Source organism: Embleya hyalina (assembly GCF_003967355.1).
Lineage (GTDB): Bacteria > Actinomycetota > Actinomycetes > Streptomycetales > Streptomycetaceae > Embleya > Embleya hyalina.
In genome coordinates, this window is sequence record NZ_BIFH01000015.1 from 1 (window position 1) to 113,314 (window position 113,314).

The window sequence follows — 113,314 nt, forward strand, 5'->3', positions numbered from 1 at the left end:
AATAAAAAGCAACGCCGCCAACACGACTCCGCCCCGGAGCGTCGCTCACGTTGCGCCTCGGGCTCGGAGCTCGACTCGCGTCGCGTCTCCGGCCCACAGCCACACCGCAGACACGACCCGGGCCGGGCTCAGCTCACGTTGCGTCTCCGGCCCGCAGTCACACCGCAGACACGACCCGGGCCGGGCTCGACTCCCGTCGCATCCCCGGCCCACAGCCACCCCGCAGACACAACCCCGCCCCACCCCCAAGCCCCCGCCCCTACTCCACCGTCACCGACTTCGCCAAGTTCCGCGGCTGATCCACCTCATGCCCCTTCGCCGTGGCCAACTCACACGCGAACACCTGCAGCGGCACCGTGGACACCAGCGGCTGCAACAGCACCGGCGTTGCCGGGATGCGCACCAGGTGGTCGGCGTACGGCACGACCGCCTCGTCGCCCTCCTCGGCGATCACGATGGTGCGCGCGCCCCGGGCGCGGATCTCCTGGATGTTGGACACGATCTTGTCGTGCAGCACCGAGCGCCCGCGCGGCGACGGGACCACCACGACCACCGGCAGGCCCTCCTCGATCAGCGCGATCGGGCCGTGCTTGAGCTCGCCCGCGGCGAAGCCCTCGGCGTGCATGTACGCCAGTTCCTTGAGCTTGAGCGCGCCTTCGAGGGCCACGGGGTAGCCCACGTGCCGGCCCAGGAACAACACCGAGCCCGCGTCCTTGAGCGACCGCGCCAGCTCGCGCACCGGCTCCATGGTGTCCAGGACCTTGTCCACCATCTCCGGCATCGCCGCCAACTGCTCGATCACCTCGGTGATCTCGTCGCCCCACTTGGTGCCGCGCACCTGGCCCAGGTAGAGCGCGACCAGGTAGCACGCGACCAGCTGGGTCAAGAACGCCTTCGTCGAGGCCACCGCGACCTCGGGGCCGGCGTGCGTGTACAGCACGGCGTCCGCCTCGCGCGGCATCGTCGAGCCGTTGGTGTTGCAGATCACCAGCACCTTGGCGCCCTGTTCCCGGGCGTGCCGCTGGGCCATCAGGGTGTCCATCGTCTCGCCGGACTGCGAGATGGTCACCACCAGCGTCTGCCGGTCCAGGATCGGGTCGCGGTAGCGGAACTCGCTGGCCAGCTCGACCTCGCAGGGCACCCGGGTCCAGTGCTCGATCGCGTACTTGGCGATCAGGCCCGCGTGGAACGAGGTACCGCAGGCGATGATCACCACCTTGTCGATCTCGCGCAGCACCTCGTCGGCGATCCGCACCTCGTCGAGCACCAGGCGCCCGTCGGTGCCGATCCGGCCGAGCAGGGTGTCGCCGACCGCCTTGGGCTGCTCGGCGATCTCCTTGAGCATGAAGTAGTCGTAGCCGTCCTTCTCCGCGGCCGACACGTCCCAGTCGACGTGGTACTCGCGAAACGCGGCCGGCGCGCCGTGGAAGTCGGTCACCGTGACGCTGTCCCGGCGCAGCTCCACGACCTGGTCCTGGCCCAACTCGATCGCCTCGCGCGTGTGCTCGATGAACGCGGCCACGTCCGAGGCGAGGAAGTTCTCGCCGACGCCGCGACCGACCACCAGCGGGGAGTTGCGGCGCGCGCCGACCACCACGTCGGGGGCGTCGGCATGCGTCGCGACCAGGGTGAACGCGCCCTCCAGGCGGCGGCAGACCCGGCGCATCGCCTCGGCCAGGTCCTGCCCGGCGCCCGGGAACTCCTCGGCCAGCAGGTGCGCGACGACCTCGGTGTCCGTCTCGGAGGCCAGCTTGTGCCCGCGCTCGGCCAATTCGGCCCGCAGCGCCGCGAAGTTCTCGATGATCCCGTTGTGCACGACGGCGACCCGGCCCGCGTTGTCCAGGTGCGGATGCGCGTTCACGTCGTTGGGCGCGCCGTGTGTGGCCCACCGCGTATGACCGATGCCGCACGTCCCCACCGGAAGCGGCGACTCCGTCAGCGCGTCCACGAGGTTGGCCAGCTTCCCGGCCCGCTTCTCGCTCACCAGCGCACCGTCCACGAGCACGGCCACCCCGGCCGAGTCGTAGCCGCGATACTCCAGCCGCCTGAGCCCGCCGATGACCACTTCCAGCGCCGATTGAGCGCCCACATATCCCACAATCCCGCACATGGGGGCCAGCCTACGGGGTCCGCATCCGGCCGGCGGAAACACGTTCGACGGCCCGCCGACGGGCGGCCCGCGGCCACTCGCGACAATGAGGGGGTGCATTCCTTCGCGGCTCAGGGACCGGCTCGCGACCTGTCCCCCTTCGTCGAACTCGACCGCGCCGCCTGGACCCGACTGCGGGCCGGGACGCCGCTGCCGCTGACCGCCGACGAACTCGAGCGTCTGCGCGGGCTCGGCGACGTGGTCGACCTGGACGAGGTCTCCGACGTCTACCTGCCGCTGTCGCGCCTGCTCAACCTCTACGTCGGCGCCACCCGGGGCCTGGGTCGCGCGCTCACCACGTTCCTGGGCAACGGCGAGAACCCGGGGATACCGTTCGTGATCGGCGTCGCCGGCAGCGTCGCCGTCGGCAAGAGCACCACCGCGCGCATCCTGCGCGAACTGCTCGCCCGCTGGCCCGACCACCCGCACGTGGAACTGCTGACCACCGACGGCTTCCTGTACCCCAACGAGGAGCTGGAACGCCGCGGCATCATGCACCGCAAGGGTTTCCCCGAGTCCTACGACCGGCGGGCCCTGGTGCGCTTCGTCGCCGACGTCAAGGCGGGCAAGCCCGAGGTCACCGCGCCGGTCTACTCGCACCTGACCTACGACATCGTGCCCGACGAGCGGTTGACCATCCACCGGCCCGACATCCTGATCGTCGAGGGCCTCAACGTGCTGCAACCGGCGTCGCCGACCGCCGACGGGCGCCCCCGGCTCGCGCTGTCCGACTTCTTCGACTTCAGCGTGTACGTGGACGCGCGCACCCAGGACATCCGCCACTGGTACCTGGAGCGCTTCCTCAAGCTGCGCCAGACCGCGTTCCGCGACCCGGCCTCGTACTTCCGCAAGTACGCGGTGATGACGCCCGACGACGCGCTGCGCTACGCGGAGAACACCTGGGCAACGATCAACGAGGTCAACCTCGTGCAGAACATCCGCCCCACCCGCGGGCGCGCCACGCTGGTGCTGCAAAAGGACGCGGAGCACGCGGTGAGCCGACTGCGGCTGCGCAAACTCTGAGCGCACCGCCCCGCAACGACCGACAGCCCCCGTCCGTTGCGGACGGGGGCCGCGAAGTCCCGCGGGCGCGACGCGAATCGCCGGGCCGGCTACTCCAGCGCGAGCAACGTCCGTACCACCTCGGCCAGATGCGCGGCCTCGTCGTGCGCCTGGTCGTGGGTCTCGGCCTCGACCATCACCCGGACCAACGGCTCGGTGCCCGACGGACGCAGCAGCACCCGGCCGGTGGCCCCCAACCGCTCCTCCACCAGTGCGACGGCGCGGGCGAGTTCGGGGGTGGTGTGCACCCGGGTGCGGTCCACTCCGGCGACGTTGACCAACTGCTGCGGCAGGCGGGTCATCACCGACGCCAACTCGTGCAGCGGCTTGCCGGTCTCCGCGACGCGCGCGAGCAGGCGCAGCGCGGTCAGCGTGCCATCGCCGGTGGTCGCGTGCTCCAACAGCACCACGTGGCCCGACTGTTCGCCGCCCAGCGAGAGCCCCGACGCCTGCATGGCCTCCAGCACGTAGCGGTCGCCGACCGCGGTCTCCACCATCTTGATGCCCGCGGCCTGCATGGCCAGCCTGAGTCCCAGATTGGACATCACGGTGGCCACCAACGTGTTGTCCACGAGATGCCCGCCGTCGCGCATGGCCAGCGCGAGCACCGCCAGGATCGCGTCGCCGTCGACCAACTCGCCGCGCGCGTCCACCGCCAGGCACCGGTCGGCGTCGCCGTCGTGCGCGATGCCCGCGTCCGCGCCGTGCTCGACCACGGCCGCCGCGAGCGCGTCCATGTGCGTGGAGCCGCAGTCGTCGTTGATGTTCAGGCCGTCGGGCTCCGCGTGGATCGCGATCACCTCGGCCCCCGCCCGGCGCAGCGCGTCCGGCGCGACCGCCGAGGAGGCGCCGTTGGCGCAGTCCACGACCACCTTGAGCCCGTCCAGGCGGTGCGGCAGGGACGACAGCAGGTGCTCGACGTAGCGCTCGTGACCCTCGGGGTGGTCCTGTACCCGACCGACCGCGGAGCCGGTCGGCCGCTCCCACTCGGTGCCGAGCAGCGACTCGATCCGGTCCTCCACCTCGTCGGGCAGCTTGTGCCCGCCGCGCGCGAAGAACTTGATCCCGTTGTCCGGCATCGCGTTGTGGCTCGCGGAGAGCATCACGCCCAGGTCCGCGCCGAGCAGCCCGGTCAGGTAGGCGATCGCCGGCGTCGGCAACACGCCGGCCCGGTAGACGTCCACGCCCGCGCCCGCGAGCCCGGCGACCACGGCGGCCTCCAGGAACTCCCCGGACGCCCGCGGGTCACGACCCACCACGGCGAACGGCCTGCGGCCGTGCCCTGATTGCGGAATCCCGTCCCGGCCGCGTGATCCGAGCACCCGCGCGGCGGCGACCGCCAGGTCGAGCGCCAGTTCCGCGGTCAGCCGGCCATTCGCCAGGCCACGCACGCCGTCCGTACCGAAGAGTCGTCCCACAGTTGGATCTCCCGCATACATTCCGGATGTCTCGGACACTACCTCTCGGCGCCGCTCCTCCAGGAGAAGCGCCGGAAAAAAGCATCAGGCCCCGGGGGCACGAACCGTGCCCCCGGGGCCTGATGACGCTGCGAACAGCCGCAGAGGGTGCTGCGGGCTGTTTAGCGCTTGCTGTACTGAGGCGCCTTGCGCGCCTTCTTCAGACCGTACTTCTTGCGCTCCGTGGCACGCGGGTCACGGGTCAGGAAGCCGGCCTTCTTGAGCGCCGGGCGGTTCGCCTCGACGTCGGCCTCGTTCAGCGAACGGGCCACACCCAGACGCAGCGCGCCGGCCTGGCCGGAGACGCCGCCACCGTGGATGCGGGCGTGCACGTCGTAGCGGTCGTCCAGCTCGAGCACCTTGAAGGGCTCGTTGACCAGCTGCTGGTGCACCTTGTTCGGGAAGTATTCCTCGAGCGAACGCCCGTTGATCTTCCACTTGCCGGTGCCGGGCACGATGCGAACGCGCGCGACGGCCTCCTTGCGGCGGCCGGTGGCCGCGCCCGCCTGCGGCTCGCTGAAGCGCGACGCGAGCGACTCGGAGGTGTAGCTCTCGAGCGGAAGACCCTCGGTCTCCTCGATCGGGGTTTCTGCAATGGTCTCGGCCACTGTTCTCCTCAAACTATTCGTTCGTCAGGCGGTGGCCGTGACTACTGCGCGACCTGGGTGATCTCGAACGGAACCGGCTGCTGCGCCGAGTGCGGGTGCTCGGAACCGCGGTACACCTTGAGCTTCGACAACATCTGCCGACCCAGGGTGTTCTTCGGGAGCATGCCCTTGATGGCCTTTTCCACGGCCTTCTCGGGGTTCTTCTCCAGCAGCTCGTCGTAGCGGACGGCGCGGAGGCCACCCGGGTAGCCGGAGTGGCGGTACGCCATCTTCTGGCTGCGCTTGTTGCCCGACAGGTGAACCTTGTCGGCGTTCACAATGATGACGAAATCGCCGGTGTCGACGTGCGGCGCGTACACCGGCTTGTGCTTACCCCGGAGCAGGGCAGCAGCCTGGGTGGACAGACGGCCGAGCACGACATCGGTCGCGTCGATGACGTGCCACTGACGCTGGACGTCGCCGGGCTTGGGGCTGTACGTGCGCACGGTCGATAGCCTTCGCTTCTTCGTGAGTGTGTGCTGACGGATGCCGACTGGCTGTCCGGGAGATGATTCCGAACCATGCGGACTCCGGTGGCCGGCGGCCCGGCGTACCGACTCCACTCAAGCAAGCCAATACGCACAACGAACCGGCACAATACCGGGTCAAGGGGGTGCCGGTCAAAACGAGCAATGGGGCGATGATTTGCTCATGCCCCCCTCCAGCGTAAGCCATCGCCGGGGGTGCTCCGACCGTGCCACGCCGACGCTCACCGCTTCGTGGACGGATACGATGCGCCGAACGGCCGGGGCGTCGGCACACGGAGAGCCGGGGCGGGTCATTTCCTTGCAGGGGGCGGATGTGTCGGGGGTCGGAACACCCGGGGACGACGGGCAACGCCCATGGAGCGTACGCCCGGGCGGGCCCGGTACGCCGGGGCAACCGCAACACGCGTGGGACCCGTTCCCCTCGCACGCGCAGGGGTCCCAGGGGCAACCGCCGCGACAGCAGCCCCAACAGCCCTTCGCGCAACCCCCGTCGCAGGCCCAACAGCCCGCGGGGCAACAGCAGTTCGGCGGCGCGGGCGGGTCGAGCGGCCCGGACTGGAGCCGACTGGCGGAGGAGCGGGACTCGGCCGCCCGGCGGCGCAGGCTGATGTTCGCCGTGGGCGGCACCGTGCTCGGACTCGCCCTGGTCGGCGGTGTGGTCGCCGCCGCGATGACGCTGTCCGGCGGTGACGACGACAAGAAGGCCGGCCCCGGCGCCTCCGGCGGGCCGTCCGCCGCGACGTTCGCCCCGGAGAAGCCGACGTTCCGCCCGGCGCCGACCGTACCCGCGCCGCCGCCCGCCCGCGCGGTGCTCGCCGACCCGGCCCTGGACACCGCGCCCTTCACGGTCGAATCGTTGTTCCCCAACCAGAAGTTCACCGTCAACGGACGGCAGTACTCGGTGGCCGCGGGCAAGCTGGACAACACGTGCTCCGACGGCACCGACGCCAAGCTCGGCCCGGCGGCCCGCGACCAGCAGTGCACGCAGCTCATCCGGCTCGCGGTGATCGGCCCGAACGGTGTGCTCTCCACCGCGGCGGTCGCCTCGTTCCCGGCCGAGGACAAGGCCCTCGCGGTCAAGAACGGCAAGGACGGCGGCGAACTGCTGCCGCTGGCCGGTCCCGGGGTCAAGGTGTTGGACGCCAAGAAGCAAAAGCACGGCAAGCTGCGCAACTCGGTGGGCCGCTACGCCCTGTTCACCCTCGACTGGTACGCCGACGGCAAGGACCCGGTCGGCGACGACAAGACCATGGCGCAGGCCCAGGACGACGTGGACAAGTTCCTGTGGAACTCGTTGACCGCGCGCGGCGAGGCGATCTCCAAGCAGATCGACGACGAGAACCGGCGCAAGGCGCTGGAGCAGATCCAGGGCTGAGCGCCATCGGGGGCGGCGCCGGGCCGCCCCCGCGCTCAGCTGCCGTCGCGGCGGCGCCGGGTGGCGTTCACCCGGTCCGCGAGCAGTTCGTCGGCCGGATACGCCACCTCCTCCAGGGTGAGCCCGTGCGCGGGCGCGACATGCACGCCCGAGTCGCGCACCGCGCGCCCCAGTACCTCCACCGGCCAGGCCGGCGGCTTGCGCCCGGTGCCCACCGCGAACATCGCGCCGACCAGCGACCGCACCATGTTGTGGCAGAACGCGTCGGCCCGCACGGTCGCCACGATCACCGGGCGATACGCGGGCCCCACGTCCGCCCCGGTCGGCGTCTCGCGGGCCCAGGAGAAGTCCTGGAGGCAGCGCACCGTCGTGGCCCCCTCGCGCCTGCGGCAGAACGACGCGAAGTCGTGCTCGCCGATCAGCCGCCCGGCCGCCTCGTTCATCCGGTCCACGTCCAACGGCCGGTCGTGCCACACCACGTCGCCCCGGCGCAGCGGGTCCACCCCGCCCGGCGCGTCGCACACCCGGTACGCGTAGCGCCGCCAGATCGCGCCGAACCGCGCGTCGAACCCGGCCGGCGCCACGGTGATGTCGCGCACCCGCAGATCCCTCGGCAGCCGCCCGGTGACCCGACGCAGCGCCACCTCGCCCAGGTCGGCCCACACCTCGTCGGGCACGTCCAGGTGCGCCACCTGGCCCCGTGCGTGCACCCCCGCGTCGGTCCGCCCGGCCACGGTCAGCTGCGCGGGCTCCGCCAGCCGCAGCACCGTGGTCAGCGCGCCCTCCAACGTCCCCTGCACGGTGCGCAGTTCGCGCTGGCGGGCCCACCCGGCGAACTCGGTGCCGTCGTACGACAGATCGATGCGCAAGCGCACCACGTCATCCACCTCCGGACATGGCGCGAGCCCGCCCTCCGTACGGATACGGAGAACGGGCTCGCACGGTGATTCGGAACGCCTGGAGCGTCCGACCCGGCCTCAGGCCTTGTCGGCGTCCTTGCTCTCCTCGGCCTCGGCGGCCTCGGCGGCGGGCGCCTCCTCGGTCTCGACGACCTTCGCCGTCTCGACCTTGGCGGTCTCCTGCTCCTTGACCGAGCGCTTCGTGGCGGCCTCGGCCTCGCCGACCGCGGTCTGCGCCACGGTCAGCGCCTCGACCAGCTCGATGACCGCCATGGGCGCGTTGTCGCCCTTGCGGGTGCCGATCTTGGTGATGCGGGTGTAGCCGCCGGGACGGTTCGCGTAGCGCGGGCCGATCTCCTCGAACAGCGTGTGCACGACGCCCTTGTCACGAACGACGGTGAGCACCTGGCGACGGTTGTGCAGGTCGCCCTTCTTCGCCTTGGTGATCAGTCGCTCGGCGACGGGACGCAGCCGGCGCGCCTTGGCCTCGGTCGTGGTGATGCGACCGTGCTCGAACAGCGCCGTCGCGAGACCGGCCAGGATCAGCCGCTCGTGGGACGGGCCGCCGCCGAGGCGCGGACCCTTGGTGGGCCTGGGCATGTTCTCTCCTTGATATTCCTGCGCCGGCCGTATCAGGTACCGGCGTCAGTCCACCCGGGCCGGTCGGCCCGGGTGGCGGCGACTCCCGAGGGAATCGCTCAGTACCGCTCGATCTCCGCACTGTGCCTACCGGGGGGGACGACCCCCCGGAACCCCCCGCGGTCGCGGTGGGCGCGGCGATCAGTACTGCTCGGTCTCCGCGAAGCCGTGGTCGTCCTCGTCGCCGAAGCTGTCCGCGGCGGCGGTCGGGTCGAACCCGGGCGGGCTGTCCTTGAGGGCCAGACCCATCCCGTTGAGCTTCGCCTTGACCTCGTCGATGGACTTCGCACCGAAGTTGCGGATGTCCAGCAGGTCGGCCTCGCTGCGCGCGACCAGTTCACCCACGGTGTGGATGCCCTCGCGCTTGAGGCAGTTGTAGGAGCGGACCGTGAGCTCGAGCTCCTCGATCGGCAGCGCCAGGTCGGCCGCGAGCGCGGCGTCGGTCGGCGACGGGCCCATGTCGATGCCCTCGGCGTCGATGTTCAGCTCGCGCGCGAGACCGAACAGCTCGACCAGGGTCTTGCCCGCGGAGGCCATCGCGTCGCGCGGACGCATGGACTGCTTGGTCTCGACGTCGACGATCAGCTTGTCGAAGTCGGTGCGCTGCTCGACACGGGTCGCCTCGACCTTGTAGGTGACCTTGAGCACCGGCGAGTAGATCGAGTCGACCGGCACGCGGCCGATCTCCTGGCCCGCCTGCTTGTTCTGCACCGCGGAGACGTAGCCGCGACCGCGCTCGACGGTCAGCTCCATCTCCAGCTTGCCCTTGGCGTTCAGCGTGGCCAGGACCAGGTCGGGGTTGTGCACCTCGACACCGGCCGGCGGCGCGATGTCGCCGGCGGTGACCACACCCGGGCCCTGCTTGCGCAGGTACATCACGACCGGCTCGTCGTGCTCCGAGGAGACGACCAGCTGCTTGATGTTCAGGATGAGGTCGGTGACGTCCTCCTTGACGCCCGGCACGGTGGTGAACTCGTGCAGGACACCGTCGATCCGGATGCTGGTGACGGCAGCGCCCGGGATCGAGGAGAGGAGGGTACGACGGAGCGAGTTGCCGAGCGTGTAGCCGAAGCCGGGCTCGAGGGGCTCGATGACGAACCGCGAGCGGTATTCGTCGACGACGTCCTCGGTGAGGGTCGGCCGCTGGGCGATAAGCATGGGGGTGCCTCCATGTCATTGGCGTCCGCTATATGACGCCAGTGAGAACAAGGATACGGGCGGGCCGGCACAAGACCGGTCCGCCCGTTCCGTGGAGCGCTACTACTTGGAGTAGAGCTCGACGATCAACTGCTCCTGCACCTGCGTGTCGATGACCTGACGCGCCGGGAGGGAGTGCACGAGGATGCGCATCTTGCCCGGGATGACCTCGAGCCAGGCCGGGACGGTGCGCTCGCCGGCCTCGGCGCGGGCGACCACGAACGGGGTCAGCTCGACCGAGTCCTTGCGGACCTCGATGATGTCGTTGTCGGAGACCCGGAACGACGGGATGTCCGTCTTGACGCCGTTGACCACGATGTGACCGTGGCGCACGAGCTGACGGGCGTGGTCACGCGACTTGGCGAAGCCCGCGCGGTAGACCACGTTGTCCAGGCGCGACTCGAGGATGCGAAGCAGGTTCTCGCCGGTCTTGCCCTGGCGACGGTTCGCTTCCTCGTAGTAGCCCTTGAACTGCTTCTCGAGAACGCCGTAGATGCGCGCGCACTTCTGCTTCTCGCGCATCTGCAGCAGGTACTCGCTGTCCTTGGTACGGCCACGACCGTGCTCGCCCGGCGGGTAGGGGCGGATCTCGATCGGGCACTTCGGGCCCTCGCACTTGCTGCCCTTGAGGAACAGCTTCATCTTCTCGCGACGGCAGCGCTTGCAGTCCGCGCCGGTGTAACGCGCCATTGTTCTTTAACTCCTAGTCAGCTGCTGGTCAGACGCGGCGGCGCTTGGGGGGGCGGCAGCCGTTGTGCGGCACGGGGGTGACGTCCTGAATGGAGCCCACCTCCAGGCCGGTGGCCTGCAGCGAACGAATGGCGGTCTCCCGACCGGAGCCCGGGCCCTTGACGAAAACGTCGACCTTGCGCATGCCGTGCTCCTGCGCACGACGCGCGGCGGACTCGGCGGCCATCTGCGCGGCGAAGGGGGTCGACTTGCGCGAGCCCTTGAAGCCGACGTGGCCCGCGGAGGCCCACGAGATCACGTTGCCGCTGGGGTCCGTGATCGAAACGATGGTGTTGTTGAACGTGCTCTTGATGTGGGCGTGCCCGTGAGCGACGTTCTTCTTTTCCTTGCGGCGCACCTTCTTGGCGCCCGCGCGGCTCTTGGGAGGCATCTGCTGAAAACTCCTGAGGTCGTCGGTCCGCTACGAATTGAGGACCGCGTGATCCGTCGTACGCGGACTACTTCTTGCCCGGCTTCTTCTTGCCGGCGATCGCGCGGCGCGGGCCCTTGCGGGTACGCGCGTTGGTGTGGGTGCGCTGACCGCGGACGGGAAGACCGCGACGGTGACGCAGACCTTCGTAGCAACCGATCTCGACCTTGCGGCGGATGTCGGCGGCGACTTCGCGGCGGAGGTCACCCTCGACGCGGTAGTTGCCCTCGATCCAGTCGCGAAGCTTGATCAGGTCGTCCTCGGCGAGATCGCGGACGCGGGTGTCGGGGTTGACACCGGTGTTCTTCAGCGTGTCCAGCGCACGAGTGCGCCCGACGCCGAAGATGTAGGTCAGAGCGACCTCGACCCGCTTGTCACGGGGGAGGTCGACGCCGACGAGGCGTGCCATATGTGTGGCTCCTGGTTTCAGTCGGAGGTCTGGCCCAGCACCGGTCCGGCGGATCCACGGGGGATGCGCTCGGTCCTCGGCCTCCGGCCGAGGGTGGCGTCCCGCACGGGGCGGGGGTCGGGTGCTGCGGCTCTTACGGGGTGCGTCGCGCGTCGATCGCTCGTTGTGCGAAGGGGGGTGGTGCCGCTCAGCCCTGGCGCTGCTTGTGGCGCAGGTTCTCGCAGATCACCATGACCCGGCCGTGACGGCGGATCACCTTGCACTTGTCGCAGATCTTCTTGACGCTCGGCTTGACCTTCATGATTTCTCCGGTACGTGTGACGAAGGCGTGCGGGCACGCCGCCGTCGCCGAGTCGGTTGTCGGTTTGCTGCCAGGCCCCACACACCACGCACGGCGTGGGCGGGACCGGGGCTCGCCTACTTGTAGCGGTAGACGATCCGGCCGCGGGTCAGGTCGTAAGGGCTCAGCTCCACGACGACCCGGTCGTCCGGAAGAATCCGGATGTAGTGCATCCGCATCTTCCCACTGATGTGCGCGAGGACCTTGTGCCCGTTCTGAAGCTCGACGCGAAACATGGCGTTGGGGAGCGACTCGATGACGGTGCCCTCGATTTCGATGGCCCCTTGCTTCTTGGGCATGTCCTCCGCGCTTCGTGTCTCGGGATCAACTACCGTTACCCGGCGCACATGACGACGCTCAAATTTTTGGCGCCCGTACGACGGGCGCGCCAAACCTGGCTACATGTGAGCCGACGAGTCAGTCTAAGCCACTGGACGGGTGAAAGCGAAACCGGCCCCGGAACCGCGGATTCCGCGCCCGGCGCCCCCGCGGACCGCCGCGCCGGCGCACCCGCCCGCGCGCGAGCCGGCGCGGAATCAGCGCACGAAGTAGACCAGTGCCCACACCAGCACGCCGAGGGTCATCACGACCAACCAGACCTTGTTCAACGTCGCGTTCGACACCCGCGACCGATGCTCCTCGGCCGGGCCGTAGGCACCGGCGCGGAACGGCGCCTCGACGGGACGGTCGTATCCCGGCGGCGGCGTCGCGCCCGCCGTGTCGGCCCGATCCTCGCGACCGGGCAGGTTCGCCACGAGCGCGTCGAGCTGCCCCACCGTGACCGCCCGGCGCACCCCGTCCAGGCCGGCCCGGTAGTCGGACAACGCCAGGCGACCCGACGCCAGGTGCTCGCGCAGCTCGGCGGTCACACGTTCGCGGTCCGCCGCGGTCGCGGGGACGTTCGGATCACGGTCCATGCCCCGAGGGTAGTCCCGGTCGGCCCGCCGGCGCCCGGGTCACGGCGCGGCGCGGCCGTGTCGCCACAGGATCATCTGGATCGAACCGAGCACCGCGGCCGCCGGACCGTAGACCCACACCGGCCAGAAGTACACGACGCCGGTGCCCGCGACCGCGACCAGCAGCCAGATCACCACGTTCAGCGCGGTGACCGCGTTCAACACCGTCCAGGCCGCGCGCAGGCCCCGCGCGGTGGCCGCCCACCCGTCGCGCGAACGCCGCTGCGGGGCCGCGCTCCACCGCACGTCGGCCGGCACCGGCGGCGCCTCCGGGAGCGGCATCGCGGGCGGCATCGACATCGCCGGCTCCGTACCCGACACCGACGGCCGGGCGAGCGCCGCCCGGGTGCGGGCCTCCTCGTAGGCCATCCGCGCGCGGATCACCTCGACGTCCGCCTCCAGGTGCTCCGGAGGCGGCAGATCGGAGATCAACCGGGCCAGATCCCCCAGGGTCACCGCCGCGATGGCCGCGCCCATGCGCTCGTTGAACTCTGCCAGCGTCAGCCGTCCGACCAGATGGTGCTCGCGCAGAAGCGTCACCGCCGCCTCACGGTCCACGTCGGATGCCCGCATCGTCGGATGCCTCACCATGCCTTCGACACTAGGCAGGCACCGCGGCCCCGTACATGGGGCCAGCCCCACCATCGGCGGGGGTCTGTCCTCAGGGCGCGGTGAGCACCACGGGTCCGTTCGCGGTGATCGCGATCGAGTGCTCCCAGTGCGCCGCGTGGCCGCCGGCGGTGGTCTTGACCGTCCACTCGTCGGGCAGCGTGTACGTGTCCGGCTTGCCGAGGGTGACCATCGGCTCGATCGCCAGGCACACCCCGACCTCCAGGCGCGGACCCCGGCCGCCCGGGCCGTAGTTGAGCACGTGCGGGTCCTGGTGCATCTCGGTGCCGATGCCGTGGCCGCCGTAGTCCTCGACGATCCCGTACTTCGCGCCGCCCGGCAGCCGGTGCGACCGGATCGACTTCTCCACCGCGTGGCTGATGTCGGTCAGCCGGCCGCCGGCCACCGCCGCCTCGATGCCCGCCCACATCGACTGCTCGCACACCCGGCTCAGTTCCAGCACCTCGGGCACCACCGTGCCGATCGGCACCGTGATCGCCGAGTCGCCGTGCCAGCCGTCCAGGATCGCGCCGCAGTCGATCGAGACGATGTCCCCGTCCCGCAGCGGCGTCTCGTCCGGGATCCCGTGCACCACCACGTCGTTGACCGACGCGCAGATCGACGCCGGGAAGCCGTGGTAGCCCTTGAACGAGGGAATCGCCCCCGCGCCGCGGATCGACCGCTCGGCGATCGTGTCCAGATCGGCGGTGGTCACCCCGGGCACCGCCGCCTCGCGCAGCAGGGCCAGCGTGTTCGCCACCACCGCACCGGCACGACGCATCTTCTCGATCTGCTCGGGCGTCTTGCGTTCGATCCGCATGTGCCGCTTCCTGAACACCGGCATGGCCGTCCTCACCTGTCATCCACTGAAAGCACGATGGGCGATCCGGGGTTTCCCCGGATCGCCCATGTGTGATGTCCGTCGTGGCCGACGCCGATCAGGCGCCGAACTCCCGAAGCGCGGTCATCGCGCGCTCGGTGACCTCCTTGACCGGACCCGTGGCCTGGATCTGCAGCAGGAGGTTGCGCTCCGAGTAGTAGCCGACCAGGGGTTCGGTCTGCTCCTTGTAGACGTCCAGACGGTGCCGGACGGTCTCCTCGCGGTCGTCGTCGCGCTGGTACAGCTCGCTGCCGCACTCGTCGCAGATCCCGGCCACCTTCGGCGCGTCGGTCAGGATGTGACAGACGTGCCCGTTGGCCCGACACTGCCGACGGCCCGAGATGCGCTGGATGATCTCCGAGTCCTCGACCTTGAGTTCGAGCACCACGTCCAGCTCGGTGTCGTTCTCGGCCAGGATCTCGTCGAGCACCTTGGCCTGCGCCGTGTTGCGCGGGAATCCGTCGAGGAGGAAACCCCCGGCCACGTCCGGCTGCGCCAGGCGCTCCCGGACCATGCCTATGGTCACCTCGTCGGGTACGAGATTGCCCGCGTCCATGTAGGTCTTCGCCTCGCGGCCGAGCGGAGTGCCCTGGCTCACGTTGGCGCGGAAGATGTCACCTGTCGAGACTGCGGGAATCGACAGGTTGGCGGCGATGTACTGGGCCTGGGTTCCCTTACCCGCGCCGGGAGGCCCCACGAGAACGATACGCATTTAGCGGAGGAAGCCTTCGTAGTTGCGCTGCTGGAGCTGACTCTCGATCTGCTTCACGGTTTCCAGACCCACTCCCACGATGATCAGGATGCTCGTGCCGCCGAACGGGAAGTTCTGGTTGGCGTTGAAGAGCACGAGCGCGATGCTGGGTACCAGCGCGATCATGCCCAGGTACAACGATCCGGGCCACGTGATCCTGGTGAGGATGTAGTTCAGGTACTCCGCGGTCGGTCTGCCGGCGCGGATCCCCGGAATGAAGCCACCATACTTCTTCATGTTGTCGGCTACTTCTTCGGGGTTGAACGTGATGGCCACGTAGAAGAACGCGAAGAAGACGATCAGCAGGAAGTACGTGATCATGTACAGCGGGTGGTCGCCCTTGACGAAGTGTCGTTCGATCCACACCGCCCAGTCCGACTTGCCGCCGCTGAACTGCGCGATCAGAGCCGGAATGTAGAGCAGCGACGAGGCGAAGATGACGGGGATGATGCCCGCCTGGTTCACCTTGAGCGGGATGTAGGTCGAGGTCCCGCCGTAGGCGCGACGCCCGATCATGCGCTTGGCGTACTGCACCGGGATCCGGCGCTGCGCCTGTTCCACGAAGACCACCAGGCCGACCATCACGAGGCCGATGGCGATGACGGTGAAGAACGGGATCCAACCGTCGCCGATGGTGCCCTGCTCCTTGATCGTCCACAGCGCGGCCGGGAAGCCGGCGGCGACCGAGACGAACATCAGGATCGACATGCCGTTGCCGATGCCGCGGTCGGTGATCAGCTCACCGAGCCACATGATCGTCGACGTGCCGGCCGTCATCACGACGACCATCACGATCACCCGGAAGAGCGAGTCGTCCGGAACGATGCCCTGCGGGTCGCAGGTGGCGCTGCGGGCGCTGGAGAACAGCGCGCCGCTGCGGGCGGTGGCGATCAGCGCGGTCGCCTGGAGCACGGACAGCGCGATCGTGAGGTAGCGGGTGTACTGCGTGATCTTCGCGGTACCGGCCTGACCCTCCTTCTTGAGGGCCTCCAGTCGCGGGATCACGACGGTGAGCAGCTGGAGGATGATGCTCGCCGTGATGTACGGCATGATCCCCAGCGCGAAGATCGTGAGTTGCAGCAGCGCACCACCGCTGAACATGTTCACGAGCCCGAACAGGCTGTTCTTGTTGGAGTCCTCTACGCAAGAGCGCACCATCTCGAACGAGACGCCGGGTACCGGGATGTGCGACCCGATCCGGAAGAGGACGATGATCGCCAACGTGAACAGCAGCTTCTTGCGCAGGTCGGGCGTGCGGAACGCCCTGGCGAACGCGGTGAGCACACTGCCTCCTGCGCCCCGCCCGTCTCAGGGGCGAGTCGATCGAGTCGTCGGTCCGGGAAGAGGACCACTGGTCAGGTCCCTCACAGGACCTCACGGACAATAACAGCGCCGACGGCCCGGAAGTATCGCCCGGGCCCGACGTTCCTGCGTCATGACACAACACAAGTCAAAAGCGGAGCAAGTCATGTGCGGGGATTGCGCGATGAACCCACCCCCACGGCACAGCAAACCACAGGGGCGCCACCACCTTACCGGCGTGACGCCCCTGCGCTATAGCCTCCAACGACGTCAAGGCCCGTTCGGTACCGATCCGAACGGGCCATGACGGTCATTCCTTGTCCGCGAGGGGTCAGACCGACAGTTCGTCGGCCGAACCGCCCGCGGCGGCGATCTTGGTCTTGGCGGACCCGGAGAAGGCGTGCGCCTTCACCTGGACGGCCACCGAGATCTCGCCGGTGCCCAGGACCTTGACGGGCAGGTTCTTGCGAACCGCGCCCTTCTCGATCAGACCCTCGACGGTGACCTCGCCACCGTTGGGGTACAGGGACTCGATCTTGTCCAGGTTCACGACCTGGAACTCGACCCGGAACGGGTTCTTGAAGCCCTTGAGCTTGGGCAGCCGCATGTGCAGCGGCATCTGCCCACCCTCGAAGCGGGCCGGCACCTGGTAACGAGCCTTGGTGCCCTTGGTACCACGACCGGCGGTCTTGCCCTTGGAGCCCTCACCACGACCCACGCGGGTCTTGGCGGTCTTGGCGCCCGGGGCGGGCCGCAGGTGGTGCACCTTCAGCGGGTTGTCAGCACCCATGTCAGTCGACCTCCTCGACGGTGACGAGGTGCGACACCGTCGCGATCATGCCGCGGATCTCCGGGCGGTCCTCCTTGACGACCACGTCGTGGACGCGCTTGAGACCGAGCGAACGGAGAGTGTCCCGCTGGTTCTGCCTGCCACCGATCTTGGATCGGGTCTGCGTGACCTTGAGACGTGCCATTACGCACCAACCCCCGCGCGGGCCCGCAGGAGTGCGGCCGGGGCCACGTCCTCCAGGGGCAGGCCACGACGAGCCGCGATCTCCTCGGGGCGAACGAGCCCCTGGAGCGCCGCGACGGTCGCGTGCACGATGTTGATCGGGTTCGACGAACCGAGCGACTTGCTCAGCACGTCGTGGATGCCGGCGCACTCGAGCACGGCGCGCACGGGGCCACCGGCGATGACACCGGTACCCGGCGAGGCCGGCTTCAGGAGCACGACGCCGGCAGCCTTCTCACCCTGGATCGGGTGCGGAATGGTGCCCTGGATACGGGGGACCTTGAAGAAGTGCTTCTTGGCCTCTTCAACACCCTTGGCGATCGCGGCCGGCACCTCCTTGGCCTTGCCGTAACCGACACCTACGGTGCCGTCGCCATCGCCCACCACGACCAGCGCGGTGAAGCTGAAGCGACGTCCACCCTTCACGACCTTGGCGACGCGATTGATCGCGACGACGCGCTCGACGTAAGCGGTCTTCTCGGCGGCTGCGCCACCATCACGTCGATCCCGCCGGTCCCGCCGCTCGCCGCCGCCGGCGCCGCCACCGCGGCGCTGGGGTCCAGCCATCAGAATGTCCTCATCTGTCGTTCGAAGCTTGTCCGGAGCAGCGGGCTCAGAAGGTGAGCCCGTTTCCGCGTGCGGCATCCGCGAGAGCGGCGATGCGACCGTGGTACCTGTTGCCACCGCGGTCGAACACGACGGCCTCGACACCCGCGGCCTTCGCGCGCTCGGCGACCAATTCGCCGACCTTGCGAGCCTGGGCGGTCTTGTCACCCTCGGCACCGCGGATGGACGGATCCATCGTGGACGCCGAAGCGAGAGTGTGGCCGGCGATGTCGTCGATGACCTGCGCCACCATGTGACGGGTGGAGCGGCTCACGACGAGACGGGGCCGCAGCGGGGTGCCGGAAACCTTCTTCCGCACCCGGATGTGCCGGCGCTTGCGTGCGACAGACTTCTTCGCAACGCCCTTGCCGGTCTTCACGCCGACAGCCATGCCTACTTACCAGCCTTTCCGACCTTGCGGCGGATGACCTCGCCCGCGTACTTGACGCCCTTGGCCTTGTACGGGTCGGGCTTCCGCAGCTTGCGGATGTTCGCGGCGATTTCACCGACCTTCTGCTTGTCGATGCCCTCGACCGAGAAACGGGTGGGGGCCTCGACCGTGAAGGTGATGCCTTCCGGGGCCTCGACGACCACGGGGTGGCTGAATCCGAGCGCGAACTCCAGCGAGGAGCCCTTCGCCTGGACACGGTAGCCGACACCGCTGATCTCGAGCTTCTTGATGTATCCCTGGGTCACACCAGTGATCATGTTCGCCACCAGCGTCCGGGACAGCCCGTGCAGGGCCTTCGAGCGACGCTCGTCGTCGGGACGGGTCACCGCGAGGGTGCCGTCGTCCGACTTGGCGATCTCGATCGGGGCGGCGATGGTGTGCGACAGGGAACCCTTGGGGCCCTTCACGACGACCTCGCGGCCATTGATGGTGACGTCCACACCGGTGGGAACCGGGATGGGGAGACGTCCGATGCGCGACATTGCTCTCCTTCCCTTCCCTTACCAGACGAAGGCGAGGACTTCCCCGCCCACGCCCTTCTTGGCCGCCTGCTTGTCGGTGAGGAGACCGGTCGACGTCGAGATGATCGCGACGCCGAGGCCACCGAGTACCTTCGGCAGGTTCGTGGACTTTGCGTACACCCGCAGACCGGGCTTCGACACACGGCGGACGCCGGCGATCGAGCGCTCGCGGTTCGGGCCGTACTTGAGGACGACGGTGAGCTTCTTGCCCACCTCCGCGTCCTCGACGCGCCAGCCCTGGATGTAACCCTCCTGCTGGAGGATCTCCGCGATGTGCGACTTGATCTTGCTGAACGGCATCACGACATCGTCGTGGTATGCCGAGTTGGCGTTCCGCAGACGGGTCAGCATGTCTGCGATGGGGTCGGTCATGGTCATGACGGCCTCAAGGCCTTTCTCGCCGTGGTTTCCCGGCGTGCGATCCCTCGTCCGCCGCCGACCCGAAGGACGGCGGCGGACGGCGACTGCGGTGCGGGACCTACGACGTCGTTACTGTTCTCGCTCGGCCCAGCGGGCGAACGATTGTTGCGGTAGCGGTAGCTCTCGGCCGCCGGGGCGGCCGCGGACTACCAGCTGCTCTTGGTGACGCCCGGCAGCTCGCCGGCGTGCGCCATGGTGCGCAGGCACACACGGCACAGACCGAACTTGCGGTACACCGAGTGAGGACGGCCACAGCGCTGGCAGCGCGTGTAGCCGCGAACCTCGAACTTCGGCTTGCGGGCGGCCTTTGCGATCAGGGCCTTCTTCGCCACGTCTCAGTCTCCTTGTTGCGTTCCTCAGCCGCCGAGGCGACTGCTCACGCTTCCTTGAACGGGAAGCCGAGGAGACGCAGCAGAGCGCGGCCCTCGTCGTCGTTCTTGGCCGTGGTCACCACAGTGATGTCCATGCCACGAACGCGGTCGATCTTGTCCTGGTCGATCTCGTGGAACATCGACTGCTCCGTGAGACCGAAGGTGTAGTTGCCGCGGCCGTCGAACTGCTTGGGCGAGAGCCCGCGGAAGTCGCGGATACGCGGCAGGGCGATCGACAGCAGACGGTCCAGGAACTCCCACATGCGGTCGCCGCGCAGTGTAACGTGCGCGCCGATCGGCTGACCCTCGCGCAGCTTGAACTGCGCGATGGACTTGCGGGCCTTGGTGACCTGGGGCTTCTGGCCGGTGATGGCCATCAGGTCCTTGATCGCGCCGTCGATCAGCTTGGAGTCGCGGGCGGCGTCGCCCACACCCATGTTGACCACGATCTTGGTGACACCGGGAACCTGCATGATGTTCTCGAACGAGAACTCCTCACGCAGCTTGCCCAGGATCTCCTCGCGGTAACGCTGCTTCAGACGCGGCAGTTCACGCGCCTCGGTGGTGACCGTCATCAGATGTCCTCACCGGTCCGCTTGGCGTACCGGATCTTGTTGCCCTCGTCGTCGAACCGGAAGCCGGTCCGGGTCGGGACCTTCTTACCGTCCTTCTCCACGACCAGCATCACGTTGCTGATGTGGACGGACGCTTCCTGGGTGATGATGCCGCCGGTCTTGGCACCCTTGGCGGACTGACCCACCTTGGTGTGCTTCTTGATCCGGTTGACACCCTCGACCAGGACGCGCTCCTGCGTCGGGTAGGCCGCGATGACCTTGCCCTGCTTGCCCTTGTCCTTGCCGGTGATGACCTGTACCAGGTCACCCTTCTTGATCTTCATCGCCTTCGCCATTGGTTAGAGCACCTCCGGCGCGAGCGAGATGATCTTCATGAACTTCTTCTCGCGAAGCTCACGGCCGACCGGGCCGAAAATACGGGTGCCACGGGGTTCGCCATCGTTCTTCAGGACGACGGCGGCGTTCTCGTCGAAGCGGATGTAGGAGCCGTCGACACGCCGGCGCTCCTTGACCGTCCGCACGACGACCGCCTTGATGACGTCGCCCTTCTTCACGTTGCCACCGGGGATCGCGTCCTTGACGGTGGCAACGATGACGTCCCCGATGCCCGCGTAGCGCCGGCCGGAGCCACCGAGCACACGGATGCAGAGAATCTCCTTCGCACCCGTGTTGTCGGCGACTCGCAGTCGCGACTCCTGCTGGATCACGTCTAACTCCTGATCGTCACGTCGCGGTCACGACCCACGGATGGTGGGGCGACCGGCGCTCGCTACTTGGCCTTTTCGAGGATCTCGACGATGCGCCAGCGCTTGCTGGCGGACAGCGGCCGAGTCTCCATGAGGACGACACGGTCACCGACGCCACAGGCGTTCTGCTCGTCGTGAGCCTTCAGCTTGTTCGTGCGGCGGATGACCTTGCCGTACATCGGGTGCTTCACGCGGTCCTCGACGGCGACGACGACGGTCTTGTCCATCTTGTCGCTGACGACGAGGCCCTCACGGGTCTTGCGGAATCCCCGGGCTGCTTCAGTCATCTCAGTCTTCTCGCTCACGCCGCGCCTCCGGTCTCCTGCACGTCGATGCCCAGCTCGCGCTCGCGCATCAGCGTGTAGATCCGGGCGATGTCCTTACGGACAGCCTTGAGCCGCCCGTGGTTTTCGAGCTGCCCGGTCGCCGCCTGGAAACGGAGGTTGAACAGCTCCTCCTTGGCTTCGCGGAGCTTGGCGACGATCTCCTCGTCACCGAGTTCGCGGAGCTCGGACGCCTTGGTAACGGCCGCCATCACGCCTCACCAGCCTCGCGCCGGACGATCCGGCACTTCATCGGCAGCTTGTGCACGGCGCGGGTGAGCGCCTCACGAGCCACCTTCTCGTTCGGGTACGACAGTTCGAACATCACCCGACCGGGCTTGACGTTCGCGACCCACCACTCGGGCGAGCCCTTACCGGAACCCATGCGGGTCTCGGCAGGCTTCTTGGTCAGCGGACGGTCGGGGTAGATGTTGATCCACACCTTGCCACCACGACGGATGTGCCGGGTGATGGCGATACGAGCGGACTCGATCTGACGGTTGGTGACGTACGCCTGGCCGAGGGCCTGGATGCCGTACTCGCCGAACGCCAGTTCCGTACCGCCCTTGGCGCGGCCACCACGCTTGGGGTGGTGCTGCTTGCGGTGCTTGACCCTGCGGGGGATCAGCATCGGGGTCAGGCCTCCGATCCGGATTCGGGCGCCGAGTTCACAGCCTCGGCCGCCGGCGCGGAACCGGTGTCCGAAGAACCGGTGGCCTGCGCGTCGTTCTGCTGCGGACGTCCGCCGCGGCCACCACGGCCACCGCGCTCGCCACCACGACCGCCGCCACCCTCGCCGCGGCGGGGACGCTCGGGAGCGCCACCACGGGCGGGACGGTTGCTGGCACGCGCCGCGGCGTTCTCGGCGCGGACCTCGGCGATGTTCTTCACGTCGCCCTTGTAGATCCACACCTTCACACCGATGCGACCGAACGTCGTACGGGCCTCGAAGAAGCCGTAGTCGACGTTGGCGCGCAGCGTGTGCAGCGGCACCCGACCCTCGCGGTAGAACTCCGAGCGGGACATCTCGGCCCCACCCAGACGACCACCGCACTGGATCTTGATGCCCTTGGCCCCGGCCTTCATGGAGCTCTGCATCGCCTTGCGCATCGCGCGGCGGAAGGACACGCGGCTCGAAAGCTGCTCGGCCACACCCTGCGCGACCAGCTGGGCGTCCACCTCGGGGTTCTTGACCTCGAGGATGTTCAGCTGGACCTGCTTGCCGGTGAGCTTCTCCAGCTCACCGCGGATGCGGTCGGCCTCCGCACCACGACGGCCGATGACGATGCCCGGCCGGGCGGTGTGGATGTCGACGCGGACGCGCTCACGGGTGCGCTCGATCTCGACCTTCGAGATCCCGGCGCGCTCCATGCCCTTCGTCATCATCTGACGAATCTTGACGTCCTCGCCGACGTAGTCCTTGTACAGCTTGTCGGCGTACCACCGGGACTTGAAGTCCGTGGTGATGCCGAGACGGAACCCGTGCGGGTTAACCTTCTGGCCCACTAGCGGGTCCTCTCCTTCTCGGCGACAACCACGGTGATGTGGCTGGTGCGCTTGCGGATGCGGTACGCCCGGCCCTGTGCCCGCGGACGGAAACGCTTGAGGGTCGGACCCTCGTCCACGTAGGCGGAGGACACGTACAGGTTGTTCGTGTCCAGGTTGTGGTTGTGACCGGCGTTGGCAATGGCGCTGTCCAGCACCTTGCCGACCGGCTCACTCGCGGCCTGCGGGGCGAATCGCAGGACCGCCTGGGCCTCCGCGGCGTTCATGCCACGGATGAGGTCCACCACACGGCGGGCCTTCATGGGCGTGACGCGGATGTACCGCGCCTGAGCCCTGGCTTCCATCGACGTCCCCTTGCTCATCTCGATATCCATGCGATTCGCCGCGTCAGCGACGACGCGACTTCCGGTCGTCCTTCTCGTGACCGCGGAAGGTCCGAGTCGGCGCGAACTCGCCGAGCTTGTGGCCGACCATCGACTCGGTCACGAACACCGGGACGTGCTTGCGGCCGTCGTGCACCGCGATCGTGTGGCCCAACATCGCCGGGACGATCATCGAGCGGCGGGACCAGGTCTTGATGACGTTCTTGGTTCCCTTGTCGTTCTGTACGTCCACCTTCTTGATGAGGTGGCCGTCGACGAAGGGTCCCTTCTTCAGACTGCGCGGCATCGAGACTGCTCCTAGCGCTTCTTGTTCGTCTTGCGGCGGCGGATGATGAGCTTGTCGCTGGCCTTCTTCGGCCGACGAGTACGACCCTCGGGCTTGCCCCAGGGGCTCACCGGGTGGCGACCACCGGAGGTCTTGCCCTCACCACCACCGTGCGGGTGGTCGATGGGGTTCATCGCCACACCGCGGACGGTCGGGCGCTTGCCCTTCCAGCGCATGCGACCGGCCTTGCCCCAGTTGATGTTCGACTGCTCGGCATTGCCGATCTCGCCGACCGTCGCCCGGCAGCGCACGTCCACCAGGCGAATCTCGCCCGAGGGCATGCGGAGGGTCGCGTGGGCGCCCTCCTTCGCCAGCAGCTGCACGCTGACACCCGCGGAACGGGCGATCTTCGCGCCGCCACCGGGCCGGAGCTCGATGGCGTGGATGACCGTACCGACCGGGATGTTCCGGAGCGGCATGTTGTTGCCCGGCTTGATGTCGGCGCCCGGACCGTTCTCGATCCGGTCGCCCTGCTTCAGCTTGTTCGGGCACAGGATGTAGCGCTTCTCGCCGTCCGCGTAGTGCAGGAGAGCGATGCGCGCGGTGCGGTTCGGGTCGTACTCGATGTGCGCGACCTTGGCCGGAACGCCGTCCTTGTCGTTGCGCCGGAAGTCGATCAGTCGGTACGCGCGCTTGTGTCCGCCACCCTGGTGGCGAGCGGTCACGCGACCGTGGTTGTTACGACCACCCTTGCTGTGCAGAGGGCGGACCAGCGACTTCTCCGGCTCGGACCGCGTGATCTCGACGAAGTCGGCGACGCTGGCGCCACGACGGCCCGGCGTCGTCGGCTTGTACTTGCGGATGCCCATGGCTTCTCTTAGTCCTCGTCCGTATCAGCGGCCGTCAGCCGACGGGTCCACCGAAGATGTCGATCCGCTCGCCCTCTGCAAGGGTGACGATCGCGCGCTTCGTGTCCTTGCGCTTGCCGAAACCGGTCTTGGTGCGCTTGCGCTTACCGACGCGGTTGATCGTGTTGACGCTCTCGACCTTGACCCCGAAGACCGCGATGACGGCCTGCTTGATCTGGGTCTTGTTGGCGTCGGGGTGCACGATGAACGTGTACTTGTTCTCGTCGATGAGCCCGTAGCTCTTCTCCGAGATCACCGGCTTCAGCAGCACGTCGCGCGGGTCGGTGTAGGTCTTGCTGGTGACCTTCGTCGTGCTCTCGACGGTGTCGGTGCTCACGCGATGCTCCCTTCGAGCTCGTCGGAGCCCGCGACCGCCGAGGCGGCCTTCGCCGGTCCGGCGATGAAGCGCTCCAGAGCGGCCTTCGTGAAGACCACGTCGTCGGAGACGAGCACGTCGTAGGTGTTCAGCTGCCCGACCTCGAGCACGTGCACCTGCGGGAGGTTGCGAGCGCTCAGCCAGGCGGCGGTGTCGGACTTCTCGACGACCAGGAGCAGGTTCTTGCGCTCGCTGATCTTGCCGAGGAGGGTCTTCGCGGCCTTGACCGAAGGCGTCTCGCCCTCGACCAGCGCGGAGACGCAGTGGATGCGCTCGTGCCGAGCCCGGTCCGAGAGGGCGCCGCGCAGGGCGGAGGCCTTCATCTTCTTCGGGGTCCGCTGCTCGTAGTCGCGCGGCACGGGACCGTGCACGACGCCACCACCGGCGAACTGCGGCGCGCGGGTCGAGCCCTGACGGGCGCGACCGGTGCCCTTCTGGCGGTACGGCTTGCGCCCACCGCCGCGGACCTCGCCACGAGTCTTGGTCTTGTGCGTGCCCTGACGGGCGGCGGCGAGCTGCGCCACGACGACCTGGTGGATCGTCGGGATGCTCACCTGGACGTCGAAGATCCCCGCGGGGAGCTCGATCGTCCCGGACTTGTCGCCGGCGGGCGAAAGAACGTCAATGCTGGTCATGAGATTCACACACCCTTCGCCGCAGTGCGCACCAGAACCAGGCCGCCGTTCGGACCGGGGACCGCACCCTTGATCAGGAGCAGGCCCTTCTCCGCGTCCACGGCGTGAACGGTCAGGTTCTGGGTGGAGACGCGCTCGTTGCCCATGCGGCCCGCCATGCGCACACCCTTGAACACACGACCCGGGGTGGCGCAGCCACCGATCGAGCCGGGCGAGCGGTGCTTGCGCTGCGTACCGTGCGAGCTGCCGAGACCCTTGAAGCCGTGTCGCTTCATGACACCGGCCGTGCCCTTGCCCTTCGAGGTGCCCATGACGTCGACCTTCTGGCCGGCCTCGAACACCTCGACGGTGATCTCCTGGGCCGGCGCGTAGTCGCCGGCGTCGGAGGTGCGGAGCTCGACCAGGTGGCGACGCGGGGTCACGTTGGCCTTGGCGAAGTGGCCGGCGAGCGGCTTGTTCACCTTGCGCGGGTCGATCGCGCCGAACGCGATCTGGACGGCGGAGTAGCCGTCGACCTCGGCGGTGCGAACCTGGGTCACGACGCAGGGCCCGGCCTCGACCACAGTCACTGGAACGACGCGGTTGTTCTCGTCCCAGACCTGGGTCATGCCGAGCTTCTTGCCCAGGATGCCCTTCATCTGCTTCGTCATCGTCGGTGCGTCCTCAGAGCTTGATCTCGATGTCGACGCCGGCCGGCAGGTCGAGACGCATGAGCGAGTCGACCGTCTTCGGCGTGGGGTCGAGGATGTCGATGAGCCGCTTGTGAGTGCGCATCTCGAAGTGCTCGCGCGAGTCCTTGTACTTGTGCGGCGAGCGGATGACGCAGTACACGTTCTTCTCGGTCGGCAGCGGCACCGGTCCCGCAACCTGCGCACCAGTACGCGTCACCGTCTCGACGATCTTCTTCGCCGAACTGTCGATGACCTCGTGGTCGTAGGCCTTGAGCCTGATGCGGATCTTCTGTCCCGCCATGGCTGCTTCGAATTCCTTCTCTCGTACCGCTGCGGATCACCCCCGCTGACACGGGGAGAAGACTTGGGCTGAAAACCCCTCGGGGTTTCCCTTCCCCGCCGACCCCCGCGGTCGGGCGTGTCGCCTTGTTGCTCACAAGCGCCCCTTGGAAACCCTTACGGGCGGCCTGGGGGCCTGGGCAACGTACGCTCGGCGTCACCTTCGCTGCGGCAAGCGAAAGGACGGCACGAGGTCACTAAGCGACGACGCCGGCTGCATGGGTGGCAGGACAGAAGTCCACCGATTGTTCGGAGCCAACGGGGGCCGCGCCACGTACCGTCTTCGCGACAGGCACGGCGCAGCCCGTTGTCCATCCGAGCAACTTGGCTAGTATGCCCCACCGATGGCGGGCTTGGCCAATCGAGCGGCTTCCCCGAGTTGGAGAGAGCCCCCGAGCAATGGACGTCCGGTCCCACCTAGGGGGTGGAATCGATCCGGACAAAGCCCCGCCCGCCGACCCAGGTGGACCGGCGGGCGGGATTTCATCACTTCTTGATCTTGACGACCTGGCCGGCGCCCACGGTGCGGCCACCCTCGCGGATGGCGAAACGCAGGCCCTCTTCCATGGCGATCGGCTGGATCAGCGCGACGTCCATGCCGGTGTTGTCACCCGGCATGACCATCTCGGTGCCCTCGGGGAGGGTCACCACGCCGGTCACGTCCGTCGTACGGAAGTAGAACTGCGGCCGGTAGTTGTTGAAGAAGGGGGTGTGACGGCCACCCTCGTCCTTCGACAGGATGTAGACCTGGGCCTCGAAGTCGGTGTGCGGCGTGACCGAACCCGGCTTGATGATGACCTGGCCGCGCTCGACGTCCTCGCGCTTGATGCCGCGGAGGAGCAGACCGACGTTCTCGCCCGCCTGGCCCTCGTCGAGCAGCTTGCGGAACATCTCGATGCCGGTGACCGTGGTGGTGGTCTTGGTCTCCTTGATGCCGACGATGTCGACAGTCTCGTTGACCTTGACGATGCCACGCTCGATGCGGCCGGTGACGACCGTGCCACGACCGGTGATCGTGAAGACGTCCTCGACGGGCATGAGGAACGGCTTGTCGGTGTCACGCGGCGGGGTCGGGATCGCCTCGTCGACGGCGGCCATCAGGTCGAGGAGCTTGCTGCCCCACTCCTTGTCGCCCTCGAGCGCCTTGAGCGCCGAGACGCGCACGACCGGCAGGTCGTCGCCCGGGAACTCGTACTCGGAGAGGAGCTCGCGCACCTCGAGCTCGACGAGCTCCAGGATCTCCTCGTCGTCCACCATGTCGGCCTTGTTCAGCGCGACCACGATGTACGGAACGCCGACCTGGCGGGCCAGGAGCACGTGCTCCTTGGTCTGCGGCATCGGGCCGTCGGTGGCGGCGACCACGAGGATCGCGCCGTCCATCTGCGCGGCACCGGTGATCATGTTCTTGATGTAGTCGGCGTGCCCGGGGCAGTCGACGTGCGCGTAGTGACGGTTCTCCGTCTGGTACTCGACGTGCGCGATCGAGATGGTGATACCGCGCTGCCGCTCCTCCGGCGCCTTGTCGATCTGGTCGAACGGCGTGAAGGGGTTCAGGTCCGGGTACGCGTCGTGCAGCACCTTGGTAATCGCCGCGGTCAGCGTCGTCTTACCGTGGTCGATGTGACCAATGGTGCCGATGTTGACGTGCGGCTTAGTCCGCTCGAACTTAGCCTTCGCCACTGGGGTCCTCCTGTGGACTGGTTCTTTACGCCGTACGACGTCGGGTATCGGGGGTGAGCCGGGGCGGAGGTCCCGGAGTCCGTCTACGGACCCCGGGTCCCCCAGGTATCGCTGGTGCCGCGCCTGCGGTGATTACTCGCCGCGCGACTTGGCGATGATCTCCTCGGCGACGTTCCTCGGAACCTCGGCGTAGGAGTCGAACTGCATGGAGTAGCTCGCGCGACCCGAGGTCTTGCTGCGGAGGTCGCCGACATAGCCGAACATCTCCGACAGCGGGACCAGAGCCTTGACGACACGCGCACCGAAGCGCTCGTCCATGGCCTGGATCTGGCCGCGACGCGAGTTGAGGTCGCCGATCACATCGCCCATGTAGTCCTCGGGCGTGGTGACCTCGACGGCCATCATCGGCTCGAGAAGAGCCGGCGACGCCTGCCGAGCCGCTTCCTTGAACGCCTGCGAACCGGCGATCTTGAAGGCGAGTTCGGACGAGTCGACCTCGTGGTAGCCACCGTCGATCAGCGTCAGACGCACGCCGACCATCGGGTAGCCCGCGAGCACGCCGTACTGCATGGCCTCCTGCGCGCCCGCGTCGACCGAGGGGATGTACTCCCTCGGGATGCGGCCACCGGTGACCTTGTTGACGAACTCGTACGCGTCGCCCTCGAGCGGCTCGAGCGCGATCTGCACCTTGGCGAACTGACCGGTACCACCGGTCTGCTTCTTGTGCGTGTAGTCCACGCGCTCGACGACCTTGCGGATCGTCTCGCGGTAGGCCACCTGCGGCTTGCCGACGTTGGCCTCCACGCGGAACTCGCGCTTCATCCGGTCGACGAGCACTTCGAGGTGCAGCTCGCCCATGCCACCGATGATGGTCTGGCCGGTCTCCTCCTCGGTGTGCACCTGGAAGGAGGGGTCCTCGGCGGCGAGGGACTGGATGGCGACACCCAGCTTCTCCTGGTCACCCTTGGACTTCGGCTCGATCGCGACCTCGATGACCGGGGCCGGGAACGTCATCGACTCCAGGATCACCGCGTTCGACGGGTCGCAGAGCGTCTCGCCGGTGGTGGTGTCCTTCAGACCCATCACCGCGATGATGTCGCCCGCGCCGACCGACGGGATCTCCTCACGCTTGTTCGCGTGCATCCGGTAGATCTTGCCGATGCGCTCCTTCTTGCCCTTCACCGAGTTCAGCACGGAGCTGCCGGCTTCCAGGACACCCGAGTAGACCCGGACGAAGGTGAGCTTGCCGAGGTGCGGGTCACGCATGATCTTGAACGCGAGGCCCGCGAAGGGCTCGTCGTCGCTCGGCTGGCGAACGATGACTTCCTCTTCGTTGTTGACCGCGTGGCCCTGGATACCCTCGATGTCGAGCGGCGAAGGCAGGTAGCGCACGACCGCGTCGAGCAGGGGCTGGACGCCCTTGTTCTTGAACGCGGTACCGCAGAACACGGGGGTGAACGTGGGCTTGCCCTTGTTCTCACCCTTGGTCGAGGCGATGGTCGCGCGACGGATCGCGGCGATCAGCTGCTCCGTGTCGGGCTCCTGGCCCTCCAGGTACAGCTCCATCATCTGGTCGTCGTATTCGGCGATCGTCTCGAGCAGCTTGCCGCGGTACTCGGCGGCCGCCTCGACGTGCGTGGCCGGGATGTCGACGACGTCGTACATCTCGCCCTTGGCCGCCTCGGCGGACCAGACCAGCGCCTTCATGGCGACCAGGTCGACAACGCCCTGGAAGTCCATCTCGGTGCCGATCGGCAGCTGCATGACCAGCGGAACCGCGCCCAGGCGCGCGTCGATCATGTCGACGCAGCGGTGGAACTCGGCGCCGGTGCGGTCGAGCTTGTTCACGAAGCAGATGCGCGGCACGCCGTACCGGTCGGCCTGACGCCAAACGGTCTCGGACTGCGGCTCCACGCCGGCCACACCGTCGAAGACGGTGACGGCGCCGTCGAGCACGCGCAGCGAACGCTCCACCTCGACGGTGAAGTCGACGTGGCCCGGGGTGTCGATGATGTTGATCGTGTGATCGACGTCGTCGAGCGTCCAGTGACAGGTCGTCGCGGCGGACGTGATGGTGATGCCGCGCTCCTGCTCCTGTTCCATCCAGTCCATGGTGGCAGCGCCCTCATGAACCTCACCGATCTTGTAGTTGACCCCGGTGTAGAACAGGATCCGCTCGGTGGTGGTGGTCTTGCCCGCGTCGATGTGGGCCATGATGCCGATGTTTCGGACCTTGGCCAGATCAAGAGCAGTGGTAGCCATCGTGGCTTGTCTTCTCTCGGCTTCTCGTCGTTGCGGGTGGAACTACCAGCGGTAGTGCGCGAAGGCCTTGTTGGACTCGGCCATCTTGTGGGTGTCCTCGCGGCGCTTGACCGCGGCACCCAGACCGTTGCTCGCGTCCAGCAGCTCGTTCATCAGACGCTCGGTCATCGTCTTCTCGCGACGGGCGCGGGAGTAGCCGACGAGCCAGCGGAGAGCGAGGGTCGTGGAGCGGCCCGGACGGACCTCGACCGGCACCTGGTAGGTCGCGCCACCGACACGGCGGCTGCGGACCTCGAGGGTCGGCTTCACGTTCTCGAGCGCGCGCTTGAGCGTGATGACCGGGTCGGTACCGGTCTTCTCGCGGCAGCCTTCGAGCGCGCCATAGACGATCTTCTCGGCGACGGAGCGCTTGCCGCTCATCAGGACCTTGTTCACCAGCGAGGTGACCAGCGGCGAGTTGTAAACCGGGTCGATGATGACCGGTCGCTTGGGGGCAGGGCCCTTACGCGGCATTAGCTCTTCTCCTTCTTCGCGCCGTAGCGGCTGCGCGCCTGCTTGCGGTTCTTGACACCCTGGGTGTCGAGCGAACCACGGATGATCTTGTAGCGGACACCGGGGAGGTCCTTCACACGACCACCGCGAACGAGCACGATGGAGTGCTCCTGGAGGTTGTGACCCTCGCCGGGAATGTAGGCCGTCACCTCGATGCCACTCGTGAGGCGCACACGCGCGACCTTGCGAAGCGCAGAGTTCGGCTTCTTCGGCGTCGTCGTGTAAACACGGGTGCACACGCCGCGACGCTGCGGGCTCCCCTTGAGCGCCGGAGTCTTGGCCTTGTCGACCTTGTCCTGGCGGCCCTTTCGGACCAGCTGCTGGATCGTGGGCACCGCGTCTCCGTCTTCTTCGTGCCGAGCGGTCTTTTTGAAGCGACTGCAATGTCTGAATCGGCCTGCATCCCGGTCGACGCCGGAACCACCGGCAAGCCCGACCCCCGCGGTCGGGCGTGTCGCCCGGTCTTGGGAGTGTGCTTGCTCAGGAGGCTGCGGGTCGGTCTCCCGCGCCCTCTCACGCACGCATCCCGAGGGGATTGCGGTGAGCGCAGGCACAAGAGCCCGGGGACACCCCAGGCACAAGGAGAGAGACTACCTACCACAGCAGCAGAGGTCAAAGCGAAAAGAAAGACCCCCGCCACGACACGGAATCCGGTGCTCTCACGCTGGTGGAGCACCGATTCGCTCGGGCCGATATGTCACTCTCCGGGCCCCACCGTACCCGGCATCGCGGCAAGAGGCGAACGAGCGCACGGGGCCGCTCCCCCGGGCGGGCCGGGCGTCGGGTCAGCGCACGCCGCACCCTCCGACGAGCAGGCCGAGGTAGTCCGAATACCCGTGCCCGTGCCCGGAATCCACGACGAGCACCACGACGACCAGCGCGAGCACCGCCATCCCGATCCAGCCGAGCACCACGCCGGCGATCGCCATGCCGCGGCCCTCCTGGCCGGTGCGGGCGGTCTGGGCCAGGGCTATGTGCCCGAAGATCACCGCGAGCAGGCTGCCGAGCCAGTAGATCCAGACGATGCCCAGGATCATCGACGCGATGGCCAGGCCGTTGGTGCCGGGCTGGGGCAGATGGCCGCCGTAGCCGGGGTACTGGTGGTAGCCGTGGGCATAGGGCTGCGGGCCGTACGGAGCCTGCGGATCGTAGGGCTGCCCGTAGGACGGTCCGTACGGCGCCTGGCCGTAGGGCGGCCCGTACGGCGCGTACCCGTAGCCGTACGCCTGCTCGCCCTGGGCGTCGTAGGCGTCCCGCGGGTCGCCGGCGGGGCGGTCGCCGGAGGAGCCGTACGGGCCGGGCCCGCCGGGGGTGCTCATGGGGTTCTCCCGGGATGCGACGGAGCGTTGAGAGCATCGTCGCACCCCGGGAGCCCCCGTGGAGAGTCCTTCGCACACCCGGGTCCGGACATGCGGCAGGGCCGCCACCCCGAAGGATGGCGGCCCTGTCCGGTACCGGGACGGATCAGCCCTGGTAGCCGCCGAAGTCGTACTCCTCCAGCGGGACGGCCTGGCCGGAGCCGGAACCGAACGCGGAGTAGTCGGCCTCGTCGTACCCGGACATCGAGTACATGGCGGCCTTGGCCTCCTCGGTCGGCTCGACCCGGATGTTGCGGTAGCGGGGCATGCCCGTACCGGCCGGGATGAGCTTGCCCAGGATCACGTTCTCCTTCAGGCCGAGGAGCGGGTCCGACTTGGCGTGGATCGCCGCGTCGGTGAGCACCCGGGTGGTCTCCTGGAAGGAGGCCGCCGACAGCCACGACTCGGTGGCCAGCGACGCCTTGGTGATGCCCATGAGCTGCGGACGACCCGAGGCCGGGTGCCCGCTCTCGGACATGACCCGACGGTTCTCGGTCTCGAAGCGACCGCGCTCGACCAGCTCGCCCGGAAGCAGCTCGGCGTCGCCCGACTCGATGATCGTCACGCGGCGGAGCATCTGCCTGATGATGATCTCGATGTGCTTGTCGTGGATCGACACACCCTGCGAGCGGTAGACCTGCTGGACCTCCGCCACGAGGTGGATCTGCACCGCGCGCTGACCGAGGATGCGCAGCACGTCGTGCGGGTTGACCGCGCCGACGAGCATCTTCTGGCCGACGTCGACGTGGTCGCCCTCCTCGACCAGCAGGCGCGAGCGCTTGCTGACCGCGTACGCCAGTTCCTCGGAACCGTCGTCCGGCACCACGACGACCTTGCGGGTCTTCTCGGTGTCCTCGATGCGGACCCGACCGGCCGCCTCGCTGATCGGGGCGACACCCTTGGGGGTGCGCGCCTCGAAGAGCTCGACGACACGGGGCAGACCCTGGGTGATGTCGTCACCCGCCACACCACCGGTGTGGAAGGTACGCATCGTCAGCTGGGTGCCGGGCTCACCGATCGACTGGGCGGCGATGATGCCGACCGCCTCGCCGATGTCCACCAGCTTGCCGGTGGCCAGCGAACGGCCGTAGCACATCGCGCAGGTGCCGACCTTGGACTCGCAGGTCAGCACCGACCGCGTCTTCACCGACTCGACGCCTTCGGCGACGAGGTGGTTGATGATCACGTCGCCGAGGTCGGCGTTGGCCGGGGCCAGCACCTTGCCGTCGACGACGACGTCCTCGGCCAGGTTGCGGGCGTAGACGCTGGTCTCGACGTCGTCGTCCTTACGGAGCACGCCGTCGGCACCACGCGTGGCGATCGAGAGCACCAGACCGCGGTCGGTGCCGCAGTCCTCCTCGCGCACGATGACGTCCTGCGAGACGTCCACCAGACGACGGGTCAGGTAACCCGAGTCTGCGGTACGCAGCGCGGTGTCGGCCAGACCCTTACGGGCACCGTGCGTCGAGATGAAGTACTCGAGCACGGACAGGCCCTCGCGGAAGGACGCCTTGATGGGACGGGGGATCGTCTCGTTCTTGGCGTTCGACACCAGACCGCGCATACCCGCGATCTGCCGCATCTGCATCATGTTTCCGCGAGCACCCGAGTCGACCATCATGAAGATGGGGTTCGTCTTGGGGAAGTTCAGGTTCATCGCCTCGGCGACCTCGTTGGTCGCCTTGGTCCAGATCTGAATCTGCTCCTGCTGACGCTCGTCCTTGGTGATCAGGCCGCGCTCGTACTGCTTCTGGACCTTCTCGGCCTGGGCCTCGAAGCGCTCCAGGATCTCCTTCTTCGCCGGCGGGACGACGACGTCGGAGATCGAGACGGTGACCCCGGAACGGGTGGCCCAGTGGAAGCCGGCCTCCTTCAGGTTGTCGAGCGTCGCCGCCACGACCACCTTCGGGTACCGCTCCGCCAGGTCGTTCACGATGACCGACAGCGTCTTCTTGCCGATCTCCTCGTCGACGAACGGGTAGTCCGCCGGCAGGAGCTCGTTGAACAGCGCGCGACCGAGCGAGGTGCGCACGCGCAGCGGCGAACCGGGCTCCCAGCCCTCGGGCGCGACCCAGCCGCGCGACGGGACGGTGCCCGCCGGCAGCCGCAGCTCGATCTTCGCCTGCAGGTCGAGCTCACGGGCGTCGAACGCCATGATCGCCTCGGCCGTGGACGCGAAGACGCGCCCGTCGCCCTTGGTGTTCTCCCGCTCGGAGGTCAGGAAGAACAGCCCGAGCACCATGTCCTGGGTCGGCATGGTGACGGGGCGACCGTCGGCCGGCTTCAGGATGTTGTTGCTGGACAACATCAGGATGCGGGCCTCGGCCTGCGCCTCCGCGGACAGCGGCAGGTGCACGGCCATCTGGTCACCGTCGAAGTCCGCGTTGAACGCGGTGCACACGAGCGGGTGAATCTGGATGGCCTTGCCCTCGACGAGCTGCGGCTCGAACGCCTGGATGCCCAGACGGTGCAGCGTCGGTGCGCGGTTGAGCAGCACCGGGTGCTCGGCGATGACCTCTTCGAGCACGTCCCACACCACGGGGCGGGCGCGCTCGACCATGCGCTTGGCCGACTTGATGTTCTGCGCGTGGTTGAGGTCCACCAGGCGCTTCATCACGAACGGCTTGAACAGCTCGAGCGCCATGGCCTTCGGCAGACCGCACTGGTGCAGCTTGAGCTGCGGACCGACGACGATGACCGAACGCGCGGAGTAGTCCACACGCTTGCCGAGCAGGTTCTGCCGGAAACGACCCTGCTTGCCCTTGAGCATGTCGGACAGCGACTTGAGCGGCCGGTTGCCCGGACCCGTCACCGGACGACCGCGGCGGCCGTTGTCGAACAGCGCGTCGACGGCCTCCTGGAGCATGCGCTTCTCGTTGTTCACGATGATCTCGGGGGCACCGAGGTCGAGCAGGCGCTTCAGGCGGTTGTTGCGGTTGATCACGCGGCGGTACAGGTCGTTCAGGTCGGAGGTCGCGAAGCGGCCACCGTCCAGCTGCACCATCGGACGCAGGTCCGGCGGGATCACCGGGACGCAGTCCAGGACCATGCCGTTGGGGCTGTTCCGGGTCTGCTGGAACGCGGAGACGACCTTGAGGCGCTTGAGCGCGCGGGTCTTCTTCTGGCCCTTGCCGGTGCGGATGATCTCGCGCAGCTTCTCGGCCTCGGCGTCGAGGTCGAACGACTCCAGCCGACGCTGGAGCGCCTGCGCGCCCATGCCGCCCATGAAGTAGGTGCCGAAGCGGTCCCGCATCTCGCGGAACAGGATCTCGTCGCCTTCGAGGTCCTGGACCTTGAGGTTCTTGAACCGGGTCCACACGTCGTCGAGCCGGTCCAGCTCGCGCTGGTTGCGGTCGCGCAGCTGCTTCATCTCGCGCTCGGCGCCTTCGCGCACCTTGCGGCGCACGTCGGACTTGGCGCCCTCGGCCTCCAACTCGGCGAGGTCGGCTTCGAGCTTCTTCTGCCGCTCCTCGACGCTGGCGTCACGGCGCTGCTCGATCTGCTGACGCTCGACCGAGATCTTGGCGTCGAGGGACGGCAGGTCGCGCTGGCGACGCTCGTCGTCGACGTACGTGATCATGTACGCCGCGAAGTAGATGACCTTTTCCAGGTCCTTCGGGGCGAGGTCGAGCAGGTAGCCCAGGCGGCTGGGCACACCCTTGAAGTACCAGATGTGCGTGACCGGCGCGGCGAGCTCGATGTGGCCCATGCGCTCACGGCGCACCTTGGCGCGAGTGACCTCGACGCCGCAGCGCTCACAGATGATGCCCTTGAAGCGGACACGCTTGTACTTGCCGCAGTAGCACTCCCAGTCCCGGGTCGGACCGAAGATCTTCTCGCAGAAGAGCCCGTCCTTTTCCGGCTTCAGGGTGCGGTAGTTGATGGTCTCGGGCTTCTTGACCTCGCCGTGCGACCACTGGCGGATGTCGTCTGCGGTAGCGAGGCCGATACGCAGCTCGTCGAAGAAGTTGACGTCGAGCACTGTTTCGTCAATCCCTCTTTCGGGGTTTGGTCCCGGCGGTCACGACGGGGGCTGCCGTGTCCACCAGTGTGTGTCTTCATCAGGACTGGGGTCGAAATCCCGGGTCCGGCCTCGCGGCCGGACCCGGGAGGGAGCCTCAGACCTCTTCGACGCTGCTCGGCTCGCGCCGCGACAGGTCGATTCCAAGCTCCTCCGCAGCGCGGAAGACGTCCTCGTCGGTGTCGCGCATCTCGATCGACATACCGTCGCTGGAGAGGACCTCCACGTTGAGGCAGAGCGACTGCATCTCCTTGATGAGCACCTTGAAGGACTCGGGGATGCCCGGCTCCGGGATGTTCTCGCCCTTGACGATCGCCTCGTACACCTTCACGCGGCCGAGGACGTCGTCGGACTTGATGGTCAGCAGTTCCTGGAGGGCGTAGGCGGCACCGTATGCCTCGAGCGCCCACACCTCCATCTCACCGAAGCGCTGGCCACCGAACTGGGCCTTACCACCCAGCGGCTGCTGGGTGATCATCGAGTAGGGACCGGTCGACCGGGCGTGCAGCTTGTCGTCGACCAGGTGGTGCAGCTTGAGGATGTACATGTAGCCGACCGAGACCGGGTGCGGGAACGGCTCGCCGGAGCGGCCGTCGTACATCTTCGCCTTGCCGGTGCCGTCGATCAGCCGGACACCGTCACGGGTCTTGTTGGTCGAGTCGAGGAGACCGGTGATCTCCTCCTCGCGCGCGCCGTCGAAGACCGGGGTGGCGACGTTGGTGCCGGGGGCACCCTGGTCGGCCGCGATCGCCCGGAGGCGACCCTTCCAGTCCTCGTCGTCGCCCTCGACGCTCCAGCCGGTCTTGGCGATCCAGCCGAGGTGCGTCTCCAGGACCTGGCCCGGGTTCATCCGGGACGGGACACCGAGCGGGTTGAGGATGATGTCGACCGGGGTGCCGTCCTCCAGGAACGGCATGTCCTCGACCGGCAGGATCTTCGAGATGACGCCCTTGTTGCCGTGGCGACCGGCGAGCTTGTCACCGTCGGTGATCTTGCGCTTCTGCGCGACGTAGACGCGGACCAGCTGGTTCACGCCCGGCGGCAGCTCGTCGCCGGCCTCGCGGTCGAACACGCGCACGCCGATGACCTTGCCGGACTCGCCGTGCGGGACCTTGAGCGAGGTGTCGCGCACCTCGCGCGCCTTCTCGCCGAAGATCGCGCGGAGCAGGCGCTCCTCCGGGGTCAGCTCGGTCTCGCCCTTGGGCGTGACCTTGCCGACCAGGATGTCGCCGGGGACGACGTCGGCGCCGATCCGGATGATGCCGCGCTCGTCCAGGTCGGCGAGGACCTCCTCGGAGACGTTCGGGATGTCCCGGGTGATCTCCTCCGGGCCGAGCTTGGTGTCCCGGGCGTCGACCTCGTGCTCCTCGATGTGGATCGAGGAGAGGACGTCGTCCTGCACCAGACGCTGCGACAGGATGATCGCGTCTTCGTAGTTGTGGCCCTCCCACGGCATGAACGCCACGAGGAGGTTCTTGCCGAGGGCCATCTCGCCCTCTTCGGTGCACGGACCGTCGGCCAGCACCTGGCCGGCCTCGACCCGCGCGCCCTCGTCGACGACGACCTTCTGGTTGAAGGACGTGCCCTGGTTGGAGCGCATGAACTTCTGCACGCGGTACGTGGTGTACGTCGCGTCGTCGTTCATCACGGTGATGTAGTCGGCCGAGACGTCCTGCACCACGCCGGGCTTCTCGGCGGTGATCACGTCGGCGGCGTCGACCGCGGCGCGGTACTCCATGCCGGTGCCCACCAGCGGCGACTCCGCCTTCAGCAGCGGCACCGCCTGGCGCATCATGTTCGAGCCCATCAGCGCGCGGTTCGCGTCGTCGTGCTCGAGGAACGGGATCATCGCGGTCGCGACCGACACCATCTGGCGCGGCGAGACGTCCATGTAGTCGACTTCGTCGCCGGGGATGTAGTCGATCTCGCCGCCGCGGCGACGCACGAGCACACGGGCCTCGGCGAACGAGTCGTCCTCGTTCAGCGGGGCGTTGGCCTGGGCGATGACGAAGCGGTCCTCCTCGTCGGCCGTCAGGTAGTCGATGCCGTCGGTGACCCGGCCCTCGACGACCTTGCGGTACGGCGTCTCGACGAAGCCGAACGCGTTGACCCGGCCGTAGGAGGCGAGCGAGCCGATCAGGCCGATGTTCGGGCCTTCGGGGGTCTCGATCGGGCACATGCGGCCGTAGTGCGACGGGTGCACGTCGCGGACCTCGAAGCCGGCCCGCTCGCGCGAGAGGCCACCGGGGCCGAGCGCGGACAGACGACGCTTGTGGGTCAGGCCCGACAGCGGGTTCGTCTGGTCCATGAACTGCGACAGCTGGCTGGTGCCGAAGAACTCCTTGATGGAGGCGACGACCGGCCGGATGTTGATCAGCGTCTGCGGCGTGATCGCCTCGACGTCCTGGGTGGTCATGCGCTCGCGGACGACGCGCTCCATCCGGGCCAGGCCGGTACGGACCTGGTTCTGGATGAGCTCGCCGACGTTGCGCAGGCGACGGTTGCCGAAGTGGTCGATGTCGTCGACCTCGACCACGATCTCCTGGCCCGACGCGCCTTCCATGGCCTCTTCGCCGGCGTGCAGCTTGACCAGGTACTTGATGGTCGCGATGACGTCTTCGACGGTCATGACGCCGGCGTCCAGCGCCTGCTCGACCCCGAGCTTCTTGTTCACCTTGTAGCGGCCGACCTTGGCGAGGTCGTAGCGCTTCGGGTTGAAGTAGAGGTTCTCGAGCAGGGTCTGCGCGGCCTCGCGGGTCGGCGGCTCCCCCGGACGCAGCTTGCGGTAGATGTCGAGCAGCGCGTCGTCCTGGCCCTGGGTGTGGTCCTTCTCCAGGGTCTGGCGCATCGACTCGTACTGGCCGAACTCCTCGAGGATCTGGGAGTCGGTCCAGCCAAGCGCCTTGAGCAGCACGGTGACGCTCTGCTTGCGCTTGCGGTCGATGCGGACACCGACGGTGTCGCGCTTGTCGATCTCCAGCTCCAGCCAGGCGCCGCGCGAGGGGATCACCTTCGCGCTGAAGATGTCCTTGTCGGACGTCTTGTCGACCTGGCTGTCGAAGTAGACACCCGGCGAGCGGACCAGCTGGGACACCACGACACGCTCGGTGCCGTTGATGATGAAGGTGCCCTTGTTGGTCATGAGCGGGAAGTCGCCCATGAAGACCGTCTGGCTCTTGATCTCGCCGGTCTCGTTGTTGGTGAACTCGGCCGTGACGAACAGCGGCGCCGAGTAGGTGAAGTCGCGCTCCTTGCACTCCTCGATGGAGTTCTTCGGAGGCTCGAACCGGTGGTCCCGGAACGTCAGGGACATCGAACCGGAGAAGTCCTCGATCGGCGAGATCTCTTCGAAGATCTCTTCGAGGCCGGACTTGGTGGGCACATCCTGTCCGCCCGCGAGGGCGGCCTCGACCCGTGCCTTCCACGCACTGTTGCCGAGCAGCCAGTCGAAGCTCTCGGTCTGCAACGCGAGAAGGTTCGGAACCTCCAGGGGTTCCCTGATCTTGGCGAAGGAGATGCGGAGCGGGGCAGTGGCGGCGCCGGGGTTGGTAGCGGAGGCGGTGCGCGAGGCGGCCAAGAGGGGTCCTTCCGAGGGCTCGGACTCACTATGCGCATACTGGACGGCCCGGGTTCATACACCGGGATAAGTCAATAGGCAGCGCAAAGGGTCAGTGTAGCCACAAGGCACACCGCTGTCCAGCCCCTATGAAGGGCCGGTCCACCACCCGGATTCGTGAACCATCCGGCAACCGTGCTTCAGGGGTGCGTCCGAAGAATTGCGCGCCCCGATCCGTTCGTCAAGGGGTTGCTTTCCCCCTGACAGCCGACGGAACCCTTCCGAGCGCCGAGAAAACCGGACCTCCGTCCCGAACTCGCGGCCTGCGGCGAGAGTCTCGTCACAGCGGCCGACCGAGTTGGCGAGAAGCCTCGGGAAGCCGGAAAAACACGGTAGACCGCCGGTCCGACAACGCCCGGACGGCGCGCTTCGAACCGGCGGCGCGCGCCGTGGCGCACGCCCTCGGCGAGGGCACAACGACGCTGGTGCGCGGGGGTTCGGCGACTGCTCAGGGTGTTGGGAGTATCACCCTTTCGGGCGAGGCCGATCGGGGCGTATCGGGCGCCGCGCGACCCCTTCCGACGGCCCGCCGGAGCCGGCCGACCGGGTACGGGCGAGCCCGAAACCGGCCCCGAAAAGCCCGAAGGCGACCGCCCTGACGGACGATCGCCTTCGGTGATGCCGCCCGGATGGGCGGCGTCGAATTACTTGACCTCGACCGAGGCGCCGGCGCCTTCGAGGGCAGCCTTCGCCTTCTCGGCGGCCTCCTTCGAGACCTTCTCCAGGAGCGCCTTGGGGGCGGAGTCCACGAGGTCCTTGGCCTCCTTCAGACCGAGGCTCGTGAGCGCGCGCACCTCCTTGATGACCTGGATCTTCTTGTCGCCGGCACCCGTGAGGATGACGTCGAACTCGTCCTGCTCCTCGACGGCGTCGGCGACGACGCCCGGGCCGGCGGGGCCCGCGACGGCGACCGGGGCGGCGGCCTTGACGTCGAAGGTCTCCTCGAACAGCTTCACGAAGTCCGCGAGCTGGATGAGGGGCATGGCCTTGAACTCTTCGATGAGCTCTTCGTGGGTGAGCGCCATGATCGGCGGTCCTTCCTGATCAATTCGGCTGGTGCCGGGTGGTGTGGATGGGCGGGGGCGCTGCCCCCGGCGACGTCGGTCGCGACTGCCGGACTACTCGGCGGTCTCGGCCTCCGCGGCGGGAGCCGGCTCGCCGGCACCGCCCTGCTCGACCTTCGCCCGAAGCGCGTCCGCGGTGCGGACGAACTGCGAGAGCGGAGCCTGGAAGGTCGCCGCGGCCTTGGCCATGGAACCCTTCATGGCACCCGCCAGCTTGGCGAGCAGCACCTCGCGGGACTCGAGGTCCGCGAGCTTCTTGATCTCGTCGGCGCTGAGCGCCTTGCCCTCAAGGACGCCGCCCTTGATGACGAGAAGGGGGTTCGCCTTGGCGAAGTCACGCAGGCTCTTCGCGGCCTCCACGGGGTCACCCGTGACGAACGCGATCGCGGACGGGCCCTCGAGGAGGTCGTCCAGCTGATCGATGCCCGCCTCGTTGGCGGCGATCTTGGTCAGCGTGTTCTTCACCACGGCGTACTGCGCGTTCTCACCGAGCGAACGACGCAGCTCCTTGAGCTGCGCGACGGTGAGCCCGCGGTACTCGGTCAGCACTGCGGCGTTCGAGTCACGGAACTGGTCCGTGAGCTCGGCGACCGCGGCCGCCTTGTCGGGCCTCGCCATAGGGCTGGCCTCCTTCCGCGATGCGATTGCCGGTCGACCGTGGCGGTCGACCTGTGCCGGATGAATTCGCCGGTCCGCGGGGCGGAAGGGGTCCACACACGAAAAACGCCCCGGCGCAGGCGCACGGGGCGTACATCCTCGATCCACACGGCATCCGCATGTATCGGGGGCAACGTCTCACGTTCACACCTGCGCAGGCCGTCCGCGATGCGGAACCTTCGTTTGTCGACCCGCCTTGCGGCACGACGACAACGACCGACGGTCTTTGGCTTGGGGTAAAGGTACGCGACGGCACTCGTTCGGAGCAAATCGGTTTCCGTCGGGCGGCCGGCGCGGGCCTCGCCGGCCGCCCGGGCGACGCCGGGGCCGGACGTGCCGAGGCCCGGCACCCCGTGTGGGGTGCCGGGCCTCGTTCGCGTGCGGGGCGGATCAGACCGCCTCTTCCTCCACCAGGAGGTTGCGGGTGCGGTTGGGGTCGACCTGGATGCCGGGGCCCATCGTGGTCGAGACGCCGACCTTCTTGATGTAGCGACCCTTGGCGGCCGACGGCTTCGCGCGGAGCACCTCTTCGAGGGCGGCGGCGTAGTTCTCGACGAGCTGCGCGTCGTCGAACGTCGTCTTGCCGATGATGAAGTGCAGGTTCGAGTGCTTGTCGACGCGGAACTCGATCTTGCCGCCCTTGATCTCGTTCACGGCCTTCGCCACGTCGGGCGTGACCGTGCCGGTCTTCGGGTTGGGCATCAGACCACGCGGGCCGAGCACGCGGCCCAGGCGGCCGACCTTGCCCATGAGGTCCGGGGTGGCGACGACGGCGTCGAAGTCGAGCCGACCCTTGGCGACCTCGTCGATGAGTTCGTCGGAGCCGACGATGTCGGCGCCGGCGGCCTTGGCAGCCTCGGCACGGTCACCGGTCGCGAAGACCAGGACCCGGGCGGTCTTGCCGGTGCCGTGCGGGAGGATGACCGTGCTGCGGACCATCTGGTCGGCCTTGCGCGGGTCGACGCCCAGGCGCATGGCCACCTCGACGGTGCCGGCGAACTTGGTGGGCGAGGTCTCCTTGGCCAGACGAACGGCCTCGAGCGGCGAGTAGAGACGCTCGTGGTCGACCTTGGTGTCGGCCTCGCGGTAGGACTTGCTGCGCTTCACTGAAAGCTCCTGGAATTCTGAAAGGAGTTGTGGTGGGAGCGGGTCGCGCGGACCCTTCCACTCCGCGAGTCGGTGGGCGTTCGCACACCTTCTCGCGCTGTTTCGGTACTGCCGGCGTGCTGCGGGGGCTGGATCAGCCCTCGACCGTGATGCCCATCGAACGCGCGGTGCCGGAGATGATCTTCTCGGCGGCGTCGAGGTCGTTGGCGTTCAGGTCGGCCATCTTGGTCTGCGCGATGCCGCGGACCTGCTCGCGAGAGATCTTCGCGACCTTGGTCTTGTGCGGCTCGCCCGAGCCCTTCTCGACACCGGCGGCCTTGAGGATCAGGCGCGCGGCCGGCGGCGTCTTCGTCACGAAGGTGAAGGAGCGGTCTTCGTAGACCGAGATCTCCACCGGGACGATGTCGCCACGCTGCGACTCGGTCGCCGCGTTGTAGGCCTTGCAGAACTCCATGATGTTGACGCCGTGCTGACCCAGCGCGGGGCCGACCGGCGGGGCCGGCGTGGCTGCGCCGGCCTTGATCTGCAGCTTGATGATCGCTGACAGCTTCTTCTTCTTGGGAGGCATTTTTTCCGGGTCCTTCGACGAGATGTACGTCCCGATCACCACGCGGAGCGCGGACGTGTTCGGGCCCGCCACGCGGTGCGGCGCCCACTCAACGATAACCACCGTTGTGAGGGCGCCTTGTCCACCACCCGGATGCGACCCCGGCGAACCGGGGCCCCACCAGGGGGAAGTATCAGTTCTTCTGGATCTGGTTGAACGAGAGCTCGACCGGCGTCTCGCGCCCGAAGATCTCCACCAGGCCCTTGACCTTCTGCGAGTCGGCGTTGATCTCGTTGATCGTCGCCTGCAGCGTCGCGAAGGGGCCGTCGATGACGGTGACCGAGTCGCCGACCTCGAAGTCGAGCACCTTGACCTCGGTGGTGCTCTTGGCGCCGCTGCCGCCGCCGGTCGCCTTCTCCTCCTCGGGGGCGAGGATCTTGACGACCTCGTCGAGGGTGAGCGGGAAGGGCTCGTGCGCGTTGCCGACGAAGCCGGTGACACCGGGGGTGTTCCGCACGGCGCCCCACGACTCGTTGGTCAGGTCCATCCGGACCAGCACGTAGCCGGGGAACTTGTTGCGCTTGACGGTCTTGCGCTGACCGTTCTTGATCTCGACGACCTCTTCCTGCGGCACCTCGACCTGGAAGATGTAGTCCTCCATGTTGAGCGAGGTGGTGCGGGACTCGAGGTTGGCCTTCACCCGGTTCTCGTAGCCGGCGTACGAGTGGATGACGTACCACTCGCCCGGGGCGCGACGGAGTACTTCCTTGAAGTCCTCGACGGGGTCGCCCTCGGGGGCGTCCTCGACGGCCTCGGCCTCGTCGTCGGAGTCGTCGGCGAACTCGTCGTCTTCGTCTTCGTCGTCGGCGAACTCGGCTTCCGCGCCCTCGGCGTCGTCTTCGCCGACCTCGGCGTCCTCCACGTCGTCATCGGTGGAGACGGCCGGGGCCTCGGCCGCGTCCTCGAGGGCGATGTCCTCGAGAGCCGCGGCCTCCGCCTGCTCCGACAGGGTCCCCGTCTCATCGGCGGAGTTGTCGGCGGACAGGTTCGGGTCAGACACGTTGGGTGCTTCTTCCTGGCTGGGGGTCGAACGGTCGTTGCAGGCGCGCTGCGAGGGACGGGGCTCAGCCGAAGACGGCGAGCGCGGCCTTCGCGAAGGCGAGGTCGAGTCCGTAGACGATTCCGATGATCATCAGACAGAACACGATGACCACGGTGGTGTACGTGCTCAGCTCGTTGCGGGTCGGCCAGACGACCTTGCGCAGCTCGGCAATGATCTGCCGGTAGAAGAGAGCCGCCCGCGCGAACAGGTTTTTCTTCTTCTGCTCCGGCTTGCCCGAGGAGCCCTTCGGGCGATTCGCCCGGCGACCGCCGGGGGGCACGTCGTCGGAGCCGTGGCCATCAGAGCTGCTGTGCTCAGGCGTAGCCGTGGAGCCGTGGGCCTCCGTCAACTCGTCCTCACCTGATCCGGTCCGACCGTGGATCACCGACGGGGTTGTCGGCGCCGACAGTTTGCGCTGACTGCGTGCACGTCACGGTCGATCCGAGGATCGACCGCTGTCGCACATCGCAGGGCACGAGGGACTTGAACCCCCAACCCCCGGTTTTGGAGACCGGTGCTCTGCCAATTGAGCTAGTGCCCTTCGTTTGGTCATCAACCTAGCGGAGTCACCGGCCCGAGAACACAGGATTTCGGGCGCGGCAGCACGCAGGTTGGGACCGCCAAGCGTCGAGTGTACGGGGTCGGGTGCGTCAGGTCGAACCCGTGCCGCGACGGTACTCGGTTCGGGTGTTCCCGCGGCGCGGAATCGGCGTGCTCCGGACGGGGGCGAATGGGACGATGGCCGGCATGACGGCTTCCACCCCAGGCTCCCCGTCCGTGCCCGCGTCCGGGTCCGGGTCCGCCGCCGGACGACGGGTCTCGGCCCGCGTCGGCGCCATCGCCGAGTCCGCGACGCTCGCGGTCGACGCCAAGGCCAAGGCGCTCAAGGCCGCCGGGCGTCCCGTGGTCGGCTTCGGCGCCGGCGAGCCGGACTTCCCGACGCCGGACTACATCGTGGACGCCGCGGTCGCGGCCTGTCGCGAACCGCGCTTCCACCGCTACACCCCGGCCGGCGGGCTGCCGGAGTTGAAGGCGGCGATCGTGGCCAAGACGCTGCGCGACTCGGGCCTGGCGGTGGATCCGGCGCGGGTCCTGGTCACCAACGGCGGCAAGCAGGCCATCCACGAAGCCTTCGCGGCCCTGCTCGACCCGGGCGACGAGGTGTTGGTGCCGGCGCCGTACTGGACCACCTACCCCGAGTCGATCAAGCTCGCGGGCGGCGTCCCGGTGGACGTGGTCGCCGACGAGAGCACCGGCTACCTGGTGTCGGTCGAGCAGTTGGAGGCGGCCCGGACGGAGCGCACCAAGGTCCTGGTGTTCGTCTCGCCGTCGAACCCGACCGGCGCGGTGTACTCCCGGGCGCGGATCGAGGAGATCGGGCGCTGGGCGGTCGAACACGGGTTGTGGGTGCTGACCGACGAGATCTACGAACACCTGGTCTACGACGACGCCGAGTTCGTCTCGATGCCGGTGGTGGTGCCGGAACTGGCGGACCGCTGCGTGATCGTCAACGGGGTGGCCAAGACCTACGCGATGACCGGCTGGCGGGTCGGGTGGATCATCGGCCCCCGGGACGTGGTGGCGGCCGCCGCGAACCTGCAGTCGCACGCCACCTCCAACGTCTGCAACGTCGCGCAGGCCGCCGCGCTGGCCGCGCTGAGCGGCGACCTGTCGGCGGTGGACACGATGAGGACGGCGTTCGACCGGCGCCGGCGCACCATCGTGCGGATGCTGAACGAGATCCCGGGCGTCGAGTGCCCCGAGCCCAAGGGCGCCTTCTACGCCTATCCGTCGGTGAAGGGGGTGCTCGGCCGGGAGATCCGGGGCGCGCGTCCCGCGACCTCGGCCGAGTTGGCGGGGCTGATCCTGGACGAGGTCGAGGTGGCGGTGGTGCCGGGCGAGGCCTTCGGCACTCCGGGCTACCTGCGCCTGTCGTACGCGCTCGGCGACGAGGACCTGGTCGAGGGTGTGCGCCGGATCGCGGAATTGCTGGCCGAGGCGAAGTAGCCGCACGTCGTCGTTCACGTCGAGGCCGCCGAAGTTTCCGCTCTCCTTCAGGGGGATCATCGGCGGTACCCCTCACGCGCGCGGGGCCGGTGGTCCATGATCTGTGGATGGATCGTCCCGCACGCGATGTCCGCACCCTCCCGAAGGCTCATCTCCACCTGCACTTCACGGGATCCATGCGGTCGGAAACCCTGTTGGAACTGGCGGATCTGCACGGTGTGCGGCTGCCCGACTCGCTGACCTCGGGCCGACCGCCACGATTGCGGGCGACCGACGAACGCGGGTGGTTCCGCTTCCAGCGGCTGTACGACATCGCGCGCTCGTGTGTGCGCTCCGAGGACGACATGCATCGGCTGGTCCGCGAGGCGGCCGAGGACGATCGGGCCGAGGGGTCCGGGTGGCTGGAGATCCAGGTCGATCCGACCTCGTACGCGCCGCGCCTGGGCGGGCTGACCCCGGCCGTGGAGATCGTGCTGGACGCGGTGGAGGCGGCGCGGGCGGCGACCGGGATCGGGATCGCCGTGGTGATCGCGGCGAACCGGACCAAGCACCAGCTGGAGGCGCGTACGCTCGCGCGGCTCGCGGCGCAGTACACCGATCGCGGCGTGGTCGGGTTCGGGCTGTCCAACGACGAACGGCGGGGGCGGGCGCCCGCGTTCGAGCGGGCCTTCGAGATCGCCCGGCACGCGGGGCTGTTCGCGAATCCGCACGGCGGCGAGTTGGACGGGCCGCGCAGCATCAGGGACTGCGTGGACGTGTTGGGCGCGCGGCGGCTCGGGCACGGGATCCGGGTGGTGGAGGATCCCGAGTTGATGGCGGTGTTGGCCCGGCGGCGGATCGTATGCGAGGTGTGTCCGGCCTCCAACGTCGCGCTCGGCGTCTACGACAAGGCGGCGGACGTGCCGTTGCGGACGTTGTTCGAGGCGGGGGTGCCGATCGCGTTGGGCGCGGACGACCCGCTGCTGTTCGGGTCGCGGCTGGCCGCGCAGTATGAGCTGGCCCGGGACGAACACGAGTTCACCGACGCGGAGTTGGCGGAGTTGGCGCGGCAGTCGATCCTGGGCTCGGTGGCGCCGGCGCAGGTGCAGCGGGAATTGCTGGACGGGGTGGAGGGGTGGCTGGCTGGATCCGGTGCGGTGGTGGGGGCGGGGTTTGTGCCCACCCGCCCACCCGTTGCGTGAGGTGAAAGGCTGCGGATCTCGGGCAGGTGGCAAGCGAATCGGGCCCCGCGGCCGGAGCATCGGGGTGCGGGTCGGGTGCCGAGGGTCGGGCGCCGAATCCGGCGGGTAGCGGGCTTCGGTGGGGGTCGGGTACCGGGTGTGGCGGGGCGTGGGGCTCGGTGGGGGTCGGGTGGTGGGGACCACGCGAGCACGGCTGGCACGCCGGAGTGCGGGCCGGTGCCGAAGACCGGGCCCCGGATCTGGCCGGGCGCGGACCTCGGTGGGGGCTGGGTGGTGGGGACCACGCGAGCACGGGCGGCGCGTCGGAGTGCGGGCCGGTGCCGAAGGCCGGGCGCCGGATCTGGCCGGGCGCGGGCCTCGGTGGGAGTCGGGTGGTGGGGATCACGCGAGTGCGGGCGGCACGTCGGAGTGCGGGCCGGGTGCCGAAGGCCGGGCCCCGGATCTGGCCGGGCGCGGGCCTCGGTGGGGGTCGGGTGGTGGGGACCACGCGAGTGCCGGCGGCGCGTCGGAGTGCGGGCCGGGTGCCGAAGGCCGGGCGCCGGATCTGGCCGGGCGTGGGGCTCGGTGGGGGTCGGGTGGTGGGGACCGCGCGAGTGCGGGCGGCACGTTGGAGTGCGGGACCAGTGGTGAAGGTCGGGCGCCGGACCAGGCGGGCGCGGGCTTCCGTGGGGGTCGGGTGGTGAAGCCTCGCGGGCGCGGCCGGCGCGTCGGGGGGTCCGGTGCCGAGGGTTGGGTGTCGGACCTGGCGAAGCGCGGGCTTGCGTGGCGAGTGGGGGCGGTGCGTCGGGGTGTGGGGGCCGGTGGGGAAGGTTGGGGGCTTGGGGTGTGGGACGGGCCTCGGGGGTCGGGTCAGAGTTTGGCGTTGATGAGGACCGGTTCGTTGATCAGGGTGATGCCGAAGGTCGCGGCCACGCCGTCGCGGACCTCTCGGGCCAGGGCGAGGAGGTCTTCCGTGCTGGCCCGGCCGCGGTTGGTCAGGGCCAGGGTGTGCTTGGTGGAGATGCGGGCGCGGCCCTCTCCGTAGCCCTTGGTGAAGCCCGCCCGTTCGATCAGCCAGGCCGCGGAGGTCTTCACGTGGTCGGCGCCGGACGGGTAGCGGGGCGGGGTGACGTCGGGCCCCAGGTGCCGGGCGACGCGCGCGATGAGGTCGGCGAAGGCGTCGTGGGTCAGGATCGGGTTGGTGAAGAAGGAGCCCGCGCTCCAGGTGTCGTGGTCGGCGGCGTCCAGGACCATGCCCTTGCCGCGGCGCAGTTCGAGCACGGCGGCGCGGGCGGCGGCCGGTGAGACCCGCTCCCCCGGCTCGACGCCGAGCGCGCGGGCCAGTTCGGCGTAGCGGATCGGGGCCGAGCGGCCGTCGTCGTCGTGCAGCCGGAAGTGCACGCGCAGCACCACGAAGCGGTCGTCGCCCTTGAAGACGCTGTGCCGGTAGGTGAAGCGGCACTCGGCGGCGGTGAGCGTGCGCGGGCGGCGCTCGGCGCGGTCGTAGACCTCGACGGAGGTGATCGTCTCGGCGACCTCCTGGCCGTACGCCCCGACGTTCTGCACCGGGGTGGCACCCGCGCTGCCGGGGATGCCCGCGAGGCATTCGACGCCGGACAGGCCCGCGTCGACGGCGGCGGTGACCACGTCGTCCCAGGGCACGCCGGCGTCCACGCTCAGCGCGGTGCCGTCGACGCGCAGGTCCGTGGTGGCGATCCGCAGCACGTCGCCGGGGAAGCCGTCGTCGCCGACGACCAGGTTGCTGCCGCCGCCGAGCACGAGCAGCGGGGTGCCCTGCTCGTCGGCGGCGCGGACGACCGCCAGGATCGTGTCGGTGGTCGTGGCCGTGTGGAGCCGACGGGCCGGGCCGCCGAGGCGGAGGGTGGTCAGGGCGGCGAGGGGCGCGTCGGTTTCAGGCTGCACCGTTGGATTCTCGCATCACCCGCCCCGCGCCGGGCTCGGGCCGGCCCACCCGGGGCTCCGGGCGCACCCGGCCCTTGGGCTCAGGCCAGTTGCACCACGGCCCTGGGTACGCCCAGGACCTTGGCGCCGGCGGCGGTGACCACGAGGTCCACTCGGGCCCGGCGGTCGTCCAGGAGCACCGCGACCTTGCCGGTGACCTCGATGGTCGCGCCCTCGACGGTGTCCGGGACCACGACCGGCTTGGTGAAGCGCACGCCGAATTCGATCAGCGCGCCCGGGTCGCCGAGCCAGTCGGTGACCACGCGGGCGGCCTCGGCCATGGTGAACATCCCGTGCGCGATCACGTCGGGCAGGCCGACGTCGGTCGCGAACCGGCCGTTCCAGTGGATCGGGTTGAAGTCGCCCGACGCGCCCGCGTAGCGGACCAGGGTCTCCCGGGTGACCGGGAAGCTGCGCGTGGGCAGTTCGGTGCCGACCGCGACGTCGTCGAAGGAGATCTTGGCGGTCATGGTCAGCTCTCCGATTCCCCGGCGGCGCGGGCCACCAGGCTCGACAGCGCGGTGACGACGTGCTCGCCCTCCACGGTCCTGACTTCGGCGCGGGTGGTGAGGACGTCGTTGCCCGCGAGGGACTTGATGTCGTCCACGGTGGTCACCACGGTCAGTCGGTCGCCGGCGCGGACCGGCCGGGTGTACGTGAACTTCTGGTCGCGGTGCACCACGCGCGAGTAGTCCAGGCCCAACTCGGGGTCGTACACGACCTGGTCCGCGGCGCGCATCGTGACCACGATCGCGAAGGTCGGCGGCGCGATCACGTCGGGGTGACCGAGCGCCTTGGCCGCCTCGGGGTCGTTGTACGCGGGATCGGGGTCACCGATCGCGGCGGCGAACTCGCGGATCTTCTCCCGACCCACCTCGTACGGCTCGGTGGGCGGATAGGTCCGCCCGATGAACTTCGCGTCCAGCGGCATGAAGCGGTTCTCCCTGGTGGAGGCGGTGATGGCCGGCGAGCCGGCGGGGCAACGCTGCGGAGAATACGACAACGAGGCCACCCCCCTCGTGGGGAGTGGCCTCGTCGGTGTCGGGGTGCGAAACGCCTAGCGGGTTTCGCGGTGCGCGGTGTGCGCGTTGCAGCGGGGGCAGTGCTTCTTCATCTCAAGACGGTCCGGGTCGTTGCGCCGGTTCTTCTTGGTGATGTAGTTCCGCTCCTTGCACTCCACGCAGGCCAGCGTGATCTTCGGGCGGACGTCGGTGGCAGCCACTGGAGTGCCTTCCTTGCGGTCAGGGGTGAATACAGCAAAAGCAGCCGATGCGGAGTCTCCCCCGAATCGGCTCGCTTGGTAGCGGCGACCGGACTTGAACCGGTGACACAGCGATTATGAGCCGCTTGCTCTACCGTCTGAGCTACGCCGCCTCGACGAGGCCCCCACCTGTCGCCAGGCGGGGATCCCATCGTCTGAGCCCCAATACGGAATCGAACCGTAGACCTTCTCCTTACCATGGAGACGCTCTACCGACTGAGCTATTGGGGCGAGCAGGAAAACCATACACGCTGCCCGACACCGATCGGAAATCGATTGGCGCAACGCCCCCTGCCTCAGCCCTCGGTGGACCAAACAGCCCTGGTCAGGGCCCCTTCGACGGTTTGCGCGTACACGGCCGCGGCCAGCCACGCAGCGGACAAAAGGTCGTTGTCGCCCGCGCGAAGACGCCCGAAAACATCCCGTTCGCGGCCCGCCGCCACGTGCGTCAGACGCTCCACGAGCAGGGCTCCCGTGGCCAGTCCCACCCGACGCAGTCGGGCGCTGTCGCCGGCGGTGGAGCCGGCCAGGGCCAGGACGGGACGGCCGCCGCTGATCGCGCGTTCGACGTGCCGGTGCATCAGGTAGAGCGGGGCGGGCGGGGGCTCCTCGGCCGCGCCGGTTACGGACGGGGTCGGGTCGGCGGCGGGCAGGTCGGCGCGGTGCAGGCGCTCCAGGCCCAGGTCGATCCGGCCCAGGCGGTCCTCGGCGAGCCGCAGGGTCGGGCCCTCGCCGGGCGCGACGCCGACCGCGAGCGCCCGGATCGCCCGGTCGGCGCCGGGTTCGAGGCGGCCGACCACGCGCAGGCGCAGTCCGGGGCGGTCGGCGAGCAGGCGCAGGTTGTCCCGGTAGGCGAAGGCGGGGTCGGCGTGCGCGACGAGCAGGTGTACGGACTGCCCGGCGCATTCGGCGAGCAGGCGGTCCCGGGCGCCGGTGGTGGTGCCGAGCACGGTGACGTCGAGGAAGAGCAGGTCGGCGCCGGCGGGGCGGTCGTCGGGGGGCAGGTCGCGGTGGCCCACGATCCGGTCGATCTGGGCGGACAGCGGGGTCTCCCACAGGGCCCGCAGCGGTTCGTCGGTCCAGGCCGCGCCGCTCGCTCGCGCGGCGCGGACGGCCTGGCCCGCGCCGAGCCGACCGTTGGCGGACACGGTGGCACCGGAGACGACGAGGCCGGCGCGGGTGAGCGCGACCGGGTCGATCGAGGTGTCGCCGAGCCGGATCGCGCGGGTGGCGGCGCCGATCGCCCGGTCGGCGCCGCCGGGGGCGACGTCGCCGATCGTGCGCAGGGTGCCGGCGGGGTCGACCGTGGTGGTGACCGCGCCGGCGAACCCCCGGGCGGTCAGGACGGGTTCGGTGAACAGGCCGTACAGGCGCAGCGAGCCGGCCGCGGCGTAGGCGCGGCGGGAGGTGCCGCGCAGCAGTTCGAGGGACTGCGGGTAGGCCGCCGCCGGGGTGCGCAACGCGTGGGCCACGTCCAGCAGTTCGCGCATGGCGGCGACGAGGTCGGCGAGCCGGTACGCGGGGTCGCGGTCGCGGGCGGCGCGCAGGCCGGTGGCCACCGTGACGGCGGCGGCCGCGGCGCGGTGCAGGCCGGCGAGGCGGGCGGTGTGCGCGGCGCGGAGCAGGCCGGCCTGGAGTACGGCGCCGGCGCCGTCGACACCGGCGTCGACGATCGCGGCGCCGGCGGTCCAGAGGGCGTCGGCGGCGGCGCGTTCGGCGGGGGTGGGCTCGGCGGGGGTGGGGGACTCGGCGGTTGTTGCCGCCGGTTCCGCGGGCTCGGTCGTGTCGGGCGCGTCGGATGTGTTGGGTGTGTCGGTTTCGTCGGGGGCTTGGGGCTCGGCCACCGGGGCCGCGGCGGCGGCTGCGGCGCGGTGTACGCAGGCGGGAGCCAGCAGGCAGCTGCAGCGCAGGTCGGCGGTGGTGGTGACGGCGCCGGTCGGGATGTACAGGGTCAGTTCGGCGTCCTCGCCGACGGTGATCCGCACCGTGTCGCCGTCGTGTTCGATCGGGCAGGCGAGGAGTTTGCCGATCGCGGCGTCGAGGCGTTTGCGCAGGCGCGGGGTGAGTGCTTCGACGATGTCGGCGGTGACGTCGGGGGCGACCGGTGGGAGGCCCTGCGTGCTCATCGGACCTTCTCTCCGACCCAGCGGGCCAGTTCGGTGGGGCTCAGCGCGGCGACCGGCATGCCGGCGGCTACCAGGCGGCCGGCGACGGCGGTCGAGTAGCGCGGTCGGCCCGCGTCGTCCAGGCTCGCGCAGCCGAGGATGTGGCAGCCCGAGGAGGCGAGCGCGCGGACCTCGGCGAGCAGGCCGCCGATCGGATAGCCCTCCTCGAAGTCGCTGACCACGGCGATCAGGGTGCGCGAGGGCACGGTGACGAGGTCGCGGGCGGCGCGCAGGCCGGCGGCGATGTGGGTGCCGCCGCCGACCTTGACCTCCAGGAGCAGGCCGAGGGGGTCGTGGACGTGTCCGGTGAGGTCGATGACCTCGGTGGAGAAGGTCAGGAAGTGGGTGCTCAGGGACGGGACGCCGGCCATGATCGAGGCGGTGAGCGCGGACCAGATGGTCGACGCCTCCATCGAGCCGGACACGTCGACCACCAGGATCAACCGCCAGTCGTTGCTGCGGCTCGCACGGGTGCGGAAGATCGGCTTCTCCGGCACCACCAGCACCGAGCCGTCGGCGGCGCGGCGGGCGGTGGTGAGGTTGGCCCGCAGGGTGCGTGGCAGGTCGAGCGCGCCGCCGGGGCGGCGGGTGGGCCGGGGGGTGGTGATGCCGGTCAGCGCGGGGCGCAGCCGGGTGGCGAGTTCGCGGGCGAGTTCGGCGACGATGCGGGCGATCAGCGGGCGGAGGAGGGCGAGTTTGCTCTCCGGGAGGCCGCCGGCGTGGGTCAGGACGGTCTTGAGCAGGTCGACGGAGGGGCGGGCGGCGGCGGGGTCGAGGTGGGTGAGCACATCGGTGCGGCCCGCTGACGCGGCGGCGGCCAGGACCTCCTCGCGGACGGCCGGGCCGAAGAGGGCGATCAGGTCCTCGGACCATTCCCGGACGCCGGGGTAGGGGGCTCCGCGGCCGGCGCCCGGGGCGTCGCCGAGGTCGCTGCGGGAGCCTTCGCCGTGGCCGGTGCCGTAGAGCTCGTCGAGCGCGCGGGCCATGCCGGATGCCGTTGGGGGGAGGCGGTCGGATTGGCGGCCGAGGATGAGTTTCCAGCGTTGGGTGGGAGGGAGGTCGTGGGTTTGTGTGTGTTCCCACCCGCCCACCCGTTCGGCGAGACCCGCAGGCTGCGGATCTACGGCATCGGCCGGGCCGGATCGGCCTCGCGGCCGACCGTCGGGCGCCGGAAGCACTGCGGCGGGCGCGGGGTTGGCGGGCTGCGGATGCGCGCCGTCGGCCGGGCTCGACGGGTCCTGCGGACCGCCGGCGGGGATCGAGGAGGCCGGGGCTGGAGCGGGGTTCGTGGGCTGCGTATTCACGGCGCTGGCCGGGCTCGATGGGTCCTGTGGGACGCTGGCGGGAATCGAGGAGGCCGGGGCTGGAGCGGGGTTCGTGGGCTGCGGATTCACGGCGTCGGCCGGGATGGAGCGGTCCTGTGGGACGCCGGCGGGAATCGAGGAGGTCGAGGCTGCGGCGGGGTGCGTGGGCTGCGGATTCACGGCGTCGGCCGGGCTTGATGGGTCCTGCGGACCGCCGGTGGGGGTCGAGGAGGCCGAGGCTGCGGCGGGTTTCGTGGGTTGTGGGGCTTCGGGGTTGGTTGGGTGTTGGGCTTGTGGGGTGGTTGGGGGGAGGAGGGCTCTTTGGGTCAGGGCCGATTTGGCGGTCAGGTCGGTGCTGGTCCACAGGGCCAGGGTGATGGGGTCCGCTTCGGTGTCCACTCGGTCGCCCAGGTGCTCGGCCAGGGTGGCGAGGACTCGGTCTCGGGCGGCGGGGGTCAGGGTGTCGAAGCCGCCTCGCAGGGCCGGGAGACGGTCCAGGAAGGAGCGGTCGGGGAGGGTGTCGACGCGGTCCAGGAGCGGGGTGAGGATCGGGCCGCCGGCCTGGAGCAGGGGGCCGGCCGCGGTGAGCAGGCCGGTGAGTCGGCGGGTCAGTTCGGCTCGGGTCGCCGGAGTGGTCGCGGTGTCGATCCAGGAGCCGATCCGGTCGCCGAGGACGGTCGGGTCCTCGTGCCCGAGCAGGACCCGGACGGCGCCCGCGGCGGCGGACATCAGCGGCGAGCCGTCGGCGGCCAGGCGGGCCAGCCCCGCGGTCAGCCGGACGCCGCCGAACACGTCGGCGCGCCCGGCGAGGTCGGCCAGCGCGCGGGCATCGGCCGGGTCGTCGGATCCGGTCAGGCCGTCGAGGTGGCGGACGGCGGCGGTGAGGAGGATGCGGGTGATCTCCTCGCCCGGTCCCGAGGCCGCAGCGGCCTTCGGGTCGCCGTGCTCCGCGTGCTCGGATGCGGGTGCCCCTCCCGGTTGTCCCGCCGGGTCCGTCGTGTGGTCGCCGAGGCCGCTCTCGGCATCCGGGCCGTCGGGGCCGGGGATGCCCAGGTGGCCCTTGTGGATGCGGTCGGTGAGGGTCAGGGCCGCCAGGAGGTCGGGGAGGCCGGCGATCGTCGGGAGGGATTCGGCGGTTTCGGCGAGGCGGGTCGCGGTGAGGGCCGGCAGGCCGCAGGCCGCGGCGCGTTCGAGGCCGGTGAGGATCTGGGGGGCCGTGGGGCCGCCTTCGGCGAGTTCCTGGTGGTGTTGGGCGCGGAGGGTGCCCTCGGCGGCCTGTTCCGGGGTGACGCCACGGGCGCCGGCCGCGTCGAGCAGGGCCGCCACCGACGGCGTCCAGCGCACCCGCCAGCGGGTGGTGACCGCGTCCGCGCCGCCGGTGCCGACCACCGCGGTCGGCTCGGCGTAGGGGATCCGGCAGGTCGTCAGCTGTTGCAGGAGCAGTTCCCTTCGCCGGTCGCGGTCGCCGCGCAGCGGATCCAGGCGCAGGTCGCGCTCCGCCGGGTCGGCCGGTCCGGGCAGGCCCAGTTCGGCGATCCGGCGCTCCACCTCGGGCCCCAGGCCGCTGCGCGGCGCGGCCGGTGACGGGCGCCCGGCCCGCGTACCGACCAGCACCCGCTCCAGGGCGCGGGCGACCGAGCGGCCCCGGCCCAGCGGCTCGCCGTGGGTGAGCACCGTCTGCGTCGCTTCGAGCAGTTCGCCGCGCCCCGCCGCCGGCAGGCCGCGCAGGTTCGCGAGGTCGCCGGCGATCCGGACGATCTCGCGCGCGTCGACCGGACCGCTGGGGTGTCCCTGGCCGCGCAGATCGGTGCAGATCCGTACCGCCGCGCCGATCAGCGCCTCGCGCAGCGCGGCGGGGTCGCCGGCCGACTCCAGGACGGACTGCTGCCACTCGGGGTCGCGGATGCCGGCGGGGTAGCCGGAACGGGCGTCCAGGAGCGGGTAGGTGTACGGGATCAACGACATCGTCACGTCGGCGATGTCGCCGGCGGGCGGTTCCGCGTCGCCGTCGAGCAGGGCCGGCGCGTGGAACGCGCCGAGCACCACGGTGACCCGCGCCGCCCCGGATTCCTCCGCCGCGCGCAGCGTGGACCGCATCCACGCCTCGCGGCGCAGGTCGACCGGGTCGACGGTGCCGGCGTCGCGGCGCAGGGCCCAGCCGACGGTGAGCGCGGCGCGGCGGATCGCCTCGGCGGACGAGCCCGGCGCGGTGGCCTCGACCAGCCGGTCCCACATGTCGTCCCCGGCCCGGCCGGTGAGCCGGTCGCGCAGCGCCGCGTGCAACCCGCCCGCCCCCGTGTCGGTGTCCCCCGCGTCCGCGACCGGGCCGGCCGCCCGGTCCCAGCCGGGGTGACCCAGCGGGAGGTCGCACGGGATCGCCGGTACGCCGTTGCGCGCGGCCCAGCGCAGCGCGGCCAGTTCCGGCGAGAAGTCGGCGAAGGGGTAGAAGCCGAGCCCGTGCGGTCCGGTCCCGGCCAGCGCGATCGGCGCCCGGGTGTCCTCGTGCGCGAGCCATTCCAACCAGGGCGCGGCCTCGTGCGGCAGTTCGACGAGCAGCACGTCGGGCCGGGCCTCGTCGAGCAGCGCGGGCACCGCGGCGGCGAGCGAGGGCGCGTGGTGGCGCACGCCGATCAGGTGGGGCCGCCGGGACGCGGCCAGGCGCGCGGCGGCCGGACGGGCCTCGTCGATGGGCCCGTCCGTACGTATGGTCGACACCTCGTCAGCCCTCCAGGACTCCGCGCAGGTCCCACAGGGTGCGCCAGGTGGCCGAGCCGTGTTCGGCCCGTCGGCGCACCGCCGCGTCCCAGTAGGAGAGCAGCCGGGCCGCGTCGGCCGGGTCGTCCTTCTTCGCCACGCCGAGCAGGTGTCCCGGCAGCAGGCTCAGCACGTCCCGGTCGCCCGGGAAGTAGGCCGCGGCCAGCGCGAGCGAGGAGGCGACCGAGACCGCCTCGGCGGTGCTCAGCACGGTGGACGGGCGTTCGATCTCCCAGCCCTCGGCGGAGCGGCCGGTGCGCAGGTCGCGGAACGCGGTGACCAGCACCTCCAGGACCGTGTCGTCGACGGCGTACGCCGTCCCGGTCCGCTCCACCGCGGCCCTGGCCTGGCGGCGCACCAGCGCGGTCTCCGCGTCGTGGTCGCCGATCGGGCCGACCGTCTCGAAGTTGAACCGGCGCTTGAGCGCGGCGGACATCTCCGAGACGCCCCGGTCGCGCAGGTTCGCGGTGGCGATCAGGGTGAAGCCGGGCGCGGCGTGCACCTGCGCGTCGGGGCCGCCGGCGAGTTCGGGGACCGCGATCCGCCGCTCCGAGAGCAGCGACACCAGCGCGTCCTGCACCTCGGGCAGGCAGCGGGTGACCTCCTCGATCCGGGCCACCGCGCCCGTGGTCATCGCGGTGAGCACGGGCGAGGGCACCAGGGCGCCCCGGCTGGGGCCCTGGGCGAGCAGCAGCGCGTAGTTCCAGCCGTACTTGAGCTGGTCCTCGGTGGTGCCTGCGGTGCCCTGCACGGTGAGCCCGCTGGTGCCGCAGACGGCGGCGGCGAGCAGCTCGGACAACATCGACTTGGCGGTGCCGGGCTCGCCCACCAGGAGCAGGCCGCGTTCGCCGGCGAGGGTGACCACGCAGCGCTCGACGAGGGCGCGTTCCCCGACGAACTTGGCGCCGATGGTCAGGGCGCGGGGCAGGCCCTCGACCGGTTCGGGCAGCTTGAGTTCGTCGCCGCTGCCCATCACGAAGGTGACCACCGCGCGCGGGGTCAGCCGCCAGGCCGGCGGGCGCGGGCCCCGGTCGTAGGCGGCCAGGAACGCCAGTTCCCGGGCGTACAGGTCCTCGGGCGGGTGTATCTGGCGTGCCCCGGTGGCGGGTTCGGTTGCGGTTGCCATCAGCGGCGGCCCTTCCGGGAGGTACGGGTGACGAGTTCCTCGAAGCCTGGCGCATCGCCGTCCTGCACGCGCCGCCAGGCCCGGTGGAACAGTTCGGGCACGGGCAGGTCGGGCACGATCATGCCCCGCCCGGGGCTCGGGTAGAGCCCTTCCTTCCAGACCTCCAGGGGCAGTGTGGGGCTCTTCAGCGCGTTCCAGCCGCCGGGCAGGAAGAGGGAGCGGCCGGCCCGGGCCCGCTTGGCCTCCAGGACCAGGTCGGTGCCGGCGAGTTCGGTCCGGGCCTTCTTCAGCCGGGCGGGCTTCCAGCCGGTCCAGCGGGCGACCTGACGATCCGTCGGGTCCGGCAGGGCGAGCAACTGGAGGTACAGGACGGCGGCGTCCTCGCCGATGCCGTACGTCTTGGCCACCTCGGCGACCAGGTCCGGCACCGACCGGCTCGGGTCCTGCGGGACGCCGGGCGGGCCGTCGGCGCGCAGGAGTGTCTCGAAGGCCGGGTCGAGGATGCGGCGGAAGGCGGCGAAGGCGACGGACCGCGCCTCGCCGCGCAGCGCGATCAGCCGGTCGAACCACGGGTCGTCGGCGCCGGTGAAGCCGGCGGTGCGCACCAGGGTGAACTCGTTGTCGGTGTACCAGGGGCGCAACCAGAAGCGGTCCTCGATCCGGAGCACGCCGTCGGGGTCGGCGGCGCCGGTGGCGGGCAGTCCGGCCGCCTCGCGCAACAGCTTGGAGGTGGCGCCGCGTTCGGCGTACTCCACGTCCAGGTCGACCACCAGGCCCGGATCGGTCACCCGCTTGCGCAGCAGGTCGAGCACGCGCGGCAGATGCGGGCGCAGCGGATCGCCGTAGGGCAGCCGGTAGGCCAGCCAGGCGAGCGCGGTCACCGCCAGGCCCAGGGTGTGGCCGGCGGGCACGGCCTCGGGGTCGGAGGCGACGAGGTTGCCGTCCTTGTCGACGCTGTGGGTGGAGGTGCCGGTGATCCACCGGTGGGACTCGGGGGTGAGGACGTATTCGAACGCGGCGGCGGGGATGCCCCGGACGTCCGCCGCGACCTCCTCGGGCAGCCGCAACACCCGCCCGAAGGCGGCCTCCCAGGCCCGGCTGCCGGCCGCGATGTCCCAGCCGCTCGTCCACAGGTCGGCGACGGCCTCGGGCCGCTCGGGCACCAGCGCGCCCTGGACGCCGGCGCGCGCCGCGCGGTCGAGCCGGTCCAACTGCTCGCGGGCGCTGGTCGCCTCGGCGGCCCTGAGGCCGAGCACCGCCCGCTGGTCCTTGTCCAGATCGCCGGCGACCAGCCCGGCGAGCAGCAGGCTCGCCTCGGCGCGGCCCAATCCGGTGCCCTCGGTCAGGGCGGACACCGCGTCCGGGCGCCACGGGACCGGGCCGTGGGCACGAACGCCCTCGACGACGGCGGCGACGCGTTCGGGGGACATCGGCTCGCGGTAGCGGTGTTCCTCGTGGGTGGTGAAGCCGTCGACCGCCTCGAACCGGCCCGACGGGTCGTGGTCGAGCGCGAGCCAGTGCTGCGTGTCGTTGCCGTAGGTGTACTGGCTGTCCAGGATGAACACGGTGCGGTCGGCGCGGCGCAGGACGCGCCCCTTGCGCTTGAGGTCCTTCTTCTTGACTTTGGGCTCGCAGAGCACGACCCGGCGCAGCGTCCCGTCGGGGGCGCCCAGCGGGCCGGTGGCGAGCGCCTCCAGAAGCAGCAGCAGCGAGGCGCGGTGTGCGTCGGACGTCAACGGCGACAGGGCGCGGGCGACCATCGCCGCGCGGTGGTCGAGCAGGTCGTGCCAGGCGGCCACGTGGGGTTCCTTCAGCCCCTCTTCCTCGGTGGTCCACTCGGCCGGGCCGTCGGTGCGCGCCAGCATCGCGGCCACCGAGGTGATGTGTTCGAGCGTGGTCCAGGTGCCCCGGCCCTGATCGCCGTAGTAGCGGCAGCCGACGCCGGCGATACCGGCCACCGCCGGGCACAGCTCGTTGTCCCGGCCGTGCTCGGGGCCGGTGGGCACCGCTCGGGGCTTGTGCTCCTTGCGGTTCACCTTGCCGAAGTCGCGCAGCCGCTCGGCGAGTCGGGCGGTCTCCCCGACCAGCGAGGCGACGCCGCGGACCAGGCCGGCGTGTGCGATCGCGGGCAGCAGGCGGCGCACCGGTTCGGTGCGGATCGCGTCCGGCTTGGCGGGCTTGTTCGGCGACTTCTTGGCGGCCTCGTACTCGGCCCGGGCCCGGTCGCGGTCCGCGCGCACCTCCTCGACCAGTACGACGGCCTGCTCGTGGGTGATCGCGCGCAGCGCCAGCGAGCCGGCCTCGTCGCGCGGTCGCAGCGCGTGCCAGAACGCGGGCGCCGGCACCACCCGGGTACCGGCGGCCAGCCCGGAGCCGGCCCCGCAGTGGCCGAGCAGCACGCCCTCGTGCCACAGCGTCACGGCGCCGTTGTGTGGGGCGACCGCCGTCGGGGTCGCGCCGCCGGGCAGGCGCAGCGCGCCGATCGGGATCTCCAGCGGCCGCTGGTCCCAGTGCCGCCGGCCGCGCACGGGCGCGCTCACGGTGTGGCCGTCGACCGAGCCGGCGGTGAGGGTGTCGCCGTCGATCCGGACCCAGTGGCCCACGAGCGTGCCGTCGGTGCCGAACGGGGTCTGCTCCAGGCCGGGCAGCAGCGGCAACAACTCGCACGCGTCGGGCACCAGCGAGCCGCCGTCGGCGACCGCCGCGGCGAACGGGGCGGGCAGCGAGGCGCGGCCGTGGGTGCCGGTGGCCGGGTCGAACTCGGTCCACTTGCGGTCCGACCGCTCGTAGTCGAGCGACCAGTGGGTGGTGCCGTCGGTGAGCACGCCCCGGCGCGTGGGCAGCTTGGTGTCGCCGGCGTACAGCGGCCGGCCGCCGGTGGTGACGCCGCCGTCGGGCAGCGCGAGGGAGAGCATTTCGCCGTCGGAGCCGTTGTTCGGCGGTCCGCCGAGCAGGAACGTCTCGGTCGGGCGCGCGGACCAGTAGCCCTCCCAGTCGTAGTCGGTGTTGTACCAGGCGACCAGGAGTTGTCCGTCGACGTAGCGGTACTGGGTGCGCTGCCAGCTGGTGCGGTCCTTGGGCACGCGCGGTTCGTGGTCGAGCAGGATGCCTTCGGGGCCGACCACGAGCGCGCGCTTCTCGGTGGAGAGCACGAGCGCGGGCCAGGACTCGTCGAGCCGGATGTCGCCCTTGCGGCCGAGCAGTTCGACGGCCTCGTCGAGCGCGGGCCAGCCGAGTTCGTCGTAGACGCCGGCGCGCAGCGTGGTCGCGAGCAGCGCGACGGCGTCGAACGCGCGGACGCGGGCGACCAGGTCGGGGGTCACGTCCTCGACCACGCCGCGGAAGCCGTCGAGCACCTTGAGCTCGCGCTCGGCGTCGGGCAGGCCGGCCGCGGAGGTGAGCCGTTCGCCCAGCTCGGTGAGCCGGCGGGCGAGCACGGGGCGCAGCACGGGGTGGGCGGCGGTGGCCGGCTGGTGCTTGGCGTTCAGGCCGCCGACGGCGGTCAGGAGCAGGGCCAGGAAACGTTCGTCGGCGGCGACCGCGGTCAGCTCGCGCCGGCCCTCGGCGTCGTCGTCCCACCACTCGCCCAGGAGGAAGGTGTGCTGCGGGTCGGGGTCGGTCACGGGTATGCGCTCGGCCAGGGCCAGGTCCAGCAGGTCCAGGTCGACACCGGTGCGGTAGCGGCTGCCGCTGAACAGGGTGACCGGTACCGCCTCGGCGCGCAGCGTGTCGGCCATCCGGGCGACCAGCGCGGCGGTGCGCGCGCTGCGTCCGGTGTAGCCCCAGCCGCGCTGACGGTGCGCGGTCCAGCGGGTGACCCACTGGGCCCGGGCGCCGGGTTCGAGGTCGCCCTCGACGAGCAGGTCCAGGACGCCGGCCTCGTCGAGCAGGTCGAGCCAGAAGTCGTCGACCTCGGCGTTGGACGCCGAACCGCCGGGGGTGGGCAGGATGTCGAGGAGGCGGGCCCGCGACTCGGGCTCGGCGCCGGCCAGTGCCGCGATCGGGGCGCGGTTGACCTTCCAGAAGGACAGCGGCGCGCGGGCGATCGCGGGGGTGGCGAGCAGTTCGCGCAGCAGCGCGCGTTCCTCGCCGGTGTGGTCGCCGCCGGCCGCGCGGATCAGCGCGCGGGCGTCCTCGGCCAGGCCGGCGTACGGCGGCATGCCCGCGGTGCAGCGCTCGACCGCCAGTTGGCGGAACTGTACCCACGCCTCGGCGGGGCCGAGGCGGGCGGCGAGCGACTTGGCGTGTTCCTTGAGCGCCTTGGCGGTCAGCGCGCCGGCGAAGGCGAACTCCAGGAAGACCGCGCGCAGTCGCTCCTCCTCGATCGCCAGGTTGTGCACCCGCTCGGCCTCGCGGGCCTTGCCGAAGAACGCGGACGCGTAGGTCTTGTTGTCGTGCTTGAGGAAGATCCGCGCGGCCTGCTCGTGGAAGGTGGGCAGGAAGTGCGGTACGGCCCGGCCGAGGCGGATCGCGAGCTGGTCGAAGCCGTCCTTGGCCGCGCCGGGCTTGGTCTTGGCCTGCCGGTCCAGGCGTTCGATGTCGCGGACCAGGGCCAGCGCGTGGTGTCCGTTCGCCGGGTCGTTGACCAGCGCCCAGGCGGGGAAGCCGAGCGCCTCGCGGCGGACCTGGCCCACCTCGGGGGCGTCCGCATCGCGGGTCAGCCCCAGGAAGCCGAGCGCCAGGTCCTCGGCCTCGCCCAGGGTGCCCGGGACCAGCCGGACGATCGGGCGGTCGCCGAACGCGGGGTGCAGGTAGGTGCGCACGGTGAGCGTGTCGATGTCGTCGCCGGCGAGGGTGCCGACGGGCAGGACCGCGCCCGCGTCCAGCAGGACGCGCGACGGGTCGGGGGTGGTGCCCGTGCCGGTGGTGTTCATGCCGCGTCCTCCGTGGTTTCGATCGTGCGGCCCGCGTACAGCGCGGCGCCCATCCGCATGCCCTCCGACCAGGCCACCGGCGGCACCCGGTCGAGGGTCAGCGTGCTGCCGCCCTCGGACCAGGCGACGGAGCCGGTCTCGGTCGATTCGTAGCCGTCGTAGTCGCCCAGCCACATCCGCGCCTCGATCTCGCGGCCGCCGTCGAGCACGGTGCACACGGCCTGGCCGCCGCGCACCTGGTAGCCCAGCTGGGTGGTCCGGCCGATCAGGAAGCGCAGCTGGTCGTAGCGTCCGCCGGCGAACTCCTCCACGCCGGTGCGGGCGGCGTCCACGTCGGCGGGGCGGTGCCACACCTCGCGGTAGAGCTGCTGGACGCGCTGCTCGACGCCGAGTTCGACGGCGAATTCGCGCAGGTCGTCGAGGTCGTCGAGGAGCACGGGGTGCGGGATGCGGATGGTCCGCGCGTCGAGGTAGACGGTGTCGCCGTCGGGGTCGACGATGCCGACGCCGCGCTCGGGGTCCGCGCCGCGCAGGAATCCGGCCACCGCGCCGTCCTCGCCGGTGGTGACCACCAGGTCGCGCAGCACCCGCTGCCAGGCGGGATCCGGCCACACCCGGGCCAACACCTCGACCGGGACCGGGAGCGAGCCGATCATCCAGCGCTCCACCGCGTCCAGGCAGGCCCGATCGTGCCGATCCAGCCACTCGACGAGCTGTCGCAGGCCCACCACGGCCGGATCGTCGGCGAGTTTCCCGGGCACCGACTTCAGTTGCCGCCCCTTGGCGTTGCGGCACACCACCTTGCCGTCTTCCAAGGCGACCTCATAGTCGCCCGCCCGGATCCATCCCACGATCGTTCCCCTCCACGCATGTGTGCGAATGTTGGTGACAACCCGTCAACTGCCCAGCGGCACAAGGCGCTCGGCGCCCGTGATCAGGTTGGCGGGAACGTTAGCCGTCGATTCCGACAGCGCCGTCACCCGTCAGGATGAAACACCGAGCGAATCGACATTCGATGGCCGAAAAGTACGCCCCGCAGGGAAATTCGCGGGGGCCGGTCGACTAACTTGCGGGGAATGACCGTGCCCGTCGTGCCCCGTGGACTGCGCAGCCTGATTCCCGGCCCCGGCCCGGAGGGGATCGCGGACGACGCGGGGCGACCCGCGACCGGCCCCGCCGAGGCCGCCGCACTCCCGGACGGGGCGCCGCCGGTCGCGGCCAGGGCCCGCTCGATGCTGGACGGGCTCGCGCCGGTGCCGGTGCCGCGCGCGGTCGCCGAGGCGTCGGCGGAGGTGTTGTGCGCGCTGGCCGCGAGCGCGCCGGCGGAGCTGGCACAGGTGGCCCGCGAACTGGCCGGACGCCTGCGGGTCGCCGCCCGAACGGCCTAGTCCCGCGCGGCCGGCACCGCCCTTTCGGAGGTGTCGCCGTATCCCCCGGCGTCCTGGCGCGTTGTTCAGGACCCACCCGCCGAGGGTGGGACCTGTACGCACCGAAAGGACCGACTCAACATGTCGCGTATCGCCAAGGCCGCTGTCCTGACCGCCACCGTGGGCGCCGCCATCGCCGGCGCTGCCGGCCCCGCCATGGCCAGCTCCGAGGCCGACGGCGCGGCGGTCGGCTCGCCGGGCGTGCTGTCCGGCAACAACATCCAGATCCCGGTGCACATCCCGGTCAACCTGTGCGGCAACACCATCAACGTCATCGCGGCGCTCAACCCGACCGTCGGCAACGTCTGCGTCAACGGCGGCTGAGTCGACGCCTCGGCCCCGCCCGGCACGTGTCCGCACGCGCCGGGCGGGGCCGTTCCGTGTCCGCCCGCGAACGGGGGACCGTGGGCCGCGGCACCCGCCGAGGGACCCGGACGGTGGGTGTGCTCGCGCGGGGGCGTGGTTCCGTTCCGCGGGATCGGGAGGGTAGGAATGCGCGCATGACATCCTTCGCCCTGCACCACGTACAGCTCGCGATCCCCGCCGGCAGCGAGGACGCGTGTCGTGCCTTCTATCTCGGCGTGCTCGGCATGACCGAGGTGGCCAAACCGCCGGTGCTCGCGGCCCGCGGCGGACTGTGGGTGCGCGCCGGCACGCTGGAGATACACCTCGGCGTCGAGGCCGACTTCCGGCCCGCGCTCAAGGCCCATCCCGGCATCCTGGTCGACGACCTGGACGAGGTGACGGCCCGGCTCGCGGCGCACGGCACCGAGGTCACGCCCGACGGCGAGTTCCCCGGCCACCGCCGGTGCTACGCGCACGACGCGGTGGGCAACCGGCTCGAATTCCTCCAGCCGCTGTGACCGTCCGCGCCGCCGCCCCGGGTCACGGGCGGCGGGCCACCACGTCGATCTCGACGAGGATGTTCATCAGGTCCGAGCCGACGGTGGTGCGCACCGGGTACGGCTCGGTGAAGTACTCGCGGTAGACCTCGTCGTAGCCGGCGAAGTCGCGTCGGAGGTGCTCCAGGTGCGTGGTCACCTTCACCACGTGGCCGAGGTCGAGCCCGGCCTCGGCGAGTACGGCCTTGAGGTTGTCGAGCACCCGGCGGGTCTGGCTCGCCACGTCGTCGCCGACGATCGCTCCGGTGGCCGGGTCGATCGGGCCCATGCCCGCGGTGTGGACGAAGTCGCCGGTGTCGATGCCCTGCGAGTAGGTGCCCCCGGGCTTCGGCGCGGCGTCGGTGCGGATTTCCTTGTGGGCCATGGTGGTTCGCCTTCCCGATCGCGTGTGCGGATGCGTGGGAATGGTACGTGTGGTCGGGATTCAGCGGATGACCGCGTCGTCCTGGGCGAGCAGCCGCAACTCGTCCCGGCGGGGCAGGCCCTCCCAGTCGCCGGGCACGGTCACCGCGAACGCCCCGGCCGCGGCGGCGGTGGCCAGTCGGGTCGCGACCGGGCCGCCCCGGACCAGTTCGGCCAGGTAGCCGGCGGCGAACGCGTCGCCCGCGCCGACCGGGTCGACCGCGTGCACCCGGTGCGGCGGCACCTCGTGCGGCCGGCCGTCGAGGATCGCGACCGCGCCGCGCTCACCGCGCTTGAGCAGCACCTGGGCGGGGCCGAGCGCGGTCAACTCGCGGGCCAGGTCCACGAGCGGGGTGTGGTCCGGCGCCTTGAGCACCAGGCGGGCCTCGTCCTCGGTGGCGAACAGGATGTCGGCGTGGCCGGCCAGGGCGCGCAGTTCGCCGGCGGCGTCCTCGGCCGACCACAACGCCCGCCGGTAGTTCAGGTCGAGCGAGACCGGGACGCCGGCCGCGTTCGCCTCGGCGACGGCCGCGCGCACCGCGGCGCGCGCGGTCGGGGACAGCGCGGGGGTGATGCCGGTGACGTGCAGGATCCGGGCGGAGCGCACCAGGGCGGGGTCCACGTCGTCCGGGCACAGCCGCGAACCGGCGCTGCCCGCGCGGTAGTAGCGCACGTCGGTGGCCGCGCTGGTGCGTCGGGCCTTGACCATGAGCCCGGTGGGCGCCTCCGGGTCGATCACCGCGGCGCGCGTGTCCAGCCCCTCGCCGCCCAGCACGGCCAGCACGAGTCGGCCGAACTCGTCGTCGCCGACCCGGCCGATCCACGCGGCCCGCCCGCCGAGCCGGGTGATCCCGATCGCCAGGTTGCTCTCGGCCCCGCCGGTGGCGACGTCGAGCGTGCGGGCGTGCCGCAGCGGGCCGATGTGCGGCGCGCGGAGCAGCACCATGGTCTCGCCGAGCGTGACCACGTCCGGGGTTTCCCGGGGTTCGGCGGTCATGATGTCCTCTCGCGGGGGTCGCGTCGTCGACGGCATCGGATGCGGGATCGGTTCGGGTGGGGTGTACCGGTGCGCCGGGCCCGGGTTCGGGCCGGGCGCGGCGCGGCTCCCCCGGTCAGAAGTGCGTGTTCAGCACGTCCACGATGCGGTGGTCGTCGTCCACCACCGGCACCACGCGCCACTTGTCGAAGGCCGTACAGGGGTGCGAGATGCCCAGGCAGACCAGCTCGCCCGGGACCACCTCGGTGTCGCCCGGGTCGAGGTAGGCGTGCTGGTCGTCCAGCCTGGTCACCCGCGCCGCGCCCGGCTCGCGCAGCGTCCCGTCCAGCGCGCGGATGCGCAGCGGCACCGGCAGGTCCTGGTCGAAGGGCACGTCGCGGCGGCCCGCGCCGAGCAGGGCCAGGCCCGGCTCGGGCGCGGAGAGCACCTGCGCCCAGACCTCCAGGGCGCTCGCGAGCGAGCCCTCCTCGGGGTGCCGCACGAACGGGGTCCGGACCGCGTAGAAGCCGTCGTCGTGCGAGACGTAGGCGCCGCTGCGCAGGATGATCTTCCGGTCCGGGAGCGGCTTGCCGCCCGGTGCGAGCGTGTCCACGACCGCGTCGAACCAGGCGCTGCCGCCCGCCGAGACGATCGGCGAACCGGGCACCAGGTCGGCGATCTCGTCGGCCAGGGACGCGAGCTCGCCCATCCACGCGGACACCGCCGCGGCGTCCGGCAGGCCGCCCTCGTAGCCCGCCACCCCCGCCACGGTCAGCCCCGGCACCGCCGCCGCGACCCGGGCCAGCTCGGCCGCCTCGGCGACCCCGCGACACCCGGTCCGCGCACCGGCGCGGCCCAGTTCGACCAGGACCGACAACCTGCCCCCGGGCACCGCCGCGAGCGCCGCCGCCGCGACCTCGACACCCGCCCGGGAGTCGACGTAGAACAGCAGGTCCGGCCGGGTGGCGGCCCAGCGCAGCACCTTCTCGTCCAGGACCTCGTTGGCGATCAGGATCCGCGGTACGCCGAACCGGTGCGCGGCGAGCGCCTGGTTCGCGGTGGCCACGCTGATCCCCCAGGCGCCCGCGCCCAGTTGCTCGGCGAACAGCTCGGGCGACATGGTCGTCTTGCCGTGCGGGGCGAACAGCACGCCGTGCCGCTCGGTGTACGCGGCCATCGTGGCCACGTTCGCGAGCAGCGCGGATTTGCGCGCGACCATCACCGGCCAGCTGAACGGGCCGTCGAAGAGGCTGTGTCCGGCGGCGCCGAACTCGTCGTCGGTGAGTTCCTCGTAGGGCAGCCAGGTGCCCTTGGTGTACGAGTCGAGGGTCATCGGGTCGCTCCCAGGGTGCGCGATACACGGAGTGCCGCCGCCGCGACCGCGGGTCCCAGTTCGCGGACCCGGGCCGCGGTGACGCGCGACGTGAGACCGGAGACCGACAGGGCTCCGACCACGACGTCGTTGTGATCGAAGATGGGCGCGGCCACGCACCGCACCTCGGGCTCGTTCTCACGATCGTCCACCGAGTAGCCGCGGTTGCGGATCCTGGCCAGTTCGGTGCGCAGCAGGCCGGGGTCGGTCAGGGTGCGGGTGGTGACCGTGGGCAGGCCCGCGTCGACCACCTGGGCGAACACGTCCTCGGGCAGCCAGGCGAGCATCGCCTTGCCGACCGCCGTGCAGTACATCGGCGCGCGGCTGCCGATCCGCGAGGCCATCCGTACCGCGGTCTCGTTCTCGACCTTGTCGATGTAGACGATGTGCGGCGCGTCCGGGACGCACAGGTGCACGGTGCCGCCGGCCTCGCGCATCAGCCGGTGCGCCTCCTCGGCGGCGGCGGTGCGCAGGTCGATGCCGGCCAGGTACGCCTGGCCGAGGGCGAGCGCGCCGGGGCCGAGCCGGAAGTGGCCGTGCCGGCGGTCGCGGGCGAGCAGGCCGGTGTCCAGGAGCGGCTGGGCCAGGCGCAGCACGGTGCTCTTGGACAGGCCGAGCGTGTCGGCCAGCTCGGTCAGGCTCAGGCCCTCGGCGGCGGCGTGGTCGCGGACCTGTTCCAGGACGGCGAGCGCGCGGCGCAGGGACGCGGACTGGTTGCGCGGTGGGGCCGGGGGGCGGCCGGCGCGCGCGTCGTCCGGCTCGTCGGGGCGGGTCGACGCGCCCGCCCGGGCGGGTGCGACCGCGTGGGTCGGTCCGACCAGGCGGATCGGCTGGTCGACGCGGGTCGACGCGCTGCCGTCGACCGGTTCGGGGCCGTGCTCGGGAGTGCTCACTCGCATGTCCTCAGGACGGCCTGACCGGGCGCGGGTTGCCCGTCAGGGCTCCGAACGAGCGTACGGGGACATCGGCCACCGGCACATCGCCGGCGCCGGGCACCCGCCCGCCGCGTGGCGGTACGTCGTACATGCGAGCCCTCCCTGCCCTTCCACGCGTTCCTCGCCGCACGTCGTGCGGCGTCGCTGCCCGCGTCTTCCCGCCTCGTCCGCCCACCTCGCGTGACCCCGTGTGTCCGCGCGCCTGCGGTCCGGCACGGATGGTGTCCGGTGGATGACCGACGGGTCGACCGAGCACGGACGTTACGTGTCCGTAAGCGTCCGATACCACTTTCGCAGCACACAGTTTTGCAGTGCACAACGTTCGGCGGGACGCCTTGTCGGAACGACGCGCCGCTTTCTAACGTCCCGCTCACGCCGCACCGGATTGTTTCCCCCTTGCGGCCCCGTTCGTGTCGATTGACGCGACGTCCAGACGTACAGGCCGACCCTCGGGTCGCGGCACCCCCCGCGATCGCTTCGGCCTGCCTCGCCGCAGGAGGAATTGTCGTGAAGATCCGGAGTTTGGCCGCCGTCGCAGTGGCCGGCATCGCGCTGGCGGCGTGCGCGCCGGGCACGGCGTCCAAGACGAAGTCCGCCGACGACCAGACCGGCACGCTCAAGGTGTGGCTGTACGACGAGGCCAACCGGGCGCCCAAGGAGAAGGTCGTCAACGCGGCCGTCGCCGACTTCAAGGCGGCGCACCCCAAGGTGAACGTCGAGGTGGGCTACATCCCCACCGACGCGGGCCCGCGCGCGGAGAAGATGAAGGGCGCGTTCAACGACCCGAACAGCGCGCCGGACGTGGTCGAGTTCGGCAACACCGACCTGTTCGGCTACGTGCAGGCCGGCGGCCTCGCCGACATCTCCGGCGACCTGGCCACCTGGTCGGAGGCGGGCGACCTGCCCAAGGACCTCAAGGACACCACGCTGGTCGACGGCAAGACCTACGGCCTGCCGTGGTGGCTGGGCCTGCGCTCGCTGTACTACCGCACCGACGTGTTCACCGAGCTGGGCCTGAAGGCCCCGACCTCGTACGCCGAGCTGGTCGAGGCGGCGAAGAAGGTGCGCCAGGCCAAGCCGGACATGCTCGGCATCGCGGTCGGCGGCAAGTACACCTTCGGCGGCCTGCCCTTCCTGTGGGCCAACGGCGGCGAGATCGCCACCCAGCAGGGCGGCAAGTACGCGGCCGCGATCGACTCGCCGCAGTCGCAGGCGGGCGTCAAGGCCTACACCGACCTGTTCGCCAAGGACATCTGTCCGCCCCAGCAGTGCGCCGACCTGACCGGCGGCAAGACGGTCGAGGCGTTCGCGGCCGGCACCGCCGGCATGGCGATCCTGCCCAACTCCTCGCGCAGCGCGGTCGAGGCGGGCACGGCCAAGGGCAAGTACGCGGTGGTCCCGCTGCCGGGCACCGCCCCGGGCTCGATCGCGCCGGCCTTCTCCGGCGGCAACGACCTCGGCGTGATGAAGTCCTCGCAGCACCGCTCGCTCGCGGTCGACTTCATGAAGATCCTGGGCGGCAAGAAGTACCAGCTCCAGATGTTCGACGCGATGGGCAACCTGCCCACGCTCGCCTCGGCGCGCGGCGACGTGGTGGCCAAGGACCCGTGGCTCAAGCCGTTCATCGACACCCTGAACGCGGGCACCAAGTTCGTGCCCAAGGACGCCGCGTGGGCCAAGATCGACTCGCAGTCCGTGGTGCCGACCATGTTCCAGAAGGTGATCACCGGCAAGTCGGACGTCTCGGGCGCCACCGGTGAGGCCAAGACCGTCATCGACAACGCGTTCGCCGGGAAGTAAGCCGGTGACCGCGACCACCACGCCCGCGCGGGCGGACCGGCCGACCCCGGCCTCGGTCCGCCCGCGCGGCGGCGCGAGCAAGACGAAGACCGGACGGCGCCGCTCCTGGATGCCGTTCTGGCTGCTGCTGCCGTCGGCGGTCATCCTGATCCCGCTGTTCGGCTACCCGCTCTACCAGCTCGGCCTGCTCTCCTTCCTGAAGTTCGGTCAGCCGCAGGCGTCGGCGGGCGAGGTCGCGGAGTTCGTCGGCTTCGACAACTACTCGACCCTGCTGGGCGACGACCAGTTCTGGGACGTGCTGTTCCAGACCGTGGTGTTCGCCGCGGCGTGCGTGGTGGCGACCCTGGCGGTGGGCGCGGCGCTGGCGGTGCTGCTCACCCGGATCGGCAAGTGGCCCCGGTTGTTGCTGCTGTTCGCCGCGCTCGGCGCCTGGGCGGCGCCGGCGATGACCGGCTCGACGGTGTGGATGTTCCTGTTCGACACCAACCTGGGCCTGGTCAACGAGGTCCTGGGGATGCAGGGCCACAACTGGTTCTACGACAAGTGGTCCGCGTTCGCGCTGGTCGGCGTCGTGGTGGTGTGGCACTCGTTCCCGTTCGTGATGATCTCGCTGTACGCGGGCATCGAGTCGATCCCGGTCTCGGTGCTCGAGGCGGCCCGCCTGGACGGCGCGTCCACCTGGACCGTCTTCCGGCACGTGATGCTGCCGATGTTGCGGCCGATCCTGACCATCGTGGTGATCCAGTCGATCATCTGGGACTTCAAGGTCTTCACCCAGATCTACGTGATGACCGGCGGTGGCGGCATCGCCGGCCAGAACCTGGTGCTCAACGTGTACGCGTACCAGAAGGCCTTCGCGTCCTCGGACTACAGCCTGGGCGCGGCGATCGGCGTGCTGATGACGCTGATCCTGCTCGCGGTCACCATCTTCTACATCCGCGCGCTGCGTCGCTCCGGGGAGGAGCTGTGAACCGTACCTCCGCGACCGCCGTCCGGCCGGCCGGCCTCCGTCGCTCGAAGGGCAATCGCACGGTGTCCCGGCGGATCGCCAACACCACGGCGATCGTGATCGCGCTGCTCACCGTCTTCCCGCTGTACTGGATGGTGCTCTCCGCGTTCAAGCCGGACGGCGAGATCAACTCGGTCGACCCGCGCCCGTGGACGTGGCATCCGACCCTGTCCAACTTCCGGGACGCGTTCGGGGTCAGCGGCTTCGGCGGCTACTTCCTGAACAGCCTGATCGTGGCGACCGTGGTGGTCGTGTTGTCCGGGCTCGTGGCGTTCCTGGCGGCGGTGGCACTGACCCGGTTCAACTTCAGGTTCCGCACCACGATCCTGGTGATGTTCCTGGTCGCCCAGATGGTGCCGGTCGAGGCGCTGACCATCCCGCTGTTCTTCCTGGTCCGCGACATCGGCTCGGTGGCGCCGCAGTTCGGGCTGAGCACGCTCGGCTCGCTGATGCTGGTGAACCTGGCCTTCTCGCTGCCGTTCGCGATCTGGATGTTGCGCGGCTTCGTCAAGGCGATCCCGGAGTCGCTGGAGGAGGCGGCCCGGATCGACGGGGCGAACCGGTTCACCATCCTGTGGCGGATCCTGTTCCCGCTGGTGGCGCCCGGGCTCGCGGCGACGTCGGTGTTCTCGTTCATCACCGCGTGGAACGACTTCGTGTTCGCGAAGACGTTCATCCTGGACACCGATCACCAGACGCTGCCGGCGGCGCTGATGGTGTTCTTCAAGCCGGACGAGAACGACTGGGGCGGGATCATGGCGGCTTCGACGCTGATGACCATCCCGGTGCTGATCTTCTTCGTGCTGGTGCAGCGGCATCTGGTGTCGGGGTTGGGCGGGGCGGTGAAGGACTGAGGGTTCGGGGTGTGCCGGCGTTCGGCTCGTCGTTGGTGTCCGTGGTGACCTCCTCGTTGGTGAAGGGCTGATTCCGTGTCTTCGTCGTCCGTGGCGCCTGTGGCGTCCGTACCGTCCGTACCGCCCGTGCCGTCCGTGGTTCCCCGACCGGCGCGCATGACGCCCGGTGTCGGCGGGTTCGTGTTGACGCCCGCGACCGGGCTGAGCCATCCGCCGGAACTGGCGGGCGAGGCCGCGTGGTTGCGCGGCGCGCTCGGCCCGGCGACCGGGTGCCTGCTGCCGCCGGGGGCGGGAATCGAGTTGCGGCTCGACCCGGAGGCGCTGCCGGCGGAGGGATACCGGCTGGAGGTCACCGCGGCCGGGGTGGACCTGTGCGGCGGTTCGCCGGCGGGGGTGTTCGCGGGTCTGCAGACGCTGCGGCAGTTGTTGCCGACCGACGTGTTCCGGCGCGGACGGGTACGGGACGGCGCGTGGTCGATGCCGGCGTGCCTGATCGAGGACGCGCCGGCGTTCAGGTGGCGCGGGGTGATGCTGGACGTGGCCCGGCACTTCGTGCCCAAGCAGGACGTGCTGCGCTTCGTCGACCTGCTGGCCGCGCATCGGCTGAACGTGCTGCACCTGCATCTGACCGACGACCAGGGCTGGCGGATCGAGGTGCCGGGGTGGCCCCGGTTGACCTCGGTGGGCGCGTGGCGTACGGCCAGCATGCGCGGGGCCCGGCAGCACGAGCGGTTCGACGAGAAGCCGCACGGCGGCTTCTACACGGGCGACGACCTGCGCGAGATCGTCGCGTACGCGGCCGATCGACACATCACCGTGGTGCCCGAGATCGACCTGCCGGCGCATGTCCAGGCGGCGGTGGCGGCGTATCCGTCGCTGGGCGCGGTGCCGGTGGACGGGGTGCGCACCCGATGGGGCGGGCTGTCCGACGGGGTGCTGGCGCCGACCGAGGAGGCGCTGGGCTTTTGTCGCGACGTGTTGGCCGAGGTGTGCGCGATCTTCCCCTCGCGGTACGTGTGCGTCGGCGGCGACGAGGTGCCGACCGGGCCGTGGGAGCGGATGGGGCACCCCGACCCCGGCTCGCTGGGCGGCTGGTTCGTGGCCGAGTTGGCGAAGATGTTGGCCGCGCACGGGCGGGTGGTGTTCGGCTGGGACGAGGTCCTGGCGGGCGGCGCGGCGGTGCCGTCGGACGCGTTGATCGGGGGTTGGCGCGCCGAGCACGGGACGATCGTGGCGGCGCGGGCCGGGTTCGACGTGGTGGCCTGCCCCGACATGTCGGTGTACTTCGACTACCGCCAGGGCGACGGGGCGGACGAGCCGATTCCGGTGGGGCCGTTGTTGACGTTGGCGGACGTGTACGCGTTCCGGCCGGTGCCGTCGGTGCTCACCGCCGAGGAGGGTGCGCGGATCCTGGGCGGGCAGGCGCAGATCTGGACCGAGCACATGGATTCGGTGCGCCGGATCGACTACATGGCCTTCCCGAGGATGTGCGCGTTCGCCGAGGCGGTGTGGTCGGGGCCGGGCGACTTCGCCGAGTTCACCGAGCGGCTGACGTCGGCGCACCTCGCGCGGCTGGACGCGTTGGGCGTGGAGTACCGCCCGCTCGACGGGCCGCACCCGTGGCAGACCCGGCCGGACGCGCCGGGGTTCCCGAAGTCGCGGGCGGAGCGGGAGGCGGAGTTGCTGGAGCTGACCGAGAACATCAGGGGTGGGACGGTGGGGTGAGGCGGCGCCTCGGCGGGGCTTGGCGTGGCTTGGCGTGGCGGGACGGGACCGACAGGACCGACGGGACCGCGTGACACTGACATCTGACGCCGCGTCAGTTATGGTCGCCCGGATTGGGTCCGGGCGGCCTCGGCCTCCTCGCCCCTCCCCCACGAGAGGTTGGTCGGTGCCGTCATGCCATCCGGATATCACGCGATCCCGAACCTGATCGGGCTGTACGCCGAGCGCGTCGACGCGGGCGATTTCGCGGGTGTGGGCGAACTGTTCGCGCACGCCGTGATCACCTCCGAGGGCCGGGACGTGGAGGTGCGCGGCGTGGCCGAGGCGCGGGAGATGTACGAGGCGTGGACGCGCCGGTATCCCGACAACGGCACGCCCCACACGCGGCACGTGACCACGAACCTGGTCCTGGACGTCGACGACGACGCGGGGACCGGCACCTGCCGCAGCTACGTCACGGTGTTCCAGGCACTGCCCGACCTCCCCCTCCAGCCCATCTTCACCGGGCGCTACCACGACACCTTCGCCCGCCTCGACGGGACGTGGCACTTCACCCGCCGCCACATGATCACGGACTACGTGGGCGACCTGAGCCGACACCTGAACCACCCGCTGTAGGGACGTGGTCGGGCGGTCAGGGGAAGGTGACGCCCTCCGGGGGCACGTCGACGCGGCTGTCGTCGTCCAGGATCGGGACGCCCAGGCGCTCGTGGGCGATGCGCTGGGCGGCGAGGGCCTGCGGCAGTCGGGCGTCGTAGCCGCCGCCGAGCAGGGCGGCGGCGCGGCGCGGGGTGACCAGGACCCGGCTCCACGACCAGCCCGTGGCCGGGTCGGGGGCGAGCGGGCCGAGGGCGGCGATCCGGGCGGCGCTGCGGGAGCGCACGTCGCCGCCGTCCGGGTCGGACAGGTAGCCCACATGGGTGATCTTGCCCAGCACCGCGTTGGCCTCCTCCGCCACCTCGCGGGCCAGGGTGGCGAGCGCGTCCACGTCCTCCGGCTCGGCGCCGCCGCCGGGCAGCGCGTACCCGCCGTCGGGGTCGCCCACCAGCAGCACCCGACCGTCCGGATCGAACAGCCACCCCGCCGCCCGGCCCACGGGCGAACCGGCCGGGATCGGCTCGTCCTCGTGCCACACCCGCTCCTTCGGCGGCCGATACTCGCGCCCGTCGACCACGTACAGACACGCCCCCGACGCCTCCGCCTCCAACGCGACCGAGACCCGCCGCCGGGTGCGCCCCGGGAAACGCGGCAGCGCCTCGTCGGGCGTGAGCACGTACACCGCGTCCACCTCGGCGTCGGCCGGGGCGAGTACGACGACCTGCTCGTCGGTGAGGGTCGGCCCGGCGAAGACGAAGTCGAGCACGACCCGCCCGAACGTCGCGGCGGACGTGGTGCACACCGCGAGCAGCCGCCCGACGGCGAGGTCGAGGCCCAGTTCCTCCCGCACCTCGCGCCCGACCGCCTCGTGTGGGGACTCCCCGGCCTCGGCCATCCCGCCGGGCAGGTCGAGGCCGGGCTTGTACCCGGGATCGACCACCACGAGCCGACCGCGCCGATCGCGCAGCACCATCGAGGCGCCCACGACCACGCCCGGCAGGCCGGCGCAGTGGTCGATCAGCTCCCGGGACACCGGCTCGTCGATGCCATCCACGCTCATCCGCTCCCCCGTCACATCCGTCGTCGTCCCGGGCGCCCGCTCGCCGCCCATCCTCGCGGACGAGTCGCCCGTACCCGGCAGGCGGGTGCGCGGATCGCCACCTTCGGCCCCGACAGACACAGTCGGCCCACCACTACGGAGCGCCGCGGAGTCGCTCCATCGCCTCGATCGGGTCGAGTTCGGCGTCCTTCGCGGGCGCCCAACGGGCAAGGACGTCGGCGGCGCCCTCGGCCAACCCGACGGGCAGACCGACCGAAGCCAATGCCGCGGCGACCTCCCTCATCTCCGACTCCCAACGCCATGCCTTGGCGGCGACGTCGGCGATGTAGTCCACATCGGCGAGGTGCCGCCCGGAGTGGTGCTCGGCGATGTCCGACAACTCCGCGCCGACCCCGTATTCGTGTGCCATCGCGTGGGCGACGGCGGCGAGTGCCCTGCTCGCCTTCTGGTAGCTCGCGAACGACAACTTCAGTGCGGACGCCTGCCCGATACCGCCGGGAAGGGGTTTCGCCCGCACTCGGGTGTCGGCGAACAGGGCCGCGACCCGAGTGACGTCCTCCTCCCCGCCGGACAGGTACAGACGGGGCGAGCGGGTCTGTGCGGGTGGGGATCCGACCACGCCCGCGTCGACCACGGTGGCGCCCGCCGCGGTGAGGAATCCGGCGATGCGTTCCGTGCGCTCCGGGCTCACCGCGTTGGCTTCCACGTAGAGTCCGCCGTACCGCCGTTCGGCCACCGAACGGGCCACCGCTTCCGCCGCCGCGGGCGGGCAGAGCGAGATCACGTACGCGCTGCGATCGAGCAGTTCGTCAAGCTCGGCGACGGACTCGAGGCCGAACGCGAGGGCCCGTGCCCGGGTGGCCGTGCTGCGGCCCGAAGGACTCCACAGGACCGTGATCCCGCGACCGGTGAGTTCGCCGGCCACCGCCGCGCCCATGCTGCCCGGATGCAGGATTCCGACCGTGGTCATGCGACTCCTCGGAGCAGGTGGCCGGCGCCGAACCGGTCGGGCGCCTTGCCGTTCACGGCCTGTCTGACGAGTTCGGCGGCATCGCCGGGCGAGGTGTGGTCGGTTCGCACGATCAGGGACCACAGCACGTCGGGGTGCGCTTCGAGGTCCGCGTAGGTCTCGGCCCATGCCCGCAGTCGGGCGTCGCCGTCGGGATCGCCCCGGTCGGCCGAGCGCTTCGCGGTGACGTCCCGGGGACACCAGAGCAGGACCCGAGTCCAAGCCGCGGGATACGCCGAAAGCGCGGTGAGCGCTTCGACCTGTCCGACGTGGACCACGGGGATGCCGCCCTGTGCCGTGAGGCGGTCGAGTTCGGGTGCGTCCGTCGCGTACTCCGCCCCGTAGCGCCGGTTGCCGTGCACGACGAGCCCATCGCGCCGCAGGTCCGCCAACGTCCGCGGGTCCGTCATGCGGTAGCCGGACGAGCGACCCGGCCCGGCTTTCAGCCGCCGAAAGTGAACGAACGCCCCATCCGCACGCGCCAGGGCTCCGGTGACGGTGTCCTTGCCGGACGCGGGCGGACCGTACAGGACCACGGCGGGCGGGCCCACCACGACGCGCCTCATCCGATCCGGGTCCGAGCATCGCGCCACGAACGGCGCGGCCGACTCCCGACCTTCGTATTCCAACCGGCTCGCCCCCGAGTCACTGCCTCTCCCAGGCTTCGGACAGTCCGACCCGAACATCATGACGGCCCGGCATCGACCCGGAATCCGCTTCTCGAACAAAAAGGCCCCTGATCAGCGTTTCCACTGATCAGGGGCCTTCTTGGTGGTGTGGCGGGTGTTGGGTTCGAACCAACGTAGGCGTACACCGGCAGATTTACAGTCTGCTCCCTTTGGCCACTCGGGCAACCCGCCTTGTGCGCCTCTCGGCGCGACGGGGACAACAATAGCGGACCACCCCGGGTGCTTCGCCACTCGGTATCGGTTCGGGTGGGGGGCGGTGCGGTCGGGGTCCGGGTCGCGGGGGACGCTCTAGGCTGGAGGGGTTGCCTTCCCTCCCTGTCAGATCCCACAGAAAGCGATTCCGAGCCTTGGCTGACTCCTCTTTCGACATCGTGTCCAAGGTCGACCGTCAGGAGGTCGACAACGCGCTGAACCAGACCTCGAAGGAGATCGCGCAGCGGTTCGACTTCAAGAACGTCGGCGCGCACATCGGCTGGACCGGCGAGCAGATCGAGATGCGCGCCAACTCCGAGGAGCGCGTGAACGCGATCCTCGACGTGTTCCAGGGCAAGCTGATCAAGCGCAGCATCTCGCTGAAGTCGCTCGACGCCGGTGAGCCGAAGGCGTCCGGCAAGGAGTACAAGATCTTCGCGTCGATCCAGGAGGGCATCTCCCAGGAGAACGCGAAGAAGGTCTCCAAGATCATCCGCGACGAGGGCCCCAAGGGCGTCAAGGCGCAGATCCAGGGCGACGAGCTGCGTGTGTCCTCGAAGAACCGGGACGACCTCCAGGAGGTCATCGCGCTGCTCAAGGGCAAGGACCTGGAGTTCGCGCTCCAGTTCGTGAACTACCGCTAGTCGCGGTCGTCGCCGCGCGGCGGCGTGGTGGCGATGCGGTGGCGACGTGGGCTCGGTGTCGTCCGGACGAAGGGCACGACGAGGATCCGGGGAGGGGCCGCCTGCCGGCGGCCCACCCGCGGTTCTCGCCGTGCCCTTCGTGCGTGTCGGACGGAGGCGATGCGGCGGCCCCTATCGCGGTGCCGCCGCCCTGGGGCCCGTCGTGGTTCGGGTGGTCAGGACCTTGGTCAGGTGGGTGGGGACCCGGTCCTCTTCGAGGCGGCCCGTGAAGCCGGCGTGGAGGACCCTGAGGGCCTCCTCGTACGCGAAGGGAGCCAGGTCCGCGCCCGTGGCCAGGTGTTCCTGGGCGATCGCGAACATCGTCAGCGCGTGGCGGCGGAACCTCGCGACCCGGCCCGTCGGCGGCACCGGCCAGCGGGCGATCACCGTGCGGTAGGTGTCCTCGTACTGGCTCAGCCACGCGACCCGGGCCGCCATACCGCCCGCCAGGCTCGCGTCGGCCGGCTCCCGGTGGTAGACCACCCCCGGCTCGGACAACCGGGTGAACGACCAGCCCCGGTCGTGCACCAGGCGCAGCCACAACGACCAGTCGACCAGGATCGGCAACTCCGGGTCGAAGCGGAACCACGACGCGGGCGCGGTGTGCGCGGGGTTGCGGGCGACCACGGCCGTGGTCGGGACGAAGTTGGCCACCGAGAGCATGTCCGGGTCGTACGGGAAGTCGTAGCGGTACGGGCTGCCCGCGGGGACCTCGCCCGGCACCGCCCGCGCCCCGCTCAGCACGCAGTCCGCGTAGACGGCGTCCGTCCCGGAGCGCTCCAGCGCGGCCAGCGCCCGATCGAGGTGGCCCGGCAGGTACAGGTCGTCGTCGTCGAGGAAGGCGACGAAGCGGCCGGTGGCGATCTCCAGGCCCGCGTTGCGCGCCGCGGCCGGTCCCCGCGAGCGCGGGAACGACAACAGCCGCACGGTCATCCCGCGCACCCCGAGCGGCAGCACCCCCGCGACGTCCGCGCCGCCGTCGTTGATCACCACCACCTCGATGCCCCGGATGCCCTGGAGGGCCACGCTGCGCAGGGCATCGGCCAGTTGGGCCGTGCGATCCCGGGTGGGAACGATGACACTGACCGTCGCCGTCACGGTAACCTCCGCGCTTCCCGAGATGGGATCAACAGGGCTTACCGGTGGATATCGCCACACCGGTGTCTCGACCCATATCGACACACCGGATGCGCGACTACAGCGATCGGGTACCCGTCTCCCTCGTACGAGACCTCCCGATTGGCCTGTCCGGGCTCAGACGCCGATGTGCCTCGGGTCGCTCGTCGAGACGATCTCGCGACCCAGCGGGGTGAGCGAGACCGGGATCAGCTTGAAGTTGGCCAGACCCAGCGGGATGCCGATGATCGTGACGCACAGGAGCGCGCCGGTGATCAGGTGCCCGAGGGCCAGCCACCAGCCGAACAGCACGATCCACAGGATGTTGCCGAGCATCGACCCGGCGCCCGCGTCCCGACGCCACTCCACCCGTCGGCCGAACGGCCACAGCGCGTACGCCGCGATCCGCCAGGCCGCGATGCCGAGCGGGATGGTCACCACGAGGAAGAAGAGAAGGAAGCAGACGAGGCCGGCGACCGCGTAGCCGATCGCCAGCCAGAAGCCGGCGAACACGAGCCAGATGACATTCAGGACGGTTTTCACGAGGGTTGTTCTACCCCGACCTCGACCGGCATGCCGTCACCCATAGGACTGATCGCCGAGAAATCACGAGGCCACGCACCACTCGCGAGTGCCACGCACCCCCTCGCGAAACCCTCACCGCCCCGCCATCTGCTCCAGACGCGCGATCCGGTCCGCCATCGGCGGGTGGGTCGAGAACAGCTTGCTCATCCCGCCCGCGCCCCGCCGGAACGGGTTGGCGATCATCAGCGAGCTGGTGGTCTGCAACTTCGGCTCCGGCGGCAGCGGCAGCGCCTGGGTACCCGCGTCGAGCTTGCGCAGCGCGCTCGCCAGCGCCAGCGGGTCGCCGGTGAGCCGGGCCCCGGAGGCGTCGGCCTGGTATTCACGCGATCGACTGACGGCCAACTGGATGACACTGGCCGCCAGCGGCCCCAGGATCATGATGGCCAGCATGCCGAACAGCCCGGGCCCGTCGTCGTCGTTGCTGCGGCCGATCGGGATCAGCCAGGCGAAGTTGACCAGGAACATGATCACACTGGCCAGCGCGCCCGCCACGGACGAGATCAGGATGTCCCGGTTGTACACGTGCGACAGCTCGTGCCCGATCACCCCGCGCAGCTCCCGCGCGTCCAGGATGCGCAGGATGCCGGTCGTACAACACACCGCCGCGTTGCGCGGGTTGCGGCCGGTGGCGAACGCGTTCGGCGCCTCGGTGGGCGAGATGTACAGGCGCGGCATCGGCTGCCGCGCGTCGTTGGAGAGCTCGCGCACGATCCGGTACAGCTCGGGGTTCTCCGCCTCGCTGACCGGACGCGCCCGCATCGAGCGCAGCGCGATCTTGTCGCTGTTGAAGTAGGCGTAGCCGTTCGTCGCGAGCGCCACGAACAGGGCGATGATCAACCCGGTGCGGCCGAAGAAGCTGCCGACGACGAGGATGAGCGCCGACATCCCACCGAGCAGTACGGCGGTCTTCAGTCCGTTGTGCTGGCCGTGCACGGCAGAGTCCTCTCGAAGCGTCAGCGTCCAGGGGTGACAATGCGGGCCCGTGCGGGGTATCCGCCGGCTTGTCGCCCTCTGCCCGTTGTCTCTTCTTTCGCAACGGGACAACGCCACGCAGAGTTCCCTTCCGAGGCCGGCGTAACCCCCCGCCCCGGGACGGAACCGCAGGTCAGCCGAGCAGCCCCGGCACCGTGAGCACATGCAGGACCAGCTGCGGCGCGACCGAGAGCAGCACCCCGAGCGCCCCCGTGAGCACGAGCGCGGCGACCAGCGGAAGCGGCATCGGGGCCGTCCCGGTACGCACCTCGGCCGCCCCCTCGGAACCCGCGACCGGCGGCGTCCCCGGCGCCTCGACCACGAACAACCGCGCCGTCCACGCCAGGTAGTAGTACAGCCCGATCACCACGTTGACCGCCATCACCACCGCCAGCCACCCGGTGCCGGCCCCGATCACCGCCTGGAACACCGTCACCTTCGCGAACAGCCCGGCCAGGCCCGGCGGGATACCGGCCAGGCACAGCAGGAAGAACGCCATCGCGAGCGCCGCGACCGGATGCGCGCGGAACAGGCCGCGGTGGTCGTCGACCAGCCCGCCCCGCTCGCGCGCGACCAGCGTCACCACGGCGAACGCGCCCAGGTTCATCACCGCGTACACCGCCAGGTAGGCCACCGCCGCGGGCAGCGTGTCGGCCAGGTCCTCGCCGTGCCCGGCGGCCGTGCCGAACGGCACCAGCACATAGCCCGACTGGGCGATCGAGGACCAGGCGAGCAGCCGTACCGCGTCGGTCTGTCGCAGCGCGGCCACGTTGCCCGCGGTCATCGTCACCGCGGCGAGCACCGCGAGCGCCGGCCCCCACAGGTGCGCGTACGGGCGGAACGCGATGCCGGCGACGAGCAGCAGTCCGGCGAAGCCCGCGGTCTTCGAGACCACCGACAGGTACGCGGCGACCGGGATCGGCGCCCCGCGATAGGTGTCCGGCGCCCAGGCGTGGAACGGCACCGCCGCGACCTTGAAGGCGAATCCGATCATGGTCAGCACCGCGCCGGTCGCGGCCACGTGGGTGAGCTTCGGATCGAGCCGGTCCAGCTCGCCCGCGATCCGGGCCAGATGCACGCTTCCGGTGCTCCCGTACACCAGGCTCACCCCGAACAGCAGCACCGCGGTGGCGCCCGCCGAGAGCAGGAAGAACTTCAGCGCCGCCTCGCCGCCCCGGCCGTCCCGACGCAGCCCGACCAGCGCGAACGCGGGCAGCGACAACGTCTCCAGCGCGACCACCAGGGTGAGCAGGTCACGGGCGCCGGCCAGCGCCACCGCGCCGGTCACCGAGGACAGCAGCAGAAAGTGATACTCACCGCCCGGCACCTCCGGCGAGTCGCCCGCCCCCTCCGCGCCGTCCGCCCCCACCATCGGCATCGACAACAGCACCACCACGAACGCCGAGCCGAGCAGCACCAGCTGCAACACCAGCGTCAGATCGGTGACCACGTACGAACAGCCCGACGGCGAGCAGAACGTGCCGCGCGCGTCGTCCCCGTCCGCCCGCAGCGGCACCAGCAGCGCCAGGCCCGCGCCGAGCCCGGCCAGCGTCAGCCAGGGCAACACCGCCTTGCGCGCGCCCTCCAGGAACAGGTCCGCGAGCAGCACCACGAGCGCGGCGACCGCGACCGCAAGCACCGGCGAGATCGCGAGCCAGTCGATCGACTGGACGTCGAACGGCATGTCAGCTGCCTCCCATGAGGGCCCGCACGGCCGGGTCGGTGATCGCCAGCAGGGTGGCCGGCCACAGTCCGGCGACCAGGGTCAACGCGACGAGCGGGGTCCACACCACGAGTTCCGGGCCGGTCACGTCCACCCCGACCGTCGGCTCGCCGCCCACCGGTCCCATGCACAACCGCCGGACCAGGCCCAGCAGATAGGCCGCGGTCAGCACGGTGCCCAGGCCCGCCAGCGCCAGGAAGGTCCGGTAGCCGCCGACGGACAACCCGGCGCCCGGCTCGTACGCGCCGTACATCGCCAACAACTCGCCCCAGAAGCCCGCCAGCCCCGGCAGCCCGAGCCCGGCCACCGCGCCGAACGCGACCAGCGCGCCCAGCCGGGGCGTACGCCCGTACATCCCGCCGCCCAGCCGGCCGAGCAGCGCCGTTCCGTGCCGGTCCTTGACCGCGCCGGCCAGGAAGAACAGCAGTCCGGTGACCAGCCCGTGGCCGATGTTGACGAACAGCGCGCCGTTGACGCCCTGCGGGGTGAGCGTGGCGATGCCGAGCAGGGCGAAGCCCATGTGGCCCACCGACGAGTAGGCGATGATGCGCTTCAGGTCCCCGTCCGGGTCGCGCAGCAGCGCCAGGCACACCAGCGACCCGTACACGATGCCGATCACGCCGAACGCGGCCAGATACGGCGCGAACGTCTCGGCGCCCTCCGGCAACACCGGCACCGCGATCCGGATCAGGCCGTACGTCCCCATCTTGAGCAGGACGCCCGCCAGCAGCACCGAGCCCGCCGTCGGCGCGGCGGTGTGTGCGTCGGGCAGCCAGGTGTGCAGCGGCCACATCGGCACCTTGACCGCCAGGCCCAGGCCGATCGCCAGGAACGCGAGCACCTGCACGCCGTGCGACATGCCCGCACCGTGCCGGTCGGCGAGTTCGACCATGTCGAAGGTGCCGGTCTTCGCCTGGATCAACAGGAAGCCGAGCAACATCACGGCCGAGCCGAGCAGTGTGTACAGGATGAACTTGTACGACGCGGGGCCGCGCTCGCCCGCACTCCCCCACCGGTTGATCAGGAAGTACATCGGCACCAGCACGACCTCGAAGAACAGGAAGAACAGGATCAGGTCGAGGGCCGCGAAGGTACCGAGCGTGCCGGTCTCGAGCAGCAGGAACAGCGCGACGAAGGCCCGCGAGGAGCCGCCCGGCGGAATGTTCCACAGGCTGTGGACGGCGACCAGCAGGGTCAGCAGCGCGGTGAGCACGAGCAGCGGCAGCGAGATGCCGTCGATGCCGAGGTGGAATCGCAGCCCGAGCGAGGGCGCCCAGGACACGTCCGTCTCGAACCGCATCCCCCGTCCGCGCCGGAACGCGCAGGCCAGCGCGACGGCGCCGACCAGGGTGGCCGCGGTGGCGCCGACGCCGATCAGCCGGGCCGCCCGATCACCGACCCCGGGCAGCAGGAGCAGGGCGGCACCGAGCAGCGGCGCGGCCACGACGAGGATCAACACGACGCTCACCGCGGGGTCTCCAGGGTGTGAAGGGGCGTCGGGGGCGACGACCGGTGGCGGATCACGAGCCCACCGCCACCGCGAGGGCGAGCACGACCACGCCGGCGAACAGGCCGGTCAGGTACAGCCGGGTGTTGCCGTTCTGGCCGCGGCGGATCCCGCCGCCGAGCAGCCACGCGCTCCGCGCCGCGCCCTTGACGTAGGTGTCGATCACGGCCCCGTCGGTGAACCGGGCCGCCTTGGCGGCCAGTCGGACCGGGGTGACCACCAGCGCCGCGTACAGCCCGTCCACGTCGAATCCGCGCAGCGCCGGCCCACGCACCGGACCGAGCACCCGGGCCGGGTCGGCGGCCGGATCGCGTCGCCACGCCGCGACGACCGTACCCGCGCCCAGGGCCAGCGCGATCAGCGCCGATACCGTGGTCGCCGGATGCGGGGTCAGCTCGTCGTAGCCGAGTTCGCCGCCCAACGAGGGCAGCCCGGGGAAGGCCAGGAAGCCGAACAGCACGGTGGGCACCGCGAGGACCACCAGCGGCCACACCATCGCGGCCGGAGCCTCGCCGCCACCGCGCCCGGGCTCGCCGTAGTCCGCCGCGTCCGCGTGCGCCGGCACCTCCGCACCGGGCGCCGCCTCGCGCGTCGGCCCGAAGAACACCCGCAGCCAGACCCGGGTCGCGTAGGCCGCCGTCAACGCGGCCGTCAGCAGGCCCGCCACCAGCACCAGCCAACCGGCGACAGCGGGCACCGATCCGTGTCCGCCGGCGGTGTGCTCGGCCGCGCCGAGCACCGCCTCCTTGCTGAAGAAGCCGGAGAACGGCGGCACACCGGCGAGTGCGGCCAGACCCGCCGTCATGGTCCAGAACGCGATCGGCGCGCGCCGGCGCAGGCCGCCCATGCCGGCGAGCGCGCCGGTCCCGGCCACGTGGATCAGCACCCCCGCGCCGAGGAAGAGCAGCGCCTTGAACGCGCCGTGGGCGAGCAGGTGGAACACCGCCGCGTCGCGCCCGCCGACCGCGAGGCCGCCGGTCATGTAGGCGAGTTGGCCGACGGTGGACCACGCGAGCACCCGCTTCAGGTCCTCCTGGGCGAGCGCGGCGAGCGCCGAGCCGATCATCGTCGCAGCGGCCATGACGGCCAGCACGATCAGCGTCGGGTGCGCGGCCAGGAACGCCGGGTAGAGCCGGGCCACCAGGTAGGCGCCCGCGGCGACCATGGTGGCCGCGTGGATCAGCGCGGACACCGGCGTGGGGCCGGCCATCGCGTCGGGCAGCCAGGTCTGCAGCGGCACCTGGGCCGACTTGCCCGCGACGCCGCCCAGCAGCAGCAGGGTGCCCGCGGTGACCCAGCCGGCGCCGCCCTCGGGCACGGCCGCGAGCACGTCCCGGATCCGGAACGAGTCGGCGCCCGCGGCCAGGACCAGGATGCCGATCAGGAACGGCACGTCGCCCAGCTTGGTGACCACGAAGGCCTTGATCGAGGCCGAGCGGGCCGCCTCGGTCTCCCAGTGGTGGCCGATCAGGAAGTAGGAGCAGACGCCCATCACCTCCCAGCCGACGAGCAGCACGATCAGGTCGCCGGTGTAGACCACGAGCAACATCGCCGCAGTGAACAGCGAGACCAGCGCGGCGTAGGAGGAGTAACGCGGATCCTCGCGCAGATAGGCCGCCGAGTAGACCTGCACGAGCAGCGCGACCACCGTGACGAGGACCGCGGACAGCGCGGCGAGGCCGTCCACGCGCAGTCCCAGGGTGATGTCGAGGGCGCCGGTGGGGGTCAGTCGCACCGCCGACTCGCGCACGTCGTCGCCGATGCCGGCGGCCACCACGATCGTGAGCACGGTCGCGGCCAGGCCGGCGGGTACGGCGATCAGGACCGGGCGCACCCGACGCCCGAACAGCAGTCCGAACAGGGCCGCGAGCGCGGGCAGTGCGCAGGCCGTCGCGGCGGCGACCGTCATACCGATCCCTCCTTGTGCTCGGCCAGCTCGCGCAGGTCGGGGATGTCGGCGGTGGCCCGGTTGCGGAACACCATCAGCACGATCGCCAGGCCGAGGCCGATCTCGGCGGCGGCGATGGTGATCACGAACAGGGTCAGCGCCTGTCCGGCGTGCAGCGTGTCGCGCAGGTACATGTCGAACGCAACCAGGTTGACGTTGACCGCGTTGAGCATCAGCTCGATCGACATCAGCACGAGGATCGCGTTGCGGCGCGCGAGCACCCCGTACAGTCCGATGCCGAACAGCAGGACGGCGAGGACGAGCGGATAGACCAGATGCATCGGGTCAGTCCTTCCGATCCGAGCGCGCGCGGGCACGGGAGCGGGAGAGCACGACGGCGCCGATCAACGCGGCGAGGAGCAGCACGGACAACACCTCGAACGGCAGCACCCACACCTTGAACAGGCTCTCCCCGGTGACCTTCGTGGTGCCCACGGTGTCGTCGCCCAGGTGGAGGTAGGCGGTGCGGAACGCGTCCACGATCACGGTGACCAGGGTCGCGGTGGCGCCGAGCGCGACCGTGGCGGCCGGGATCCGGGCGGCCCGGTCCGCCGGTTCCGAGTAGCCGATCGGCGCCTTGGTGAGCATCAGCCCGAACAGCAGCAGCACCACGACCGCGCCGACGTAGATCAGCACCTGGACCCAGGCGATGAACTCGGCGGTGAGCAGCAGGTACTCGGCGGCGAGACCGCCGAGGGTGACCACCAGCCACAGCGCGGCGTGCACGACCTGACGGGTGGTCACCACGAGCAGCGCGGAGCCGAGCACCACCAGGCCGATCAGCACGAAGGCGATCTCCGCGCCGGTGGGCGAGAGGAATCCGTGCTCGGCGGCGGCGAGATTCACGGTGTCTCCTCCGCGTCCGTCGCGGCGGCCCGGGCCGCCGCGGCCTTCTCCGCCTTCTCCACGGCCTTGCGGGCCTGGGTCAGCTCCTTGGGGTCCTCGGCGCGCTCGTCGAGGGCCGGCGGCGGCGGGACCGTCCACATCCACTCGCGCAGCCGGTCCTTCTCGTGCGTGAGTTCGTGGATGTCGCCCGTCGCGTACTCGAACTCGGGCGACCAGAAGAGCGCGTCGAACGGGCACACCTCGACGCAGATCCCGCAGTACATGCACAGCGCGAAGTCGATCGCGAAGCGGTCGAGCACGTTGCGGGTGCGGTCGCGCGCGCCGGGTTCGCGGGCGGGCACGACCTCCTTGTGCGAGTCGATGTAGATGCACCAGTCGGGGCATTCGCGCGCGCACAACATGCAGACCGTGCAGTTCTCCTCGAACAGCGCGATCACCCCGCGCGAGCGGGGCGGCAGTTCGGGGAGCACCTCCGGATAGGACTGGGTGGTGCTGCGTCGGGTGAGCGTCTTGAGGGTCACCGCGAGGCCCTTGGCCAGGCCCTTCATCAGGTCGCCACCTTTACCACGCCGGTCAGGACGAGTTGGCCGAGCGCGAGCGGGACGAGCGTCGTCCAGGCCAGCTTCTGCAGCTGGTCCTCGCGCAGTCGCGGGTAGCTGACCCGCAGCCAGATCACCACGAACGCGAGCACGCCGATCTTGAGCAGGGTCCACAACCAGCCGACCGAGTCCGACCACGGCCCGTGCCAGCCGCCGAGGAAGAGCACGGTGGTCAGCGCGCAGACGACCAGGATCCCGGCGTACTCGGAGAGCAGGAACAGCGCGAAGCGCAGGCCGGTGTACTCGGTGTAGGCACCGAAGATGATCTCCGAGTCGGCGACCGGCATGTCGAACGGCGGGCGCTGGATCTCGGCGAGGCCGGCGGTGAAGAACACCACGCCGCCGATCGCCTGCCAGGGCAGCCACCACCACTCGAAGCCCTCGACGATCCCGGGCAGCGACACGGTGCCGGCGGCCATCGCGACCGAGGCCGCGGCGAGCAGCATGGGCAGCTCGTACGCCATCAGCTGGGCTGCCGCGCGGATGCCGCCGAGCAGCGAGTACTTGTTGGCCGAGGCCCAGCCGCCCATCAGCGAGCCGAGCACGCCGACGCCCATCACCGCGAGCACGAACACGATGCCGGCGTCGATGGTGCGGCCGACGAACCCGTTCGGGCCGATCGGGATGGCGATCAGCACCACGAAGTAGGGGATCAGCGCGACGGCCGGCGCGAGCTTGAACACCCGGCGGTCGGCGCCGGCCGGGACGATGTCCTCCTTCTGGGCGAACTTGACGCCGTCGGCGACCAGTTGTGCCCAGCCGTGGAAGGCTCCGGCGTAGATCGGGCCGACCCGGGCCTGCATGTGCGCCATCACCTTGTGCTCGGTCTGGCCGATCACCAGGGGCAGCACGAGAAAGGCCCCGAGCACGAGAACGAGCCGGAGGCACACGTCGAGGAGACTCACGGGGTGTCCCCTTCGGCGGACTCGGTCGTTTCGGCGGGCCCGGCGGGCCCGGTCTCGGTGGGCCCGGCCGGCTCAGCGGGCTCCGCGGGCCCGGCGGGCTTCGTGGGCCCGGTCTCGGTGGGCCCGGGAGGCGAAGCAGGCGCGGTGGGTCCGGCGGGCTCGGCGGGCTTCGTGGGCCCGGTCTCGGTGGGCTCGGGAGGCGGAGCAGGCGTGGTGGGTCCGGCGGGCTCGGCGGGCTCCGCGGGTGCGGCGGGCGGCGCCGGAGCCGGCCGCGCGGTCGGCGGCGGCTGGCTCGCCGACCCCTGGGACGCGCTGCGCGTGCGCCGCGCCGGGGGTGCGCCCTCCGCCGCCTGGCTCGCCGACCCGGCCGAGGCACTGCGGGTCCGACGCGGCGGCGCGCCCGCCCCCTCCGTCGCCTCCGTCCCGGCCCGGCCCGCCGAACCCGCCGACGCGCCGCGGCGTGGACGCTCCTCGGCGGCGGCCGCGGCCTCGGCCGCCGCCTCCTCCCGGTGCGGACCCCACGTCGCCGGGTCCGGCACACCCGGCGGCAGCGTGCGGCGCCGACCCGGCGAACGCCCCGGCCCGCCGCCGTGGTCGGACTCGCCCGGCTCCTTGGCCCCCGGCCAGGGCTTGGCCACCCGCGCGGCCAGGACGAACTCCTTGCGCAGCGGATGCCCCTCGAACCCGTCCGGCAACAGCAGCGGATCCAGGCCCGGGTGCCCGGTGAAGTCGATCCCGAACATCTCGTGCGTCTCGCGCTCGTGCCAGCGGGCTCCCGCGTACACCCCGCTCGCGCTCGCCAGCACCGCGCCCTCGCGCGGCACCCGCGTACGCAGCAGCAGCCGGGGCCCGCGCGGAATGGCGCACACGTGGGCGACCACGCCGAACCCGTCCGCGAGTTCGTCCACTCCGGTGAGCCAGTCGAAGAACGCGCAACCGAGCCGATCCCGCGCCGCGGTCAGCGCGTCGACCCAGTGCTCGGGCGCGACGTCGAGCGTGACGAGCCCGTAGGCGTCCGACACGGCGAGCACCAGTTCCTCGCCCACCCCCGCACGGATCTCCTCCGGGGTCATCCGGCACCCCCGGCCGGCGGCGCGGGCGGCGCGACCGGCGGCCGACCCAGCGCGGCGGCGGGCAGCTTACGCCCGTACCGCGCGGCCGGGTTCTCCACCGCGATCCGCTCCTGGAGCTTGAGGATGCCCTGGAGCAGCGCCTCCGGCCGAGGCGGGCAGCCCGGTACGTACACGTCGACCGGCACGATCTGGTCCACGCCCTTGGTGACGCAGTACGAATCCCAGTACGGCCCGCCGCAGTTCGCGCACGACCCGAACGAGATGACGTACTTGGGCTCGGGCATCTGCTCGTACAGCCGCTTGATCGCGGGCGCCATCTTGTCGCTGACCGTGCCCGACACGACCATCAGGTCGGCCTGGCGCGGCCCGGGCGCGAACGGGATCACGCCGAGGCGGATGAAGTCGTGCCTGGCCATCGACGACGCGATGAACTCGATCGCGCAGCAGGCCAGACCGAAGTTGAACACCCAGAGGGAGTAGCGCCGTCCCCAGTTGAGCACCAACCGCACCGGGTCGGGCGCCAGCCGGGAGAGCACCCCGAGCCGGGGTGTCGGCAGATCGACCGGCGGCCGATCCGCCGGAGCGGGTGTCACGTCCATGCGAGCACGCCCTTCCGCCACGCGTACAGCAGTCCGGTGGCCAGGAAGCCGACGAACACGAACATCTCCACCAGGGTCGTGGCGCCGAAGCCGGGCGCGTCGAAGACCGTCGCCCAGGGGAACAGGTAGATCGCGTCGACCGCGAAGATGACGTAAAGATAGGCGTAGAGGTAGTAGCGGACGTGCACCTGCGCCCAGCCCACCCCCACGGGGTCGACCCCGCACTCGTACGTGGTCAGCTTCTCGTGCGTGGGTACGCTCGGTCGCAGCAGTCGCCCGCCGACGAACGCCACCGCGACGAAGGCGGACGCGACGAGCAGCACCAGACCCACGAGCGCGTACGTTCCGTAGTAGCCCTCCACCCGGCGCCTGCCTCCCGATCGACATTGCCTGGACGTTGCGTGGACGTTGCGTATCTTTGTGGCACGGGAGTCTAGGGGGGTTGCGCCGGACCTGTCCCCGGTGTCCGGTCCGGTCGACCCCGCCGGATCGGTGACATCCGCCCGGGCCCCGGGTGGTAGGGACAACCCCACCCCCAAGACACCGACCCGCGCCATGGGACCCGTCCGGGTCCCCAGGCAGAGTTGACCCAACGGATCGGCTTCTCTCCCAGCGAGGCAACTCCATGTCCATGCCCTCACCCGTGACTGCCTACGACGGGTCCACAGGTGATGCCCCGGTTCGAACCCGGCCGGGCATCCTGCGCGCGCCGTTCACCGTGCGCACGTGGACCGACACCATCCATCTGGTGCTGAACCTGCCCGTCGGCATCGTCGGCTTCACCTACGCGGTGGTGTTCATCGCGCTCGGCATCGGGCTGACCCCGCTGTTCCTGATCGGGTTGCCACTGATCGCGCTGACCCTGCTCGGCAGTCGCGCGTTCGGGCGGATGGAGCGGGCCCGGGCGAGCGCGCTGCTCGACGAGCACGTCCGCGCGCCGGCGCCCCTGCAACGCCGGCCCGGGTGGACGGGCTGGATCCGGTCGGGGCTGACCGACCGTACGGGGTGGCGGGCCTGTCTCTACCTGTTCCTGCAACTGCCCTGGGGCGTCTTCACCTTCGTGGTCACCACGGTGTCGTGGGCGGCCTCCTTGAGCGCGATCACCTATCCGCTCACCCAGCCGCTGTACCGCCGGGCCGACATGCCGGGCGCGATGATCTCCGGTGACGGGCCGAACGAGCCGGGTGTGGACCACTACCTCGCCGGGCCGGGTCTGGTGTCGCTGACCGTGGCGGCCGGGGTGGTGCTGCTCTTCGCCACCCCGTGGCTGGTGCGCGGGATGGCCAACGTGGACCGGGTGATGGTGCGCGGACTGCTCGGCCCGGCCTTCCTGTCCGAGCAGGTGCGCGACCTGACCGTCTCGCGCGGCGCGGCGGTCGACACCGCCGCCTCGGACCTGCGGCGGATCGAGCGCGACCTGCACGACGGCGCCCAGGCGCGGCTCGTGGCGCTGGCGATGGACCTGGGCATGGCGAAGGAGAACCTGAACGCGAGCCAGGACACCGAGACCGCGCGGATGGTGTCCTCCGCGCACGACGAGGTCAAACTCGCCCTCCAGGAACTGCGCGACCTCGCCCGGGGCATCCACCCGGCGGTGCTCACCGACCGGGGCCTGGACGCGGCGCTGTCCTCGATCGCGGCCCGCTGCACCGTCCCGGTCCGGGTCGAGGTGGATCTGCCGGAGCGCCCGCCGGCGCCGATCGAGTCGGTCGCCTACTTCTGCGCGTCGGAGTTGCTGACCAACGTCTCCAAGCACGCCCGCGCCACACACGCGTGGGTGACGGTGGGCCACGAGAACGGCCGGATGTACCTGATCGTCGCCGACGACGGCGCGGGTGGCGCCGCCACCGGCAAGGGCTCCGGCCTGGCCGGCCTCACCGAGCGGGTGCGCGGCGTGGACGGCACGCTGAACGTGGACAGCCCCGAGGGCGGGCCGACCCGGATCACCGTGTGGTTGCCGCTGTGAGGTTCCGCCGGGGGTGACCGCCGCCCTCCCGATCCCTTCCGGTCGAGCCGGCCGAGGTACGCCGCATCCGTTCGAATCCGGAAGACTGTAGGCCGCACCCGCCGTCCGGGTGCGGCCTACCGGATTTGGGGGATGTGAACGCAGTGCGCGTCGTCATCGCTGAGGATTCCGTACTACTTCGGGATGGTTTGTCCCGATTGTTGACCGCTCGCGGCCACGAGATCGTGGGAGCGGTCGGCGACGCCGAGCAACTGGTCGCGGTCGCGACCGAGCTGCGTCCCGACGTCTGCGTGGTGGATGTGCGCATGCCGCCGACGCACACCGACGAGGGCATCCGCGCGGCGGTGACGATGCGCGCGACGCTGCCCGAGGTCGGGGTGCTTGTCCTGTCACAGTACGTCGAGGAGCAGTACGCGACGGAACTGCTCGCGGGCAACACCAGCGGCGTCGGCTATCTGCTCAAGGACCGGGTCGCCGACGTCGGCGAGTTCGTCGCCGCGGTCGAGCGGGTGGCCGGCGGCGGCACCGCCCTCGACCCCGAGGTGGTCTCGCAGCTGCTCGGCCGCTCGCGCAAACGGGATGTGGTGGAAAAGCTCACACCGCGCGAGCGGGAAGTACTCGGTCTGATGGCCGAGGGGCGCACCAACGCGGCCGTGGCACAGGCTTTGGTGGTGTCCGACGGAGCGGTGGAGAAGCACGTCAGCAACATCTTCGGCAAGCTCGGCCTGGCGCCCAGTGACACCGATCACAGACGTGTGCTCGCGGTACTCGCCTATCTCGGATCCTGACATCGTAGGGATCGAATTACTGGACCCATGCAATCATCCGGTCGATCGGAGGCGCCGTCCCAGCCGGGGGCGGTCCTTTGTTTTGCTCGGATACCGCAGTGCCCGGCATGGGTTCGGCTGTACTTTGCTCGGGTTCAGCCGGATTTGTGCCGCCGGCGGGCCATGTCCGAAGCGTGACGCCGCTCACGTCGCGCGCCAGGGCGGATCCCCGCCTGTTCCCGGGGGGCACCACGGTGTCCCTCCGTGCCGCCGTACGATGAAAACTGCGACATCCGCGCGGTGCGCGGACCAACCGCCGCAGCGCCGAGGAGGTCCTTCCCCGTGACCAAGCAGGTCAAGCAGCTCGACCGGGTCGTGATCCGGTTCGCCGGCGATTCCGGTGACGGAATGCAGCTGACGGGCGACCGTTTCACGTCCGAGACGGCGACGTTCGGAAACGATCTGTCGACCCTTCCCAACTTCCCCGCCGAGATCCGGGCGCCCGCGGGCACCCTGCCGGGCGTGTCGAGCTTCCAACTCCACTTCGCCGACCACGACATCCTGACCCCGGGCGACGCGCCGACCGTCCTGGTCGCGATGAACCCGGCCGCGCTCAAGGCCAACATCCGCGACCTGCCGCGCGGGGCCGAGATCATCGTCAACACCGACGAATTCTCCAAGCGCGCGATGGCCAAGGTCGGCTACCCGACCAGTCCGCTGGAGGACGGGTCGCTCGACGCCTACAACGTGCACGCGATCCCGCTGACCACGCTGACGGTCGGCGCGCTGGCCGAGTTCGAGATCTCCAAGAAGGACGCCGAGCGGGCGAAGAACATGTTCGCGCTCGGGCTGCTGTCCTGGCTGTACCACCGCCCGACCGAGGCGACCGTCGACTTCCTGCGGCGCAAGTTCGCCAAGCTGCCGGTGATCGCCGAGGCGAACGTGGCGGCGTTCAAGGCGGGTTGGAACTTCGGCGAGACCACGGACGACTTCGCGGTCTCCTACGAGGTGGCACCGGCGAAGCTGCCCTCGGGCACGTATCGCAACATCACCGGCAACCTCGCGCTGTCCTACGGCCTGGTGGCCGCCGGACAGCTGGCCGACCTGCCGGTCTACCTGGGTTCGTACCCGATCACCCCGGCCTCGGACATCCTGCACGAGCTGGCCAAGCACAAGAACTTCGGCGTGCGCACCTTCCAGGCCGAGGACGAGATCGCGGGCATCGGCGCCGCGCTCGGCGCGTCGTTCGGCGGTGCGCTCGGGGTGACCACCACCTCCGGTCCGGGTGTCGCGCTCAAGTCCGAGACGATCGGCCTCGCGGTCTCGCTGGAGCTGCCGCTGCTGATCGTCGACGTGCAGCGCGGTGGGCCCTCCACCGGGCTGCCCACCAAGACCGAGCAGTCCGACCTGCTCCAGGCCATGTTCGGCCGCAACGGCGAGGCGCCGGTGCCGATCGTGGCCCCGCAGACCCCGTCCGACTGCTTCGCCGCCGCCGTCGAGGCGGCCCGGATCGCGCTGAAGTACCGCACCCCGGTCTTCCTGCTCTCCGACGGCTACCTGGCCAACGGCTCCGAGCCGTGGCGCCTGCCCGAGACCTCCGAACTGCCGGATCTGCGGGTCGCGTTCGCCACCGAGCCGAACCAGGAGAACGCGGACGGAACCAAGGAGTTCTGGCCGTACAAGCGCGACCCCGAGACGCTGGCCCGCCCGTGGGCGGTGCCCGGCACCCCGGGCCTGGAACACCGCATCGGCGGCATCGAGAAGGCCGACGGCATCGGGTCGATCTCCTACGACCCGGCCAACCACGACCTGATGGTGCGCACCCGCCAGGCCAAGGTGGACGGCATCGCGAAGGACATCGACCCGCTGTGGGTCGACGACGCGACCGGCGACGCCAAGGTCCTGGTGATCGGCTGGGGCTCCACCTACGGCCCGATCGCGGCGGCGGTCCGCCGGGTGCGGGCCGCGGGCGGCAAGGTCGCGCAGGCCCACCTGCGCCACCTCAACCCGTTCCCGGCCAACACGGCCGAGGTGCTGCGGTCGTACGACAAGGTGATCGTCCCGGAGATGAACCTGGGTCAGCTCGCCCTGCTCCTGCGCGGCAGGTTCCTCGTGGACGCCATGTCGTACAACCAGGTTCGCGGGCTGCCGTTCAAGTCCGAGGAACTGGCTCACGTGATCCGGGAAGTGATCGAGAGTGTCTGAGTCCGCGAACGGCGCCGGCGGTTTCCCCTCGCTGGCGCTGATCCCGAAGGCCGATGCCAAGCAGTCCATGAAGGACTTCAAGTCGGACCAGGAGGTGCGCTGGTGCCCGGGCTGCGGCGACTACGCCATCCTGGCCGCCGTGCAGGGCTTCCTGCCCGAACTCGGGCTCCGCAAGGAGAACGTGGTGTGGATCTCGGGCATCGGCTGCTCCAGCCGCTTCCCGTACTACCTCAACACCTACGGCATGCACTCGATCCACGGGCGCGCGCCGGCCATCGCGACGGGTCTGGCCACCTCCCGCGAGGACCTGTCGGTGTGGGTGGTCACCGGTGACGGCGACGCGCTGTCCATCGGCGGCAACCACCTGATCCACGCGCTGCGCCGCAACGTCAACCTGAAGATCCTGCTGTTCAACAACCGGATCTACGGTCTGACCAAGGGTCAGTACTCGCCCACCTCGGAGACCGGCAAGATCACCAAGTCCACTCCGATGGGCTCGCTCGACCACCCGTTCAACCCGCTGTCGGTGGCCATCGGCGCCGAGGCGTCGTTCGTGGCCCGGTCGATCGACTCCGACCGCAAGCACCTGACCTCGGTGCTGCGCGCGGCGGCGGCGCACGAGGGCACCGCGCTGGTGGAGATCTACCAGAACTGCAACATCTTCAACGACGGCGCGTTCGAGCAGCTCAAGGACCCCGCGCAGCGCGACGACGTGACCATCCGGCTCGAACACGGGCAGCCGATCCGGTTCGGCGCGGAGGGCCAGTACGGCGTCATCCGCGGCGCGCACGGTGCGCTGGACGTGGCCGAGGTGGCCAAGGTCGGCGAGGACGCCGTGCTCGTGCACGACGCGCACGCGGACAACCCGGAGCTGGCCTTCGCGCTGACCCGGCTCGGCGATCTGACGAGCAACACGCACACCCCGATCGGGGTGTTCCGCGACATCGCGCGTCCGGTCTACGACCGGCTGATGTCGGCCCAGATGGCCGAGGCGGCGACGAAGCAGGGCCCGGGCGACCTGGCCTCGCTGATCCGCGGCAACGACACCTGGTCGATCGACTAGCGAAACAGGCGACACCCGAGCGGGCCCGGCACGAGCGTGTGCCGGGCCCGCTCGGATTTCGGCCGAGCCCCCGGTTCGGCCGAGCCCCCTGTTCGGCCGAGCGCCCGCATGCGTCGCCCGGGACCCGGGCAGCCGTGCGGGTATGCAGTCGCCCCCGGGACCGGGCGGCCGGGCCGGTGCGCCGGCGGTCGGCGGCCCGCCCGCCCCGCTCAGCGTGGACGTCCGAATCCCCGAGACGATCGGGTATCGGCTCAAGAAGCGACTGCTCGGCCCGCCCCTGGTGAGTTCGCGGCTGCGCGGCGAGAAGTTGTCCAACCCGACCGCGCTCGGCGTACTGGCCTCGGACTGCATCTCCTCGTCCGCGTACGGCACCGAGCAGATGCTCCGCGCCCTGGTGCCCTACATCGGCGTCGCCGCCTTCACGTTGCTGCTGCCGGTCACCTACGCGATCCTCGCGGTGCTGCTCCTGCTCACCCTGTCCTACTGGGACGTGGTGAGCCTGTACACCAAGGCCGGCGGCTCCTACATCGTGGCCCGGGACAACTTCGGGCCGCGCGTCGCGCAGGTCGCCTCGGTCGCGCTGCTGATCGACTACGTGGTCACCGTCGCGGTGCAGACCGCGGCCGGCACCGACGCGATCGCCTCGCTGCTGCACCTGATGTGGGACACCGACATCAGCCGGTGGAAACCGGAGGTGTGCGTCGCGGTGGTCGGCGTGCTCTTCTACGGCAACCTGCGCGGGGTCCGGGAGGCCGGGCGGGCGTTCGCGCTGCCCGCGTACCTGTTCATCGGCGCGCTGGCGATCGTCTTCGCGGTGGCGTTGATCCGCTGGACGACGCACGGGTCGCTGCCCCAGGCGGACGTACACGCCGCCGGCGCGGTCCCGCTGGGCACGTCGGGCAACGGACTGCTCTACGGCGCCTCGCTGTTCGTGGTCCTGCGGGCGTTCGCCAACGGCGGGTCCTCGCTGACCGGCCTGGAGGCGCTGTCCAACAGCGTCTCCACCTTCCGCGAACCGCAGGGCCGCAACGCGCGCAAGACGCTGGTGGCGATGTCGCTGGTGCTGGCCGTGCTCGTGCTCGGCATCTCGCTGCTCGCGCACGCCACACACGCGATCCCCTACGTGGACGGCGATCCCACGGTGATCGCGCAGGAGGCGCACCTGGTGCTCGGCGGCGGGGTGCTCGGCCGGGCCGGTCTGGTCTTCGTGCAACTCGCCACCGCGCTGATCCTGTACACCGGCGCGAACACACCGTTCAACGGCTTCCCGTTCCTGGCCGACTTCGTCGCCGAGGACGCCTTCCTGCCGAAGATGTTGCGCAAACGCGGACACCGGTTGGCCTTCTCCAACGGCATCATCCTGCTCGCGGTGCCGGCCGTGGCCCTGCTCCTGGCCACCGGGGCGAGCGTGGACTCGCTGGTCGCGCTGTACGCGATCGGCGTGTTCACCGGATTCATGATGGCGGGCGCGGGGCTGACCAAACACCACTGGACCCATCGCACCGGCCACTGGCGGGCCGGATGTGTGGTGAACGCGCTCGCGGCCGTGGTGTCCGGGGCGGTCGTACTGATCTTCGCGATCACCAAGTTCACCGAGGGCGCGTGGCTGGTGGTCGTGCTCTTCCCGCTCGGCGTGTGGGCGTTGATCGGGGTCAACCGGCGCTATCGCGAGGAGGCGGCGGCCCTGGAGGCGGCGCCGGCCACCGCGGACTTCGGGCTCCGCGACCGGTCGGTGGTGGTGGTACTGGTCGACTCGCTCGACGTCGCGGTGCTCCAGGCGCTGCGCTACGCCCGCTCGTTGCGCGCCGACGACCTGCACGCGGCGCACTTCGTGCTGGACAGTCGGCATGCCCGCAAACTGAGCACCCGCTGGGACGCCTCTCGCGCGGCCGACATCCCGCTGGAGCTGATCGAGTGCCCGGACCGGCGACTGGCCCGCGCGGTCGTCGAACTGGCCGCGCGGGAGGTGGCGGACGGCGCGTCGGGGATCATGCTGCTGCTGCCGCGTCGCACGTATCCGCCGGTGATCGGTCGGCTGCTGCACGGGCGGACCACCGAATCGATCGCGTCCGCGCTGACCCGGGTGCCGCACGCGGTCGCCACCATCGTGCCGTTCGACGTCGGCGCGGCGATGGCCCACCGACCGGCGCCGGACCGGGAGGCGGCCGCGAAGTGTGTCCCCCGGCTGCTTCCGACCGTGGACGCGGAGCCGGAGCCGGCCGGTGGATCGGTCGCGACCGTCTCGGTGGCCGCGCTGAAGTGGCGGCAGCACGCGAACGTGGTCGGCCGGATCCGGGCGGTGTCGCCGTCGCCGGAGACCGCGCGACCGGCCCTGGAGGTCGAGTTGTACGACGACACGGGCCGCCTCCGGCTGCTCTTCCACGGCCGGCGCCGACTCGCGGGCGTGGAACCGGGCCGCCGACTGCGCGTACGCGGGGTGGTCGGCGAGGCGGAGGGCCACCTGGCGATGCACGATCCGACCTACGAACTCCTGCCCGAGGACGAGGAGGAGTAGCGGGGCCCGGTCCCCGGCGTCGCGGTCGGCTCAGCCGACCCGGCGCAGCAGGCCCAGCCGGCTCGCGGTGCGCACGATGTCGGTCGGCAGGTCGTCGCCGGCGAGCAGTTCCGGCAGCGGGCGGTCGCTGCCCAGGAAGAGCCGGACGTCGGCGTCGCAACACACGTCGATCAGGTTCACGAAACGTTGCCGGGCCTCGGCGCTCGCGGTCTTCAGCGGCGGCAGGTCGCGGATCACCCACGTGGGGTACGTCTCGGCCAGCACGAGGTAGTCGAGCGGCGACGTCCGCCCCTCGCACAGCGCCTCGAACCCGGCCCACAACTCGTCCGGCCGGGCCGCCTCGACCACCAGCACGCGGTTGTTCACCGTCAGCGTCGCCGCCTCGGCCGGCGTGGGCGGCACCAGGCCCTGTCCGCGCAGTTGCCCGGGGTCGCCCGGCCACAACACCGCGCCCCGCGCGAACGCGGTGACGCCGGATTTGGCCCGGGGCAACGCCCGATAGTCCTGCGGACCGGCGACGGTGACCACGCTCATCCGGGTCTCGATCTCCCGGATCGTCGGCTCGAACAGGTGGTGGTAGAGCGGGTTGGGCAGCAGTGCGGACGGCGGGTAGTTGGAGGTGCAGACCAGGACCACCCCCCGGGTGTGCAGTTCCCGCAGCAGCCGGGTGACCAGCATCGCGTCACCCGGATCGTGCACGTGGAACTCGTCGAAGCAGACCAGGTCGACGTCGCCCACGAGTTCGGACACCGCCGCGTCCACCGCGCTGTGCTCGTGGCCGTGGTCGTCCCGGTGCCGTCGGACCGCCTCGTGCAACTGCCGGAAGAAGGCGTGGAAGTGCACCCGGGTCCGGCGGTCGGCGGGTCCGGCGACGGCGGCGAAGAAGGTGTCGAGGAGCCAGGTCTTGCCCCGCCCGACCGGCCCCCACAGGTACAGCCCCGGCGGCGTCCGGCGATGGAACAGCCCGTGCGCCCGGCCCCGGCCCAGCGCGAGGCCGAGTTCGGCCAGGCGGTCGGCGGCCTGCCGCTGGGCCGGATCGAGGGTGTACCCGCGCGCCCGGGCGGCCTCGTCGAAACGGCTCCGGATCGTCTCGACCGTCGTTCGCATGATCGAGATCCTAGGGCCGGCATCGGGGCGTGATCCGTGACCCCGGTCACGACCGGGAGGCGAACGACACCACCGGCAACGGCACCACGCGCATCGTCGGGACCTCGTAGTGCCCGCGCCCGACCGAGCGCGGCCGGGTGCTCCGCGAACGGCGCGCGTGCGCTCGCTCCACCACGCCGCGATTCTTACGCAGTCACGTAATCACTTGAATGTCGCCTCAATCCACCGGCGAGTCATCGGATCGGACGGGAACGGCGTGGTACTCGACTTCGACGTAGAACTGCCCATTGGGCCTCTTCAGCCGCCGCACGGTGCGGTGTCCGGCGGCGCCCAGTTCCCGCAGCGCCTTCTGCACCCGGTACGGCCCCTCGGGCATCACATCGGCCACGTCCTTGCCGGTGAACTTGATCCCCTCCGGCACGGCCAACATGCAGGCGAGCACCCGACGGGCAAGCGGGCTGAGTCCACTGTCCGCGTCGTCGGACACGGCATCCCACCCCCATGGCTCAGTCGACGATCGAAGCGGTGTCGAGGACGAAGCCGAAGGGATCGGGCATCGGCAGGAGTTTGCCGAAGCCGACCTCCACGCGCCCCGTGTAGTTGCCCTTCTCCGGCTCGGTGAAGAGCGTCGGCTTGGATTCGGAACGGTCGATCAGGAGATAGAGCGGGATCGCGGCCTCGGCATGGACCTGCCGTTTGGTGAACCGGTCCCGGCCGGGGACGGTGGAGGTCACCTCCACCACCAGGAGCACCCCGTCCGACGGCATCCAGGACTCCGCGCCACGCATGGCACCGGACGCGGTCACCGTGATGTCGGGAACGACACGATCGCCGGCCGGCGTCTGCACACCCTTGTTCATGGCGGCATCGAAACGATTGCCCACGTCGAAGCGCGCCAACTGCCTGGCCAGACGCCGGATGAGAGTCTCGTGATCGCCGTCCGACGGTGGTGACACCCGAGTCTCCCGGTCGATGAACTCCACGCGATAGTCGTGCAGTCGTTCGGACAGGGCGGAGAACAACTGCAACGGATCCGGCATCGCATCGTCGTCGGTTTCCACACCATGTGTGTGCACAGCTTCGACGGACATCACACCCGTTCCTCCTCTCCCCGAGGCAACTCCTTCAGCCTAGTTTCGGGGTCGAGGGCACAGTAGCCCTTCTCGGGCCATTCACCCGTTCGGGCAGATGTGCTCTCGTCTAGGCTCGCGGGATGCGTGTACGGCTGCGTCAGATCGTCGTGGATGCCCGCGAACCGCGGGTGTTGGTCCGCTTCTGGGCCGGGTTGCTCGGTGGGGAACCGGTCGATCGGGAGCGGGGCTGGTCGCATGTCGAGCCGCCGGACGCGGCGCGGATGGCGTTCCAGCCGGTGCCGGAGGACAGGGCCGGGAAGAACCGGCTGCATCTGGACCTGGCGGTGGCCGACATCGACGCGGCCGTGGCGCTCGCGGTCTCGCTCGGGGCGACGCCGGCGGGCGGGACGGTCACCGACGAGCAGGGGTCGTTCCGGGTCATGCGCGATCCCGAGGGCAACGAGTTCTGCTTCGTCGACTGAGCTGGGGCAGCGGCGAAAAGGCGGCGGATCGGCCGGACCGGGAGGCGGCGGGACACGGTCGCCGCTCCGGGTGAGCCGATCCGTCGCCGGTCGGGACCGGGTCCGCTCAGGCGGCCGTCACCACGGCCTCGCGGGCCAGGACCCGCTCGTCGGCCTTCGGGCCGCCCTTGCGCGCGAAGATCACCAGGCGCATGAAGGCGAACCGGCCGATGCCCGCCAGGCCGGAGGCGGACAGGTACACCGACTGCTCGACCAGCACCCCGGCGTGCGGCCGGATCGTGTGCAGCACCAGCATCGCGGCGGTGGTGAACAGGTAGCAGACCAGCACGGTCAGCGCCGCCTTGACGTGGTCGCTCCCGCCGGGCCTGTCCTGCCCGAAGGTGAAGCGGCTGTGCAGCTCGGTGGCGATCAGGGTGGAGCCCACGGTCACCAGGGCGTTGGCGGCGGCGAACGGCACGTGGCCGGAGAGCAGGACCAGCGTCGCGCTGCTCGCGAGGCCGACCCCGCCGCCGAAGACGACGAAGCGGACGAAGGAGGCGATCACTCCGGGGGGCCGGGTGGGGGCGGCGGCGCTGCGGTCGGTGTCCATGTCGAAGAGCATCCGCCGCACCGCCGGCAGCCCTCGCACAATCCGCTGACCGCCCCTGTCGGCGGCTGTCAGCCGGTGCCGGCGGCCGGCGTTCGAGCCTCGGAGGCGGGTCTACCACCGGGGCGTTTCGGCCGGCGCCGAAGCGTGGCGCGGCTAGCGTGCCGGGCACGGGTCGTTCGCCGGCGGGCCCGGTCCGGTTCGCGGGCCGAGGGTCGCCGGCCGCAGGCGGAGGTGGTGCGGGATGGATGGCGGCACAGGGGTTCGGCCGGCATCGGCGGCCGCGCGGGCCGTGGCCGAGCGGTTTCGGGAGGTCAACGGTGACCATCCGATGACGCCGGCCGACGACGCGTACGTGAATCGGCAGTTCGTCGAGCTGACCGCGTTGTGCGCGGCGACCGGGCGGGATCCGGAACGGGTGCGCGGACTCGTCCTGGACCGGTGCCTGCCGCTGCCCTCCTACCTGCGCTCGGACGGGGTCGAGATGGTGCCGGCCGACCTGTTCGCGCTCGCCGACGCGGCCGGCGGCCCGGACCGGCTCCGGGCCTGGTTCGTCGGGCACTGGGCCGATCCGGTCGACGGCGAGGAGGAGTGGGCCGGCTACCTCGGCGGGCAGTACGTCTGCCTGCGCTCCGTCTCCCCCACCACGATCCGGCGCAAGAGCGAACTGATGGCCGCGATCGACGCCGCCCTGGCCGCACCCGCGCCGGACGATCCGGCCTGGCGCGCCGCGCTCCACCGGTCGATCGACGACCTGGACGCCCTGGAGCCGGACTTCACCGCCTACGACCGCCTCCGCTTCGGCGGCCCGGTCTCCCGCGACACCCACATCACCGCACCCCGCGCCCGCCACCCGCGCACCCCCTGATCGGGGCCGCATCGAGCGGCCTCACGACCCCGGCCGCACCGCCCGCAGCGCGTCGACCAGTCCGTGTCCGTGGAACGAGTCGACCTCCCCCGACGCGGTACACGACCCCGCACACGGCAGCCGAAGCGCGGTGGCGGCCAGCCGGGCCGCGATCGTGTCCGGGCCCCACTCCGGGTGCTCGGACACGATCAGCGCGGCCACCCCGCTCACCGCGGGCGCCGCCATCGAGGTGCCCTCCTTCCGGGCCCACCCGCCGTCGCGCGCGGTGGACAACACGCCCTCGCCGCCGGCCGAGCCGTTCCCGCCGGGCCCGGCCAGATCCACCACGCCGAGGCCGGTGTTCGAGTAGCCGGCCCGCCGACCGTCCGTGCCGACCGCCGCGACCGTGACCACGCCCGGGAGTTCGGCGGGCGCCATCCGACACGCGTCGGTCACCGGGCGCGGCGGCACCGGCCGGCTCGCCGCGTCGTTCGGGCTGTACGGGTCCACCGTCTTGTGCGCGAGGTCGTAGCCGTCGTTGCCCGCCGCGGCGATCGACAACACGCCGCGCTCGGCCGCGTAGGCCGCCGCCCGACGGATGCCCTCGTACGCCACCGCCTGGTCCTCGTCGTCCGGACACATCAACCACCACGGGTCGTTGTAGTAGCTGTGGTTGGCGATCCGCAGCCCGCGCGCGGCGTGCTCGGCCAGCCACACGAACCCGCATACGCTCGCCTCGGCGTGGAACATCGTGTCCGCGTCGCCGATCCGCACCGCCGCGATCCGCGCCCTCGGCGCCACCCCGACCACGCCGACGCCGTTGCGCGCCGCCGCGATCGTGCCCGCCACGTGCGTCCCGTGGTCCGAGCGCGGCGCCCGCCACGCCGCGCCCTCCCGGATCGGCCGACCCGTCGAACAGTCCACCGACAACTCCGCGTCGAAGTTCGGCGCCAGATCGGGATGCCGGTCGTCCACCCCGGAGTCGACCACCGCGACCGCCACATCGGGGCTGCCCTCGGTGATCCGCCACGCCTCGTCCGCGTGCACCATGGCCAGGTTCCACTGCGGAGCCTCCGCCGGATCCGCGACCGCGCCGCCGGCCCGCGCGCTCGACCCACCGCGCTCCGCGATCGGCGCCGTCCGGGTGGCCCCCACCCGCGCCACGCCCGGCCGCCCCCGCACCGCCGCCGCGAACCCCGGCCCACCGTGCGCCACGACCACCCCGATCCGCCCGTACGCCCCGACCACCGTGCCGCCCGCCCGCCGCACCGCCGACTCCACGAGCACCGTCCCCGCCGGCCCCGGCTCTCGGGTCAGCACCAGGTAGGAGTAGGTCTCCGCGGGCGCCTCGACCGACCCGCTCGGCGCCGCCGACACCGCCCGCGTGGGCACCGTCCCGAGCAGCACGACCCCGGCCGCCGACACCATCGCGATCGCCACACGCATCCTCATGACGGCCCACATGCACATGTACCGGCCGAACCAACCCGGCATTCACCCGGACGAGTCGCCCGCCCACTGGGGGCGAACCGGCCCCGAACGCCGACGGGCGCCGAGCGAGCCGGTCCCCCGGCCCACCCGACGCCCGTCGGCGCGCCCCCCGTCTCACGTGGTGATGTCGCGCTCGTTCAGTCGAGCCCACGCCGCCGCGCCGAAGACCGCCGCGTACGCCGCCTGCATCCCGAGGTTGCGCAGGATCTCGCCGGTCGGGATCGGATCGCGCAGCAGGTCCCCGAAGCTCATCCACGCGTCGGTGAACAACCACGGGTGCAGACCCGACAGCTGCGGGATCCCGGTCAGGATCGCGGTCACGATCACCACGCCGACCGTGGTCGCCATCGCCGCCACCGGCACCGTGGTCAGCGTGGACACGAACAGCCCGATCGCGGCCAGGCCGACCAGCGAGGCGGCCACGCACAGCGCGATCAGCACCGCCCGCCACGACGCCTCGACCATCGAGATCGAATCCCCGGTCAGCAGCGGCACATCGCCCATCGGGAACAAGGCGGCGCCGACCGCCAGGGCGGACATCGCGATGGTGAGCGTCGCGGCCAGACAGAACGTCAGCACACCGGCGAACTTCACCAGCAGCAGTCGGGTCCGCCCGGCCGGCGCGACCAGCAGGTAGCGCAGCGTCCCGCCGTGCGCCTCCCCCGCGATCGAGTCGCCCGCGACCACGCCGACGGTCATCGGCAGGAAGAACGGCAACGCGGCGGCCAGCGACGCGAAGACCAGGAACAGCCCGTTGCCGGTGACCTGGTTCACGAAGTCCATCGTCCCGCCGTCGCCACCGCCGCGCGAGGAACCCCCGTCGTGGAAGTAGCGCAGCGCGACCCCGAGCAGCACCGGCACCAGGGCCAGGAAGCCCAGCATCGCGGCCGTCCGCGGCCGCAGGAACACCAACCGCAGTTCGCTGCGCATCAGCCCGCGCAGGCGCGGCAGCCGTTCGGCGCCGAACGATTCGGCATCCGCCGTGGAGTGCCCGAACGCGGGCGACAGGACACCCGTCTTGGGCAGTGCGTCAGTCGGTGACATCGAAGCCTTCCCCGGTCAGGGCGACGAACGCGTCCTCCAGGGACGGCCGCGCGAGGGTGAACGATCGGACCCGGATGTCGGCGCGCACCAGCGCCGCGCAGATCTCGTCCGGCTCCAGCGCGGGCGGGTCGGCCTCCACCCCGTCGTCGGTGCCGACCACGTCGGTCGCGCCGAGCCGCCGCAACACCACGACCGCCGCCCCCGCGTCGGGAGTCGTGACGAGCAGGCGGGCCCGGGTACCGGCGCGCAACGATTCGACGGTGCCCTGGGTGATCAGCCGCCCGTGGCTCATCACCGCGACGTCGGTGCACACCTGTTCGATCTCGTCCAGCAGGTGCGAGGACAGGAACACCGTGGTGCCGTCCGCGGCCAACCCGCGGATCAGCGTGCGGATCTCGCGCATCCCCTGCGGGTCCAGGCCGTTGGTCGGCTCGTCCAGGACCAGCAGGTCGCGCGGGCGCAACAGCGCGGAGGCGATGCCGAGCCGCTGCTTCATGCCGAGCGAGTACGCCCGCGCCTTGCGGCCGGCCACCGCGGTCAGGCCGACCTTCGCCAACGCCGCGTCCACCCGGGCGTTGCGGGTCCGAGGGTCGGACGTGGGGTCGGCGGCGTCCAGCCGGTCCAGGTTCTGCCGACCGGTCAGGAAGCCGTAGTGGGCCGGGCCCTCGATCAGTGCGCCGACCCGGGGCAGGACCTGCCCGACGGCCCTCGGCATGGGGCCGTCGAGCAGGGTGACCGTGCCACCGGTGGGCCGGATCAGCCCGAGCAACATCCGGATGGTGGTGGTCTTGCCGGATCCGTTGGGCCCGAGGAACCCGAAGACGGAGCCGGCCGGGACGGTCAGGTCGAGGCCGTCCACGGCGAGCCGGTCCCGGCCGTAGCGCTTGGACAGCCCCTCGGTACGGATCGCCGCGGTCCCGACCGCCGTGGACGCGGTCATCGCTGTGCCGCGATCCGCTGGAGCGTGTCCGCGTCGACCGCGCCGGCGAAGACCCGGCCCGAGTCGGTGGTCAACACGTTCAGCAACCGGGTGTTGATCAGCGTCCCACCCGGCACCGGCTTGCCCAGCTTGCCGAGCAACCCGGTGACGTCCTTGCCCTCCTTGCCCTCCTTGCCTTCCTTGCCCTTGGCCCCGGCGGGCAGTTCGACCACGGTGGTCCACCCCTCGCCCAGCAGACCCGGGGCGGTCCGCTCGCCGTTCGGCGCCGGCGGTGCGGTGGGCTTCCCGGGTGCCGCCTCGTGCGCGGGGGCCTCGGTGACCCGGGCGCCGGCCGGCGGCTTGAAGTCGAACGTGCCGGCGGCCGGCTTGTCGTAGGAGACCTGCTCGAAGCCGATGTCGACGGCCGGCTTGCCGCCCTTGACGGTGTCCACGGTGACCCGCAGCGGCACCCCGGTCCTCGCGTCCACGAACACCGTCGCGGCGGCGATCAGGCTGCCCTGCGCCTTGGGCGCGAAGCGCAGCTTGTACACGTCGTGCCCGGCGACCCGGGCGGTGCCGTCGACCCGGACGTCGGTGCTCGGGCCGACCAGGTCGAGCAGTTGGCGGGCCGCGTCCTGCGGGGTGGTCGGCACCAGCGACGCCACGTCGGGGCGCGTCGTGTCGACCGTGGTGTGCGTCACGGCGTGCGCACGGCTGTCGTAGGTCCACACGTCGCGGCCGTTGTGCACGACGTTGTACTCGGACAGATCGGCCATGATGCCGATCCGCTGCCGGTCCGGGCCGTCCAGGGCCACCTGGAGCCTGTTGGTGCCCGAGAGCAGCGCCTGCGGGCCGCCGCCGCCCTTGCCCGGGACGGCCGGCAGGCCCAGGTCGGTGTCGATGCGGACGGTGCCGGTCAACGCGTCGGCCCGAGCCGCGGCGACCTTGGCGACGAGTTGTTCGGCGGTGACGTCGGGCAGTCCCGGGCGCCCGTCGTCGGCGAACGCGGCCGGTCCGATGGTGACCGCGCCGACGGTGGCGGCCGCGATCGCGGCCGGCACGGCGAAGCGCCACGGCACGGATCGGCGGGTGGTGCTGGTCATGACAGGTGCCCCCTGATGCGAGTGTCCGGTGCGACACATCAAGAGGACCATCGGAGTCACCCACCCGGCGTCGCCCGTACGTCACCGGAAAACGTCACCCTCGGGGCGCCCCGCGCCCGAGGGCCTGGGACTTCAAGCTGACCCACAGGAACCCGCACTACTCCCGGGGGAGCAGTCCGGGAGTAATCCACAGCCGTACACCGGACGCGACGAGCGGGCGGGCAGGCGGGTGCCACGGACTAGGCGCTGCGCTCCACCACGAGTTCACACAGGGAGGACAAAGCCCGCTTCGCGCTGCAATCCGGCAGGGGAGCCAAAACCTCCCGAGCCTCCTCCGCGTAACGCCGGGTGTCCTCACGGGCCTTCGCCAGCGCCGGGTGCCCGCGCAGCAGCGACAGGGCCTCCGCGTGCTCGTCGTCGTCCGTGATCGGACCGTCGAGCAGTTCGAGCAGGTGCCGGTCGGCCGCCGGTGACGGGCCCGCCACCCCCGCGCGCAGGTGCAACACCGGCAGCGTCGGCACCCCTTCGCGCAGGTCGGTGCCCGGGGTCTTGCCCGACTCGGTCGCCTCGCTGGCGATATCGAGCACGTCGTCGGCCAGTTGGAAGGCCACGCCGAACCGCTCGCCGTAGCGGGTCAGGATGTCCACCACGTGCTCGTCGGCGCCCGCGAACATCGCGCCGAACTGCCCCGAGGCGGCGATCAGCGAGCCGGTCTTGTCCGCCATCACCGACAGGTAGTGCTCGACCGGGTCGTCGCCCATCGCCGGACCGACCGTCTCGCGGATCTGGCCGGTCACCAGTCGGGCGAACGCGCGGGCCTGGATCCGCACCGCCTCGTTGCCCAGGTCGGCGACGATCTCCGAGGCCCGGGCGAACAGGAAGTCGCCGGTCAGGATCGCCACCGAGTTGTCCCACCGGGAGTTCGCGCTGGGCGCGCCGCGCCGCAGCGGGGCCTCGTCCATCACGTCGTCGTGGTACAGCGTGGCCAGGTGCGTCAGTTCGCACACCACCGCCGCCGGCACCACGCCCGGGGCCTGCCAGTCGCCGAATTGGGCGGCGAGCAGCACCAGCAGGGGCCGGAACCGCTTGCCGCCCGCCTCGACGAGGTGTCGCGAGGTCTGCGTCAGGTAGGGGAACTCGCTCTTGGTGGCCGCCAGGAGCTCCTGCTCCACGGCGGCCATCCCCGCCCTGATGTCGGCGTCGAGAGTTTCGTCCGTGACGCTCAGCCCGAAGGGCCCCACGATCGCCATGACGGTTCTCTCCTGTCGATCACGCAGAGTCTCTGCGTCGTGCTCAATGGACGAACAAGGCTGCCTTGTCCGCGAGGTCCAGTACCGGCTGCGGGAGGATGCCAAGGACCACGGTAACGGCTACCCCGAGCGCGATGGCAGCGGTGGTCATCACGCTCGGTACGACGACCGTCGGACCGTCCGCCTTGGGCTCCGAGAAGAACATCAGCACGATGACCCGCACGTAGAAGAACGCGGCGATCGCGCTGCACAGCACACCGACCACCACGAGGCTGCCCGCGCCGCCGCGCGCCGCCGCCTGGAAGACCGCGAACTTTCCGGCGAAACCGCTGGTCAACGGGATGCCGGCGAAGGCGAGCAGGAACAGCGCGAACACTCCCGCGACCAGCGGCGAACGCCTGCCCAGACCCGCCCAGTGGGACAGATGGGTCGCCTCGCCACGCGCGTCCCGTACCAGGGTGACCACCGCGAACGCACCCAGAGTGACGAATCCGTAGGCCACAAGGTAGAACATCGTGGACGACACGCCCGCGTCGTTCATCGCGATCATTCCGGTCAGGATGAAACCCGCGTGGGCGATCGACGAGTAGGCGAGCAGCCGCTTCACGTCGGTCTGGGTGATCGCGATGACCGCGCCCGCGACCATGGTCGCGATCGCGACGCCGATCATCACCGGCCGCCAGTCCCAGCGCATGCCCGGCAGCGCGACGTAGAAGAAGCGCATCATCGCGCCGAACGCGGCCACCTTGGTGGCCGCCGCCATGAACCCGGTGATCGGGGTCGGCGCGCCCTGGTACACATCCGGCGTCCAGGAGTGGAACGGCACCGCGCCGACCTTGAACAGCAGGCCGACCGCCACCATCGCGAGCCCGATCAGCAACAGCGCGTCGTTGTCCATCGCGCCGGCCGAGGCCACCCCGATCTTGTCCAGCGAGACGCTGCCCGAGTAGCCGTAGAGCATGGCCACGCCGAACAGGAAGAACGCCGAGGAGAACGCGCCGAGCAGGAAGTACTTGAGCGCGGCCTCCTGGGAGAGCAGCCGGTTGCGCCGGGCCAGCCCGCACAGCAGGTACAGCGGCAGGGACAGGATCTCCAGCGCGACGAACATCATCAGCAGGTCGTTCGCCGCCGGGAAGAGCAGCATGCCCACCAGCGAGAACATGGCCAGCGGGTAGACCTCGGTCTGCGTCCACCCGGCCGCCGCGGCGTCCTTCTCCTGCTGCGAGCCGGGCGCGGCCGCGGCCTGCGGGGCGAACGCGTCGCCGCCGGCCGGTTCCAGCCTGCGCTCGCCGATCAGCAGCACCGAGGCGATGCCGATCAGGAGCAGCGTGCCCTGGAGGAACAGCGAGGGGCCGTCGACGGCGATCGCGCCCATCGCGGTGATGCTGCCCCGGTGGTCGTCCGGCAGGTCCCGGGCCAGCCATACGATCGCGCCGAACGCGGCGATCATGCCGACCAGGGCCACCGTGAGCTGGGCGCGGTAGCGGGCCGGTCGGGGCAGGAACGCCTCGATCAGCACGCCGACCACGGCCACGCCCGCGACGATCAGGATCGGCGAGAGCTTGCCGTACTCGATGGTGGGCGCGTCCACCTTCGTCACGGCGAGCGTTGCCGTTGCGGCGGTGCTCATGCTCACTTGGAGCCTCCAGTGGTGTGCGCCTCGGTGCCCGCGGCCTGTTCGATGGGCTTGGTGGGCGCCGGGTCCTTCTGCTCCACCCGGCTGAGCGTGTGGTCCACGGCCGGATTCACCGCGTCGAGCACCGGCTTCGGGTAGACGCCGAGCACGAGCAGGAACGCGATCAGCGGTACCACGACCGCCAGTTCGCGCGGCACCAGGTCGCGAAGCTTCTCGTTCCCGGGCCGGACCGGACCGGTCATCGTGCGTTGGTACAGGACGAGCACGTACAGGGCGGCGAGCACGATGCCGGTGGTGGCGAAGATCGCGGCCACCTTGTACTTCGTGAACGCGCCCACCAGCACCAGGAATTCGCTCACGAACGGGGCGAGTCCCGGCATCGACAGGGTCGCGAGTCCGGCCACCAGGAACGTGCCCGCGAGGACGGGGGCGACCTTCTGCACGCCGCCGAAGTCGGCGATCGTCTTGCTGCCGCGGCGCGAGATCAGGAAGCCCGCGATCAGCAGCAGGGCCGCGGTGGAGAACCCGTGGTTGACCATGTACAGCGTCGCGCCCGACTGGCCCTGACTGGTCATCACGAAGATGCCCAGGATGATGAAGCCGAAGTGCGAGATGGACGTGTACGCGATCAGCCGCTTGATGTCGGTCTGGCCGACCGCGAGCAGCGCGCCGTAGATGATCCCGATCACCGCGAGGGTGATCACCACGGGGGCGAAGTACTTCGACGCGTCCGGGAAGATCTCCAGGCAGAACCGGAGCATCGCGAACGTGCCGACCTTGTCCACCATCGCGGTGACCAGGACCGCGACACCCGGGGTGGCCTCGGTCATGGTGTCCGGCAGCCAGGTGTGGAACGGCCACAGCGGGGCCTTGATCGCGAACGCGAACATGAAGCCCAGGAACAGCGCCTTCTCCGCGGTCGGGTCGATGTCCAGCTGACCGGTGGCGACCGCCTGCGAGATCTTCACGAAGTCGAAGGTGCCGTGCCCGTCCACCCCGATGCCCTGGTTGGCGGTGGCCACGTACAGGCCCACCACCGCGGCCAGCATGACCAGGCCGCCGAGCAGGTTGTACAGCAGGAACTTGACCGCCGCGTAGGAGCGTTGCGCGCCGCCGAAGCCGCCGATCAGGAAGTACATCGGGATCAGCATGGCTTCGAAGAAGACGTAGAACATGAACACGTCGGTGGCCGCGAAGGACACCACGACCATCGCCTCGACCAGCAGCATCAGCGCGAAGAACGCGTGTGTGCCGCGCGGCGCGGGCCGGCCCGCTCCGGCCGAGCCGTCGGCGCCCACCGGCGCCTCGTCCGCGTCGTGCCACGAGGCCAGGATCAGCAGCGGCATCAGCACCGCGGTGAGCAGGATCAGCACCAGGCCGATCCCGTCCACGCCCAGCGACCAGCGCACGCCGAACGAGGAGATCCAGCTGTAGCTCTCGGTGATCTGGAAACGTCCGCCGTCGTTGTCGAACTTGGTCGCCACCACCACGGCGACGGCCAGCGTGAGCAGGCTGAACAGCAGCGCCACGTTCTTGGCGAGCCTGCGTTTGCCGGCCGGTACGGCGGCGACGCACAGGCCGCCGACGAACGGCAGCGCCGCGAGCGTCGTCAGCCAGGGAAAGTGGCCGTTCATCGAAGTCCCTCCGCCTGGACGCCTACCGTGTGGGCGATCCGAATTCGGGTCGGCATCGTCGTCATCACGCCATCCGAGCCATCAGCGTGCAGGCCACGACCAGCAGCGTGCCGCCGAACATGGACAGCGCGTACGTGCGGACGAACCCGGTCTGTACCCGGCGCACCCGCGCCGAGGTGCCGCCGACGAAGGCCGCGAGGCCGCCGACGAATCCGTCCACGCCCTTGTTGTCGAACCACACGAGCAGGCGGGTCAGATACTGCCCGGGCCGCATGACCAGGCCCTCGTTGATCGCGTCCTGGTACAGGTCGCGGCGGGCCGCCACGGTGACCGGGCTCGCCGCCGGCGCCACCGAGGGCACCTCGCGGCGGGCGTACTGGAGGTAGGCGACCGCCGTGCCCAGCGCGACCATCGCGATCGCCATGCCGGTCACCGCCCACTCGCTCATCGGCAGGTCGCCGTGCGAGAACCCGGTGACGGGGGTCAGCCACTTCACGAACGAGTCGTTCAGCGCGAACAGGCCGCCGGCGAACACCGATCCGAAGGCGAGCAGGATCATCGGACCGGTCATCGAGACCGGCGACTCGTGCGGGTGCGGCTCGTGCCAGTCGGCCGGCGCGCCCGCGGGCGCCTCCTTCCAGCGTTCCTTGCCGAAGAAGGTCATCAGCATCACGCGCGTCATGTAGTACGCGGTGAGCCCGGCCGCCAGCAGGGTGACCGCGCCCAGGATCCAGCCGGACGTGCCGCCCTTGGCGAACGCCGCCTCGATGATCTTGTCCTTGGAGAAGAACCCGGAGAGCAGCGGGAATCCGATGATCGCCAGATAGCCCAGACCGAAGGTGACGAAGGTGATCGGCATGTACTTGCGCAGGCCGCCGTAGCGGCGCATGTCCACCTCGTCGTTCATGCCGTGCATGACCGAGCCCGCGCCGAGGAACAACCCGGCCTTGAAGAAGCCGTGCGTGACCAGGTGCATGATCGCGAACGCGTAGCCGATCGGACCCAGGCCGGCGGCCAGGATCATGTAGCCGATCTGGCTCATCGTGGAGGCGGCGAGCGCCTTCTTGATGTCGTCCTTCGCGCAACCCACGATCGCCCCGAACAGCACGGTGATC

At 70.7% G+C, this 113,314-nt stretch carries 111 protein-coding genes, 4 tRNA genes and 1 pseudogene (1 of these 116 cut by a window edge); 20 read left to right on the forward strand and 96 right to left on the reverse strand.

Annotated elements, in window-relative coordinates:
- Positions 1–259: 259 nt before the first annotated feature.
- The gene (glmS, locus tag EMA17_RS07470) at positions 260–2,110 is read right to left on the reverse strand and encodes a glutamine--fructose-6-phosphate transaminase (isomerizing) (protein WP_126636158.1); all 1,851 of its coding nucleotides are present in this window, start codon (positions 2,108–2,110) and stop codon (positions 260–262) included.
- A 93-nt stretch (positions 2,111–2,203) separates the two neighbouring features.
- Between glmS and coaA the strand changes: the two genes are divergently transcribed.
- On the forward strand, positions 2,204–3,172 hold the full coding sequence (coaA, locus tag EMA17_RS07475; RefSeq protein WP_126636159.1) for a type I pantothenate kinase: 969 nt from the start codon (positions 2,204–2,206) through the stop codon (positions 3,170–3,172).
- Positions 3,173–3,261: 89 nt separating this feature from the next.
- Here the strand turns inward: coaA and glmM are convergent, their stop codons facing one another.
- The 3 genes from glmM to rplM all read right to left on the reverse strand — a co-directional run bounded on the left by glmM (position 3,262) and on the right by rplM (position 5,761).
- Positions 3,262–4,629 (reverse strand): phosphoglucosamine mutase, encoded by a 1,368-nt coding sequence (gene glmM / locus EMA17_RS07480; protein WP_126636160.1) that lies wholly within the window; start codon positions 4,627–4,629, stop codon positions 3,262–3,264.
- A 161-nt stretch (positions 4,630–4,790) separates the two neighbouring features.
- Positions 4,791–5,276 carry a 30S ribosomal protein S9 gene (rpsI, locus tag EMA17_RS07485; RefSeq protein ID WP_078975713.1) on the reverse strand — a complete coding sequence of 162 codons (486 nt, stop codon included), beginning with the start codon at positions 5,274–5,276 and terminating at the stop codon, positions 4,791–4,793.
- 41 nt (positions 5,277–5,317) lie between these two features.
- The gene (gene rplM / locus EMA17_RS07490; protein WP_020549205.1) at positions 5,318–5,761 is read right to left on the reverse strand and encodes a 50S ribosomal protein L13; all 444 of its coding nucleotides are present in this window, start codon (positions 5,759–5,761) and stop codon (positions 5,318–5,320) included.
- 355 nt (positions 5,762–6,116) lie between these two features.
- Between rplM and EMA17_RS07495 the strand changes: the two genes are divergently transcribed.
- The gene (locus tag EMA17_RS07495; protein WP_126636161.1) at positions 6,117–7,178 is read left to right on the forward strand and encodes a hypothetical protein; all 1,062 of its coding nucleotides are present in this window, start codon (positions 6,117–6,119) and stop codon (positions 7,176–7,178) included.
- Between the two features lie 35 nt (positions 7,179–7,213).
- Here the strand turns inward: EMA17_RS07495 and truA are convergent, their stop codons facing one another.
- From truA to EMA17_RS07740, 48 genes are all read right to left on the reverse strand, one after another.
- Positions 7,214–8,056, reverse strand: coding sequence for a tRNA pseudouridine(38-40) synthase TruA (gene truA / locus EMA17_RS07500; protein WP_126636162.1), 843 nt, complete (start codon positions 8,054–8,056; stop codon positions 7,214–7,216).
- Between the two features lie 99 nt (positions 8,057–8,155).
- On the reverse strand, positions 8,156–8,677 hold the full coding sequence (gene rplQ / locus EMA17_RS07505) for a 50S ribosomal protein L17 (protein WP_126636163.1): 522 nt from the start codon (positions 8,675–8,677) through the stop codon (positions 8,156–8,158).
- Between the two features lie 180 nt (positions 8,678–8,857).
- The gene (locus EMA17_RS07510) at positions 8,858–9,874 is read right to left on the reverse strand and encodes a DNA-directed RNA polymerase subunit alpha (RefSeq protein ID WP_020549209.1); all 1,017 of its coding nucleotides are present in this window, start codon (positions 9,872–9,874) and stop codon (positions 8,858–8,860) included.
- A 102-nt stretch (positions 9,875–9,976) separates the two neighbouring features.
- On the reverse strand, positions 9,977–10,603 hold the full coding sequence (gene rpsD / locus EMA17_RS07515; protein ID WP_020549210.1) for a 30S ribosomal protein S4: 627 nt from the start codon (positions 10,601–10,603) through the stop codon (positions 9,977–9,979).
- A gap of 28 nt (positions 10,604–10,631) precedes the next feature.
- Positions 10,632–11,033 carry a 30S ribosomal protein S11 gene (gene rpsK / locus EMA17_RS07520; RefSeq protein WP_020549211.1) on the reverse strand — a complete coding sequence of 134 codons (402 nt, stop codon included), beginning with the start codon at positions 11,031–11,033 and terminating at the stop codon, positions 10,632–10,634.
- A 67-nt stretch (positions 11,034–11,100) separates the two neighbouring features.
- Positions 11,101–11,481: a 30S ribosomal protein S13 gene (rpsM, locus tag EMA17_RS07525; RefSeq protein ID WP_078975718.1), complete on the reverse strand. Its 381-nt coding sequence runs from the start codon at positions 11,479–11,481 to the stop codon at positions 11,101–11,103.
- Between the two features lie 187 nt (positions 11,482–11,668).
- Positions 11,669–11,782: a 50S ribosomal protein L36 gene (gene rpmJ / locus EMA17_RS07530; RefSeq protein ID WP_009740505.1), complete on the reverse strand. Its 114-nt coding sequence runs from the start codon at positions 11,780–11,782 to the stop codon at positions 11,669–11,671.
- 116 nt (positions 11,783–11,898) lie between these two features.
- Positions 11,899–12,120, reverse strand: coding sequence for a translation initiation factor IF-1 (gene infA / locus EMA17_RS07535; RefSeq protein WP_018382544.1), 222 nt, complete (start codon positions 12,118–12,120; stop codon positions 11,899–11,901).
- A gap of 237 nt (positions 12,121–12,357) precedes the next feature.
- Complete coding sequence (locus EMA17_RS07540; protein ID WP_126636164.1) at positions 12,358–12,738, reverse strand: DUF1707 SHOCT-like domain-containing protein; 381 nt, start codon at positions 12,736–12,738, stop codon at positions 12,358–12,360.
- Between the two features lie 39 nt (positions 12,739–12,777).
- Entirely contained in the window at positions 12,778–13,368 is a 591-nt protein-coding gene (locus tag EMA17_RS07545; protein WP_160161339.1) for a DUF1707 SHOCT-like domain-containing protein, read from the reverse strand.
- A 70-nt stretch (positions 13,369–13,438) separates the two neighbouring features.
- Positions 13,439–14,230 carry a type I methionyl aminopeptidase gene (gene map, locus EMA17_RS07550; RefSeq protein ID WP_126636166.1) on the reverse strand — a complete coding sequence of 264 codons (792 nt, stop codon included), beginning with the start codon at positions 14,228–14,230 and terminating at the stop codon, positions 13,439–13,441.
- A gap of 94 nt (positions 14,231–14,324) precedes the next feature.
- Positions 14,325–14,978, reverse strand: a complete 654-nt coding sequence (locus EMA17_RS07555; RefSeq protein ID WP_126636167.1) for an adenylate kinase — start codon at positions 14,976–14,978, stop codon at positions 14,325–14,327.
- Entirely contained in the window at positions 14,979–16,301 is a 1,323-nt protein-coding gene (gene secY / locus EMA17_RS07560) for a preprotein translocase subunit SecY (protein WP_078975723.1), read from the reverse strand.
- Between the two features lie 349 nt (positions 16,302–16,650).
- Complete coding sequence (rplO, locus tag EMA17_RS07565; protein ID WP_078975724.1) at positions 16,651–17,109, reverse strand: 50S ribosomal protein L15; 459 nt, start codon at positions 17,107–17,109, stop codon at positions 16,651–16,653.
- 1 nt (position 17,110) lies between these two features.
- Complete coding sequence (gene rpmD / locus EMA17_RS07570; protein WP_020549219.1) at positions 17,111–17,293, reverse strand: 50S ribosomal protein L30; 183 nt, start codon at positions 17,291–17,293, stop codon at positions 17,111–17,113.
- Positions 17,293–17,898, reverse strand: a complete 606-nt coding sequence (rpsE, locus tag EMA17_RS07575; protein ID WP_020549220.1) for a 30S ribosomal protein S5 — start codon at positions 17,896–17,898, stop codon at positions 17,293–17,295. The genes rpmD and rpsE overlap by 1 nt, the downstream gene beginning before the upstream one ends.
- A gap of 46 nt (positions 17,899–17,944) precedes the next feature.
- The gene (rplR, locus tag EMA17_RS07580; RefSeq protein ID WP_078975725.1) at positions 17,945–18,328 is read right to left on the reverse strand and encodes a 50S ribosomal protein L18; all 384 of its coding nucleotides are present in this window, start codon (positions 18,326–18,328) and stop codon (positions 17,945–17,947) included.
- A gap of 2 nt (positions 18,329–18,330) precedes the next feature.
- Positions 18,331–18,870, reverse strand: coding sequence for a 50S ribosomal protein L6 (rplF, locus tag EMA17_RS07585; protein WP_126636168.1), 540 nt, complete (start codon positions 18,868–18,870; stop codon positions 18,331–18,333).
- A gap of 18 nt (positions 18,871–18,888) precedes the next feature.
- Entirely contained in the window at positions 18,889–19,287 is a 399-nt protein-coding gene (rpsH, locus tag EMA17_RS07590) for a 30S ribosomal protein S8 (RefSeq protein ID WP_020549223.1), read from the reverse strand.
- A 188-nt stretch (positions 19,288–19,475) separates the two neighbouring features.
- The gene (locus tag EMA17_RS07595; RefSeq protein WP_020549224.1) at positions 19,476–19,661 is read right to left on the reverse strand and encodes a type Z 30S ribosomal protein S14; all 186 of its coding nucleotides are present in this window, start codon (positions 19,659–19,661) and stop codon (positions 19,476–19,478) included.
- A gap of 44 nt (positions 19,662–19,705) precedes the next feature.
- Complete coding sequence (gene rplE / locus EMA17_RS07600; protein WP_078975727.1) at positions 19,706–20,275, reverse strand: 50S ribosomal protein L5; 570 nt, start codon at positions 20,273–20,275, stop codon at positions 19,706–19,708.
- Positions 20,275–20,598 carry a 50S ribosomal protein L24 gene (gene rplX / locus EMA17_RS07605; protein ID WP_078979278.1) on the reverse strand — a complete coding sequence of 108 codons (324 nt, stop codon included), beginning with the start codon at positions 20,596–20,598 and terminating at the stop codon, positions 20,275–20,277. Before rplX ends, rplE begins: the two co-directional genes overlap by 1 nt.
- Positions 20,599–20,613: 15 nt before the next feature.
- Complete coding sequence (gene rplN, locus EMA17_RS07610; RefSeq protein ID WP_078975728.1) at positions 20,614–20,982, reverse strand: 50S ribosomal protein L14; 369 nt, start codon at positions 20,980–20,982, stop codon at positions 20,614–20,616.
- A gap of 62 nt (positions 20,983–21,044) precedes the next feature.
- Entirely contained in the window at positions 21,045–21,326 is a 282-nt protein-coding gene (rpsQ, locus tag EMA17_RS07615) for a 30S ribosomal protein S17 (RefSeq protein WP_020549228.1), read from the reverse strand.
- On the reverse strand, positions 21,323–21,556 hold the full coding sequence (gene rpmC, locus EMA17_RS07620) for a 50S ribosomal protein L29 (RefSeq protein ID WP_020549229.1): 234 nt from the start codon (positions 21,554–21,556) through the stop codon (positions 21,323–21,325). The genes rpsQ and rpmC overlap by 4 nt, the downstream gene beginning before the upstream one ends.
- Entirely contained in the window at positions 21,556–21,975 is a 420-nt protein-coding gene (rplP, locus tag EMA17_RS07625; protein WP_020549230.1) for a 50S ribosomal protein L16, read from the reverse strand. Before rplP ends, rpmC begins: the two co-directional genes overlap by 1 nt.
- 5 nt (positions 21,976–21,980) lie before the next feature.
- Positions 21,981–22,850 carry a 30S ribosomal protein S3 gene (gene rpsC / locus EMA17_RS07630; protein ID WP_126636169.1) on the reverse strand — a complete coding sequence of 290 codons (870 nt, stop codon included), beginning with the start codon at positions 22,848–22,850 and terminating at the stop codon, positions 21,981–21,983.
- Positions 22,850–23,194: a 50S ribosomal protein L22 gene (gene rplV / locus EMA17_RS07635; RefSeq protein WP_078979279.1), complete on the reverse strand. Its 345-nt coding sequence runs from the start codon at positions 23,192–23,194 to the stop codon at positions 22,850–22,852. The genes rpsC and rplV overlap by 1 nt, the downstream gene beginning before the upstream one ends.
- Positions 23,195–23,237: 43 nt before the next feature.
- Complete coding sequence (rpsS, locus tag EMA17_RS07640; RefSeq protein ID WP_020549233.1) at positions 23,238–23,519, reverse strand: 30S ribosomal protein S19; 282 nt, start codon at positions 23,517–23,519, stop codon at positions 23,238–23,240.
- 11 nt (positions 23,520–23,530) lie between these two features.
- On the reverse strand, positions 23,531–24,367 hold the full coding sequence (gene rplB, locus EMA17_RS07645; protein WP_020549234.1) for a 50S ribosomal protein L2: 837 nt from the start codon (positions 24,365–24,367) through the stop codon (positions 23,531–23,533).
- Between the two features lie 34 nt (positions 24,368–24,401).
- A complete protein-coding gene (gene rplW, locus EMA17_RS07650) occupies positions 24,402–24,743 on the reverse strand; it encodes a 50S ribosomal protein L23 (protein ID WP_020549235.1) in 342 nt (113 codons plus the stop codon).
- A complete protein-coding gene (rplD, locus tag EMA17_RS07655; RefSeq protein WP_078975730.1) occupies positions 24,740–25,417 on the reverse strand; it encodes a 50S ribosomal protein L4 in 678 nt (225 codons plus the stop codon). Before rplD ends, rplW begins: the two co-directional genes overlap by 4 nt.
- A gap of 5 nt (positions 25,418–25,422) precedes the next feature.
- Positions 25,423–26,067 (reverse strand): 50S ribosomal protein L3, encoded by a 645-nt coding sequence (gene rplC / locus EMA17_RS07660; protein WP_126636170.1) that lies wholly within the window; start codon positions 26,065–26,067, stop codon positions 25,423–25,425.
- A 13-nt stretch (positions 26,068–26,080) separates the two neighbouring features.
- Entirely contained in the window at positions 26,081–26,389 is a 309-nt protein-coding gene (rpsJ, locus tag EMA17_RS07665) for a 30S ribosomal protein S10 (protein ID WP_020549238.1), read from the reverse strand.
- Positions 26,390–26,913: 524 nt separating this feature from the next.
- On the reverse strand, positions 26,914–28,107 hold the full coding sequence (gene tuf, locus EMA17_RS07670; RefSeq protein ID WP_020549239.1) for an elongation factor Tu: 1,194 nt from the start codon (positions 28,105–28,107) through the stop codon (positions 26,914–26,916).
- A 132-nt stretch (positions 28,108–28,239) separates the two neighbouring features.
- Complete coding sequence (gene fusA, locus EMA17_RS07675) at positions 28,240–30,369, reverse strand: elongation factor G (RefSeq protein ID WP_078975733.1); 2,130 nt, start codon at positions 30,367–30,369, stop codon at positions 28,240–28,242.
- Between the two features lie 42 nt (positions 30,370–30,411).
- Positions 30,412–30,882, reverse strand: a complete 471-nt coding sequence (gene rpsG, locus EMA17_RS07680) for a 30S ribosomal protein S7 (RefSeq protein WP_020549241.1) — start codon at positions 30,880–30,882, stop codon at positions 30,412–30,414.
- Positions 30,882–31,256 carry a 30S ribosomal protein S12 gene (rpsL, locus tag EMA17_RS07685; protein WP_020549242.1) on the reverse strand — a complete coding sequence of 125 codons (375 nt, stop codon included), beginning with the start codon at positions 31,254–31,256 and terminating at the stop codon, positions 30,882–30,884. The genes rpsG and rpsL overlap by 1 nt, the downstream gene beginning before the upstream one ends.
- Before the next feature lie 450 nt (positions 31,257–31,706).
- The gene (locus tag EMA17_RS55245; protein ID WP_126636171.1) at positions 31,707–32,240 is read right to left on the reverse strand and encodes a DUF4190 domain-containing protein; all 534 of its coding nucleotides are present in this window, start codon (positions 32,238–32,240) and stop codon (positions 31,707–31,709) included.
- Between the two features lie 145 nt (positions 32,241–32,385).
- A complete protein-coding gene (locus EMA17_RS07695; protein WP_126636172.1) occupies positions 32,386–36,261 on the reverse strand; it encodes a DNA-directed RNA polymerase subunit beta' in 3,876 nt (1,291 codons plus the stop codon).
- Positions 36,262–36,397: 136 nt separating this feature from the next.
- Positions 36,398–39,877: a DNA-directed RNA polymerase subunit beta gene (gene rpoB, locus EMA17_RS07700; RefSeq protein ID WP_126636173.1), complete on the reverse strand. Its 3,480-nt coding sequence runs from the start codon at positions 39,875–39,877 to the stop codon at positions 36,398–36,400.
- Between the two features lie 683 nt (positions 39,878–40,560).
- On the reverse strand, positions 40,561–40,941 hold the full coding sequence (rplL, locus tag EMA17_RS07705; RefSeq protein WP_126636174.1) for a 50S ribosomal protein L7/L12: 381 nt from the start codon (positions 40,939–40,941) through the stop codon (positions 40,561–40,563).
- A gap of 93 nt (positions 40,942–41,034) precedes the next feature.
- Positions 41,035–41,598 (reverse strand): 50S ribosomal protein L10, encoded by a 564-nt coding sequence (gene rplJ / locus EMA17_RS07710; RefSeq protein WP_126636175.1) that lies wholly within the window; start codon positions 41,596–41,598, stop codon positions 41,035–41,037.
- A 429-nt stretch (positions 41,599–42,027) separates the two neighbouring features.
- Complete coding sequence (gene rplA / locus EMA17_RS07720) at positions 42,028–42,744, reverse strand: 50S ribosomal protein L1 (RefSeq protein ID WP_126636177.1); 717 nt, start codon at positions 42,742–42,744, stop codon at positions 42,028–42,030.
- Positions 42,745–42,877: 133 nt separating this feature from the next.
- Positions 42,878–43,312, reverse strand: coding sequence for a 50S ribosomal protein L11 (rplK, locus tag EMA17_RS07725; RefSeq protein ID WP_078975739.1), 435 nt, complete (start codon positions 43,310–43,312; stop codon positions 42,878–42,880).
- 172 nt (positions 43,313–43,484) lie between these two features.
- Positions 43,485–44,351, reverse strand: a complete 867-nt coding sequence (nusG, locus tag EMA17_RS07730; protein WP_126636178.1) for a transcription termination/antitermination protein NusG — start codon at positions 44,349–44,351, stop codon at positions 43,485–43,487.
- A 64-nt stretch (positions 44,352–44,415) separates the two neighbouring features.
- Positions 44,416–44,742 (reverse strand): preprotein translocase subunit SecE, encoded by a 327-nt coding sequence (gene secE, locus EMA17_RS07735; RefSeq protein ID WP_078979280.1) that lies wholly within the window; start codon positions 44,740–44,742, stop codon positions 44,416–44,418.
- A gap of 119 nt (positions 44,743–44,861) precedes the next feature.
- Positions 44,862–44,934 (reverse strand) — tRNA-Trp (locus tag EMA17_RS07740).
- 206 nt (positions 44,935–45,140) lie between these two features.
- Here EMA17_RS07740 and EMA17_RS07745 point away from each other — a divergent pair.
- Both EMA17_RS07745 and EMA17_RS07750 read left to right on the forward strand, forming a co-directional pair.
- Entirely contained in the window at positions 45,141–46,400 is a 1,260-nt protein-coding gene (locus tag EMA17_RS07745) for a pyridoxal phosphate-dependent aminotransferase (protein WP_246126525.1), read from the forward strand.
- A 107-nt stretch (positions 46,401–46,507) separates the two neighbouring features.
- Positions 46,508–47,581, forward strand: coding sequence for an adenosine deaminase (locus EMA17_RS07750; RefSeq protein ID WP_126636179.1), 1,074 nt, complete (start codon positions 46,508–46,510; stop codon positions 47,579–47,581).
- Between the two features lie 849 nt (positions 47,582–48,430).
- Here EMA17_RS07750 and EMA17_RS07755 read toward each other — a convergent pair.
- The 11 genes from EMA17_RS07755 to EMA17_RS07805 all read right to left on the reverse strand — a co-directional run bounded on the left by EMA17_RS07755 (position 48,431) and on the right by EMA17_RS07805 (position 63,857).
- On the reverse strand, positions 48,431–49,483 hold the full coding sequence (locus tag EMA17_RS07755) for a UDP-N-acetylmuramate dehydrogenase (RefSeq protein WP_126636180.1): 1,053 nt from the start codon (positions 49,481–49,483) through the stop codon (positions 48,431–48,433).
- A gap of 80 nt (positions 49,484–49,563) precedes the next feature.
- Entirely contained in the window at positions 49,564–49,992 is a 429-nt protein-coding gene (locus tag EMA17_RS07760) for a MaoC family dehydratase (RefSeq protein ID WP_126636181.1), read from the reverse strand.
- A 2-nt stretch (positions 49,993–49,994) separates the two neighbouring features.
- Positions 49,995–50,453 (reverse strand): MaoC family dehydratase N-terminal domain-containing protein, encoded by a 459-nt coding sequence (locus tag EMA17_RS07765; protein ID WP_126636642.1) that lies wholly within the window; start codon positions 50,451–50,453, stop codon positions 49,995–49,997.
- A gap of 126 nt (positions 50,454–50,579) precedes the next feature.
- Positions 50,580–50,744: a 50S ribosomal protein L33 gene (gene rpmG / locus EMA17_RS07770; RefSeq protein WP_004571794.1), complete on the reverse strand. Its 165-nt coding sequence runs from the start codon at positions 50,742–50,744 to the stop codon at positions 50,580–50,582.
- 76 nt (positions 50,745–50,820) lie between these two features.
- Positions 50,821–50,896 (reverse strand) — tRNA-Met (locus EMA17_RS07775).
- A 45-nt stretch (positions 50,897–50,941) separates the two neighbouring features.
- Positions 50,942–51,014, reverse strand: a tRNA-Thr gene (locus EMA17_RS07780).
- A 65-nt stretch (positions 51,015–51,079) separates the two neighbouring features.
- The gene (locus EMA17_RS55250) at positions 51,080–52,909 is read right to left on the reverse strand and encodes a hypothetical protein (RefSeq protein WP_126636182.1); all 1,830 of its coding nucleotides are present in this window, start codon (positions 52,907–52,909) and stop codon (positions 51,080–51,082) included.
- Positions 52,906–56,967, reverse strand: coding sequence for a vWA domain-containing protein (locus tag EMA17_RS07790; RefSeq protein WP_126636183.1), 4,062 nt, complete (start codon positions 56,965–56,967; stop codon positions 52,906–52,908). Before EMA17_RS07790 ends, EMA17_RS55250 begins: the two co-directional genes overlap by 4 nt.
- A gap of 4 nt (positions 56,968–56,971) precedes the next feature.
- Positions 56,972–58,132, reverse strand: coding sequence for an ATP-binding protein (locus tag EMA17_RS07795; RefSeq protein ID WP_126636184.1), 1,161 nt, complete (start codon positions 58,130–58,132; stop codon positions 56,972–56,974).
- Positions 58,132–63,006 (reverse strand): hypothetical protein, encoded by a 4,875-nt coding sequence (locus EMA17_RS51660; protein ID WP_160161340.1) that lies wholly within the window; start codon positions 63,004–63,006, stop codon positions 58,132–58,134. The genes EMA17_RS07795 and EMA17_RS51660 overlap by 1 nt, the downstream gene beginning before the upstream one ends.
- Positions 63,003–63,857, reverse strand: coding sequence for a DUF4132 domain-containing protein (locus tag EMA17_RS07805; RefSeq protein WP_126636185.1), 855 nt, complete (start codon positions 63,855–63,857; stop codon positions 63,003–63,005). Before EMA17_RS07805 ends, EMA17_RS51660 begins: the two co-directional genes overlap by 4 nt.
- A gap of 225 nt (positions 63,858–64,082) precedes the next feature.
- Here EMA17_RS07805 and EMA17_RS07810 point away from each other — a divergent pair, with 225 nt between their 5' ends.
- From EMA17_RS07810 to EMA17_RS07820, 3 genes are all read left to right on the forward strand, one after another.
- Entirely contained in the window at positions 64,083–64,394 is a 312-nt protein-coding gene (locus tag EMA17_RS07810) for a hypothetical protein (RefSeq protein ID WP_126636186.1), read from the forward strand.
- A 120-nt stretch (positions 64,395–64,514) separates the two neighbouring features.
- Entirely contained in the window at positions 64,515–64,757 is a 243-nt protein-coding gene (locus tag EMA17_RS07815; RefSeq protein WP_126636187.1) for a chaplin, read from the forward strand.
- 176 nt (positions 64,758–64,933) lie between these two features.
- On the forward strand, positions 64,934–65,296 hold the full coding sequence (locus EMA17_RS07820) for a VOC family protein (RefSeq protein ID WP_126636188.1): 363 nt from the start codon (positions 64,934–64,936) through the stop codon (positions 65,294–65,296).
- A 22-nt stretch (positions 65,297–65,318) separates the two neighbouring features.
- On the opposite strand, the gene EMA17_RS07825 is transcribed toward EMA17_RS07820, so the two are convergent.
- The 4 genes from EMA17_RS07825 to EMA17_RS07840 form a co-directional block, all read right to left on the reverse strand.
- A complete protein-coding gene (locus EMA17_RS07825; protein ID WP_126636189.1) occupies positions 65,319–65,699 on the reverse strand; it encodes a RidA family protein in 381 nt (126 codons plus the stop codon).
- Between the two features lie 60 nt (positions 65,700–65,759).
- Positions 65,760–66,734, reverse strand: coding sequence for a sugar kinase (locus tag EMA17_RS07830; RefSeq protein WP_246126526.1), 975 nt, complete (start codon positions 66,732–66,734; stop codon positions 65,760–65,762).
- A gap of 115 nt (positions 66,735–66,849) precedes the next feature.
- Positions 66,850–68,046, reverse strand: coding sequence for a type III PLP-dependent enzyme domain-containing protein (locus EMA17_RS07835; protein WP_126636191.1), 1,197 nt, complete (start codon positions 68,044–68,046; stop codon positions 66,850–66,852).
- Positions 68,043–68,978, reverse strand: a complete 936-nt coding sequence (locus EMA17_RS07840) for an IclR family transcriptional regulator (RefSeq protein ID WP_246126527.1) — start codon at positions 68,976–68,978, stop codon at positions 68,043–68,045. The genes EMA17_RS07835 and EMA17_RS07840 overlap by 4 nt, the downstream gene beginning before the upstream one ends.
- Before the next feature lie 549 nt (positions 68,979–69,527).
- On the opposite strand from EMA17_RS07840, the gene EMA17_RS07845 reads away from it, so the two are divergent.
- The 5 genes from EMA17_RS07845 to EMA17_RS07865 all read left to right on the forward strand — a co-directional run bounded on the left by EMA17_RS07845 (position 69,528) and on the right by EMA17_RS07865 (position 75,026).
- A complete protein-coding gene (locus EMA17_RS07845) occupies positions 69,528–70,820 on the forward strand; it encodes an extracellular solute-binding protein (RefSeq protein ID WP_126636192.1) in 1,293 nt (430 codons plus the stop codon).
- Positions 70,821–70,824: 4 nt separating this feature from the next.
- Positions 70,825–71,790, forward strand: coding sequence for a carbohydrate ABC transporter permease (locus EMA17_RS07850; protein WP_126636193.1), 966 nt, complete (start codon positions 70,825–70,827; stop codon positions 71,788–71,790).
- On the forward strand, positions 71,787–72,683 hold the full coding sequence (locus tag EMA17_RS07855; protein WP_371862972.1) for a carbohydrate ABC transporter permease: 897 nt from the start codon (positions 71,787–71,789) through the stop codon (positions 72,681–72,683). Before EMA17_RS07850 ends, EMA17_RS07855 begins: the two co-directional genes overlap by 4 nt.
- A 126-nt stretch (positions 72,684–72,809) precedes the next feature.
- Positions 72,810–74,408, forward strand: a complete 1,599-nt coding sequence (locus tag EMA17_RS07860) for a beta-N-acetylhexosaminidase (RefSeq protein WP_371862973.1) — start codon at positions 72,810–72,812, stop codon at positions 74,406–74,408.
- A 174-nt stretch (positions 74,409–74,582) separates the two neighbouring features.
- A complete protein-coding gene (locus EMA17_RS07865; RefSeq protein ID WP_126636195.1) occupies positions 74,583–75,026 on the forward strand; it encodes a nuclear transport factor 2 family protein in 444 nt (147 codons plus the stop codon).
- A 16-nt stretch (positions 75,027–75,042) separates the two neighbouring features.
- On the opposite strand, the gene EMA17_RS07870 is transcribed toward EMA17_RS07865, so the two are convergent.
- From EMA17_RS07870 to EMA17_RS07885, 4 genes are all read right to left on the reverse strand, one after another.
- Positions 75,043–76,065 (reverse strand): NUDIX hydrolase, encoded by a 1,023-nt coding sequence (locus EMA17_RS07870; RefSeq protein ID WP_160161341.1) that lies wholly within the window; start codon positions 76,063–76,065, stop codon positions 75,043–75,045.
- 133 nt (positions 76,066–76,198) lie between these two features.
- Entirely contained in the window at positions 76,199–77,035 is an 837-nt protein-coding gene (locus tag EMA17_RS07875) for an NAD(P)-dependent oxidoreductase (RefSeq protein WP_126636197.1), read from the reverse strand.
- Positions 77,032–77,640, reverse strand: coding sequence for an ATP-binding protein (locus EMA17_RS07880; protein WP_126636198.1), 609 nt, complete (start codon positions 77,638–77,640; stop codon positions 77,032–77,034). The genes EMA17_RS07875 and EMA17_RS07880 overlap by 4 nt, the downstream gene beginning before the upstream one ends.
- A 211-nt stretch (positions 77,641–77,851) precedes the next feature.
- A tRNA-Tyr gene (locus EMA17_RS07885) sits at positions 77,852–77,934 on the reverse strand.
- 176 nt (positions 77,935–78,110) lie between these two features.
- Here EMA17_RS07885 and EMA17_RS07890 point away from each other — a divergent pair.
- Positions 78,111–78,599 (forward strand): YajQ family cyclic di-GMP-binding protein, encoded by a 489-nt coding sequence (locus EMA17_RS07890; RefSeq protein ID WP_078975776.1) that lies wholly within the window; start codon positions 78,111–78,113, stop codon positions 78,597–78,599.
- A 171-nt stretch (positions 78,600–78,770) separates the two neighbouring features.
- On the opposite strand, the gene EMA17_RS07895 is transcribed toward EMA17_RS07890, so the two are convergent.
- The 13 genes from EMA17_RS07895 to EMA17_RS07955 form a co-directional block, all read right to left on the reverse strand.
- Complete coding sequence (locus EMA17_RS07895) at positions 78,771–79,736, reverse strand: glycosyltransferase family 2 protein (RefSeq protein ID WP_160161342.1); 966 nt, start codon at positions 79,734–79,736, stop codon at positions 78,771–78,773.
- 156 nt (positions 79,737–79,892) lie between these two features.
- Positions 79,893–80,297 (reverse strand): YccF domain-containing protein, encoded by a 405-nt coding sequence (locus EMA17_RS07900; protein ID WP_126636200.1) that lies wholly within the window; start codon positions 80,295–80,297, stop codon positions 79,893–79,895.
- 114 nt (positions 80,298–80,411) lie between these two features.
- On the reverse strand, positions 80,412–81,272 hold the full coding sequence (gene htpX / locus EMA17_RS07905) for a zinc metalloprotease HtpX (protein WP_126636201.1): 861 nt from the start codon (positions 81,270–81,272) through the stop codon (positions 80,412–80,414).
- 172 nt (positions 81,273–81,444) lie between these two features.
- The gene (locus EMA17_RS07910; RefSeq protein WP_126636202.1) at positions 81,445–82,995 is read right to left on the reverse strand and encodes an NADH-quinone oxidoreductase subunit N; all 1,551 of its coding nucleotides are present in this window, start codon (positions 82,993–82,995) and stop codon (positions 81,445–81,447) included.
- Between the two features lies 1 nt (position 82,996).
- A complete protein-coding gene (locus tag EMA17_RS07915) occupies positions 82,997–84,502 on the reverse strand; it encodes a complex I subunit 4 family protein (protein ID WP_126636203.1) in 1,506 nt (501 codons plus the stop codon).
- Positions 84,503–84,554: 52 nt separating this feature from the next.
- A complete protein-coding gene (locus EMA17_RS07920) occupies positions 84,555–86,456 on the reverse strand; it encodes an NADH-quinone oxidoreductase subunit 5 family protein (RefSeq protein WP_443093110.1) in 1,902 nt (633 codons plus the stop codon).
- Positions 86,447–86,770 carry an NADH-quinone oxidoreductase subunit NuoK gene (gene nuoK, locus EMA17_RS07925; protein WP_078975783.1) on the reverse strand — a complete coding sequence of 108 codons (324 nt, stop codon included), beginning with the start codon at positions 86,768–86,770 and terminating at the stop codon, positions 86,447–86,449. Before nuoK ends, EMA17_RS07920 begins: the two co-directional genes overlap by 10 nt.
- 4 nt (positions 86,771–86,774) lie before the next feature.
- The gene (locus EMA17_RS07930; RefSeq protein ID WP_126636205.1) at positions 86,775–87,335 is read right to left on the reverse strand and encodes an NADH-quinone oxidoreductase subunit J family protein; all 561 of its coding nucleotides are present in this window, start codon (positions 87,333–87,335) and stop codon (positions 86,775–86,777) included.
- The gene (locus tag EMA17_RS07935) at positions 87,332–87,883 is read right to left on the reverse strand and encodes a NuoI/complex I 23 kDa subunit family protein (protein WP_126636206.1); all 552 of its coding nucleotides are present in this window, start codon (positions 87,881–87,883) and stop codon (positions 87,332–87,334) included. The genes EMA17_RS07930 and EMA17_RS07935 overlap by 4 nt, the downstream gene beginning before the upstream one ends.
- Positions 87,883–88,839 (reverse strand): complex I subunit 1/NuoH family protein, encoded by a 957-nt coding sequence (locus EMA17_RS07940; protein ID WP_126636207.1) that lies wholly within the window; start codon positions 88,837–88,839, stop codon positions 87,883–87,885. The genes EMA17_RS07935 and EMA17_RS07940 overlap by 1 nt, the downstream gene beginning before the upstream one ends.
- On the reverse strand, positions 88,836–89,912 hold the full coding sequence (locus tag EMA17_RS55255) for an NADH-quinone oxidoreductase subunit C (protein WP_126636208.1): 1,077 nt from the start codon (positions 89,910–89,912) through the stop codon (positions 88,836–88,838). The genes EMA17_RS07940 and EMA17_RS55255 overlap by 4 nt, the downstream gene beginning before the upstream one ends.
- Positions 89,909–90,511, reverse strand: a complete 603-nt coding sequence (locus EMA17_RS07950) for an NADH-quinone oxidoreductase subunit B (protein ID WP_126636209.1) — start codon at positions 90,509–90,511, stop codon at positions 89,909–89,911. Before EMA17_RS07950 ends, EMA17_RS55255 begins: the two co-directional genes overlap by 4 nt.
- On the reverse strand, positions 90,502–90,873 hold the full coding sequence (locus tag EMA17_RS07955; RefSeq protein WP_126636210.1) for an NADH-quinone oxidoreductase subunit A: 372 nt from the start codon (positions 90,871–90,873) through the stop codon (positions 90,502–90,504). Before EMA17_RS07955 ends, EMA17_RS07950 begins: the two co-directional genes overlap by 10 nt.
- A gap of 269 nt (positions 90,874–91,142) precedes the next feature.
- On the opposite strand from EMA17_RS07955, the gene EMA17_RS07960 reads away from it, so the two are divergent.
- From EMA17_RS07960 to EMA17_RS07980, 5 genes and pseudogenes are all read left to right on the forward strand, one after another.
- Positions 91,143–92,477, forward strand: a complete 1,335-nt coding sequence (locus EMA17_RS07960) for a sensor histidine kinase (protein ID WP_126636646.1) — start codon at positions 91,143–91,145, stop codon at positions 92,475–92,477.
- Positions 92,478–92,620: 143 nt separating this feature from the next.
- On the forward strand, positions 92,621–93,265 hold the full coding sequence (locus EMA17_RS07965) for a response regulator transcription factor (RefSeq protein ID WP_078975791.1): 645 nt from the start codon (positions 92,621–92,623) through the stop codon (positions 93,263–93,265).
- 321 nt (positions 93,266–93,586) lie between these two features.
- On the forward strand, positions 93,587–95,449 hold the full coding sequence (locus EMA17_RS07970; RefSeq protein ID WP_126636211.1) for a 2-oxoacid:acceptor oxidoreductase subunit alpha: 1,863 nt from the start codon (positions 93,587–93,589) through the stop codon (positions 95,447–95,449).
- Positions 95,450–95,516: 67 nt separating this feature from the next.
- Positions 95,517–96,512, forward strand: a complete 996-nt coding sequence (locus EMA17_RS07975) for a 2-oxoacid:ferredoxin oxidoreductase subunit beta (RefSeq protein ID WP_246126572.1) — start codon at positions 95,517–95,519, stop codon at positions 96,510–96,512.
- A gap of 142 nt (positions 96,513–96,654) precedes the next feature.
- A pseudogene (locus EMA17_RS07980) lies at positions 96,655–98,646 on the forward strand (APC family permease); the annotation flags it as partial.
- Positions 98,647–99,057: 411 nt separating this feature from the next.
- On the opposite strand, the gene zapE reads toward EMA17_RS07980, so the two are convergent.
- From zapE to EMA17_RS07995, 3 genes are all read right to left on the reverse strand, one after another.
- Positions 99,058–100,134 (reverse strand): cell division protein ZapE, encoded by a 1,077-nt coding sequence (gene zapE, locus EMA17_RS07985; protein WP_126636214.1) that lies wholly within the window; start codon positions 100,132–100,134, stop codon positions 99,058–99,060.
- Between the two features lie 217 nt (positions 100,135–100,351).
- Positions 100,352–100,621: a hypothetical protein gene (locus EMA17_RS07990; protein WP_126636215.1), complete on the reverse strand. Its 270-nt coding sequence runs from the start codon at positions 100,619–100,621 to the stop codon at positions 100,352–100,354.
- 19 nt (positions 100,622–100,640) lie between these two features.
- Positions 100,641–101,225 (reverse strand): Uma2 family endonuclease, encoded by a 585-nt coding sequence (locus tag EMA17_RS07995; RefSeq protein ID WP_126636216.1) that lies wholly within the window; start codon positions 101,223–101,225, stop codon positions 100,641–100,643.
- A 122-nt stretch (positions 101,226–101,347) separates the two neighbouring features.
- On the opposite strand from EMA17_RS07995, the gene EMA17_RS08000 reads away from it, so the two are divergent.
- Positions 101,348–101,689 (forward strand): VOC family protein, encoded by a 342-nt coding sequence (locus EMA17_RS08000; RefSeq protein ID WP_126636217.1) that lies wholly within the window; start codon positions 101,348–101,350, stop codon positions 101,687–101,689.
- Positions 101,690–101,795: 106 nt separating this feature from the next.
- Here EMA17_RS08000 and EMA17_RS08005 read toward each other — a convergent pair whose 3' ends face one another.
- Positions 101,796–102,278, reverse strand: a complete 483-nt coding sequence (locus tag EMA17_RS08005; protein WP_246126529.1) for a GtrA domain-containing protein — start codon at positions 102,276–102,278, stop codon at positions 101,796–101,798.
- A gap of 241 nt (positions 102,279–102,519) precedes the next feature.
- Between EMA17_RS08005 and EMA17_RS08010 the strand changes: the two genes are divergently transcribed.
- Complete coding sequence (locus EMA17_RS08010; protein ID WP_126636219.1) at positions 102,520–103,143, forward strand: DUF6058 family natural product biosynthesis protein; 624 nt, start codon at positions 102,520–102,522, stop codon at positions 103,141–103,143.
- Positions 103,144–103,164: 21 nt separating this feature from the next.
- Here EMA17_RS08010 and EMA17_RS08015 read toward each other — a convergent pair whose 3' ends face one another.
- From EMA17_RS08015 to nuoL, 8 genes are all read right to left on the reverse strand, one after another.
- Positions 103,165–104,574, reverse strand: a complete 1,410-nt coding sequence (locus EMA17_RS08015; protein WP_126636220.1) for a S8 family peptidase — start codon at positions 104,572–104,574, stop codon at positions 103,165–103,167.
- 153 nt (positions 104,575–104,727) lie between these two features.
- Entirely contained in the window at positions 104,728–105,657 is a 930-nt protein-coding gene (locus EMA17_RS08020) for an ABC transporter permease (RefSeq protein WP_126636221.1), read from the reverse strand.
- Positions 105,644–106,597: an ABC transporter ATP-binding protein gene (locus tag EMA17_RS08025; protein ID WP_126636222.1), complete on the reverse strand. Its 954-nt coding sequence runs from the start codon at positions 106,595–106,597 to the stop codon at positions 105,644–105,646. The genes EMA17_RS08020 and EMA17_RS08025 overlap by 14 nt, the downstream gene beginning before the upstream one ends.
- A complete protein-coding gene (locus EMA17_RS08030; RefSeq protein ID WP_246126530.1) occupies positions 106,594–107,679 on the reverse strand; it encodes a LolA family protein in 1,086 nt (361 codons plus the stop codon). The genes EMA17_RS08025 and EMA17_RS08030 overlap by 4 nt, the downstream gene beginning before the upstream one ends.
- A gap of 239 nt (positions 107,680–107,918) precedes the next feature.
- Positions 107,919–108,929 (reverse strand): polyprenyl synthetase family protein, encoded by a 1,011-nt coding sequence (locus tag EMA17_RS08035; RefSeq protein WP_126636224.1) that lies wholly within the window; start codon positions 108,927–108,929, stop codon positions 107,919–107,921.
- A gap of 43 nt (positions 108,930–108,972) precedes the next feature.
- On the reverse strand, positions 108,973–110,559 hold the full coding sequence (nuoN, locus tag EMA17_RS08040; RefSeq protein ID WP_126636225.1) for an NADH-quinone oxidoreductase subunit NuoN: 1,587 nt from the start codon (positions 110,557–110,559) through the stop codon (positions 108,973–108,975).
- Positions 110,560–110,561: 2 nt separating this feature from the next.
- Complete coding sequence (locus EMA17_RS08045) at positions 110,562–112,199, reverse strand: NADH-quinone oxidoreductase subunit M (RefSeq protein WP_126636226.1); 1,638 nt, start codon at positions 112,197–112,199, stop codon at positions 110,562–110,564.
- 64 nt (positions 112,200–112,263) lie between these two features.
- A protein-coding gene (gene nuoL, locus EMA17_RS08050) for an NADH-quinone oxidoreductase subunit L (RefSeq protein ID WP_371862983.1) crosses the window boundary here: on the reverse strand, positions 112,264–113,314 show its 3' portion. 848 nt of this gene lie beyond the right edge of the window; the window shows 1,051 of its 1,899 coding nt (coding positions 849–1,899); its start codon lies beyond the right edge, outside the window — the gene reads right to left on this strand; the stop codon is at positions 112,264–112,266.

What these genes read in the sequence shown, in the direction of transcription:
- EMA17_RS07760 (WP_126636181.1), bottom strand. Translation starts at nt 49,992, where the DNA reads ATGACCGCCAAGATCTCCTTCGACGACGTCGCGGTCGGCACCGAACTG.
- EMA17_RS08045 (WP_126636226.1), bottom strand. Translation starts at nt 112,199, where the DNA reads ATGAACGGCCACTTTCCCTGGCTGACGACGCTCGCGGCGCTGCCGTTC.
- EMA17_RS07810 (WP_126636186.1), top strand. Translation starts at nt 64,083, where the DNA reads ATGACCGTGCCCGTCGTGCCCCGTGGACTGCGCAGCCTGATTCCCGGC.
- EMA17_RS08010 (WP_126636219.1), top strand. Translation starts at nt 102,520, where the DNA reads ATGGATGGCGGCACAGGGGTTCGGCCGGCATCGGCGGCCGCGCGGGCC.
- rplR (WP_078975725.1), bottom strand. Translation starts at nt 18,328, where the DNA reads ATGGCTGTCGGCGTGAAGACCGGCAAGGGCGTTGCGAAGAAGTCTGTC.
- EMA17_RS07825 (WP_126636189.1), bottom strand. Translation starts at nt 65,699, where the DNA reads ATGGCCCACAAGGAAATCCGCACCGACGCCGCGCCGAAGCCCGGGGGC.
- EMA17_RS07540 (WP_126636164.1), bottom strand. Translation starts at nt 12,738, where the DNA reads ATGGACCGTGATCCGAACGTCCCCGCGACCGCGGCGGACCGCGAACGT.
- EMA17_RS07960 (WP_126636646.1), top strand. Translation starts at nt 91,143, where the DNA reads ATGCCCTCACCCGTGACTGCCTACGACGGGTCCACAGGTGATGCCCCG.
- infA (WP_018382544.1), bottom strand. Translation starts at nt 12,120, where the DNA reads ATGCCCAAGAAGCAAGGGGCCATCGAAATCGAGGGCACCGTCATCGAG.
- EMA17_RS07995 (WP_126636216.1), bottom strand. Translation starts at nt 101,225, where the DNA reads ATGTCCGTCGAAGCTGTGCACACACATGGTGTGGAAACCGACGACGAT.
- EMA17_RS07765 (WP_126636642.1), bottom strand. Translation starts at nt 50,453, where the DNA reads ATGCCGCTGGACGCGAAGTTCATCGGGCGGACCTATCCGCCCACCGAG.
- EMA17_RS07835 (WP_126636191.1), bottom strand. Translation starts at nt 68,046, where the DNA reads ATGACCCTCGACTCGTACACCAAGGGCACCTGGCTGCCCTACGAGGAA.
- zapE (WP_126636214.1), bottom strand. Translation starts at nt 100,134, where the DNA reads ATGCGAACGACGGTCGAGACGATCCGGAGCCGTTTCGACGAGGCCGCC.
- EMA17_RS08035 (WP_126636224.1), bottom strand. Translation starts at nt 108,929, where the DNA reads ATGGCGATCGTGGGGCCCTTCGGGCTGAGCGTCACGGACGAAACTCTC.
- nuoK (WP_078975783.1), bottom strand. Translation starts at nt 86,770, where the DNA reads ATGCATCTGGTCTATCCGCTCGTCCTCGCCGTCCTGCTGTTCGGCATC.
- EMA17_RS08025 (WP_126636222.1), bottom strand. Translation starts at nt 106,597, where the DNA reads ATGACCGCGTCCACGGCGGTCGGGACCGCGGCGATCCGTACCGAGGGG.
- EMA17_RS55255 (WP_126636208.1), bottom strand. Translation starts at nt 89,912, where the DNA reads ATGACCCCGGAGGAGATCCGTGCGGGGGTGGGCGAGGAACTGGTGCTC.
- nuoN (WP_126636225.1), bottom strand. Translation starts at nt 110,559, where the DNA reads ATGAGCACCGCCGCAACGGCAACGCTCGCCGTGACGAAGGTGGACGCG.
- EMA17_RS07875 (WP_126636197.1), bottom strand. Translation starts at nt 77,035, where the DNA reads ATGACCACGGTCGGAATCCTGCATCCGGGCAGCATGGGCGCGGCGGTG.
- EMA17_RS07555 (WP_126636167.1), bottom strand. Translation starts at nt 14,978, where the DNA reads ATGCGTATCGTTCTCGTGGGGCCTCCCGGCGCGGGTAAGGGAACCCAG.
- rpsM (WP_078975718.1), bottom strand. Translation starts at nt 11,481, where the DNA reads ATGGCACGCCTCGTCGGCGTCGACCTCCCCCGTGACAAGCGGGTCGAG.
- EMA17_RS07745 (WP_246126525.1), top strand. Translation starts at nt 45,141, where the DNA reads ATGACGGCTTCCACCCCAGGCTCCCCGTCCGTGCCCGCGTCCGGGTCC.
- rpsK (WP_020549211.1), bottom strand. Translation starts at nt 11,033, where the DNA reads ATGCCTCCCAAGAGCCGCGCGGGCGCCAAGAAGGTGCGCCGCAAGGAA.
- EMA17_RS08000 (WP_126636217.1), top strand. Translation starts at nt 101,348, where the DNA reads ATGCGTGTACGGCTGCGTCAGATCGTCGTGGATGCCCGCGAACCGCGG.
- rplF (WP_126636168.1), bottom strand. Translation starts at nt 18,870, where the DNA reads ATGTCGCGCATCGGACGTCTCCCCATCCCGGTTCCCACCGGTGTGGAC.
- rpsH (WP_020549223.1), bottom strand. Translation starts at nt 19,287, where the DNA reads ATGACCATGACCGACCCCATCGCAGACATGCTGACCCGTCTGCGGAAC.
- EMA17_RS55250 (WP_126636182.1), bottom strand. Translation starts at nt 52,909, where the DNA reads ATGAGCACGCAGGGCCTCCCACCGGTCGCCCCCGACGTCACCGCCGAC.
- EMA17_RS07975 (WP_246126572.1), top strand. Translation starts at nt 95,517, where the DNA reads ATGAAGGACTTCAAGTCGGACCAGGAGGTGCGCTGGTGCCCGGGCTGC.
- EMA17_RS07830 (WP_246126526.1), bottom strand. Translation starts at nt 66,734, where the DNA reads ATGACCGCCGAACCCCGGGAAACCCCGGACGTGGTCACGCTCGGCGAG.
- EMA17_RS51660 (WP_160161340.1), bottom strand. Translation starts at nt 63,006, where the DNA reads ATGAACACCACCGGCACGGGCACCACCCCCGACCCGTCGCGCGTCCTG.
- EMA17_RS08030 (WP_246126530.1), bottom strand. Translation starts at nt 107,679, where the DNA reads ATGACCAGCACCACCCGCCGATCCGTGCCGTGGCGCTTCGCCGTGCCG.
- rplJ (WP_126636175.1), bottom strand. Translation starts at nt 41,598, where the DNA reads ATGGCGAGGCCCGACAAGGCGGCCGCGGTCGCCGAGCTCACGGACCAG.
- EMA17_RS07880 (WP_126636198.1), bottom strand. Translation starts at nt 77,640, where the DNA reads ATGAGGCGCGTCGTGGTGGGCCCGCCCGCCGTGGTCCTGTACGGTCCG.
- EMA17_RS07910 (WP_126636202.1), bottom strand. Translation starts at nt 82,995, where the DNA reads ATGCCGTTCGACGTCCAGTCGATCGACTGGCTCGCGATCTCGCCGGTG.
- EMA17_RS55245 (WP_126636171.1), bottom strand. Translation starts at nt 32,240, where the DNA reads ATGAGCACCCCCGGCGGGCCCGGCCCGTACGGCTCCTCCGGCGACCGC.
- EMA17_RS07820 (WP_126636188.1), top strand. Translation starts at nt 64,934, where the DNA reads ATGACATCCTTCGCCCTGCACCACGTACAGCTCGCGATCCCCGCCGGC.
- rpsG (WP_020549241.1), bottom strand. Translation starts at nt 30,882, where the DNA reads ATGCCGCGTAAGGGCCCTGCCCCCAAGCGACCGGTCATCATCGACCCG.
- rplL (WP_126636174.1), bottom strand. Translation starts at nt 40,941, where the DNA reads ATGGCGCTCACCCACGAAGAGCTCATCGAAGAGTTCAAGGCCATGCCC.
- EMA17_RS07750 (WP_126636179.1), top strand. Translation starts at nt 46,508, where the DNA reads ATGGATCGTCCCGCACGCGATGTCCGCACCCTCCCGAAGGCTCATCTC.
- EMA17_RS08015 (WP_126636220.1), bottom strand. Translation starts at nt 104,574, where the DNA reads ATGAGGATGCGTGTGGCGATCGCGATGGTGTCGGCGGCCGGGGTCGTG.
- EMA17_RS07870 (WP_160161341.1), bottom strand. Translation starts at nt 76,065, where the DNA reads ATGAGCGTGGATGGCATCGACGAGCCGGTGTCCCGGGAGCTGATCGAC.
- rplO (WP_078975724.1), bottom strand. Translation starts at nt 17,109, where the DNA reads ATGGGTGCTGACAACCCGCTGAAGGTGCACCACCTGCGGCCCGCCCCG.
- rplQ (WP_126636163.1), bottom strand. Translation starts at nt 8,677, where the DNA reads ATGCCCAGGCCCACCAAGGGTCCGCGCCTCGGCGGCGGCCCGTCCCAC.
- glmS (WP_126636158.1), bottom strand. Translation starts at nt 2,110, where the DNA reads ATGTGCGGGATTGTGGGATATGTGGGCGCTCAATCGGCGCTGGAAGTG.
- rpmC (WP_020549229.1), bottom strand. Translation starts at nt 21,556, where the DNA reads ATGGCGGCCGTTACCAAGGCGTCCGAGCTCCGCGAACTCGGTGACGAG.
- rpsE (WP_020549220.1), bottom strand. Translation starts at nt 17,898, where the DNA reads ATGGCTGGACCCCAGCGCCGCGGTGGCGGCGCCGGCGGCGGCGAGCGG.
- rplX (WP_078979278.1), bottom strand. Translation starts at nt 20,598, where the DNA reads ATGAAGATCAAGAAGGGTGACCTGGTACAGGTCATCACCGGCAAGGAC.
- EMA17_RS08005 (WP_246126529.1), bottom strand. Translation starts at nt 102,278, where the DNA reads ATGGACACCGACCGCAGCGCCGCCGCCCCCACCCGGCCCCCCGGAGTG.
- EMA17_RS08020 (WP_126636221.1), bottom strand. Translation starts at nt 105,657, where the DNA reads ATGTCACCGACTGACGCACTGCCCAAGACGGGTGTCCTGTCGCCCGCG.
- EMA17_RS07935 (WP_126636206.1), bottom strand. Translation starts at nt 87,883, where the DNA reads ATGAAGGGCCTGGCCAAGGGCCTCGCGGTGACCCTCAAGACGCTCACC.
- map (WP_126636166.1), bottom strand. Translation starts at nt 14,230, where the DNA reads ATGCCGGTGTTCAGGAAGCGGCACATGCGGATCGAACGCAAGACGCCC.
- rplB (WP_020549234.1), bottom strand. Translation starts at nt 24,367, where the DNA reads ATGGGCATCCGCAAGTACAAGCCGACGACGCCGGGCCGTCGTGGCGCC.
- rplE (WP_078975727.1), bottom strand. Translation starts at nt 20,275, where the DNA reads ATGACGGTCACCACCGAGGCGCGTGAACTGCCGCGTCTGAAGCAGCGT.
- rpmD (WP_020549219.1), bottom strand. Translation starts at nt 17,293, where the DNA reads ATGGCACGTCTCAAGGTCACGCAGACCCGATCCAAGATCGGTGGCAGG.
- EMA17_RS07545 (WP_160161339.1), bottom strand. Translation starts at nt 13,368, where the DNA reads ATGGTGAGGCATCCGACGATGCGGGCATCCGACGTGGACCGTGAGGCG.
- rpmJ (WP_009740505.1), bottom strand. Translation starts at nt 11,782, where the DNA reads ATGAAGGTCAAGCCGAGCGTCAAGAAGATCTGCGACAAGTGCAAGGTG.
- EMA17_RS07950 (WP_126636209.1), bottom strand. Translation starts at nt 90,511, where the DNA reads ATGGACGTGACACCCGCTCCGGCGGATCGGCCGCCGGTCGATCTGCCG.
- EMA17_RS07510 (WP_020549209.1), bottom strand. Translation starts at nt 9,874, where the DNA reads ATGCTTATCGCCCAGCGGCCGACCCTCACCGAGGACGTCGTCGACGAA.
- rpsD (WP_020549210.1), bottom strand. Translation starts at nt 10,603, where the DNA reads ATGGCGCGTTACACCGGCGCGGACTGCAAGCGCTGCCGTCGCGAGAAG.
- rplK (WP_078975739.1), bottom strand. Translation starts at nt 43,312, where the DNA reads ATGCCTCCCAAGAAGAAGAAGCTGTCAGCGATCATCAAGCTGCAGATC.
- rpsJ (WP_020549238.1), bottom strand. Translation starts at nt 26,389, where the DNA reads ATGGCGGGACAGAAGATCCGCATCAGGCTCAAGGCCTACGACCACGAG.
- rplV (WP_078979279.1), bottom strand. Translation starts at nt 23,194, where the DNA reads ATGGAAGCCAGGGCTCAGGCGCGGTACATCCGCGTCACGCCCATGAAG.
- EMA17_RS07815 (WP_126636187.1), top strand. Translation starts at nt 64,515, where the DNA reads ATGTCGCGTATCGCCAAGGCCGCTGTCCTGACCGCCACCGTGGGCGCC.
- rplC (WP_126636170.1), bottom strand. Translation starts at nt 26,067, where the DNA reads ATGACGAAGCAGATGAAGGGCATCCTGGGCAAGAAGCTCGGCATGACC.
- EMA17_RS07865 (WP_126636195.1), top strand. Translation starts at nt 74,583, where the DNA reads ATGCCATCCGGATATCACGCGATCCCGAACCTGATCGGGCTGTACGCC.
- fusA (WP_078975733.1), bottom strand. Translation starts at nt 30,369, where the DNA reads ATGGCTACCACTGCTCTTGATCTGGCCAAGGTCCGAAACATCGGCATC.
- EMA17_RS07795 (WP_126636184.1), bottom strand. Translation starts at nt 58,132, where the DNA reads ATGGCAACCGCAACCGAACCCGCCACCGGGGCACGCCAGATACACCCG.
- rplP (WP_020549230.1), bottom strand. Translation starts at nt 21,975, where the DNA reads ATGCTGATCCCCCGCAGGGTCAAGCACCGCAAGCAGCACCACCCCAAG.
- rplD (WP_078975730.1), bottom strand. Translation starts at nt 25,417, where the DNA reads ATGACCAGCATTGACGTTCTTTCGCCCGCCGGCGACAAGTCCGGGACG.
- rpsS (WP_020549233.1), bottom strand. Translation starts at nt 23,519, where the DNA reads ATGCCGCGCAGTCTGAAGAAGGGACCCTTCGTCGACGGCCACCTCATC.